The organism is Caulobacter sp. HJHS_5, assembly GCF_056683955.1.
Genome location: NZ_JBWZNC010000005.1, coordinates 219,873 through 333,477 on the forward strand (window position 1 = coordinate 219,873; position 113,605 = coordinate 333,477).

General features: G+C 69.6%; 98 protein-coding genes, 1 tRNA gene and 1 riboswitch (2 of these 100 only partly in view). Of the genes, 47 read left to right on the plus strand and 52 right to left on the minus strand.

Annotated features, from left to right (window positions below; genetic code table 11):
* The 4 genes from ACFLIT_RS11525 to ACFLIT_RS11540 form a co-directional block, all read left to right on the plus strand.
* Nucleotides 1–307, plus strand: the 3' portion of a protein-coding gene (locus ACFLIT_RS11525) for an efflux transporter outer membrane subunit (protein ID WP_479911375.1). Its footprint begins 1,130 nt before the window's first position; 307 of the gene's 1,437 nt are visible here — the last part of the coding sequence; the start codon falls outside the window, past its left edge; it ends in the stop codon at nt 305–307.
* 28 nt (nt 308–335) lie between these two features.
* Nucleotides 336–1,424, plus strand: coding sequence for an EmrA/EmrK family multidrug efflux transporter periplasmic adaptor subunit (locus ACFLIT_RS11530; RefSeq protein WP_479911376.1), 1,089 nt, complete (start codon nt 336–338; stop codon nt 1,422–1,424).
* 2 nt (nt 1,425–1,426) lie between these two features.
* A complete protein-coding gene (locus tag ACFLIT_RS11535; RefSeq protein WP_479911377.1) occupies nt 1,427–3,004 on the plus strand; it encodes a DHA2 family efflux MFS transporter permease subunit in 1,578 nt (525 codons plus the stop codon).
* A gap of 106 nt (nt 3,005–3,110) precedes the next feature.
* A complete protein-coding gene (locus ACFLIT_RS11540) occupies nt 3,111–3,605 on the plus strand; it encodes an OsmC family protein (protein WP_479911378.1) in 495 nt (164 codons plus the stop codon).
* Nucleotides 3,606–3,617: 12 nt separating this feature from the next.
* On the opposite strand, the gene ACFLIT_RS11545 is transcribed toward ACFLIT_RS11540, so the two are convergent.
* A complete protein-coding gene (locus ACFLIT_RS11545; protein ID WP_479911379.1) occupies nt 3,618–4,073 on the minus strand; it encodes a hypothetical protein in 456 nt (151 codons plus the stop codon).
* A gap of 81 nt (nt 4,074–4,154) precedes the next feature.
* On the opposite strand from ACFLIT_RS11545, the gene ACFLIT_RS11550 reads away from it, so the two are divergent.
* From ACFLIT_RS11550 to ACFLIT_RS11560, 3 genes are all read left to right on the plus strand, one after another.
* On the plus strand, nt 4,155–5,417 hold the full coding sequence (locus ACFLIT_RS11550) for a multidrug effflux MFS transporter (protein ID WP_479911380.1): 1,263 nt from the start codon (nt 4,155–4,157) through the stop codon (nt 5,415–5,417).
* A gap of 36 nt (nt 5,418–5,453) precedes the next feature.
* Nucleotides 5,454–5,963, plus strand: a complete 510-nt coding sequence (locus ACFLIT_RS11555; RefSeq protein ID WP_479911381.1) for a CinA family protein — start codon at nt 5,454–5,456, stop codon at nt 5,961–5,963.
* A 163-nt stretch (nt 5,964–6,126) separates the two neighbouring features.
* Complete coding sequence (locus ACFLIT_RS11560) at nt 6,127–7,587, plus strand: NAD-dependent succinate-semialdehyde dehydrogenase (protein WP_479911382.1); 1,461 nt, start codon at nt 6,127–6,129, stop codon at nt 7,585–7,587.
* Nucleotides 7,588–7,593: 6 nt separating this feature from the next.
* On the opposite strand, the gene ACFLIT_RS11565 is transcribed toward ACFLIT_RS11560, so the two are convergent.
* From ACFLIT_RS11565 to ACFLIT_RS11600, 8 genes are all read right to left on the minus strand, one after another.
* Nucleotides 7,594–7,995, minus strand: coding sequence for a VOC family protein (locus tag ACFLIT_RS11565; protein ID WP_479911383.1), 402 nt, complete (start codon nt 7,993–7,995; stop codon nt 7,594–7,596).
* Nucleotides 7,996–8,022: 27 nt separating this feature from the next.
* Nucleotides 8,023–8,406, minus strand: coding sequence for a DoxX family protein (locus ACFLIT_RS11570; protein WP_479911384.1), 384 nt, complete (start codon nt 8,404–8,406; stop codon nt 8,023–8,025).
* Between the two features lie 25 nt (nt 8,407–8,431).
* Nucleotides 8,432–8,893: an SRPBCC family protein gene (locus tag ACFLIT_RS11575; RefSeq protein WP_479911385.1), complete on the minus strand. Its 462-nt coding sequence runs from the start codon at nt 8,891–8,893 to the stop codon at nt 8,432–8,434.
* 99 nt (nt 8,894–8,992) lie between these two features.
* Nucleotides 8,993–9,379 carry a YciI family protein gene (locus ACFLIT_RS11580; RefSeq protein ID WP_479911386.1) on the minus strand — a complete coding sequence of 129 codons (387 nt, stop codon included), beginning with the start codon at nt 9,377–9,379 and terminating at the stop codon, nt 8,993–8,995.
* Between the two features lie 58 nt (nt 9,380–9,437).
* On the minus strand, nt 9,438–10,202 hold the full coding sequence (locus ACFLIT_RS11585) for an ABC transporter ATP-binding protein (RefSeq protein WP_479911387.1): 765 nt from the start codon (nt 10,200–10,202) through the stop codon (nt 9,438–9,440).
* Nucleotides 10,199–11,167 (minus strand): FecCD family ABC transporter permease, encoded by a 969-nt coding sequence (locus ACFLIT_RS11590; RefSeq protein WP_479911388.1) that lies wholly within the window; start codon nt 11,165–11,167, stop codon nt 10,199–10,201. The genes ACFLIT_RS11585 and ACFLIT_RS11590 overlap by 4 nt, the downstream gene beginning before the upstream one ends.
* Nucleotides 11,164–12,210 carry an ABC transporter substrate-binding protein gene (locus tag ACFLIT_RS11595; protein WP_479911389.1) on the minus strand — a complete coding sequence of 349 codons (1,047 nt, stop codon included), beginning with the start codon at nt 12,208–12,210 and terminating at the stop codon, nt 11,164–11,166. Before ACFLIT_RS11595 ends, ACFLIT_RS11590 begins: the two co-directional genes overlap by 4 nt.
* Nucleotides 12,211–12,214: 4 nt before the next feature.
* Nucleotides 12,215–14,137, minus strand: coding sequence for a TonB-dependent receptor plug domain-containing protein (locus tag ACFLIT_RS11600; protein ID WP_479911390.1), 1,923 nt, complete (start codon nt 14,135–14,137; stop codon nt 12,215–12,217).
* A gap of 155 nt (nt 14,138–14,292) precedes the next feature.
* Nucleotides 14,293–14,513: riboswitch (cobalamin riboswitch) on the minus strand.
* 156 nt (nt 14,514–14,669) lie between these two features.
* Between ACFLIT_RS11600 and ACFLIT_RS11605 the strand changes: the two genes are divergently transcribed.
* The gene (locus tag ACFLIT_RS11605; RefSeq protein WP_479911391.1) at nt 14,670–17,141 is read left to right on the plus strand and encodes a TonB-dependent receptor; all 2,472 of its coding nucleotides are present in this window, start codon (nt 14,670–14,672) and stop codon (nt 17,139–17,141) included.
* Nucleotides 17,142–17,279: 138 nt separating this feature from the next.
* Nucleotides 17,280–20,099 carry a DUF7133 domain-containing protein gene (locus ACFLIT_RS11610; protein WP_479911392.1) on the plus strand — a complete coding sequence of 940 codons (2,820 nt, stop codon included), beginning with the start codon at nt 17,280–17,282 and terminating at the stop codon, nt 20,097–20,099.
* Between the two features lie 40 nt (nt 20,100–20,139).
* Here the strand turns inward: ACFLIT_RS11610 and ACFLIT_RS11615 are convergent, their stop codons facing one another.
* From ACFLIT_RS11615 to ACFLIT_RS11625, 3 genes are read right to left on the minus strand one after another with little or no spacing between them, the layout of a single operon-like run.
* Nucleotides 20,140–20,490, minus strand: coding sequence for a DUF3147 family protein (locus ACFLIT_RS11615; RefSeq protein WP_479911393.1), 351 nt, complete (start codon nt 20,488–20,490; stop codon nt 20,140–20,142).
* A gap of 11 nt (nt 20,491–20,501) precedes the next feature.
* Complete coding sequence (locus tag ACFLIT_RS11620) at nt 20,502–21,164, minus strand: response regulator transcription factor (RefSeq protein ID WP_479911394.1); 663 nt, start codon at nt 21,162–21,164, stop codon at nt 20,502–20,504.
* Nucleotides 21,161–22,654 (minus strand): sensor histidine kinase, encoded by a 1,494-nt coding sequence (locus ACFLIT_RS11625; protein WP_479911395.1) that lies wholly within the window; start codon nt 22,652–22,654, stop codon nt 21,161–21,163. Before ACFLIT_RS11625 ends, ACFLIT_RS11620 begins: the two co-directional genes overlap by 4 nt.
* A gap of 199 nt (nt 22,655–22,853) precedes the next feature.
* On the opposite strand from ACFLIT_RS11625, the gene ACFLIT_RS11630 reads away from it, so the two are divergent.
* The 5 genes from ACFLIT_RS11630 (at nt 22,854) to pyk (ending at nt 29,099) form a co-directional block, all read left to right on the plus strand.
* Nucleotides 22,854–23,483, plus strand: a complete 630-nt coding sequence (locus tag ACFLIT_RS11630; protein WP_479911396.1) for a bifunctional 4-hydroxy-2-oxoglutarate aldolase/2-dehydro-3-deoxy-phosphogluconate aldolase — start codon at nt 22,854–22,856, stop codon at nt 23,481–23,483.
* A gap of 107 nt (nt 23,484–23,590) precedes the next feature.
* Nucleotides 23,591–25,063, plus strand: a complete 1,473-nt coding sequence (gene zwf / locus ACFLIT_RS11635; protein ID WP_479911397.1) for a glucose-6-phosphate dehydrogenase — start codon at nt 23,591–23,593, stop codon at nt 25,061–25,063.
* Complete coding sequence (pgl, locus tag ACFLIT_RS11640) at nt 25,063–25,752, plus strand: 6-phosphogluconolactonase (RefSeq protein WP_479911398.1); 690 nt, start codon at nt 25,063–25,065, stop codon at nt 25,750–25,752. The genes zwf and pgl overlap by 1 nt, the downstream gene beginning before the upstream one ends.
* Nucleotides 25,753–25,770: 18 nt before the next feature.
* Nucleotides 25,771–27,591, plus strand: coding sequence for a phosphogluconate dehydratase (gene edd, locus ACFLIT_RS11645; protein WP_479911399.1), 1,821 nt, complete (start codon nt 25,771–25,773; stop codon nt 27,589–27,591).
* Nucleotides 27,592–27,671: 80 nt separating this feature from the next.
* On the plus strand, nt 27,672–29,099 hold the full coding sequence (gene pyk, locus ACFLIT_RS11650; RefSeq protein ID WP_479911523.1) for a pyruvate kinase: 1,428 nt from the start codon (nt 27,672–27,674) through the stop codon (nt 29,097–29,099).
* A 146-nt stretch (nt 29,100–29,245) separates the two neighbouring features.
* Here pyk and ACFLIT_RS11655 read toward each other — a convergent pair whose 3' ends face one another.
* From ACFLIT_RS11655 to ACFLIT_RS11695, 9 genes are all read right to left on the minus strand, one after another.
* Nucleotides 29,246–30,364, minus strand: coding sequence for an NHL repeat-containing protein (locus ACFLIT_RS11655; RefSeq protein ID WP_479911400.1), 1,119 nt, complete (start codon nt 30,362–30,364; stop codon nt 29,246–29,248).
* A gap of 148 nt (nt 30,365–30,512) precedes the next feature.
* On the minus strand, nt 30,513–31,025 hold the full coding sequence (locus tag ACFLIT_RS11660) for a PAS domain S-box protein (protein WP_479911401.1): 513 nt from the start codon (nt 31,023–31,025) through the stop codon (nt 30,513–30,515).
* A gap of 135 nt (nt 31,026–31,160) precedes the next feature.
* Nucleotides 31,161–31,697 (minus strand): porin family protein, encoded by a 537-nt coding sequence (locus tag ACFLIT_RS11665; RefSeq protein ID WP_479911402.1) that lies wholly within the window; start codon nt 31,695–31,697, stop codon nt 31,161–31,163.
* Nucleotides 31,698–31,952: 255 nt separating this feature from the next.
* Nucleotides 31,953–32,498 carry a hypothetical protein gene (locus ACFLIT_RS11670; protein ID WP_479911403.1) on the minus strand — a complete coding sequence of 182 codons (546 nt, stop codon included), beginning with the start codon at nt 32,496–32,498 and terminating at the stop codon, nt 31,953–31,955.
* A 62-nt stretch (nt 32,499–32,560) separates the two neighbouring features.
* Entirely contained in the window at nt 32,561–33,013 is a 453-nt protein-coding gene (locus ACFLIT_RS11675; protein ID WP_479911404.1) for a YaiI/YqxD family protein, read from the minus strand.
* Nucleotides 33,010–34,848 (minus strand): acetyl/propionyl/methylcrotonyl-CoA carboxylase subunit alpha, encoded by a 1,839-nt coding sequence (locus tag ACFLIT_RS11680; protein ID WP_479911405.1) that lies wholly within the window; start codon nt 34,846–34,848, stop codon nt 33,010–33,012. The genes ACFLIT_RS11675 and ACFLIT_RS11680 overlap by 4 nt, the downstream gene beginning before the upstream one ends.
* Before the next feature lie 5 nt (nt 34,849–34,853).
* The gene (locus tag ACFLIT_RS11685; protein ID WP_479911406.1) at nt 34,854–36,464 is read right to left on the minus strand and encodes a carboxyl transferase domain-containing protein; all 1,611 of its coding nucleotides are present in this window, start codon (nt 36,462–36,464) and stop codon (nt 34,854–34,856) included.
* Nucleotides 36,461–37,603, minus strand: coding sequence for an isovaleryl-CoA dehydrogenase (locus ACFLIT_RS11690; RefSeq protein ID WP_479911407.1), 1,143 nt, complete (start codon nt 37,601–37,603; stop codon nt 36,461–36,463). The genes ACFLIT_RS11685 and ACFLIT_RS11690 overlap by 4 nt, the downstream gene beginning before the upstream one ends.
* A gap of 88 nt (nt 37,604–37,691) precedes the next feature.
* On the minus strand, nt 37,692–39,608 hold the full coding sequence (locus ACFLIT_RS11695) for a PAS domain S-box protein (RefSeq protein ID WP_479911408.1): 1,917 nt from the start codon (nt 39,606–39,608) through the stop codon (nt 37,692–37,694).
* Nucleotides 39,609–39,789: 181 nt separating this feature from the next.
* Here ACFLIT_RS11695 and ACFLIT_RS11700 point away from each other — a divergent pair, with 181 nt between their 5' ends.
* The 4 genes from ACFLIT_RS11700 to ACFLIT_RS11715 are packed head-to-tail and all read left to right on the plus strand — an operon-like array spanning nt 39,790 to nt 43,194.
* Nucleotides 39,790–41,091, plus strand: coding sequence for an MFS transporter (locus ACFLIT_RS11700; RefSeq protein WP_479911409.1), 1,302 nt, complete (start codon nt 39,790–39,792; stop codon nt 41,089–41,091).
* An 18-nt stretch (nt 41,092–41,109) separates the two neighbouring features.
* Nucleotides 41,110–42,012, plus strand: coding sequence for a 2-dehydro-3-deoxygalactonokinase (locus tag ACFLIT_RS11705; RefSeq protein WP_479911410.1), 903 nt, complete (start codon nt 41,110–41,112; stop codon nt 42,010–42,012).
* Entirely contained in the window at nt 42,009–42,638 is a 630-nt protein-coding gene (locus tag ACFLIT_RS11710) for a 2-dehydro-3-deoxy-6-phosphogalactonate aldolase (RefSeq protein WP_479911411.1), read from the plus strand. The genes ACFLIT_RS11705 and ACFLIT_RS11710 overlap by 4 nt, the downstream gene beginning before the upstream one ends.
* Before the next feature lie 55 nt (nt 42,639–42,693).
* Nucleotides 42,694–43,194 carry a pyridoxamine 5'-phosphate oxidase family protein gene (locus ACFLIT_RS11715; RefSeq protein ID WP_479911412.1) on the plus strand — a complete coding sequence of 167 codons (501 nt, stop codon included), beginning with the start codon at nt 42,694–42,696 and terminating at the stop codon, nt 43,192–43,194.
* 14 nt (nt 43,195–43,208) lie between these two features.
* Here ACFLIT_RS11715 and ACFLIT_RS11720 read toward each other — a convergent pair whose 3' ends face one another.
* The 3 genes from ACFLIT_RS11720 to ACFLIT_RS11730 form a co-directional block, all read right to left on the minus strand.
* Complete coding sequence (locus ACFLIT_RS11720) at nt 43,209–44,777, minus strand: ABC transporter permease (RefSeq protein ID WP_479911413.1); 1,569 nt, start codon at nt 44,775–44,777, stop codon at nt 43,209–43,211.
* Nucleotides 44,774–45,700, minus strand: a complete 927-nt coding sequence (locus ACFLIT_RS11725) for an ABC transporter ATP-binding protein (protein WP_479911414.1) — start codon at nt 45,698–45,700, stop codon at nt 44,774–44,776. Before ACFLIT_RS11725 ends, ACFLIT_RS11720 begins: the two co-directional genes overlap by 4 nt.
* 74 nt (nt 45,701–45,774) lie before the next feature.
* Nucleotides 45,775–48,375: a DUF7133 domain-containing protein gene (locus ACFLIT_RS11730; RefSeq protein WP_479911415.1), complete on the minus strand. Its 2,601-nt coding sequence runs from the start codon at nt 48,373–48,375 to the stop codon at nt 45,775–45,777.
* A 152-nt stretch (nt 48,376–48,527) separates the two neighbouring features.
* On the opposite strand from ACFLIT_RS11730, the gene ACFLIT_RS11735 reads away from it, so the two are divergent.
* Genes ACFLIT_RS11735 through ACFLIT_RS11745 form a run of 3 tightly spaced genes read left to right on the plus strand, consistent with a single transcriptional unit; the run spans nt 48,528 to nt 51,886 of the window.
* Nucleotides 48,528–49,220, plus strand: coding sequence for a TVP38/TMEM64 family protein (locus ACFLIT_RS11735; protein WP_479911416.1), 693 nt, complete (start codon nt 48,528–48,530; stop codon nt 49,218–49,220).
* Nucleotides 49,221–49,230: 10 nt separating this feature from the next.
* Complete coding sequence (locus ACFLIT_RS11740; protein WP_479911417.1) at nt 49,231–51,105, plus strand: TonB-dependent receptor plug domain-containing protein; 1,875 nt, start codon at nt 49,231–49,233, stop codon at nt 51,103–51,105.
* A gap of 58 nt (nt 51,106–51,163) precedes the next feature.
* Nucleotides 51,164–51,886 carry a ribonuclease T2 family protein gene (locus ACFLIT_RS11745; RefSeq protein WP_479911418.1) on the plus strand — a complete coding sequence of 241 codons (723 nt, stop codon included), beginning with the start codon at nt 51,164–51,166 and terminating at the stop codon, nt 51,884–51,886.
* On the opposite strand, the gene ACFLIT_RS11750 is transcribed toward ACFLIT_RS11745, so the two are convergent.
* The 3 genes from ACFLIT_RS11750 to ACFLIT_RS11760 form a co-directional block, all read right to left on the minus strand.
* Entirely contained in the window at nt 51,883–53,187 is a 1,305-nt protein-coding gene (locus ACFLIT_RS11750; RefSeq protein ID WP_479911419.1) for a M20/M25/M40 family metallo-hydrolase, read from the minus strand. The genes ACFLIT_RS11745 and ACFLIT_RS11750 overlap by 4 nt on opposite strands.
* The gene (locus tag ACFLIT_RS11755; protein WP_479911420.1) at nt 53,187–54,875 is read right to left on the minus strand and encodes an alkaline phosphatase family protein; all 1,689 of its coding nucleotides are present in this window, start codon (nt 54,873–54,875) and stop codon (nt 53,187–53,189) included. The genes ACFLIT_RS11750 and ACFLIT_RS11755 overlap by 1 nt, the downstream gene beginning before the upstream one ends.
* A gap of 180 nt (nt 54,876–55,055) precedes the next feature.
* Complete coding sequence (locus tag ACFLIT_RS11760) at nt 55,056–55,670, minus strand: OmpA family protein (protein ID WP_479911421.1); 615 nt, start codon at nt 55,668–55,670, stop codon at nt 55,056–55,058.
* 354 nt (nt 55,671–56,024) lie between these two features.
* On the opposite strand from ACFLIT_RS11760, the gene ACFLIT_RS11765 reads away from it, so the two are divergent.
* Complete coding sequence (locus tag ACFLIT_RS11765) at nt 56,025–56,741, plus strand: hypothetical protein (RefSeq protein ID WP_479911422.1); 717 nt, start codon at nt 56,025–56,027, stop codon at nt 56,739–56,741.
* 4 nt (nt 56,742–56,745) lie between these two features.
* Here the strand turns inward: ACFLIT_RS11765 and ACFLIT_RS11770 are convergent, their stop codons facing one another.
* Both ACFLIT_RS11770 and ACFLIT_RS11775 read right to left on the minus strand, forming a co-directional pair.
* The gene (locus tag ACFLIT_RS11770) at nt 56,746–58,557 is read right to left on the minus strand and encodes an ATP-binding protein (RefSeq protein WP_479911423.1); all 1,812 of its coding nucleotides are present in this window, start codon (nt 58,555–58,557) and stop codon (nt 56,746–56,748) included.
* A 35-nt stretch (nt 58,558–58,592) separates the two neighbouring features.
* Nucleotides 58,593–60,740, minus strand: a complete 2,148-nt coding sequence (locus ACFLIT_RS11775; RefSeq protein WP_479911424.1) for a sensor domain-containing protein — start codon at nt 60,738–60,740, stop codon at nt 58,593–58,595.
* A 399-nt stretch (nt 60,741–61,139) separates the two neighbouring features.
* Between ACFLIT_RS11775 and ACFLIT_RS11780 the strand changes: the two genes are divergently transcribed.
* Nucleotides 61,140–62,738, plus strand: coding sequence for a flavin monoamine oxidase family protein (locus tag ACFLIT_RS11780; RefSeq protein ID WP_479911425.1), 1,599 nt, complete (start codon nt 61,140–61,142; stop codon nt 62,736–62,738).
* Nucleotides 62,739–62,757: 19 nt separating this feature from the next.
* A complete protein-coding gene (locus tag ACFLIT_RS11785) occupies nt 62,758–63,186 on the plus strand; it encodes a c-type cytochrome (RefSeq protein ID WP_479911426.1) in 429 nt (142 codons plus the stop codon).
* Nucleotides 63,187–63,192: 6 nt separating this feature from the next.
* Here ACFLIT_RS11785 and ACFLIT_RS11790 read toward each other — a convergent pair whose 3' ends face one another.
* Together ACFLIT_RS11790 and ACFLIT_RS11795 are read right to left on the minus strand one after the other, a co-directional pair.
* Nucleotides 63,193–63,657 carry a hypothetical protein gene (locus ACFLIT_RS11790; protein ID WP_479911427.1) on the minus strand — a complete coding sequence of 155 codons (465 nt, stop codon included), beginning with the start codon at nt 63,655–63,657 and terminating at the stop codon, nt 63,193–63,195.
* 7 nt (nt 63,658–63,664) lie between these two features.
* Nucleotides 63,665–64,048 (minus strand): hypothetical protein, encoded by a 384-nt coding sequence (locus ACFLIT_RS11795; RefSeq protein ID WP_479911428.1) that lies wholly within the window; start codon nt 64,046–64,048, stop codon nt 63,665–63,667.
* A gap of 229 nt (nt 64,049–64,277) precedes the next feature.
* Here ACFLIT_RS11795 and ACFLIT_RS11800 point away from each other — a divergent pair, with 229 nt between their 5' ends.
* On the plus strand, nt 64,278–64,601 hold the full coding sequence (locus ACFLIT_RS11800; protein ID WP_479911429.1) for a UrcA family protein: 324 nt from the start codon (nt 64,278–64,280) through the stop codon (nt 64,599–64,601).
* A 494-nt stretch (nt 64,602–65,095) separates the two neighbouring features.
* Here ACFLIT_RS11800 and ACFLIT_RS11805 read toward each other — a convergent pair whose 3' ends face one another.
* The 3 genes from ACFLIT_RS11805 to ACFLIT_RS11815 are packed head-to-tail and all read right to left on the minus strand — an operon-like array spanning nt 65,096 to nt 70,938.
* Nucleotides 65,096–66,505 (minus strand): efflux transporter outer membrane subunit, encoded by a 1,410-nt coding sequence (locus ACFLIT_RS11805; protein ID WP_479911430.1) that lies wholly within the window; start codon nt 66,503–66,505, stop codon nt 65,096–65,098.
* Nucleotides 66,505–69,711: an efflux RND transporter permease subunit gene (locus ACFLIT_RS11810; RefSeq protein WP_479911431.1), complete on the minus strand. Its 3,207-nt coding sequence runs from the start codon at nt 69,709–69,711 to the stop codon at nt 66,505–66,507. The genes ACFLIT_RS11805 and ACFLIT_RS11810 overlap by 1 nt, the downstream gene beginning before the upstream one ends.
* Nucleotides 69,712–69,735: 24 nt before the next feature.
* The gene (locus tag ACFLIT_RS11815) at nt 69,736–70,938 is read right to left on the minus strand and encodes an efflux RND transporter periplasmic adaptor subunit (protein WP_479911432.1); all 1,203 of its coding nucleotides are present in this window, start codon (nt 70,936–70,938) and stop codon (nt 69,736–69,738) included.
* Nucleotides 70,939–71,124: 186 nt separating this feature from the next.
* On the opposite strand from ACFLIT_RS11815, the gene ACFLIT_RS11820 reads away from it, so the two are divergent.
* Nucleotides 71,125–71,637, plus strand: a complete 513-nt coding sequence (locus ACFLIT_RS11820) for a TetR/AcrR family transcriptional regulator (RefSeq protein WP_479911524.1) — start codon at nt 71,125–71,127, stop codon at nt 71,635–71,637.
* A 94-nt stretch (nt 71,638–71,731) separates the two neighbouring features.
* Nucleotides 71,732–72,112: a winged helix-turn-helix domain-containing protein gene (locus ACFLIT_RS11825; protein ID WP_479911433.1), complete on the plus strand. Its 381-nt coding sequence runs from the start codon at nt 71,732–71,734 to the stop codon at nt 72,110–72,112.
* A gap of 21 nt (nt 72,113–72,133) precedes the next feature.
* Here the strand turns inward: ACFLIT_RS11825 and ACFLIT_RS11830 are convergent, their stop codons facing one another.
* The 8 genes from ACFLIT_RS11830 to ACFLIT_RS11865 all read right to left on the minus strand — a co-directional run bounded on the left by ACFLIT_RS11830 (nt 72,134) and on the right by ACFLIT_RS11865 (nt 84,395).
* Nucleotides 72,134–73,462 carry a CitMHS family transporter gene (locus ACFLIT_RS11830; protein WP_479911434.1) on the minus strand — a complete coding sequence of 443 codons (1,329 nt, stop codon included), beginning with the start codon at nt 73,460–73,462 and terminating at the stop codon, nt 72,134–72,136.
* 36 nt (nt 73,463–73,498) lie between these two features.
* Nucleotides 73,499–73,804 carry an AtuA-related protein gene (locus tag ACFLIT_RS11835; protein WP_479911435.1) on the minus strand — a complete coding sequence of 102 codons (306 nt, stop codon included), beginning with the start codon at nt 73,802–73,804 and terminating at the stop codon, nt 73,499–73,501.
* On the minus strand, nt 73,804–75,150 hold the full coding sequence (locus ACFLIT_RS11840) for an acyclic terpene utilization AtuA family protein (protein ID WP_479911436.1): 1,347 nt from the start codon (nt 75,148–75,150) through the stop codon (nt 73,804–73,806). The genes ACFLIT_RS11835 and ACFLIT_RS11840 overlap by 1 nt, the downstream gene beginning before the upstream one ends.
* A gap of 61 nt (nt 75,151–75,211) precedes the next feature.
* Nucleotides 75,212–76,099, minus strand: coding sequence for a 3-keto-disaccharide hydrolase (locus ACFLIT_RS11845; RefSeq protein WP_479911437.1), 888 nt, complete (start codon nt 76,097–76,099; stop codon nt 75,212–75,214).
* A 120-nt stretch (nt 76,100–76,219) separates the two neighbouring features.
* Nucleotides 76,220–77,614 carry an efflux transporter outer membrane subunit gene (locus ACFLIT_RS11850; RefSeq protein WP_479911438.1) on the minus strand — a complete coding sequence of 465 codons (1,395 nt, stop codon included), beginning with the start codon at nt 77,612–77,614 and terminating at the stop codon, nt 76,220–76,222.
* Between the two features lie 4 nt (nt 77,615–77,618).
* A complete protein-coding gene (locus ACFLIT_RS11855) occupies nt 77,619–79,577 on the minus strand; it encodes a MacB family efflux pump subunit (RefSeq protein ID WP_479911439.1) in 1,959 nt (652 codons plus the stop codon).
* Nucleotides 79,577–80,806, minus strand: coding sequence for an efflux RND transporter periplasmic adaptor subunit (locus ACFLIT_RS11860; protein WP_479911440.1), 1,230 nt, complete (start codon nt 80,804–80,806; stop codon nt 79,577–79,579). Before ACFLIT_RS11860 ends, ACFLIT_RS11855 begins: the two co-directional genes overlap by 1 nt.
* A 130-nt stretch (nt 80,807–80,936) precedes the next feature.
* Nucleotides 80,937–84,395 carry a pyruvate carboxylase gene (locus ACFLIT_RS11865; RefSeq protein ID WP_479911441.1) on the minus strand — a complete coding sequence of 1,153 codons (3,459 nt, stop codon included), beginning with the start codon at nt 84,393–84,395 and terminating at the stop codon, nt 80,937–80,939.
* 621 nt (nt 84,396–85,016) lie between these two features.
* On the opposite strand from ACFLIT_RS11865, the gene ACFLIT_RS11870 reads away from it, so the two are divergent.
* Nucleotides 85,017–88,100: a hypothetical protein gene (locus ACFLIT_RS11870; RefSeq protein WP_479911442.1), complete on the plus strand. Its 3,084-nt coding sequence runs from the start codon at nt 85,017–85,019 to the stop codon at nt 88,098–88,100.
* 51 nt (nt 88,101–88,151) lie between these two features.
* On the opposite strand, the gene ACFLIT_RS11875 is transcribed toward ACFLIT_RS11870, so the two are convergent.
* The 4 genes from ACFLIT_RS11875 to ACFLIT_RS11890 form a co-directional block, all read right to left on the minus strand.
* Nucleotides 88,152–88,228, minus strand: a tRNA-Arg gene (locus ACFLIT_RS11875).
* A 56-nt stretch (nt 88,229–88,284) separates the two neighbouring features.
* Nucleotides 88,285–88,818: a hypothetical protein gene (locus tag ACFLIT_RS11880; RefSeq protein ID WP_479911443.1), complete on the minus strand. Its 534-nt coding sequence runs from the start codon at nt 88,816–88,818 to the stop codon at nt 88,285–88,287.
* Nucleotides 88,815–89,222, minus strand: a complete 408-nt coding sequence (gene folB, locus ACFLIT_RS11885; protein ID WP_479911444.1) for a dihydroneopterin aldolase — start codon at nt 89,220–89,222, stop codon at nt 88,815–88,817. The genes ACFLIT_RS11880 and folB overlap by 4 nt, the downstream gene beginning before the upstream one ends.
* A gap of 15 nt (nt 89,223–89,237) precedes the next feature.
* Nucleotides 89,238–89,987 carry an SDR family oxidoreductase gene (locus ACFLIT_RS11890; protein ID WP_479911445.1) on the minus strand — a complete coding sequence of 250 codons (750 nt, stop codon included), beginning with the start codon at nt 89,985–89,987 and terminating at the stop codon, nt 89,238–89,240.
* Nucleotides 89,988–90,147: 160 nt separating this feature from the next.
* On the opposite strand from ACFLIT_RS11890, the gene ACFLIT_RS11895 reads away from it, so the two are divergent.
* Nucleotides 90,148–90,618 carry an NUDIX domain-containing protein gene (locus ACFLIT_RS11895; protein WP_479911446.1) on the plus strand — a complete coding sequence of 157 codons (471 nt, stop codon included), beginning with the start codon at nt 90,148–90,150 and terminating at the stop codon, nt 90,616–90,618.
* Between the two features lie 51 nt (nt 90,619–90,669).
* Here the strand turns inward: ACFLIT_RS11895 and ACFLIT_RS11900 are convergent, their stop codons facing one another.
* The gene (locus ACFLIT_RS11900) at nt 90,670–93,267 is read right to left on the minus strand and encodes a TonB-dependent receptor (protein WP_479911447.1); all 2,598 of its coding nucleotides are present in this window, start codon (nt 93,265–93,267) and stop codon (nt 90,670–90,672) included.
* Between the two features lie 222 nt (nt 93,268–93,489).
* Here ACFLIT_RS11900 and ACFLIT_RS11905 point away from each other — a divergent pair, with 222 nt between their 5' ends.
* From ACFLIT_RS11905 to ACFLIT_RS11925, 5 genes are all read left to right on the plus strand, one after another.
* Nucleotides 93,490–94,926, plus strand: coding sequence for a protein adenylyltransferase SelO family protein (locus tag ACFLIT_RS11905; protein WP_479911448.1), 1,437 nt, complete (start codon nt 93,490–93,492; stop codon nt 94,924–94,926).
* The gene (locus ACFLIT_RS11910) at nt 94,923–96,161 is read left to right on the plus strand and encodes an Nramp family divalent metal transporter (RefSeq protein ID WP_479911449.1); all 1,239 of its coding nucleotides are present in this window, start codon (nt 94,923–94,925) and stop codon (nt 96,159–96,161) included. The genes ACFLIT_RS11905 and ACFLIT_RS11910 overlap by 4 nt, the downstream gene beginning before the upstream one ends.
* A gap of 62 nt (nt 96,162–96,223) precedes the next feature.
* Nucleotides 96,224–96,550 (plus strand): plasmid stabilization protein, encoded by a 327-nt coding sequence (locus tag ACFLIT_RS11915; RefSeq protein ID WP_479911450.1) that lies wholly within the window; start codon nt 96,224–96,226, stop codon nt 96,548–96,550.
* Nucleotides 96,551–96,675: 125 nt separating this feature from the next.
* Nucleotides 96,676–97,101 (plus strand): DUF4870 family protein, encoded by a 426-nt coding sequence (locus tag ACFLIT_RS11920; RefSeq protein WP_479911451.1) that lies wholly within the window; start codon nt 96,676–96,678, stop codon nt 97,099–97,101.
* 93 nt (nt 97,102–97,194) lie between these two features.
* Nucleotides 97,195–97,776: a hypothetical protein gene (locus ACFLIT_RS11925; protein WP_479911452.1), complete on the plus strand. Its 582-nt coding sequence runs from the start codon at nt 97,195–97,197 to the stop codon at nt 97,774–97,776.
* Here ACFLIT_RS11925 and ACFLIT_RS11930 read toward each other — a convergent pair.
* A complete protein-coding gene (locus ACFLIT_RS11930; RefSeq protein WP_479911453.1) occupies nt 97,773–98,744 on the minus strand; it encodes an O-fucosyltransferase family protein in 972 nt (323 codons plus the stop codon). The genes ACFLIT_RS11925 and ACFLIT_RS11930 overlap by 4 nt on opposite strands.
* Before the next feature lie 3 nt (nt 98,745–98,747).
* The gene (locus ACFLIT_RS11935) at nt 98,748–99,638 is read right to left on the minus strand and encodes a branched-chain amino acid aminotransferase (RefSeq protein WP_479911454.1); all 891 of its coding nucleotides are present in this window, start codon (nt 99,636–99,638) and stop codon (nt 98,748–98,750) included.
* 101 nt (nt 99,639–99,739) lie between these two features.
* On the opposite strand from ACFLIT_RS11935, the gene ACFLIT_RS11940 reads away from it, so the two are divergent.
* The 4 genes from ACFLIT_RS11940 (at nt 99,740) to ACFLIT_RS11955 (ending at nt 103,469) form a co-directional block, all read left to right on the plus strand.
* Nucleotides 99,740–100,252 carry a MarR family winged helix-turn-helix transcriptional regulator gene (locus ACFLIT_RS11940; RefSeq protein WP_479911455.1) on the plus strand — a complete coding sequence of 171 codons (513 nt, stop codon included), beginning with the start codon at nt 99,740–99,742 and terminating at the stop codon, nt 100,250–100,252.
* Nucleotides 100,249–100,938 carry a response regulator gene (locus ACFLIT_RS11945; protein ID WP_479911456.1) on the plus strand — a complete coding sequence of 230 codons (690 nt, stop codon included), beginning with the start codon at nt 100,249–100,251 and terminating at the stop codon, nt 100,936–100,938. The genes ACFLIT_RS11940 and ACFLIT_RS11945 overlap by 4 nt, the downstream gene beginning before the upstream one ends.
* A 1-nt stretch (nt 100,939) precedes the next feature.
* Nucleotides 100,940–102,286: an ATP-binding protein gene (locus ACFLIT_RS11950; RefSeq protein WP_479911457.1), complete on the plus strand. Its 1,347-nt coding sequence runs from the start codon at nt 100,940–100,942 to the stop codon at nt 102,284–102,286.
* A gap of 79 nt (nt 102,287–102,365) precedes the next feature.
* A complete protein-coding gene (locus tag ACFLIT_RS11955; protein ID WP_479911458.1) occupies nt 102,366–103,469 on the plus strand; it encodes an SMP-30/gluconolactonase/LRE family protein in 1,104 nt (367 codons plus the stop codon).
* A gap of 155 nt (nt 103,470–103,624) precedes the next feature.
* Here the strand turns inward: ACFLIT_RS11955 and proC are convergent, their stop codons facing one another.
* From proC to ACFLIT_RS11970, 3 genes are all read right to left on the minus strand, one after another.
* Entirely contained in the window at nt 103,625–104,419 is a 795-nt protein-coding gene (gene proC, locus ACFLIT_RS11960; protein ID WP_479911459.1) for a pyrroline-5-carboxylate reductase, read from the minus strand.
* A 143-nt stretch (nt 104,420–104,562) separates the two neighbouring features.
* Nucleotides 104,563–105,072 carry a type III secretion system chaperone family protein gene (locus tag ACFLIT_RS11965; protein ID WP_479911460.1) on the minus strand — a complete coding sequence of 170 codons (510 nt, stop codon included), beginning with the start codon at nt 105,070–105,072 and terminating at the stop codon, nt 104,563–104,565.
* Nucleotides 105,073–105,211: 139 nt separating this feature from the next.
* Nucleotides 105,212–105,490, minus strand: a complete 279-nt coding sequence (locus ACFLIT_RS11970; protein ID WP_479911461.1) for an accessory factor UbiK family protein — start codon at nt 105,488–105,490, stop codon at nt 105,212–105,214.
* Nucleotides 105,491–105,618: 128 nt separating this feature from the next.
* Between ACFLIT_RS11970 and lgt the strand changes: the two genes are divergently transcribed.
* From lgt to ACFLIT_RS12015, 9 genes are all read left to right on the plus strand, one after another.
* The gene (gene lgt, locus ACFLIT_RS11975) at nt 105,619–106,455 is read left to right on the plus strand and encodes a prolipoprotein diacylglyceryl transferase (protein WP_479911462.1); all 837 of its coding nucleotides are present in this window, start codon (nt 105,619–105,621) and stop codon (nt 106,453–106,455) included.
* 10 nt (nt 106,456–106,465) lie between these two features.
* Complete coding sequence (locus ACFLIT_RS11980; protein WP_479911463.1) at nt 106,466–107,539, plus strand: class I SAM-dependent methyltransferase; 1,074 nt, start codon at nt 106,466–106,468, stop codon at nt 107,537–107,539.
* A complete protein-coding gene (gene pgeF / locus ACFLIT_RS11985; RefSeq protein ID WP_479911464.1) occupies nt 107,536–108,315 on the plus strand; it encodes a peptidoglycan editing factor PgeF in 780 nt (259 codons plus the stop codon). Before ACFLIT_RS11980 ends, pgeF begins: the two co-directional genes overlap by 4 nt.
* An 83-nt stretch (nt 108,316–108,398) precedes the next feature.
* On the plus strand, nt 108,399–109,340 hold the full coding sequence (locus tag ACFLIT_RS11990) for a ribose-phosphate pyrophosphokinase (protein WP_479911465.1): 942 nt from the start codon (nt 108,399–108,401) through the stop codon (nt 109,338–109,340).
* A 124-nt stretch (nt 109,341–109,464) separates the two neighbouring features.
* On the plus strand, nt 109,465–110,544 hold the full coding sequence (locus ACFLIT_RS11995) for a hypothetical protein (protein ID WP_479911466.1): 1,080 nt from the start codon (nt 109,465–109,467) through the stop codon (nt 110,542–110,544).
* Nucleotides 110,545–110,674: 130 nt separating this feature from the next.
* On the plus strand, nt 110,675–111,286 hold the full coding sequence (locus tag ACFLIT_RS12000) for a 50S ribosomal protein L25/general stress protein Ctc (RefSeq protein WP_479911467.1): 612 nt from the start codon (nt 110,675–110,677) through the stop codon (nt 111,284–111,286).
* 72 nt (nt 111,287–111,358) lie between these two features.
* Entirely contained in the window at nt 111,359–111,979 is a 621-nt protein-coding gene (pth, locus tag ACFLIT_RS12005; RefSeq protein ID WP_479911468.1) for an aminoacyl-tRNA hydrolase, read from the plus strand.
* Between the two features lie 60 nt (nt 111,980–112,039).
* Nucleotides 112,040–113,140, plus strand: a complete 1,101-nt coding sequence (ychF, locus tag ACFLIT_RS12010; RefSeq protein WP_479911469.1) for a redox-regulated ATPase YchF — start codon at nt 112,040–112,042, stop codon at nt 113,138–113,140.
* 9 nt (nt 113,141–113,149) lie between these two features.
* On the plus strand, nt 113,150–113,605 hold the 5' portion of the coding sequence (locus tag ACFLIT_RS12015) for a dienelactone hydrolase family protein (protein WP_479911470.1). The gene runs 225 nt beyond the window's last position; the window shows 456 of its 681 coding nt (coding positions 1–456); it begins with the start codon at nt 113,150–113,152; the stop codon falls past the right edge of the window.

Below are 113,605 nucleotides of genomic sequence, written 5' to 3' on the forward strand. Positions count from 1 at the left end.
AGCGGCCGCCTCGTACGACCGCACCGTGCTCAACGCCTTCAAGGAAGTGGCCGACGCGGTTTCGAACCAAAAGGCTTCCGCCGCCCAATTGAGGGAGGCCCGCGAGGCGCTTCGCGCCAGCGAGGACGCCTACGGCGTCGCCCAGCAACGCTACGGCGCCGGTCTGGTGCGCAACCTCGACGTGCTGACCGCCGAAGGCCAGGTGCTGAGCGCCCGGCGCCGCGTGGCCGATCTGGAAGCCGCCGCCTTCAACCTCGACGTCGCCCTCATCCGCGCCCTCGGCGGCGGATATCGCGCCGCCGCCTGATCCCAATTCCGTCCGCAGAGACCGACCGATGACCGATACACCCGCTCCCAAGACCGATCCGCAGGCCGCCGCCCGTAAGCGTCAGCGCGGTCGCATGTTCGCCATCCTCGGCGGCGTCGTCGCCGTCGCCGCCGTCGGCTACGGCGGCTACCAGGTGTTCGTGGGCTCGCACTATGTCGCGACCGATAACGCCTACGCCGGCGCTTCGGTGGCCCAGATCACGCCGCAGGTCAGCGGCTCGATCCTGACCGTGCCGATCCACGAGACCCAGATCATCAAGGCCGGCGACGTACTGATGACCATCGATCCCGAGGACGCCCGTCTCGCCCTGGCCCAGGCGACCGCCGAATACCGGCGCGCCCAGAGCCGCGTGCGCGGCTATTTCGCCGGCGACACCTCGGCCGCCGCCCAGATCGACGCCCGCGCGGCCGACGTGGCCCGCGCCCAGGCCGAACTGGAGCAGGCCCGCTCGGACCTGTCGCGTCGCCAGGGCCTCGTGGCCTCCGGCGCCGTCTCCGGCCAGGAACTCGCCGACGCCCAGAACGCCGTGCGCACCAAGCAGGCGGCGCTCGCCCAGGCCGAAGCCAACCGCAAGGCGGCCCAGGCCGGCTTCGAACAGCAGCAGACGCTCAGCGGCGGCGGCACGGTCGACGCCAACCCGGAAGTGGCCGCCGCCAAGGCCGCTTACGACATCGCCAAGGTGAACCTCGAGCGCACCGTCATCCGCGCCCCGATCAACGGCGTGATCGCCAACAACCACGCGCAGGTCGGCCAGCGCGTGCAGGCCGGCACGATCATGATGACGGTCGCTCCGATTCAGGAAGCCTACGTCGACGCCAACTTCAAGGAAGGCCAGCTGCGCAAGGTGCGCGTCGGCCAGCAGGCGACGCTCGAGGCCGACCTCTACGGCAAGGACGTCGAGTACCACGGCACCGTCATCGGCATCGGCGGCGGCACCGGCGCGGCCTTCGCCGCCATTCCGGCCCAGAACGCCACCGGCAACTGGATCAAGGTGGTGCAGCGCGTCCCCGTGCGGATCGCCATCGACCCGAAGGAGCTGGCGGAGCACCCGCTGCGCGTCGGCCTGTCGATGTCGGCCAAGATCAAGGTCGGCTGACCATGGCTGGCGCAGCTGTCACCGCTGAGCCTGACCCGCTGGAAACCGCGGCCAAGGCCGGAACCCATGCGGGGATCGACACCGCACCCCAGTTGAAGGGCGGGATGCTGATCCTCGCCGGGTTCATCCTGGCGATGGCGAACTTCATGGCGGTGCTCGACACCGCCATCGCCAACGTCGCCCTGCCCCACATCGCCGGCGCCCTCGCCGCCTCGCCCAACGAAGGCACCTCGGTCATCACCTTCTTCGCGGTGGCCGAGGCGATCACCATTCCGCTGACCGGCTGGCTCGCCGCGCGGTTCGGATCGGTGAAGGTGTTCTTTGTCTCCATGGCCCTGTTCGGTGTCAGCTCGGCCCTCTGCGGCCTGGCGCCCTCGCTGAACGCCCTGATCTTCTTCCGCATCCTGCAGGGTCTCTCGGCGGGACCGATGATGCCGCTGTCGCAGGCCCTGCTGCTGCGCATCGTGCCCCCGGCCCAGCACGCCATGGCCACCGCCCTGTGGGCCATGACCGTCATCGTCGCGCCGATCGTCGGCCCCCTGCTGGGCGGCTGGATTTCGGACAACCACGGCTGGCCTTGGGTGTTCTACATCAACGTGCCGGTCGCCATCGCGTCGGTATTCTTCGGCTGGCGCCTGCTGGCCCCGCACGAGACGCCCTCCGGCCCCCGAAAGGTCGACGTCGTCGGCCTGCTGCTGCTGGTTTTCTGGGTCGGCGCCCTGCAGACCATGCTGGACATCGGCAAGACCGAGGACTGGTTCGGCTCGTGGAAGGTCTGCGCCCTGCTGGTGGCCGCCATCGTCGGCTTCTTCGCCTTCTGCATCTGGGAGTGGACCGAAGAGCACCCGATCGTCGACATCCGGGTGTTCAAGAACATCTCGCTGTCGGTCTCGACGGTGACCATGGCGCTGGTGTTCGGGGTCTATTTCGGCTCGGCGGTGATCATCCCGCTGTGGCTGCAGACCAACCTCGCCTACACCGCCACCTGGGCGGGCTACGCCACCGCCTTCAACGGCGTGCTGGCGGTGATCATGGCCCCCATCGTCGGGCGGCTGGTGGGCAAGTTCGACGCCCGGGCCCTGGTCTGCTTCGGCCTGACCGGCCTGACGGTGATCATGCTGTGGCGAACGACCTTCACCCAGGACATGACCTTCTGGCAGGTCAGCCTGCCGCAGCTGGTGCAGGGCCTGTTCATGCCGCTGTTCTTCCTGCCGCTGATGACCGTGGCGCTGGGCACCATTCCGATGAAGGACATCGCCAACGGCGCGGCGATGATCACCTTCGTTCGGACAGTCGCCGGCGCCGTGGCCGCCTCGCTGATGACCACCACCTGGAGCGACTCGGCGATCAGCGCCCGGTCCAATCTGGTCGGCGATCTGCACCCCGAGGCGCTTTCCGGCTCCGGCATCCCGCCCAACATCCTCACACCGATGCTCGACAGGCTGGTGGAGAGCCAGGCGGTGATGGTGGCGACGAACCACATCTTCTTCATCATCGCCATCTGCATGGCCGTCTCGGCGGCCGGCATCTGGCTGGCGCCCAAGCCGCAACGCCGCGGCGGCGGCGGCGGAGGACACTGATCGCCCCAGAGCGCGACAGCCTTAAGTGGATGCCGGTTAAGGCGCCCGTCGCGCTCCAAAACAAACTGCTGCTAAACTCGCCTCCGTTCAGCGACGGAGGCGAGCGATGGCGAGAGCGACGGTCACCCTGGCGGGCCCCACCTATGCGGTCGACATCGCCGCCGGCCGCCACCATCTGGTCGGCGACGAGGGCGCGAAGCTCGGCGGTCAGGACAAAGGCCCCGCGCCGTACGACTATCTGCTGGCCGCCCTCGGCTCCTGCACCGTCATCACCCTGAAGATGTATGCCGACCGCAAGGGCTGGCCGCTGACCGGCGCCCGCGTGAGCCTGCACTATCAAGGCGGCGAGGGGCCGCTGATCGAGCGCACCCTGCACCTTGAGGGCGATCTCGATGAAGCCCAGCGCGCCCGCCTCGCCGACATCGCCGAGCGCACGCCGGTGACCCTAACCCTGAAGAACGGCGTGCCGATCGCCACCAGCCTGGCGCCCGACGAGCGTCGCGCTCATATCGAGGCCGAACTCGATGAGGCTCTGGAAGAGAGCTTCCCCGCCAGCGATCCGCCGAAGATCACGCGGCCCGGCGGGACTGACATGGACTAGGCCTCCTCGGCGTTAGTCGAGAGCTGCCCGCGCGGCGTCCAGTTTCGCCTTCGCCGCCGCCCTCGCCTTTTCGTGGCGAACGGCGAGCGCCTCGAACTCTCGCTCGAGCGCCGCCCGCCTGTCCTCCAGGGCCGCGGCCTCCGCCTCCTGCTTGACTTGCAGGTCGGCAAGCGCCTTTCTGGCCGCCTCCACCTTCTTTTCCGCCGCGCTCGGAGCCTTGCGCCTGGGCGTCGCCTTGGCCGCCTTCAGCGCCTTGGCCGGCCCGCCGCTGACCGGTCGCGTCACCACCTCGCCCGGGCTCGCCGTCGCGGCCTCGACTAGGGCGGCCTCGTCCGTCTCGTGGGCCAGGCCGGTCTTGAACAGGTCGATGTCGCTGTCCCAGGCGGCCAGGGCCTTGGGGCGCGAGGTGGCCGCCACCGCGTACTCGGTCAACCCGTCCGACCAGGCGAAAGTCTTCAGCCGCGCCATGTGGCCCTAACGCACCAGCCTCGCTTTTGGCCCGGCGCGGGGTGGCCGCCGTCAAGTTTCATCACTAGTTAGGCCCGCACCATGTCCCAACCCGCCGCGACTTCCCCCCATCCCGGGATGGGTTTTCCCGCCTTCGTCTGCATGATGGCCATGCTGATGGCGCTCGGCGCCCTCGGCATCGACGCCATGCTGCCGGTGCTGCCGACCATCGCCCACAGCCTCGGCGCCGGCGGTCAGAACAGCCAGCAGTGGATCGTCACCGCCTATCTGCTCGGCTTCGGCGTGGCCCAGATCGTCTATGGTTCGCTGGCCGATCGCTACGGCCGCAAGCCCGTGCTGCTGGGGGGCCTCGCCATCTTCACCCTGGCCAGCGTCGCGGCGGCCTTCTCGCCCAGCTTCGAGGCGATGCTGACCTTCCGGGTGATCCAGGGCATCGGCGCTTCGGCGACGAGGGTGGTGCCGATCTCGATCATCCGCGACTGCTATGAAGGCCGGCCGATGGCGCGGGTGATGTCGCTGACCTCCCTGGTGTTCATGGCCATTCCGATCCTGGCGCCGACCATCGGCCAGGCCATCGTCTCGATCGCCCCCTGGCCCTGGGTGTTCGGCGTCTTCGCCATGGGAGCCCTGATCATCGGCGCATGGATGGCGCTGAAGCTTCCCGAGACCCTGCATCCCGAATACCGCATCCCGATCCGCGTCGGGCCGATCCTGCACGCCTTCGGCGTGACCCTGCGCGACCGCACCGGCACAGGCTACACCCTGGCCTCGACCCTGACCTTCGGGGCGCTGTTCGGCTTCATCAACGCCTCGCAGCAGGTGTTCGAAACCGCGCTGCACGCGGCCGACAAATTCACGATGATCTTCGCCCTGATCGCGGGCTTCATCGCCATCGCCTCCCTGGTCAACGCCCGCCTGGTCGACCGGCTGGGCACGCGCGCCCTCTCGCACGGCGCCCTGATCGCCTTCATCGTCATCGGGGCGATCCACACCGCCGTGGCCTTCAGCGGCCACGAGACCCTGCTGACCTTCACCGTGCTGCAGGCGGCGATGATGTTCGCCTTCGGCCTGATGGCGGGCAACTTCGCGGCCATGGCGATGGAAAACCTCGGCCACGTGGCCGGCGCGGCCTCCTCGGCCCAGGGCTTCATCAGCATGCTGGGCGGCACCGTGATCGGCTTCGTGATCGGCCAGCAGTTCGACGGCACGGTGGGGCCGGTCACCCTGGGCTACCTGGTCTGCGGCCTGCTGGCGCTGGTCGCCGTGCTGTTCGCCGAGCGGGGACGGCTGTTCCAAGCCCATCATGCCGGCCAAGGCGGCGGCGAGGTCGTTTCGTTCCACTGAGCGGAGCTTGACGGGCCGCACGGCGTTGCAACCTCGATGGCCGAGACGCTCTCCCCCAGCCTGCCGCCGAAGGTCGACGACCTCGCCTACCGCGTGGCGAAGGCCGCCTGCGATCACGAGCTTAAGCTCGCCACCGCCGAGAGCTGCACCGGCGGGCTGCTCGCCAGCCTGCTGACCGATATCGAAGGCTGCGCCCACGCTTTCGAGCGCGGCTTCGTCACCTACACCGACGAGGCCAAGCACCAGATGCTCGGCGTGCCGCTCGCCCTGCTGCGCGATCCGGGCGCGGTCTCGGCCCCAACGGCCCGCGCCATGGCGACCGGCGCCCTCGCCGCCTCGCGGGCGCATATCGCCCTGGCCGTCACCGGCTTCGCGGGACCGGGCGCTCCGGGCGACGAGCCGGGTCTCGTCTACTTCGCCGTCGCCAGCCACGGTCGCCCGACGGAGGTGGTCGAAAAGCATTTCGGCGACATCGGTCGCGGCGGCGTGCGCCTCGCCTGCCTGGAGGTCGGCCTTGAGCTGCTGTTGAAGGCCGTCGGCCCGTAGGCGAAGCCTCGCCGTCTTCCTATCTGTCGCCTGTCCCTAGAGCGCGCCAGGGTTAAGTGTACGCGGTTAGCCCGCCCGGGCGCGCTCTAAACATTGGAAAATAGAGCCTTTTTCAACGGGCCAGATGATTCCATCTGGCCCTAAAAGGCTCTAGGAGACCGCCATGGCCCTCACCGATCCCGCCGCCATCATCGAAGGCGTCCCGCTCGCCCTGCGCGTCGGCGCCGACTGGCCCCAGGCCGACGACGGGAGCCTGCTGGAGGTCGAGGACCCGGCCACCGGGGCGGTGATCGCCCGCGTGCCGGACGCCGGCGTGGCGGAGTCGCTCCGCGCCATGGACGCGGCCGCCGCCGCCCAGGCCGACTGGGCCAGGACGCCGCCCCGCCAACGCGGCGAAATCCTGCGCGAGGTCTGGCGGCGGATGGTCGAGGAGCAGGATCGCCTCGCGGCCCTGATGACCCTGGAGATGGGCAAATCGGTCGCCGAGTCGAAGGGCGAGGTGCTTTACGCCGCCGATTACTTCCGCTGGTTTTCCGAAGAAGCCGTGCGCATCCCCGGCGCCTACAACGCCGCCCCCGACGGCGCCTCCCGCATGCTGGTGCTGCGCCAGCCGGTCGGCCCCTGCGTGCTGGTGACGCCCTGGAACTTCCCCCTCGCCATGGGCGCCCGCAAGATCGGGCCGGCTCTTGCCGCCGGTTGCACGGCGGTGGTCAAGCCCGCCCATCAGACGCCATTGTCGATGCTGGCCATCGCCAAGCTGTTCGAGGAGGCCGGCCTGCCGCCCGGCGTGCTGAACGTCGTCACCACCACCAAGGCCAGGGAGACGGTGGCGGCGATGATCGACCATCCGGCCGCCCGCAAGATCAGCTTCACCGGTTCGACGCCGGTCGGCCGGGGCCTGGCCGAGCACGCCGGCCGCCGCCTGCTGCGCACCTCGATGGAACTCGGCGGCGACAACGCCCTGATCGTGTTCGACGACGCCGACCTGGACGTCGCCCTCGACGGGACCATGCTGTCGAAGATGCGCAACATCGGCGAGGCCTGCACGGCGGCCAACCGCATCCTCGTCCACCGCAGTCTGATCGACCGTTTCACTGCGCGCCTGACCGAGCGCATGGCCGCCCAGAAGGTCGGACCGGGTCTCAGGGGCGGCGAGATCGGCCCGCTGATCGACGGCAAGGCGCGGGAGAAGGTCGACAGCCTGGTGAAAGCGGCCCTGGCCGGCGGCGCCAAGGCCCTGACCGGCGGCTCGGTCGCCGACGGCCCCGGCTATTTCTATCCACCGACGGTGCTGATCGACGCGCCGGCCGACGCCGAGATCCTGCGCACCGAGATCTTCGGACCGGTGGCCGTGCTGCAGGCCTTCGACAGCGAGGACGAGGCGGTCGAGCGCGCCAACGCCTCGGACTATGGCCTGACGGCCTATGTCTTCACCCGCGACCTGTCGCGCGCCCTGCGGGTGATCGACCGGCTGGAGGTCGGGATGATCGGCCTCAATCGCGGGATGGTCTCGAACCCCGCGGCGCCGTTCGGCGGCGTCAAGGCTTCGGGCCTCGGCCGCGAGGGCGGGGCCGAGGGGATCGAGGAGTACCTCGCGGTGAAGTACGCCTCGATCGCGCTGTAAGCCGGATCAGCCGCCGCCTTGGGCGGACATGTCCATCCACATCAGCTCCCAGGCGTGGCCGTCGGGATCGCGGAAGCTCGCGCCGTACATGGCGCCGTAGTCCATGTCGTCCTTCCAGGCGGAGCCGCCGTTGGCCAGCGCCTTGGCCTTGAAATCGAGCACCTCCTCCTTGCTGTCGCAGGATAGGCAGGTGAGCACCTCGGTGACGTCGCGGGGGGCGATTTCGCCGTTGATGAAGCCCTGGAACTTCGGCTCGGTCAGCACCATCACATAAATGCTTTCCGAGATGACGATGCAGGCGGCGGTGTCGTCCGAGAAGTCGGGATTGTGGTCGAAGCCAAGGGCCTTCCAGAAGGCCATGGACCGTTGAAGGTCCGTCGTCGGCAGGTTCACGAAGATCATGCGCATGGGAAGTCTCCTGAAGGTTCGGCCGTCTTAGCGGCGGATCGGGAAGATCGTGCGAAGGGAGGGATCGCGGAGCCACAACCCGCCCCACATGAAGAGGGCCAGATAGACCCCGAACAGGGTGTAGCCGAACAGCTCGTGCTCCAGCCGCATGTGGCTGGCGATGGCGCCGCCCATGACGCTCATGAACAGCACGGCCCCCAGCACCGAGGTGCGCGGGATCAGATAGAGCACGAGGCAGATCGCCTCGATCACCCCGATCAGGAAGCCCTGCTCCGGCGGATAGCCCAGGCCGGCAAGCGTTTCGCCGACGATGGTCAGCCGCACCAGCTTGATGCCGACATCGAAGATCATGAAGGCGGTGAACAGGCCGGTCAGCGTCCAGCCGGCGATGGTTTTGGCCTTGGTCTGCATGGGTGGTTCCTCCCCTCCCCCGAGATCAGACGCTGGGCAGCAGTTCGGCCAACTGGTCGGCGCAGGCGCCCCAGCCGGTGTGGAAGCCCATGGCCTCGTGCTGGGCCTTGGCCTCGGCGGTCCAGTGCATGGCGCGGGCGACGTAGCTGGTCTTGCCGCCCGGCAGCGGCTCGAAGGTCACCTCGGCGACCATGAACGGCTGGCCGGTCGGAACCCAGCCCGGCGCGAAGGCGTCGGTGAACACCAGCTTGCGGTTCGGAACGACCTCCAGGAACACGCCGGGGTTGGGAAACTCCTGGCCTTCCGGGCTGCGCATCACCACCAGCGATTGGCCGCCGGGACGCAGGTCCTGCTTGATCTCGGTGATCGTCCAGGGGCGCGGCACGAACCACTGCTTGAGCAATTCGGGCGTGGTCCAGGCCTTGAAGAGCTTTTCCGGCGGGGCGTCGAAGGTGCGTTCGAGAACCAGTTCGTGTTCGGCGGTCATGATCGTCTCTCTGAGCAAGGGTTTCGATGAACTCTGCCCCAAGGACGAACGAGCCCCCGCGGTCTCGACAGCCCTCCGAAACTTTTTTCGCGAGACGGCTCAGGCCGCGGCCGAGGCCCCCTGCCAATCGCCCCGCAGGATCGCCAGCGGGCGGATTTCATAAGCCCCTGTGCCGGGGTTGGCCTTGGCCAGATCGCGGGCGGTCGCCAGGGCCGCGTCGAGGTCCGCGCAATCGACCACGTAGAAGCCGAGGAACTGCTCCCGCGTCTCGGCGAACGGCCCGTCGAACACCATCGGCTCGCCCGCCGTCTTGCGCAGGGTGGTCGCCGTCGTCGTCGGCATCAGCCGCGCCACCGGCCCGAGCCGGCCCTCCGCCGTCAGCTTCGCCTCGACCGCGCCGAGCTGCTGCATGACCTGATCGTCCTGAGCCTGCGACCAGTCGCCGACGGCCTTCTCATCGTTGTAGCAGAGGATGGCGTAGAGCATCGGCGAGGGCCTCGTGGATCGAATGCTATCCACTATGCCTCAGGCCAAGAGGCGAATGTCACCGGAAAACGACGCGCGTCTCGGCGCCCTCGCCGGCGACCTCGGCTTCGATATCGAAGAGTTCGGCCAACAGCGCGGCGTCCATCACCTCGGCGACGGCGCCCGATGCAATCAGCCGCCCGGCCTTGAGGGCGACCACGTCGGTGGCGTAGCGCGCGGCCAGGGTCAGGTCATGGATCGAGGCGACGACCAGCTTGCCGGCGTCGGCGAGGCGGCGCAGACGAGCCAGGCCGTCGAGGGCGTGGCGGGGATCAAGGCCGGTCAGAGGCTCGTCGGCGATGACGATCTCGGGATCGCCGACCAGGGCGCGGGCGAGCATGGCGCGGGCCAGCTCGCCGCCGGAGAGCGTATCGGCCGCCTGGTCGCGCAGGGCGAGGAGATCGAAGTCGGTCAGCGCCCGATCGACGCGGTGGGCCAGCGGCGCGGGCAGGCCGCCGAACAGCGGCGTCGAGGGGATCAAGCCCAGGGCGACCAGACGCTCGACGGCGATCGGCCAGTCGCATCGGGGTGACTGCGGCAGGTAGGCGCGGCGGCGCGCCAGGGCGCGAAGGCCGAGGCCGGCGAGCGGCGCGCCGCCGAGCGTGATCCGTCCCGCGTCCGGCCCCGTCAGTCCGGCCAACGCGGCCAGCAGGGTCGACTTGCCCGCGCCGTTCGGACCGATCACCGCCACCAATCCAGACGCCGGCAGGGTCAGGGTCACCCCATCGAGAATGGCGCGTCCGCCACGCCGGACCGTCAGCCCTTCCGTCGCCAGACCGCTCATGTCGCCACCCGGCGCAGACGCAGCACCAGCCACAGGAAGAACGGCGCGCCGATCAGGCTGGTCAGCACCCCCACCCGCACCTCGGAGCCCGTCGGGATCATCCGCACCACAAGGTCGGCGACGAGCAGCAGCAGCGCTCCGAGCAGGGCGGACGGCAGCAGGGTGCGGCTCGGTTGGTGCCCGACGAACGGGCGCACCAGGTGCGGCGCGACCAGGCCGATGAAGCCGATGCCGCCGGTCACCGAGGTCGCGGCCCCAACCGCGAGGCCGACGCCGAGCAGGATGAGAAGGCGCGTCCGGTCGAGATCGACGCCGAGGCTCATGGCCTGGCTCTCGCCGAGCGTCAGGGCGTCCAGGGAGCGGCCGGCCACGAGCAGCAGGACAGCGCCGACGGCGACGAAGGGCGCCGCGAGGGTCAGATGATCCCAGCCCCGGTCGGTCAGCGAGCCGAGCAGCCAGGTGGTCAGCTCATAAGCGGCGTAGGGGCTGGGCGCGAAGTTCAGCGCCAGCGCCAGCAGGGCGGCGGCCAGGCTGGAGACCGCCGCCCCGGCCAGGATCAGGCTGAGCGTGCCGCCCGAGCCCAGGGCGAAAGTGACCGCGCCGGTCGCCAGGGCGCCGACGAGCCCGAGCAGCGGCGTCGCCAGCGGGAAGATCGTGGTCAGGCCGAAGTAGATCGCCACGGCCGCGCCGAGCGCGGCGCCCGAGGTAACGCCGACCACATCGGGCGAGGCCAGGGGATTGCGCAGCAGGCCCTGCATGGCGGCGCCGGCGAGACCGAGCGCGCCGCCGACCAGCAGCGCCAGCAGGGCGCGCGGCAGCCGCAACTCCCAGACGATTAGACGGGCGACATCGCCGTCGCCGAACAACGCCGATGCCGGCAGCGGCGAGCGGCCGACGAACAGCGACAGACCGACGCCCGCCGCGAGGGCCAGCAATACGGTCAGGAGGGGGACGAGCCGCTTCACGATCTTCCGCCCTTCTCCTTCCCCGCTTGCGGGGAAGGTGGCGCGGCGCGAAGCGCCGTGACGGAAGGGGCGCTTGGCGAGCGCCGCGCCCCCACCACCGCTGCGCGGTCCCCCTCCCCCGCAGGCGGGGGAGGAGAAGAGTCCGGCAGCCGTGCGAACGCCGCGCGCAGCTCGGCGGCCATGCCGGCCGCCTGCGGCAGGCCGCACCCGAACATCACCTCGGGGTAGCGGATGCGGCGATGGTCATAGAGCCTGCGCACCAGCCGGTGGGTCGCCTGGTCGTTGCGCAGCGACGGGCGCGTGGCCTGCCCCTCGCCGTAGAGCAGGGCGTCGGGGCGCAGGGTGGCCAGTTCCTCGAGGCCGAAGGTCGATTGAGTGAAGCCGTCGCGCGCGGCGATGTTGGTCCCGCCGGCCTCCTCGATGATGGTGTTGGCCAGGCTGCTGCGGCCCGGCACGCTGAGGCCGCCGTTCCAGGCGACGACGGCGACCTTCCGCCCCGGCGACGCGCGGCGCAGGCCCGCCAAGGTGGCGTCCATCTCGCTCACCAACGCCTCGGCGCGAGCCGGCTCACCGACCGCCGCGCCGACCTGGCGGGTGGTCCGGCGGATGTCGTCGAAGGTGATGGCGTCGTCGACCTCCACCATCGGCACCCCCGCGCGCGCCGCCGTCCGCCGCAGGATCGGACTGGTGTAGACGCTGACCAGCAGCAAGTCGGGGCGGTAGGCGACGATATCCTCCGCCTGGGCGCGGTTGGTCGCCACCCCGTCGGCGAGGCCGGGCCGGATATCGTCGGCGACGTCGCGCGCGAGGTAGCTGACCGAGGCGATGCGGTCCTTCGGGAGCATCTGCAGGACCAAAAGGTCGACGCACTGGTTGGTCGACATCACCCGCATCGGACGCGCCGGCGGCGGCCGCGAGGCCCCCGCCGTGCGTTCGCCGAGCGTGTAGTCGGCGGTGGTCACGGTGTTGGACGCCTCGCGCACCGGGCCGCAAGCCGCGCAGAGCGCGAAGCCGAGAGCCACGGCGGCGAGGCGCCCTCGCATGGCCCTAGAAGCCCGCGCGCAGGCCGATGGTGGCCGTGCGACCGGGCGAGGCGTAGCCGTAGACGTCCACCGCCGCCTCGTCGGCCAGGTTCTCGATGCGACCGTACAGGCTCACCCCGCGCCCGAGCGACCAGTCGGCGTTCAGATTGACCAGGGTGTAGGCCGGCAGGGTCTTGGTCTCCGTGGCCAGGCCGAAGAAGGTGTCGGTGGCCTCGCCGTTATAGCGCACGGTCAGGGTGGCGCCGAAACGGCCGTCGGGTTCGCGCCAGGTCAGGTTGGCGCTGGCGGTGGTCTTCGGCCGGCGAATTTCCCGGACGCTGTTCTCCTTGGCGTCGAGGTAGGTATAGGCCGCGTCCAGCCGCCAGGCCGGCGAGAGGCGAGCGGCCAGCGTGGCCTCGGCCCCGCGTTGGGTGGACTTGGTCGCCCGGTTGGCGACTCCGGCGACGAAATTGGCGTCGAAGGTCGTGTAGATCTCGTCCTTGAGACGCGCGTCGAACAGCGCCAGGCCCGCTTTCACGCCGCCGTCGAGGAAGCTCTGCTCGGCGCCGACTTCCCAGCCCAGCGAACGCTCGGGCTTCAGGTCCGGGTTGCCGATGAAGCTGGACGGATCGTAGCCGAACAGCTCGATGGGCGTCGGGTTCTTGATGCCGCTTCCCGCCGCCGCGCGCAGGCGCAGGCCGCTGTCGAAGCCGTAAGAGCCCTGCAGGCGGAAGGTGGTCGCGCCCTTGAACCGGTCGTTGTCGTCATGACGGATGGCCAAGCCGAAGGCGGCCGGGCCGGCGTAGGCGTCGTACTCGGCGACGAGGCCGAGGTTGTCGATGTGGCGCTTCTCGTTGGCCGAGGTGAAGCCGAACTCCGGCAGGGTCTGGAACGCTTCGCGCTCGCTGTCGACGGCGCCGGTCAGCACGTGCTCCACATCGCCCGAGGTCAGGCGATAGGTGGTCTCGTAGGAGTATTTGGTCCGTTTGGCGTCGGTCGCCATCGTGCGCGCGCCGGGGGCGAAGAAATTGCGCCGCTCGGTGTCGTTGACCTGGGCGGTCAGGGCATGGGTCCAGGCGCCGTCGAGCGCGTCGTACTCGCCGCGCACCAGGCCCAGGCGCGCGATGCTGCCGTAGAAGTTGGTTCCGTCGATCGGCAGGCCGTAGGTCGGGCCGGGCGGGAAGGCGTAGTCGAAGTCGTTGGTGTCGGCGTCGGAGCTGGCGTAGCGCAGCGCGGCCTTCACGCGGAACGCGCCGCCTGGGTCGAAGGTGAACTTGCCGGCGTAGGTCTTACTTTCAAAGCCCAGGTCGCGGCGGCCGTTGGGCACGCCCGGCTCGCCGTCCGTCGTCTGGTAGGCGGCGCTCAGGGCGTAGTCGAAGGCGCCGGCGACGCCGCCGTAGCGCACCGCCGCGCGACCGGCGTTGTTGCTGCCCGCCTCCAAACTGCCGCGCAGGCCGGGCGCCTCGCGGCCGGTCGCGGTCGAATAGCTGATCACCCCGCCGATGGCGTCCGAACCGTAGAGCGCGCTCTGCTGGCCCCGCAGCACCTCCACCCGCGCCACGTCGTCGGCGATCAGGGTGGCGAAATCGAACTCGCCCTGGGCCGGATCGGAGGCCTCGATGCCGTCGATCAGCACCAGGGCCTGGTTGGCCTCGGTCCCGCGCAGGCGCACCTGGGTCTGGCCGCCCACCTGACCGGAACGGCTGACGGAGACGCCGGGAACGTCGCGCAGCACGTCGGCGACGACGCGCACCTGGCGGTCCTGCAGGGCGGCGGCGTCGATGATCGTCACCGAGCCGCCGATGCGGTCGGCGGCCACCGGGCCGGCGCGGCTGGCGGTGACGACCAGACCGCCGACGGGCGTGGACTGGGCGTGGGCCTGCGGGGCCAGGGCGAAGCCGGCGAGCGCCGCGGAAAGCGCGGCGTAGGACAGGCGATAGTCGGTCATTCTTAAATCCCCTCTGATGCTCAGGCGTCAGATCGCGCGGCCGCGAGGCCGCGCCGACGGGGCGACGCACAGGTCCCGTCGAACGGTTCGACGGCTTGCGCCGCCGTCGTCGCTCTGACGGGGAACCCGCGCCCGAAGCTCCTCTGGCTTCGCGCTTGAGCGAACCGTGCCCGGCCGGTCTCCTGGCTCGCGGGTCGTCGCCTCCGATCGCCTTCCCAGGCCTCGCTGATGAGGCCCAGTGGCTGCGTCTCCGAAAGACGCTCGATCGTCGGCTCTCCGCTCACAGTTGCAGGGACAGCCGCGGATTCGGGGCAGGCCCCTCACCGCATTCCCGACGCCCCAGGAAAGCGGGGCTACCGGACACGTTTACTGGCGCGACCGTCGCCGGCCGCGCGGCCGCTTCATGCGCCAAACGGGCCACACTCCGCAACCCCGTGACGCTTCTGAGACGCCTCTCAGTACGCGGCCTCTTCCGCACCCTAGAAAGGCCGCCGCCCGATCCAATGAAGATCGGCCCGGAAGAGAGTTGCTTATGCGGTCCGTCGCGCTCGCCCTGCTGGCCTCGGTCTCACTGACGGCGGTCGCCCACGCCGCCGCGGACGACGACTCCACCCTGGTCGCGCCGATCAGCGTCACCCCTCTTCCCGGCGGAGAAATCGAGCGCGCCGACGCGGCTGGGCCCGCGCAGTTCGCGACGGGCGCGCAGATCGACGCCATCAACGCGCTCGACCTGACCGAGTACCTCCGCCGCGCGGTCGGCGGCGTCTACATCAACGACATCCAGAACAACCCCTTGCAGCCGGATGTGAACTATCGCGGCTTCACCGCCTCGCCCCTGCTTGGAACGGCCCAGGGCCTGTCGGTCTATTTCGACGGCGTCCGCATCAACCAGCCGTTCGGCGACGTGGTCAGCTGGGACCTGATCCCGCGCGCCGCCATCGCCTCGATCGAGCTGGCGCCGGGCTCGAACCCGCTGTTCGGCCGCAACACCCTCGGCGGCGCCCTGACCCTCCGCAGCAAGGACGGCCGCACCGCCCCTGGCCTCGCCGTCGAAGCCGGCTACGGCTCGTTCGGCCGCTGGCAGACCACCGTCGAAGGCGGCGGTTCGGCCGACAACGGCCTGCACTGGTACGGTGTCGTCAATCGCCTCAAGGAAGACGGCTGGCGCGACTTCTCGCCGACCGAGGCGGGCCAGGCGTTCGGCAAGCTCGGCTGGTCGGATGGGGCGACCGACATCGCCGCCTCCCTGGCGCTGGCCGCCACCGACCTGACCGGCAACGGCCTGCAGGAGCAGCGTTTCCTGCAGCGCGACCGCGCCTCGGTCTACACCAAGCCGGACAACACCAAGAACCAGTCCGCCCTGTTGAACCTGACCGGCAGCCATATCGTCTCCGACAGCCTGACCCTCTCCGGCGACGCTTTCTGGCGCACGCTGAAAACCAAGACGCTCAACGGCGACCTCAACGACGAGTCCCTTTCCGAGACCATTTACCAGCCGAGCGCGGGCGAGCGCGCGGCCCTCGCCGCCGCCGGCTACGCCGGATTCCCGATCGCCGGCGAGACGGCGGACAACACGCCGTTTCCCTTCTGGCGCTGCATCGCCAACGGCCTGCTGAACAGCGAGCCGGGCGAAAAGTGCAACGGCCTGCTCAATCGCAGCTCCACCCAGCAGCGCGAGGGCGGGCTCTCCGGCCAGGCCGCCTGGTCGACGCCGATGGGCGCGGGCGAGAGCCGCCTCGTGCTCGGCGGCGGCTATGTCGTCAGCGACGTGAAGTTCCACCAGTCCAGCCAGTACGGCTATCTGACGTCGGATCGCGGCGTGGTCGGCATTTCCGGCCCCGGCGCCTTCGCCGACGGCACGCAGGATTCGGAGGACGCCGACGACGCCCGCGTCACCCTTTCGGGCACGACCAGCACCGCCAGCCTCTACATCAGCGAACACCTGCCGCTGACCTCGGCGCTGAACCTGACGGCCTCCGCCCGCTACGACCGCACCAAGGTCGAGACCCGCGACGCCCTGAACCCCGGCGGCGGCCCCGGCTCGCTCGATGGCGACCACACCTTCTCGCGCCTGAACCCGGCTGTCAGCCTGGTGTGGAAGGCCAGCGACACCGTCACCGCCTACGCCGGCTACACCGAGGGCAGCCGCGCCCCGTCGGTGATCGAACTGGGCTGCGCGGACCCCGACAACCCTTGCCGCCTGCCCAACGCCATGGCGGGCGATCCGCCGCTCAATCAGGTGGTGACCAAGACGGTCGAGGCCGGGCTGCGCGGCGATGTGGTCGGCTGGCGCTGGAGCGCGGGCCTGTTCCGCGCCGACAATCACGACGACATCCTGTTCGTCGCGGACGACCTGGCCAGCTTCGGCTATTTCAAGAACTTCGGCCGCACCCGTCGCCAGGGCGCGGAACTGTCGGCCGACGGCGCCCTCGGCCCCGTCGATCTGGGGTTCCACTACACCTACCTCGACGCCACCTATGAGACGGCCGAGGGGGTCGGCGGCGCCGGCAACAGCAGCAACGACACCGGCCCCGGCTTCGAGGGTGACATCGAGATCGCGCCGGGCGACCGCATCCCGCTGATTCCGCGGCATGTGTTCAAGGCCAACGCCGGCTGGGCCGTCACCCGGCAGTTCCGCCTGACCGGCGACATGATCGCGATCAGCGGGGTCACCGCCCGCGGCAATGAAAACGGCCAGCACGCGGCCGACGGGGTCTATTACCTCGGCCTGGGCAAGACCAAGGGCTACGCGGTGTTCAACCTCGGCGCCGAGTATCGCCCGACCGAGCGGGTGAAGATCGCCCTGCAGGTCAACAACCTGTTCGACAAGGACTATGAGACCGCCGCCCAACTGGGCGCGACCGGCTTCACCGACGCCGGCGCCTTCATCGCCCGGCCGTTCAGCGGCCCGATCGTCGACGGGGAGCGGCCGGTGCGCTCGGCTACCTTCTACGCCCCGGGCGCGCCGCGCAGCGGGTGGGTGACTGTAAGATATAGTTTCTAAGGCGCACTTCAGCGTTGCGCCGTGGTCGACAGCGCTCAAGACGCGTCATATCGTTATGGCTCAGAACTACCGATCCGCGCCGGCGGGCAAGGATCGGCAGACCGCCCATCAGAGGCGCATCGGGGGAACTTGACGTCCATGAAACTGTCTTCGCTTTTCAACCGCTCGGCCTTGGCGACCGGGGTCGTCGCCACCGCGCTGCTCGGCGTCGTGATCTATTCGGCCGACGCCCAGACGCCGCCGGCCAACCGGCCGACGACGGCGGCCCCGAACGCTCCGGCGACGGGCGACCCCGGCGCGCCTCCCGGTGGCGTTCGACGCAACCCGCTGGAAGGCGTCGACCTGTCGCCCAAGCCGCCGGTGCCGCACCTGCGTCCGGCCGAGCAGCAGAAACTGTTCCAATTGCAGCCGGGCTACGCGATGAGCTTGGTCCTCGCCGACCCGCAGATCGAACAGCCCGGCCAGATCGCCTTCGACGCCAACGGCCGGATGTATGTGCTCGAGCTGCGCACCTACATGCTCGACGCCGACGCCAAGGATGAGCTGACTCCGCGCAGCCGCATCTCGCGCTGGGAGGACAAGGATGGCGACGGCGTCTACGAGACCGGCACGACATTCATCGACGGCCTCGTCTTCCCCCGCTTCGTCACCCCGCTCGGCGACGGTCAGCTGATCACCAAGGAGTCCAACTCCGACGACACCTGGCTCTACACCGACACCAACGGCGACGGTAAGGCCGACAAGAGGGAGCTGTTCGTCACCGGCCTCGGACGCTCGGGCAACGTCGAACACCAGGAGTCGCACCTGACCTGGGCGCTCGACAACTGGATGTACTCGACCTTCAACTCGGTTCGCGTCCGCTGGACGCCGAACGGCGTGCAGAAGGAAAGCGTCGGCCCGAACGGGGCGGCCTGGGGCGTGACCCAGGACGACTACGGCAAGGTCTGGTTCCAGGGCGGCGCCTCGGGTCTGCCCAGCTACTTCCAGTTCCCCATCCTCTACGGGAACATCCCCAACCCTGACCAACTTCAGGACGGCTTCCGCGTGCCGTGGGGCGCGCCGATCGGCATCGGCGACATGCAGGGCGGTCTGAACGCCGTGCGCCCCGGCGAAGGCTCGCTCAATGCGACGACCGCCGGGTCCGGCGCCAACATCTATCGCGGCGACCGCCTGCCGGCGGAATTGAAGGGTGACTACTTCTACGGCGAGGTCGTGGCCCGGGTGCTGCGTCGCGCCAAGCCGGTGAACATCGAGGGCCTGACCCAGGTCCAGAATGTCTACCAGGCTCAGAAGACCGAGTTCATCCGCTCGATGGACCCGCTGTTCCGCCCGGTCGACAACAAGACCGCCCCGGACGGCACCATGTACATCGTCGACATGTACCACGGCATTATTCAGGAAGGGGAATGGGCCCAGCCCGGCACCTACCTGCGCGCCAAGATCGAGCAATACAAGCTCGACACCGCCATCGGATACGGCCGCATCTGGCGGCTGACCTACAACGGCATGGAGCGCGACAAGACCAAGCCGACAATGTTCCAGGACCCGTCGGCCAAGCTGGTCGGCTTCCTCAGCCATCCGAACGGCTGGTGGCGCGACACCGCCCAGCAGCAGCTGGTGCTGCGTCAGGACAAGTCGGTCGTCCCGGCCCTGAAGGCCTTGGCGGCCTCCAACCCCAACAAGCTGGCGCGCATCCATGCCGCCTGGACGCTGGAGGGCCTGAACAGCCTCGACGCCGGCCTCGTCCGCGCCTTCATCAAGGACAGCGACCCGCAGCTGCGCCAGCAGGGCCTGCGTCTCAGCGAAATCCTCTACAAGGGCGGCGATCAATCGTTCGCCGACGACATCAAGGCGGCGACCAAGGACTCCGACGTCAACGTCCAGATCCAGGCGCTGCTGACCGCCAACTATCTGAAGTTCCCTGACGCCAAGGACATCGCCACCGCGATGCAGGCGGCCAACAAGGCCAAGGGCGTGCAGACCGTCGCCAATCGCATTCTCGCTCCCCCGCTCAACGATGCAAACGCAGGTTTTGCTGACAACATGAACCCTCCGGTCCGCACTGCGGCCGAGGTCGCCACACTGGAGCGCGGCGCCAAGATCTTCGCCGAGAGCTGCACCGAGTGTCACGGCCATGACGCCATGGGCGCGCCGGACGGCAATGGCGGCCTGATGGCCCCGGCCCTCGCCGGCAACCCGCGCATAGGCTCTCAGACGAGTCCTGAGCATCTGCTGCGCGTCTTGGTGTCCGGCCTCACCGATCCGATCCACGGCACGAGCTACGCCGCAGGTATGATGGTCGCCCAGAAGGCGGAGTCCGACGATTGGATCGCTTCGGTGGCATCGTTCCTGCGCAATGGGCTGACCAACGGCGGCCCGATGGTGACCCCGGACATGGTGGCCTTCATCCGCGCCGCCGACGCTAACCGCTCGACGCCTTACACCGACGCCGAACTGACCCGGGCGACACCGCAGACCCTGACGCCCGACGCCAGCTGGAAGGTCACCGCTAGCGACATCGCGCCAGTCCAAATCGGCGGGGGCTCCGGTCGGGCGGAAGGCGCGTTCACGCTCGAAGGCTGGACCACCGGCAAACCCCAAACTCCCGGCCAGTTCTGGCAGGTCGAACTGCCGCGGACGGTCAGCCTAGCCGGCATCGACTATCAAGCTCTGACGAGCTCGTTCTACACCTTGCCAGGGACTGCCAATACCGGGCGACCGGACATGCGCGCGCCTCGGCAGGTGTACTTCCCAAGAGGCTGGAAATTGGAGGTCTCGCTCGACGGCCGGACCTGGAAGACGGTGAAGGAAGGCAAGGGCGAGAGCATGTACACGAGCCTGATATTCGCCCCGACGCCGGCAAAGTTCGTGAAGATCACGACGACCGCCTCGGTGCCGGACCCCAAAATCATCTGGGGCATGAAGTACCTGAAGCTGTTCGCCAAGCCATCGGCCTGAGGACGGCTCGAGGGCCGGCGACGACTAGCGTCGCCGGCCTTCAGAGGCGAAGGCCGATCTTCGGGGCGACCCAGGTCATCCCGAGATAGAGCACGATCGTCAGCAGGCACCCGGCCGCCAGCGACGGCCAGAACGGCGCGTTCCGGCGCATCAGCCACGGAATAAGCAGAAACATCGGCAGCGACGGCAGGACGTACCAGAAGGTCGCCTGGGCGTGGGCGGCCATGGTGTCGGGGTCCGGCTTTTCGCGCCACAGCCAGATCATGCCGAGCACCGAGACGAGCGGCAGGGAGGCGATCAACGCCCCGAAGCCGGGATAGCGGCGGGCCAGGGTCGAGGCCGCCCCGATGAGCAGGCCCGAGATTGCGCACTTGAGCAGGAAATAAACCACCGCCGGCGTTCCTAAACGACGAGGCGGAAGCCGACGCCGCGCGCCGTCTCGATGCTCGGCGCGCCCTTGGCGGCGGCCAGGCGCTTGCGCAGGTAGCCGATGTAGACGTCGAGGGTGTTGTCGGCGACAGGCGCGTCGCCCCAGGCCCGGTCGAGGAGTTCGGTGCGCGTCACCGTCTGGCCCGGCGTACGGGCGAGGCAGGCCATGAGAGCGTACTCGCGGCCGGGCAGCGACATCACGGTCTCGCCGACGGTGGCCGTGCGGGCGCGGGCGTCGAGCCGCATGCGGCCGACTTCGATCACGCCGCCCTGCCCCGCCGACCGGCGGATCATCACATTCAGCCGCGCCAGCAATTCCTCGAAGGCGAAGGGCTTGGAGAGGTAGTCGTCGGCGCCGGCCTGGAAGCCGGCCAGCTTGTCGTCGAGCCCATCCCGCGCGGTCAGCATCAGGATCGGCGTCTCGACCCCGTCGTGGCGCAGGCCGCGGCAGAGATCGACGCCGTCGATGTCCGGCAGGCCGAGGTCGAGCACCGCGGCCTCGAAAACCTCCGACTGCAGGCGCTCGCTCGCGGGCCTGCCGCTGCGCAGCCACTCCACCTCGAAGCCCTCGGCGTTGAGCCCCCGGCTGACGAAACGGCCGATGCCGGGGTCGTCCTCGACGAGCAGGATGGTCATTGGGCGGCTCCGGCGATCGGCAGGCGGATTTCGATGGTCAGGCCCTCCCCATCCGGACTGCGCGCGGCGACGGCGCCGCCGTGCTGCTCGGCCACCCAGCGGGCGACGGAAAGGCCAAGGCCCGCGCCTCCGCGCTCGCGGCCTCGGTCCGTTTGATAATAGCTGTCAAACAGGTGGGGCAAGTCGATGGCGGCGACGCCGGGCCCCTGGTCGGCCACGGTGAACACCGCCGCGTCCCCATCCCGCGCCAAGGCCAGACGCACGCGTCCGCCGGCTCCGAACTTGGCGGCGTTGTCGAGCAGGGCGAGCAGGGCCTGCTGCAGCCAGCTGGCGTCGCCCATCGCTTGCAAACCGTCGCCCTCCGCCAGGGCGACCTCCAGCGTCACCTCGCTGGATCGGACATAGCTCTCGGCCAGGGCGGCGACCTCGCGGCCGATGACGGCCAGGTCCACCGGCTCGCGCCGGATGCTCAGTCGCCCATCCTCCGAGCGGGCCAGGGCCAGCAGGTCGTCGAGGCGACGCTGCAGGAAGGCTCCGTTGGCGACCACGTGCTCCAGAGCGTCGCGCAATCGGGCCGCGTCGGCCTTGGGATCGCGCAGGGCCACCTCCGCCTCGCCGCGCACCACCGTCGCGGGAGTTCGCAACTCGTGGCTGACACGGGAGAGGAACAGGCGGCGGGCGCTGTCGACATCGGCGAGGCGTTGGGTGCGTTCGGCGACCTGGCGTTCGAGGTCGAGATTGGTTTCCGAGAGCGCACGGCGCTGGCCGCCGATCTCGGCCGCCATGCGATTGAAGGCTTCGGACAGCCGCCGGAACTCGCTGAACCCCAAGTGGGGCGCCTCGACCGCCCCGTCGCGCCCGACCGCATCGGCGGCCGCCTCGAGACGCCGCAGAGGGCGCAGCACGCCGCCGGAAATCACCGCGAAGCCGATCCCGGCGAGCGCCGCCAGCGCCAGGGCCAGACCGGCGGCGAAGGCGAAGGCGGTGATCCGCAGCCGGCGCATGTCGGCGAGCGCATCCCGCGCCTCGGCCTGTTCATCGACCTGCACCAAGGCGGCCAGACGCCGAATCTCGGTGAGATCCGCCACCGGGGCGGCGGCGCCTTCGGAGGCGACGCGTTCGAACAGCGCCGCGATCCGGTCGCCGCGCTCCGCTTCGTGAGCCTGATGCCGGGCCGTCGCCGGCCGCCCGTCGAGCACCCGGGCTTCGTCGGAGATCGAGCGGCTATACGCCCCCAGCCGCTCGCGCACCCGCGCCGCGCTCTCGGGCGTCCGCTGCACGACGAAGGCGTCGATCGCGGCCTCGATCCGGGCGGCCTGGGCCAGTTGCGCCTGCGACTGGCTGACCCGGTCGAGCAGACGGTCGGCTCCGCGCAGGGCGCCGCCGAGCGCCAGGGCCATGCCGCAGAGGCCGGCCAGCATGACCAGGCCCGCCCAGGCCAGCGCCTGCCGGAAAGATACTCCGGCCGCCCTTGATCCGCCCGTCGCCATGGCCTCAATTTAGTGGCCGATCGCGGCTGTGACAGGCTGAAAACGTTATCCCAAGACCGCCGGTCAAAACTTTCACGCAATGAGAGGCGCCACGCCGTGGCGAAGCTCGAAATTTGCGACTAAACGAGCCCCGCGGTCGCTTCGCGGCGGCGCGCAATCCTGGCGGGACCTGCCCGTCGCAACCCAGGAGCCCACGGCGATGAGCGACGCTTCCTCGATCCTTTCAGCCTCTCGCCCGGTGATGTCGGTGGTGACCATCCACAAACTCGCCGACGCGGTGCCCCTGGCCCGCGCCCTGGTCGCCGGCGGCCTGCCGGCCATTGAGGTGACCCTGCGGACCCCCGCCGGCCTCGAGGCCATCCGCGCCATCGCCGCCGAGGTCGAGGGCGCGATCATCGGCGCCGGCACGGTGGTGACCCCCGCCGACCTCGCCGCCGTCGAGAAGGCCGGCGCCACCTTCGCCATTTCGCCGGGCTCGACCCCGGCCCTGCTGGCGGCCGGTCGCGACGCCGGCATTCCCTACATCCCCGCGGTGGCCACCCCGTCCGAACTGATGGCCGGCCTCGACGCCGGCTATTCGGCCTTCAAGCTTTTCCCCGCCACGGTGGTCGGCGGCGTCTCCTGGCTGAAGGCGATCGGTGGTCCGTTCGCCAACGTCCGCTTCTGCCCGACCGGCGGCATCGACCTGAAGACCGCGCCGGATTTCCTGGCCCTGCCGAACGTCATGTGCGTGGGCGGCTCCTGGACCACGCCGGCGGCGGCGGTCTCAGCCAGCGACTGGGCCGGCATCGAGAGCCTGGCCCGCGAGGCGCGGACCGCGCTGGGCTGAAGATCTTGCGGCGGGTAGCCGCTTTGTGATGCCCCCTCGGGGGAGAATGTGCGCTTAGCTCGATAGCCCGAAAGAGGCGGAGGGATTCCTTGGCTCGGAACGAAAAAGTGACGTCGGACGCGGCCGTGGGCCGTGAGTTCCTGGTGCTGCTGGGCGGCGGCGGGGACCTGTCGCTGCGCATGCTGCTGCCGTCGCTCTACTGGCTCGAAGCCGACCGCCTGCTGCCCGACAACCTCGGCATCGTCGGCGTGGGCCGCGGCGACCTCGGCGGCGCCCAGGGCTATCGCAAGATCGTGCATGACGCGCTCGGCAAGCGCGCCAAGATCGACGAGGCCGTGTGGGAGCGCTTCGTCGCGCGCCTGGACTATCTAGCCGCCGACATGACCACCGAGGCCGGCGGCAAGGCCCTGGCCGAAGTGGTCGGTCAGCCATCGATGCTGGCGATCTTCTTCGCCGTCTCGCCCAGCCTGTTCGCCCCGATCTGCGCCTCGCTGAAGGCGGCGGGCCTGGCCGGCCCCAATACCCGCCTGGTGCTGGAAAAGCCCGTCGGCCGCGACCTCGCCTCGTCGAAGGCGATCAACCAGGTCGTCGCCGACACGGTCAGCGAGGAGCAGACGTTCCGCATCGACCACTACCTCGGCAAGGAGACGGTGCAGAACCTCACGGCGCTGCGCTTCGCCAACACGATCTTCGAGCCGCTGTGGAACAACCAGACGGTCGACCACGTGCAGATCACCGTGGCCGAGACCGAGGGCGTGGGCGACCGCTGGCCTTACTACGATGAGTACGGCGCCCTGCGCGACATGCTGCAGAACCACATGATGCAGCTGCTGTGCCTGGTCGCCATGGAGCCGCCCAGCGGCTTCGACCCCGACGCCATGCGCAACGAAAAGGTCAAGGTGCTTCGCTCGCTGCGCCCGATGACCGCCGAGACCGCGGCGATGAACAGCGTGCGCGGCCAGTACGTCGAGGGCGTGGTCGGGGGCGAGAAGGTGCGCGGCTACGTCGAGGAGCGCGGCGACAAGACCGACACCGAGACGTTCGTCGCCCTGAAGGTCGAGATCGACAACTGGCGCTGGGCCGGGGTGCCCTTCTTCCTGCGCACCGGCAAGCGACTGCCGGAGCGACGCACTCAGATCATCATCCAGTTCAAGCCGGTGCCCTATTCGATCTTCGGCGGCGGCGCCGAGGACGACCTGGTGGCCAACCGCCTGGTCATCGATCTGCAGCCCGACGAGGACATCCGCCTGTCGTTGATGAACAAGCGGCCGGGCCTCACCGACGCCGGCATGCGCCTGCAGTCCTCGCCGCTGTCGCTGAGCCTGGCGGCCAGCTACGCCGGGGCCGGCGGCCGTCGCCGCATCGCCTATGAGCATCTGCTGCACGACGTGTTCCGCGGCGACCGCACCCTTTTCGTCCGCCGCGACGAGGTGGAGAAGGCGTGGGCCTATGTGGACGGCGTGGCCAACGCCTGGAAGCAGGCGAAGATGACGCCGCACGCCTATCCCGCCGGCGCCTGGGGACCACGCGCCCAGTCCGACGCCCTGATCGCCCCCGGCGGTCGCAAGTGGGGCGCCTGATGAGCGGGCTGGAAGCCTTCGACGACCATGAAATCCTGGCCTCGGCCACGGCGGACCTGATCGAGGGCGCGCTGGTGGAAGGGGTGATGACCCGCGGCTGGGCGAGCTTCGCCGGCGCGGGCGGCTCCACGCCGGCCCCGATCTATCGCGAACTGTCTTCCCGCTCGCTGCCCTGGGCGAAGATCGGCGTCACCCTGGTCGACGATCGCTTCGTCGACCCGGCCTCGCCCGAGAGCAACCAGCGTCTGTTCAGCGAAACCCTGCTGACCGGCGACGCGCGCAAGGCCGCCTTCACCCCACTGTGGAGCGATGTCGAAACGCCGGACGCCGCCGCCGAGGCGGTCGAGGCCGATGTCGAGGCCCTGATGCCGTTTGACGCCGTGCTGCTGGGCATGGGCGAGGACGGCCACTTCGCTTCGCTGTTCCCGGGCAATCCGGCCCTGACCATCGGCCTGGCCGAGGACGCCGACGCCACGGTGATCGGCGCGCCGGCCGGCTCGCCCGCTCCACCGCAGCCGCGCATCACCCTCACCTTTTCGGCGATCCTGAAGTCGAAGCTGATCGTCCTGTTGATCACCGGCGAGGCCAAACGCGCCGTGCTCGAGCGCGGGCGCACCGACCCGTCGCTCCCCATATACGCCCTGCTCAATCAGAGCCGGACGCCGACCCGCATCCTCTGGGCCGCCTAGAGATCACGAGATCCGCTTATGACCGCCACATCCCTGCACCCCGTCATCGCCGCGGTCACCGCCCGCATCGCCGCGCGCAGCGCCGAACGACGCGCGGCCTATCTCGAACAACTCGACGCCACCGCCAACAATCATCCGGGTCGGGGCAAGCTATCCTGCGCCAACTGGGCCCACGCCTTCGCCGCCGAGCCGGCCGAGGTGAAGCTGCGGGTGCTGGACCCCAACGCGGTCAACATCGGCATCATCTCGTCCTACAACGACATGCTCTCGGCGCACCAACCGCTGGAGCGCTATCCCGCCCTCATCAAGCAGGCGGCCTTCGAGGCCGGCGCCACCGCCCAGTTCGCCGGCGGCGTGCCCGCCATGTGCGATGGCGTGACCCAGGGTCGGCCGGGCATGGAGCTCAGCCTCTTCAGCCGTGACGTCATCGCCATGGCCACCGCCGTGGGCCTCAGCCACGACGCCTTCGACGGCGCCCTGATGCTGGGCGTCTGCGACAAGATCGTGCCGGGCCTGGTGATCGGCGCCCTCACCTTCAGCCACCTGCCGACCATCTTCGTGCCCGCCGGGCCGATGACCTCGGGCCTGCCGAACAAGGAAAAGGCCAAGGTCCGCGCCGACTACGCCGAGGGCAAGGTGGGCCGCGACGCCCTCTTGGCCGCCGAGCAGGCCGCCTATCACGGCCCCGGCACCTGCACCTTCTACGGCACCGCCAACTCCAACCAGATGCTGATGGAGATGATGGGCCTGCACGTGCCCGGCAGCGCCTTCGTGCATCCGGGCAGCGACCTGCGCGACGCCCTGGTCAAGCACGCCGCCAAGCGGGTGGCCGCCATGGGCCTGAAGGGCAACGACTACATCCCGGTCGGCCGGGTGGTCGACGAGAAGGCCGTGGTCAACGGCGTCGTCGGCCTGATGGCCACCGGCGGCTCGACCAACCACGCCCTGCACCTGGTGGCCATGGCCCGCGCCGCCGGCATCGAGCTGGCGCTGGAGGACCTCGACGAGCTGTCGCAGGCCACCCCGCTGCTGGCCCGCGTCTATCCGAACGGCTCGGCCGATGTGAACCAGTTCCACGCCGCCGGCGGCATGGCCTTCGTGATCCGCGAGCTGCTGAACGCCGGCCTCGTCCACGCCGACGTGACCACCGTCGCCGGCGAGGGCCTGGAAGCCTATGCCCGCGAGCCCTTCCTCAAGGACGACGGCTCGCTGGAATGGCGCGAGGGCGCCGCCGAGTCGCTGGATACCTCGATCCTGCGCCCGGCCTCCGCGCCGTTCAGCCCGGAAGGCGGCCTGCGCCTGCTGAAGGGCGGCCTCGGCCGCGGCGTCATCAAGGTCTCGGCCGTCGCGCCGGAGCATCAGTCGGTCACCGCCCCGGCGGTGGTGTTCCAGACCCAGGAAGACTTCCTGGCCGCCTTCAAGCGTGGCGACCTCGACCGCGACATGATCGCGGTGATGCGCTTCCAGGGGCCCGCCGCCAACGGGATGCCCGAGTTGCACAACCTGTCGCCGAGCCTCGGCCTGCTGCTCGACCGCGGCTACAAGGTCGCCCTCGTCACCGACGGCCGCATGAGCGGCGCCTCGGGCAAGACACCGGCCGCCATCCACGTCACCCCCGAGGCCGCTCACGGCGGGCCGCTGGCCTATGTGCAGGACGGCGACATGATCCGCCTGGACGCCCACGCCGGCCTGCTGGAGATTCTGGTCGACGAGGCGGTGCTGAAGGCCCGCACGCCGGCTGTGGCCCCGCCGTCGCAACCCGGCTTCGGCCGCGAGCTGTTCGCCAGCTTCCGCGCCGCCGCCGGCGCCGCCGATCACGGCGCCTCGGTCTTCGCCTAGCCTTTTCCGTCCCGGCCGATCAAAGTCGAACCAAACAAGAAGGACGTCAGCCCGTGGCTTCACGCCCCACCGACAGCCGCCTGCATCGTAGCCGCCGGGCCAAGATCGTCGCCACGCTGGGTCCGGCCAGCGACAGCCAGGAGATGATCGGCACGCTTCTGCGCGCCGGCGTCGACGTCTTCCGCCTGAACTTCAGCCACGGCGACCATGCCGATCACGCCCAGCGCGTGGCGCGCATCCGCGCCGAGGAGGCCGCCACCGGCCGCCCGATCGCCATCCTCGCCGACGTGCAGGGCCCGAAGCTGCGGGTCGGCCGCTTCAGCGGCGGCCAGGCCCACCTGACCCCGGGCCAGACCTTCCAGTTCGACCTCTCGCCGACGCCGGGCGACAACCGCCGGGTGCAGCTGCCGCACCCGGAGATCATGGAGGCCGCCGGGCCGGGCACCCAGCTGCTGGTCGACGACGGCAAGCTGCGCCTCGAGGTGATCCGCAAGCGCGAGAACACCCTGGAGTGCAAGGTCATCATCGGCGGGCGGATTTCCGACCGTAAGGGCGTCAACGTGCCGACCGTAGCCCTGCCGATCCCCGCCCTGACGGCGAAGGACCGCGCCGACATGGCCTTCGCCCTCGACCAGGGCGTCGAGTACGTGGCGCTGTCGTTCGTGCAGCGTCCGGAAGACGTGATCGAGGCCAAGGAACTGGCCGGCGGCCGGGCCCAGATCATGGTCAAGATCGAGAAGCCCCAGGCCCTGCAGCATCTGGAGGAGATCATCCGCCTTTCGGACGCCGTGATGGTCGCCCGCGGCGACCTCGGCGTCGAACTGCCGACCGAGGAAGTGCCGCTGGCCCAGAAGCGGATCGTCCGCACCGCCCACCGTTTCGGCCGCCCGGTGATCGTCGCCACCCAGATGCTCGAGAGCATGATAACCGCCCCCACGCCGACCCGCGCCGAGGCGTCCGACGTCGCCACCGCCGTGTTCGACGGGGCAGACGCGGTGATGCTGTCGGCCGAGACGGCGGCCGGTCAGTACCCGGTCGAGGCCGTGGCGATCATGAGCCGGATCATCGGCCGCATCGAGCAGGACGAAGGCTACCGCGCCACCAAGGTCAGCCTGCGCCCCGGCGCCGAAAAGAACTCGCCCGACGCCATCGCCGCCGCCGCCCGCCAAGTAGCCGACACCATCGAGGCCAAGGCCATCTGCGCCTTCACCAGCACCGGCACCACCGCCGTGCGGATCGCCCGCGAGCGGCCGGACACCCCGATCATGGGCATGACCATCGGCGTCGAAGCCGCCCGGCGTCTGGCCCTGGTGTGGGGCGTCGAGCCCATCGCCATCGGCGAGACCGCGACCATGACCGAGACCGTGGCCCGCGCCACCCAGGCGGCGCGCCGCGAAGGTTTCGCCGACCGCGGAGACGAGATCGTGGTGGTGGCCGGCGTGCCCTTCGGCCGCGCCGGCGGCACCAACTCGCTGCGCGTGGCCAAGGTCGGTCGCGACACGGCGTGAGGCTTGGGCCTAAGACCTAACTGACTTCGTCATCCTGAGTAGGCCGCGCCAGCGGCCGTGTCGAAGGACGCATCGCGGCGTCGCCTCGCGTGCTTCGACACGCGCCTTACGGCCCTACTCAGCATGACGAAAGATTGTAGGCTCCCCTACGGCTTCGGCGTCAGCCGCTGCAGTCGGCGCCCCTGCACCTCGGCGACATAAAGCACGCCCTTCGAGTCGGTCGCCATCAGGTGCGGGCCGATGAACTGGCCCGGCTGGGTTCCGCGCGTACCGAACGACCCAGCGACGGTGAGGGCCTTGCGGTCGACGACGACGATGTCGTGGTTGCCCCAGTCGGCGACATAGAGCCACCGCTGGCCCGGATCGGCCGATAGGGCCAGACCCGAGGCGGTCTGGCGGCTCTGGGCCTGCCGGTCGATGAACACCTGGCCCTGGTAGACGCCCTCGCGGTCGAACACCTGCACCCGCTGGCTGTCGCGGTCGGAGACATAGACCAGCCCGTCCTTCGACAGTTCGACGCCGTGGACCGAACTGAACTCGACGCTGCCCTCGCCCTGCTGGTCCGGATCGCCCGGCTGCCGCGTGGTCGGCGGCGGCGCCTCCTTGGGGGTGAACGGCGGCGTGCCGCCGAAGGCGCCCCACATGCGCTTGAAGGCGCCGGTCTCGGTGTCGAACACGATCAGGCGGCGGTTGCCATAGCCGTCGGCGACATAGAGTTCGTGGCGCGGAGCGTCGACGTAGAGGTCGGCCGGAGCATAGACGTTGGCCACGTCCTGATCGCCGCCGTTGGCGCCGCGCCGGCCGATCTGGCGGATGAACTTGCCGGCGGCGGTGAAGGCCAGGACCATGTCGTCGCCCTTGCCGGCGGTTCGGTCGCTGCCGGCGATCCAGACCCGATCCTGGGCGTCGACGAAGAGGCTGTGTTCGTTGGTCGGCCACTCGAAGGGCTGGCCCGGACCGCCCCAGGCGCGGATGAACTTGCCGGTGCGGTCGAACTCCATCACCGGCGGCGCGGCCTTGGCGCGCTGCTCGGGCGGCAGGGTGCGTGGGCGATGCAGGACCCAGACGTTGTCGTGGCTGTCGACGGCCACGGCGCTGATGTCGCCGACCACATACTGCGGCGGGACCTTCATCCAGTTGACGTCGTAGCTGAAGCTCGGAGGCTTGCCCGCGCCTTGGGCCGTCGGCGCCTGCGCCATCGACGCCGGCGCGGCGACGAGCAGAGCCGCGGCGAGCGCGGCGGCGGAAACAACGCGACGGAACATCAGGAGCTCTCCCTCGCCGCGTCGCATGAGAATCCGCGCGGCTTTTCCGACCTTATGACCCTAACCGCGCCGGAGAGCGAGCACGCTACTTTCTAATGTTTAGAGCGCGCCGGGCGGGTTAACCGCGCGCACTTAACCCTGGTGCGCTCTAGTCGGCGTGATCGTCGGCCACTCGCCGCGCCGCCGCCGACGCGGCGAAGGTCAGCAGGTTGGCGACCTCATCCATGCGCGCGCCGTTGGCGATGTGCGCCAGCTGCTCAGCCATGTCGGTGACATACTCGGCGCAGCTGTCGGCCGGGCGGAACGTCAGATCGATGGGACGAGGATCGGGGATGGGGCATGACGCCACGAGGGTGGTGGGAAGCAGGTCTTTCCCGCCGTTGCCGAGCCGGATCACGCGGTTTTCGACCCACTGGATCGTACCGTCCGCGCGGATGTAGCGCTTTCGAACCACGAAGCCGTCACCGAAGCCCGACAGCTGATCCAGCAGCCAGCGATTGACCTTGATGTCGTCGGGGTGGGTGACGCACTCCATGGTGACGCCCACCGCGTCCTCGATCGGACGGCCAAGGATGGCGGCGTAGCGGGGGCACGCGGAGATCGTACGCCCCGAGGCGTCGCCGAGCGTGAAGCCGACGTCCAAGGTGTTCCAGATCGCCAACGCTACCCCCCGGCGCAGAGTACTGCGAGGCGTATGCCGCGATTCCGCCAGGCGCGATGTCGCTTTGCACTCTTGGGGCAACGGCAGACGCCCCTCGGGAAAACCCGAAGGGCGCCGCCAAGTCTAATGCACCGTCTAGAACTTGCGGACGTAGGAGACCGACCAGGCGTTGGCGTCGCCGCCGCCGTCGCGGAAATCGTGGCGGGTGTAGTCGCCGCGGATCCCATTGTAGCCGTCGAACGAGTACTGGGCGCCGACGCCGTAGTTCCACGACTCGTTGCTGTCTTCGGCGCTGACGCCCGCGCCGGAGGCCTTGGTCTTGCTGGACCCGTAGCCGACGCGCGCCAGCAGTTCGAAGTTCTCCGTCAGCGGCACGAAGCCGACGCCGTAGACGGCGGCGCTGTGCTTCAGCTCGTTCTTCACCTCGACGCCGGCGACGTTGGTGTTGTCATCCTTCACGCCGAAGCCGAGTTCGCCTTCGACGCCGAAGTTCGGGTGGAACTTATAGCCCAGGCGACCGCCGACGGCGCCGAGCGTGCCGCCGTCACCATCGATCCCGGTGTATCCGAGGTTGCCATAGAAAGCGGGCGCGTCCTGGGCGGCGGCGGGCATGGCGGTCAAGGCAGCAGCGGCGGCGACGGCCGCGCCAGCGGCGAACATGGAAATCTTCATCGAACCAAACCTTCTCAAGCACTCCCAGCCGGTGAAAAACGAGGCTCCGAGGCGAGAGGTTCGATCGCCGAACGACGTCCGGCGGGGAGGTGTGGCCTGCGGGCCACGCCCGTGTGCGGAGATCTGAGGGTCGGCCCGACCTACTCAAACTCTAGGAAAATCAGCGCCGTGCAACGTTCCGGCATGGCTCGGCTTGCGGGCCGATAACCGCCCCGGACGTGCTCGCCACATTCGGGTTCCGTCAAAAAACGTCGCCTACATACGCGTGTCGAGCGCGTCATATGCCTTGCCGGTGGCCGGATTGACCGATTGGCCGGCATGCCAGCCGTCGGGGCACGGCCCGAGTTTCCGATAGCGGACGATATACAGCACCCCTGGGTCTTGCATCGCCAGGGGCTGGGCCCGCAGGCGCACGGTGAAGTCGCTGGCGGGATCGCCGGTCCGCGAGCTGTTCACCACCATGGTGAGGGCGCCGACCTTGCAACGTCCATCGAAACGGCCTTCGCGCACCACCGGCTGTTCGACCATCAGGCAGGCGGAGCCGTTGACCTTCGGCAGCGGCAACTCGAAGCCTTGCCGGACCAGCGGGTCCGCGCAGACATGGGTCTCGGCCAGTTCCTTTCCATCGACATCGAGCGCCGTGGCGCTCCACATCGCCAAGGGAACCTGCTCGATCAGCGTCGCGACGCGCCCGCCCTTCCGGCTCAGGTCATGTCCCATGGCGACGAACGCCGCCGCCACGACCGCAACGACGCCTGCCCCGATGGCGAGCTTTGTTTTCAACGAGATCAGGTCGGTCATGCGAGCACCTCCGGTTTTGACCGAAGTATTACGCTCGTAGTTTTATATTACAATGGTAATCTTCAGCGTCGGCGCTTGGAGCGGTTCACCGCCTGGTCCAGCGCCTGCAGGAAGCGAGAGCGGTCGGCCGGGCCGAAGGGCGCGGGGCCGCGGGTCACCTCGCCCATCGAGCGGAGATGCTCGCCGATGCTGCGGGACGCCAGGGCCATGCCGATGCTGTCCGGCGTGAACGGATTGCCCTTTCCGCTGATCACCAGCGCCTGCTTCTCCAGGCAGCGGCCCGCCAGCGGAATGTCGTTGGTCACCACGATGTCCCACGGCTCGGCCTGCTCGGCGATCCAGTCGTCGGCGACATCCGGGCCCGCGTCGACGATCACCCGCTCGATCAGCGGCTCCTTGGGGACCATCAGGAAGGCGTTGGCGACGACGAACACCTTGAGGGCGTAGCGGCGGGCGACCTTGTAGACCTCCTCCTTCACCGGGCAGGCGTCAGCGTCGACGAAGATGCGCGTCACTCACTCTTCTCCAGGCGCGCCAGCACGGCGCCCTCGGAAACCTGGGCGCCCGCGCGGGCCGAGAGCTCGCTTACCACGCCGTCGAACGGCGCGGTGAGGGTGTGCTCCATCTTCATGGCCTCGACGGTGGCCAGCGCCTGGCCGGCGATGACATGCTCGCCCTCGGCCACCGCCACGCTGACGATGCGGCCGGGCATCGGCGAGACGACCAGCCCGTTGCCCGCCGCCGCCTCCACGCCCGCCGAGCGCGGCGGGGTGAAGGCGTAGGCCTCGCCGTCGACGAAAACGACCGTGGTTTCGCCGAGTTGGAGGATTTCCCCGCCTCTCCCTTCCTCCTGTTGAGGGGGGAAGAGGTTCACGACTCTGCGGCTTTCACCATGCTGGAGTTCGGCCCGCAGTTGCGGCGATGCGTTCAGGCGGAAGCCCGCCAGGGGCGTGTCGCCGATGGCCGCTCCAGCCGCGCGAGCCCACGCAATTTCCGGCGGTTCGGCGGGCGGCAGGAGTTCACCGAGGCGCGCGCCGATGAAGCCGGTGTCGATATGGCCGGCGACGAAATCGGGGTGGTCGAGGCAGCGGACCAGGAAGGCGGCGTTGGTCTTCACCGGCCAGACCTCGACGGCGCGGCAGGCCTCGGCGAGCTTGCGGGCGGCCGCCTCGCGCGTCGGTGCCTGGACGATCAGCTTGGCGATCATCGGGTCGTATAGCGGCGTCACCTCGCCACCCTCCTCCACCGCCGAGTCGACGCGGATGTCGGCCGGCAGGCGGAAGCGAGTTAGGGGTCCCGTCGAGGGCAGGAAGCCGCTGGCCGGGCTCTCCGCATAGAGCCGGGCCTCCATCGCCCAGCCCTGGATCGATAGCTGGTCCTGCGTAAACTGCAGGGGTTCGCCCGAGGCGACACGCAGTTGCCACTCGACCAGATCCAGACCGGTGATCGCCTCGGTGACCGGATGCTCCACCTGCAGGCGGGTGTTCATCTCCATGAACCAGATGCGGTCGGCCGAAAGACCCTGCGAGGCGTCGGCGATGAACTCGATGGTGCCGGCCCCGACGTAGCCCACCGCCCTGGCGGCCTTCACCGCCGCCTCGCCGATGGCGGCGCGGGTCTCGGCGTCCATGCCCGGCGCGGGCGCCTCCTCGATCACCTTCTGATGGCGGCGCTGCAGGGAGCAGTCGCGCTCGAACAGGTGGACGGCGTTTCCGTGCGCGTCCGCGAACACCTGCACCTCAATGTGGCGCGGGCGCGTGACGTAGGTCTCCAGCAGCACGCGGTCGTCGCCGAAGCTGGCGGCGGCCTCACGACGACACGAGGCCAGCGCCGCGTCGAAGTCGGCGGGGGCCTCCACCTTGCGCATGCCCTTCCCGCCGCCGCCGGCCACCGCCTTGATCAGCACCGGATAGCCGATGGCGTCCGCCTCGGCCCTAAGGCGCTCAGCCGACTGATCCTCTCCGAGGTAGCCCGGCGTCACCGGCACGCCCGCCGCCGCCATCCGCGCCTTGGCGGCGTCCTTCAGCCCCATGGCCGAGATCGCCAGTGGCGGCGGCCCGATCCAGATCAGGCCCGCGTCGATCACCGCCTGGGCGAAGCCGGCGTTCTCCGACAGGAAGCCATAGCCGGGGTGGATCGCCTCCACGCCTGCGCCCTTCGCCGCCGCGATCACCGCCGCGCCGTCCAGGTAGCTGCCGATGGCGGCCGCGTCGTCGGCCTCGCGCAGGTGCGGCGCGGCGGAGTCGGCCGGGGTGTAGACGGCGACCTTGCGCACCCCCATCCGCCGCGCGGTGCGAACGATGCGGCGAGCGATCTCCCCGCGATTGGCGATGAGGACGCTGCGGATCATCGAAATTACATCCGGAACAGGCCGAAGCGCGGCGTTTCGGGGATCGGTGCGTTCAGACTGGCGCTGATCGCCAGGCCAAGCACGTCGCGGGTCTGGGCCGGGTCGATGATCCCGTCGTCCCACAGGCGGGCGGTGGCGTAGTAGGGCTCGCCTTCGCGCTCATACTTCTCGCGGACCGGCGCCTTGAAAGCCTCGGCCTCCTCCGGCGTCCACTTGTCGGCGTCGCGGTGGACGGTGGCCAGCACGCTGGCGGCCTGCTCGCCGCCCATCACGCTGATGCGGCTGTTGGGCCAAGTGAACAGGAAGCGCGGGCCGTAGGCGCGGCCGCACATGCCGTAGTTGCCGGCCCCGAAGCTGCCGCCGATCAGCACGGTGAACTTCGGCACGCTGGCGGTGGCGACGGCGGCGACCAGCTTGGCCCCGTCCTTGGCGATGCCGCCGGCCTCGTACCTGCCGCCGACCATGAAGCCCGAGATGTTCTGCAGAAACACGAGCGGAATGCGCCGCTGGCAGGCCAGCTCGATGAAGTGCGCCCCCTTCAGCGCGCTTTCGGAAAACAGCACGCCGTTGTTGGCCAGGATGGCCACCGGATAGCCGTGGATGCGGGCGAAGCCGCAAACCAGGGTGGTCCCATACAGCGCCTTGAACTCATGAAAGTCCGAGCCGTCCACGATACGGGCGATCACTTCGCGCACGTCGTAGGGCGCGCGCACATCCGGCGGGATCAGGCCATAGAGCTCCGCCGGGTCGTATTTCGGCGGGACCGACTTCGTGACGTCGATATCCAAGCTCTTGGTGGTGTTCAGGTGGGCGACGATGTCCCGCACGATCTCGATGGCGTGGGCGTCGTCGGCGGCCACATGGTCGACCACGCCCGACTTGCGCCCATGGGTGTCGGCCCCGCCGAGCTCCGTCGCCGAGATCACCTCGCCGGTGGCGGCCTTCACCAGCGGCGGCCCGGCCAGGAAGATCGCGCCCTGGCTCTCCTCCCCCGCCCCGCGCACAATCACGGTCTCGTCGCTCATCGCCGGCACATAGGCGCCGCCGGCCGTCGACAGGCCCATGACGCAGGCGATCTGGGCGATGCCCTGGGCGCTCATATTGGCCTGGTTGAAGAAGATGCGGCCGAAGTGCTCGCGATCGGGAAACACCTCGGCCTGGTGCGGCAGGTTCGCCCCGCCGCTGTCGACGAGGTAGACGCAAGGCAGCCGGTTCTGCTCGGCGATCTCCTGCGCGCGCAGGTGCTTCTTCACGGTCAGCGGAAAGTAGGCCCCGCCCTTCACCGTCGGGTCGTTGGCGACGACCATCACCTCGCGGCCCGAGACTCGCCCGACGCCGCCGATCACCCCCGCCCCCGGCGCCTCGCCATCGTAGAGGCCGTGAGCGGCTAACTGGCCGATTTCCAGGAACGGCGAGCCCGGATCGAGCAGCCGCTCCACCCGCTCGCGAGGCAGCAGCTTGCCGCGCGCTACATGCCTCTGCCGAGAGGCTTCGGATCCGCCGAGCGCCGCCTGGGCGACGCGGGCGCGCAGTTCCTCGACGAGGGCGCGGTTGTGAGCCTCGTTGGCCTTGAAGGCGTCGGAGCCGGTGTCGAGCTTCGAGGTGAGACCTGTCATGCCCCGATCAGCTCCCGGCCGATCAGGAACCGGCGGATCTCATTCGTCCCCGCCCCGATGTCGTAGAGCTTGGCGTCGCGCGCCAGCCGTTCGACCGGCCATTCCTTGGTGTAGCCCGCGCCGCCGAGGGCCTGCACGGCCTCGAGACTAACCTTCACCGCGTTCTCGCTGGCCAGCAGGATCGCCCCCGCCGCGTCGAAGCGCGTGGTCCTGCCGGCGTCGCAGGCGCGGGCGACGGCGTAGACGTAGGCGCGAGCGCTGTTCAGGGCCACATACATGTCGGCCACCTTGGCCTGCATCAGCTGGAAGCCGCCGATCGGCTTTCCGAACTGCTTGCGCTCGCGGACATAGGGCACGACCACGTCGAGGCAGGCCTGCATGATGCCGAGCGGTCCGGCGGCCAGCACCGCCCGCTCATAATCGAGGCCGCTCATCAGGACCCCGGCCCCGCCGCCGACCGGGCCCATGACATTCTCCACTGGCACTTCGCAGTCCTCGAACACCAGTTCGGCGGTGTCCGACCCGCGCATGCCCATCTTGTCGAGCTTCTTGGAGACGCTGAAGCCCTTGAACCCCTTCTCGACCAGGAAGGCGGTGACGCCCTTGGTCCCGGCCGCCGGATCGGTCTTGGCGTAGACCACCAGCACGTCGGCGTGGGGCGCGTTGGTGATCCAGAACTTCGTCCCATTGAGGATGTAGCCGTCGCCGCGCTTGTCGGCGCGCAGGCTCATCGACATGACGTCGGAGCCGGAGCCCGCCTCGCTCATCGCCAGGGCGCCGACATGCTCGCCGCCGATCAGCTTCGGCAGGTAGCGATGCTTCTGCTCCGCCGCGCCCCAGCGGCGGATCTGGTTCACGCAGAGGTTCGAGTGCGCGCCGTAGCTCAGACCCACCGAGGCCGAGGCGCGGCTGACCTCCTCCATCGCCACGACATGTTCGAGATAGCCGAGGCCGAGGCCGCCGAACTCCTCCTCGACGGTGATGCCGTGCAGGCCCAACTCGCCCATTTGCGGCCAGAGCTGGCGCGGAAAGCTGTTGGTGGCGTCCACTTCGGCGGCCAGCGGCGCGATGCGGTCGGCGGCGAACCGGGCCGTCACCTCGCGGATGGCGTCGGCGGTTTCGCCCAAGGCGAAATCCATCCCGGAAATGTCTTCGTTCCGCATCCCTATGCCCGTCTTGGCGCGTTTTGGAGCAACCTAACGCCCCTTGGCGGGATGCGATAGCCGCCTATGCCGCCGGCACGCTCAAGGCCGCCTTTGGGATGTAGCCGTCGGCCGCCGCCTCGGCGGCGCGCAGCACCTGTCGCAGCAGGGTCTCGGCCAGGATGGGCTTGGGCACGATGTCGTCGAAGGCCTCGAGGCCCGCGTCCTCAGCCCCCGCCGTGAAGGCGAGGATCGGCGTGCGCCGATTGGGGCCGGGCTCGCCGCGGATGCGATAGAGGGCGCTCGGGCCGTCGAGACGCGGCATGCGCACATCCATCACGATCACGTCGCAGGGGGCGGCGCGGGCCAGTTCGATGGCGGCGAGGCCGTCGTCGGCTTCCACGATCTCCGCGCCGTGCGATTCCAGGATGGCCCGCGCCAGCCGGCGATTGGACTCGTTGTCGTCCACGACCATGATCCGCAGGCCGCCGAGGTGGGTCGCCGGCGGTGGAGGGCTCGGCTCCCTGGCCTGCGCGGCGGGCGCCGGGATGCGGAAGGTGAAGCACGAGCCCTCGCCCGGCTGCGACCGAACCTCGATGCGTCCGCCCATGGCCTCGACCAGGGTGCGACAGATGGCGAGGCCGAGGCCGGCCCCCTGGCTGCGGCTCTCGCGCGTGCCGACCTGGGAGAAGCGCTTGAACAGGCGGCCGCGCTCTTCCGCGCTCATGCCCGGCCCCGTGTCGCTGACCGTGACGGTCAGGCTTTCGTCGACCGCGTCCCAGGTCAGGGCCAGGGCGACCTCTCCGGCCTCGGTGAACTTGATGGCGTTGGCGCCGAGGTTGAGCATCACCTGGCGCAGGCGGTCGGCGTCGAGCAGCGCCGCCCTTGGAGCGTCGATGGGACAGGCGCTCCGCAGCGTCAGCCCCTTGGCCTCGGCCGCCGGCTCGAGAATGGCCGTGACCTCCTCCAGGATGGCGCAGGGCGAAGTCGGCAGCGGGGCGATCTGCAGTTGCCCCGCCTCCAGACGCGAATAGTCGAGAATGTCGTTCACCAGCCGCAGCAGGCCCCGCCCGGCGGTCTCGATCCGGCGCACATAGCCGCGCGCCGTATCCCCCAACTCGCCCGAGCCGAGAAGGTCGGCGAAGCCGATCACGGCGGTCAGCGGCGTGCGGATCTCGTGGCTCATGTTGGCCAGGAAGTCGGCCTTGGCGGCGGCGGCGGCGTCGGCGTCGCGCCGCGCTTCGGCCAGGGCCGCGTCACGCAGCATCTCCTCGGTGACGTCGCGGACCACGTCGATCACGGCGGCGCCGAGCATGTCGCCCCGCGGCAGCAAGGCCGGGCTCGATTCCAGCCAGACCCAGCGGTCGCCCGACTTGTGACGCCCGCGCCAGCGGATGCGCACGCTGGTGACGCCGCACTTCAGGGCGTCGAAGCCGGTCTGCAGGCCTTTGACATCGTCGGGATGGACATAGCTCATGCCCACCGTGCCGACCATCTCCTCCGGCTCGTAGCCGAGCAGGCGGCGGCAGGCGGGCGTGACGAAGCTTAGCACGCCCTCGGCGTCGCTGGCCACGATCATGTCGCTGCTGTTCTCGGCGATCAGCCGATAGCGGGCCTCGCTGCGCGTGAGAGCCTGCTCGGCGGCGATCCGCTCGGTCAGGTCCAGAACCTGGGCGATGTAGCAGGCCGGCGCGCCGTCGGCGTCGCGGGTCACCGAGACCGTCAGCTGCGCCCAGACGATCGAGCCGTCGCGGTGCAGATAGCGCTTGTCGAGGGTGTAGTTCGGGATATCGCCCTGGGCCAGGCGACCGAGCAGCTCAAGGTCGATGTCGAGGTCGTCGGCGTGGGTGATGGTCTGGAAGTCGGTGGCCAGCATTTCGGCCTCGGTCAGACCCAGCAGAGCCTGGAACGCCGTGTTCACCCGGATGAATCGGCCCTCCGGCGAGACGAGGGCCATGCCCACGCCCGCATTGGTGAAGGCCGCTTCGAAAAGGTCAAACATTCAGTCCCTCGCGCGGGGACCGAGCGAAACGGCCCCGCGCCTCGATCCCCCGACAACGGCTCGCACTCTAACGGGTCGCGGTGTTCAATCCCTTACCGTGAAGACGATATCATTCGGCTCTGGCCTTTTGCGCCGGGCGCCGCCATCGTCCAGCTTCAGTCAGCAGAACATCGGGATAACGATGCGACCCCAAGCCGAGGAAGCTCTTCACCGCGACACCGTGCGCCAGATCACCCTGCGGCTGATGCCGCTGTTCGGCCTGATGTACCTGATCGCCTATATCGACCGGCAGAACGTCTCCTACGCCAAGCTGCAGATGGCGTCGGCGCTCAGCCTGTCGGAAGCGGCCTATGGCCTCGGCGCGTCGCTGTTCTTCCTGGGCTATTTCCTGTTCGAGGCGCCCAGCAACATCGTCCTCGCCAAGGTTGGCCCCAAGGTCTGGCTCGCTCGGATCATGGCCACCTGGGGCCTGGTGACCATCCTGCTCGGCTTCACCCAGAACGCGACGATGTTCTACGTGCTGCGCTTCCTGCTCGGCGTGGCCGAGGCCGGCTTCTTCCCCGGCGTGCTCTATGTGCTGACCCTTTGGTTCCCGGCGCGCGATCGCGGTCGCATGGTCGGTTGGTTCATGATCGCCAGCGCCCTGGCCAACGCCGTGGGCTCGGCCATCGGCGGCGCCCTGCTCGACCTCGACGGCGCCCTGGGCCTGGCGGGCTGGCAGTGGGTTTTCCTGGCCACCGGCGTGCCGGCCATCGTCCTCGCCCCGATCTCCTTCCTGCTGATCCCCAAATCACCCGAGACCGCCCCGTGGCTGTCGGACGAGCGCAAGACCTGGCTGGCCCGCACCCTGGAAGCCGAAAACGTCGCCGCCGGCACTGTCGATCACTCCAACCCCCTCAAGGTGTTGGCCGACCCGCGCGTGCTCCTGATCTGCGCCATGTACATCGGCCTGCCGCTGGCGGCCTACGGCCTCAGCTACTGGCTGCCGACCATCGTCAAAAGCTTCGGCGTCTCCAACACCACCAACGGCTTCATCAATGTGATCCCCTGGCTTCTGGTGGCCGTCGCCCTGTGGTGGAACCCGCGCCACTCGGCCAAGACCGGTGAGAAGACCTGGCACATCGTCATCCCTTGCCTGGTCGGCGCCGTCTGCCTGGTGGCCAGCGTCGTCGCCCCCGGGCCCGTGCCGCAGTTCGCCTTCCTGTCGGTGGCCGCCGCCTGCATCTTCATGGGCCAGCCGGTGTTCTGGACCCTGCCGCCGTCGTTCCTGCGCGGAGCGACTGCCGCCGCCGGCATCGCGGTGGTCAACTCCTTCGGCAACCTCGGCGGCCTTATCGCCCAGACCGTGGTGCCGCTGATCAAGGACATGACCGGCAGCAACCTCGCGCCGATGTTCTTCCTGGCCGCCTGCCTGGTCTATTCGGCGGCGATGGTCTTCGTCGTGCAGGCGGCCCTGCGCAAGCGGGCGCCCGCCGGCGGCTGATCGCCGGGGCTTGGTCGCATGGGACCGGTGCTGCTCTGCGACTGGGGCACGACCAACCTGCGCGCCTGGCGGTTCGATCCGGCCGCCGGGGTCACCCTGGCCCGCGACTTTCCGATGGGCATCGCCGCCATCGGCCGTGAGGCGCCGCGGTGGTTCGCGGCCCATGCGCGGCCCGCGATGGACGCCGAAGACCTGCCGGCCCTGCTCTGCGGCATGGTGGGGGCCGACCTCGGCTGGGGCGGCGCCGGCTATCATCCCTGTCCCGCCTCGGTATCCGACCTCGCCGGGGGCCTCGCCACGGTGTCGCGCGAAGGCCCGCCCGTGCGGATCGTGCCCGGCCTGAGCTGCCGACGCCCCGACGGCGGCCCGGACGTGATGCGCGGCGAGGAAACCCAGATTCTCGGCTGGCTGGCGGCGGACGGCGCCCGCGCGGTAGGCACACGCCGGCTCTGCCTGCCCGGCACCCACAGCAAGTGGGCGGCGCTGGAGCACGGCCGGGTCAGCGGCTTCACCACCTACATGACCGGCGAGCTCTACGGCCTGGTGATGCGCCATTCGATCCTGCGCTCCGACGGCCCCACCGACGATGTGGCCGCCTTCGACGCGGGGCTGGACGCGGCGGGCGATGGGGGCGGCTTGGCCGCGCGGCTGTTCTCCACCCGGGCGCGGGTGGCGGTCGGCGAGGCGGACGCCGGGCAGAACCCGTCCTTCGTCTCCGGCGTTCTCATCGGGGCCGAGGTCGCGGCCGCGCTGACCGAGGCGCCCACGACGGCGGTCGACCTGATCGGCGCTCCGACGCTCTGTCGCTGGTATGCGCGGGCGGTGGAACGGCGCGGGATCGCCGCTAGGGTCCACGACGGCGCGGACGCCTCGCTCGCCGGCCTGATCGCCATCCAGGGGGCCATGGGAGACTCCGCATGACGCTCGCCGACGCCCTCGCCGCCTGCCCCGTAGTCGCCATCCTGCGCGGCGTCCGTCCCGAAGAGGTCGTCGCCACGGCCGAGGCCCTGGAGACGGCCGGCGTCCGCGCCGTCGAGGTGCCGCTCAACTCGCCCGAGCCGCTGGACAGCATCGCCCTGCTCGCCCAGACCTTCGCGGGCCGCATGGTCGTCGGCGCGGGCACGGTGCTGACCGTCGCCCAGGTGAACCAAGTCGCCCAAGCCGGCGGAACGCTGATCGTCTCGCCCAACACCGACCCGGCCGTCATCGCCCGCGCCGTCGCCCTGAAGCTCGATCCCGCCCCCGGTTTCGCCACCGCCAGCGAGGCCTTCTGCGCCCTAGCCGCCGGGGCGCGGCATCTAAAGCTGTTTCCCGCCGTCACCTACGGCCCGGGCCATCTGCGCCAGCTGAAGGCGGTGTTGCCCGGCGAGGCGACGCCGTGGGCGGTCGGCGGCGTCGGGGCGGCCGATCTCGCGGCATGGTGGGAGGCCGGGGCGCGCGCCTTCGGCATCGGCTCGGAAATCTATCGTCCGGGCCAGACCGCCGCCGAGACCGCCGACAAGGCCAGGCGTCTGGTCGAGGCCGCCAATGCTTTGACGCAAAACTGACCGGAACGCTCGCCAGCGCCCATCGTTAGCCTCCCGCCACACAAGGGAGACGACCATGGCCGACGCCCGCGAGATCGAGACCAAGTTCTGGAAGGCGCTGAAGGACGACCGCACGCTGATGCTCGGCCTGCCGGATGTCGAAGAAGGACGCGCCCAGCCGATGACCGCCCAGCTCGACGACTGGGAGGACGAAACCCATCCGGCGGCCATCTACATCTTCACATCGAAGGAAACCGACCTGGCGCAGGACATCGGCGAAGGCCGCAGGTTCACCGCCAACTTCGCCTCCAAGGGCCACGACCTGTTCGCGACCTTCGACGGCGAAGTGCGCCCGTTCAACGACCGCTCGACCATCGAGCGGCTGTGGAACCCCTTCGTCGCGGCCTGGTTCGAGGGCGGCAAGGACGACCCGAACCTGCTGTTGCTCCGCCTGGAGCCGGAGGACGCCCACATCTGGCTGAACGAAAACAGCCTGTTCGCCGGCGTGCGCCTGCTGCTCGGCCGCGACCCCAAGAAAGACTACGAAGGCAAGACCGCCGAGGTCCACCTCTCGTAGCGCTACCCCCGTCCCTATTGGGGCGTCTCGCGGTTGGTCGCGCGGGCGAGCATCTTGAAGGCGTAGACCATCGCCCGGACGCGCGCCTCGCGGCGGGTCGGCCCGTTCAGCTTCGGCAGGCCCAGGGCTGAAAGCTCGTCCATGGCCGCGTCCGAGCCGTCGTTCGGGTGGGAGCCGATCCAGTAGAGGATCTTCGGCAGGTCGGCCGGCGGGATCGCCTGCAGGAGGCGCCCCTGCACGACGCGCGGCAGATAGGGCTCGATGTCGGCCATCTGCAGAAGGTCGGGCACGGCGGCGATGTAGAGGATGTTGCGGGCCCTCTGAACCGGATCGGGGTCTTTCGCCGGCGCCCAGGTGGCGAGGCCCGAGCGCACCTCGGCCAGTTGGGGCTGGGCGGCGGGCTCGGCGAACTGGTCGGCGGCGGCCCAGGGCGCGATGACGCCCGAATCGGCCGGCAGGGCGTCGAAGATGACGTTGGCGATGTCGGTGTCGGTCACGTCCTGCCAACGGGTCGGCGGCGAATCCCGTCTCGGCGGCGGCGGAGCAGCGGCGAGCGTGGGCGTCGGGGCCGGCGGCGCGCTCGCGGTTGGCGCGGCGGGGACGACGGGCGGCGCTGCCGGCTTTGGTTCGGCAGTCGGCGGCGGGGCGGGTTCGGGCGCCGCTTTCGACGGCTCGGGCGAGGCGGCGGCGGGAGGTTGCGGAACATAGGCTTCCGGCCCGGCGATGGCGGCCGCGGCGGCGCCTTCCTCGGCGACCTTGGCGGCGGCGATCCGGCCATTCATTTCGGCGACGACGCCGACGACGATCCACACCGCCAAGGCGGCGAACACCCAAAGCTTGCCGCCGCGCTCGGCTGGACGGCCGCTTTCCCAGCGGAACATGCGCGCCGAGGCGAAGGCGCCGCCGAAGCCGATCAGCAGCAGGGCGGCCAGTTCGAAGGTGACGCCGGCCAGGCCGCCGCCGCTGACGCTGGCCTGCAGCGCCTGCACCGCGTAGCGCCCGGGCAGGAAGGCCGAGACGTGCTGCGCCCATTCCGGCAGCGACGACAGGCGCACCGCCACGCCGCCGATGATCAGCATCGGCAAGAAGAGGCACTGCCCCAGCGCCTGCACCGCCGGCACGTTGTCGGCCAGCATGGCGATAACCAGGCCCAGGCCCATGAAGGCGATGGCGGCGCAGGTGAAGGCGACCAGCAGGCCGAGCGGATGCACCGGCATGCTCATGCCGATGGCCAGGGCCAGGCCCACTTGGATCAAGGCGGCGCTAAGCAGCAGCAGGTAGCGGACGATCAGGGTGCTGGCCAGGAAGGCCCAGGTGGGCGTCGGCGTCAGGCGGAAGCGCCGCCAGACGCCCTTCTCGCGCTCGCTGACCATGGTCGTCGGCAGGCCGAAGCACGCGCCGCCGAGCGCCGTGACCGTGAGCAGTTCGCCCATGTGCGCCACCAGCGGCACGCGGTCGTGGCGATAGATGGCCCAGAAGGCCAGCAGGAAGATCAGCGGGAACAGATAGCCGTAGATCATGGCCATCGGATTGCGGAAGTTCAGCTTCACGCTCACCCAGGCGTGGCGCAGCACGGCGTTCATCGGGCGGCTCCCGCGGTGAGTTGCAGGATGACGTCCTCCAACGTCGCCTGCCCGGCGGTCAGGCTGACGATCTTCACCTTGCGGCGGTTCAGTTCGGCGACCAGTTCGGCCAGGGCGGCGTTGACGTCGCTGGCGGTCAGGGCGACCTCTTCGTCGCTGACGGTCACGTCCGCGCCGTGCTTGAGGCTCGGGGCCTCCCCGGCCGGCTTGTCGGTCTGGGCGACGATGCGGGTCGCCGCGCGCGAGCGGGCGATCAGGTCGCGGGGCGTGCCCTCGGCGACGATGCGGCCGCCGGCCATCACCGCGATGCGGTCGCAGAGGGCCTCGGCCTCCTCCATGTCGTGAGTGGTCAGCAGGACCGCGCGGCCCTCCTCGCGCATCCGCCGGATTTCGTCATGCAGCTCGCGGCGGATCTGGGGATCGAGGCCCGAGGTCGGCTCGTCGAGCACGATCACCTGCGGGTCGTTGACGAAGGCCAGGGCCAGGGCGACGCGCTGCTTCTGACCGCCCGACAAGCTGCCGTAAGACGCGTTGGCCTTGGCTTCGAGGCCGAAGCGAGCGAGCAGGCCGCGCACATCGGCCTTGCGGCCGTAGAGGTCGGCGAACAGCTCGACGGCTTCGCGCGGCGTGATCTTGTCCTGCAGACCGGTGGCCTGCAGCGCCGCGCCGATCTGGCGCTTGGCGGCGGTCTGATCGCGCCGGGCGTCAATGCCGCAGACCTCGATCTGGCCGCTATCGGGCGAGGTCAGGCCGATCAGCGATTCGACGGTGGTGGTCTTGCCCGCGCCGTTCGGCCCGAGCAGGCCGAAAATCTCACCGCCCGCGATGGAGAAACTCACCTGCGAGGCGGCCTTCACCGGGCCGTAAGCCTTGGAGAGGTCGCGCACGACGACCTTCAAACGTTCGCCTTCTGGCGGGGACATGGCGTTCCGAGTCTACCGCCGGAGCGGCCCGGCTGGGCGAACTTAGCCCAACCGGACCAAACCGGAAGCGTCGATCAACGGGCGCGGCGCGCCAGGTCTTCGTCAGTCCACGGCTCTTCGCGGTGGCTGTAGGCCTGACGGGTCTCCTTCACGGCGGCGGCCACGATCGGAGCGCCCTTGTTGCCCCAAGACTGACGGATGAAGGTCAGCACCTGGGCCACCTCTTCGTCGGGCATGGCGGCGCCGAGCGGCGGCATGGCGCCGATGGGACCGTCCTTGCCGTTCAGCAGGATGCGGATGATGGCGTCGTTGGCCACACCGGGGTTGGCGTACTTCGAACCCGCCAGCTTGGCGCCGACATGCTCCATGCCCTCGCCCGCGGGGCCGTGGCAGGCTTCGCAATTGTTGGCGAAGACTTCCTTGCCGGCGACGAACAGCTTCTCTTCTTCCGGCGAGCGCGGCGGCGCGGCCGGGGGCGGCGGCTTGCCGGGCCAGGTGACCTGGGCCAGCACCGCGTTGGCGGCTTCACCCAGGGCGCCCGGTTGCTTGCCGAGGTTGGTCAGCTCGGTCGGTTCGGCGGCCAGTTCGCGGCCGGCCGTGGCCACGTTCTGGCGAGTCACCCCCGCCACGCCGCCGCCGGCGCGGTTGCCGGCCACGGCGCCGTCACCCTGGCGGGCGCCGCCCTGGAAGCCCGTGCCGATGCCCTTCAGCAGGGCGACGCGAACGGCTTCCGGCTTGCTGTTGTCCGAGGCCAGCTTCAGCACCGCCTCCGTGGCGGCCTGATCGCGGCTCTTGCCGAGCGCGCTGGCCAGGACGGTGACGGCGTCGATGTTCGCCGGCGCCTGAGCAAGCTCGTTCAGCACGCCCGTCTCCTGCCCGCCCAGGCCGCTGACCGCGATGTCGATCAGGATGGGATCGTTCGGATACTGCTTCATCAGGGCGACGATCGGGGCGACGCGCTGCTCCTTCGGCAGTTCGCCCAGGGTGGCGACCAGCTGGCGGAGCACGATCTTGTTGGTGTCGCTGGCCTTCTTCCGCACGGCGGCGCTCACCGCCGGGTCGGTCAGCCAATGCTCCGAGAGGCGGATGGCGGCGGCGCGGACATCCGGCGAGGCGTCGTCGAGGGCCTTCAGCACCGTGGCCTTGTCCGAGCTTTGAAGCCCGTCGAGGGTCCACAGGGCCTGAACGCGGGTGTAGGCCTGCGGCGCGCTGGTCGCCAGGCGGATCAGGGCGGGGGCCACCGACTTGTCGCCGCGCTGAACCAGCAGCTGCTGTGCGGTGTCGCGCCACCAGGCGTTGGCGTGGTTCAGGTGTTCGACCAGTTGAGCCGGGGTTTCCTTGCTCATCTGCGGCTGCTTGTCGAAGGTCATGCCGTCGTAGACCACACGCCAGATGCGGCCGTAGTGCAGGCCTTTGGCCAACTCGCGCTGGGCGTTGTAGTCGCGCAGATAGTCGGTCTGGATCGGGCCGTCCTGCGAGATGCCGCGGTACATGTCGACGACGTACATGGCGCCGTCGGGGCCGCCGATGACCTGGGTTGGCCGGAAGCGGACGTCGGTCGAGGCGATCAGTTCGCCCTTCTTGTAGAAGTCGGTCGCGCTGAAATCGCCGTTGTCGTTCTTCAGGTTCAGCAGGTGAACGATATTGGTCGGGCCATCGACCACCAGCGGCTGGTTCTGAATGTCCTTCGGCAGCTTGTCGGCGCGGTAGATGAAGGGCGAGGAGACGCCGCCGTAGTAGGTCGACGAGCCGTCTTCACGGAAAATCTCGGTGCGGTAGCCGCGGTTGATGCCGCGCGTCGGGTGCACCGGCCAGATCAGGGTGTCTTCCTGCTTCACCAGGTTCTCGTAGAGACCCTTGGTCCGCACCTGGTTGGGGTTGCGCAGGTAGTACTTGGGCGCGACGTAGTCGACGAACAGCGGGTCGGTGTTGACGTTGCGGTAGATGCGGCCGCCGTTGTCCTGGGTCACGCCCCACTGGCCGCGGCTCAGGTTCGGCGTCGTCGAGAACTTACCGTCCTTGAACTGGATGTTGTAGGTGAACTCCGACACCACCAGGGTGTTGTCCATGCCCCAGTAGAGACCATTGGCGGTGTGTTCGACGTTGCCCTTGACGCCGAAGCCGCCGTCCACCAGCTCGCGGGTGTCGGCCTGCAGGTCGCCGTTGGTGTCGCACGCCTTCCAGAGGTTCGGCGGCTCGCCGACCAGGGCGCAGTTCTTGTCCAGAATCTTCAGCGCGCGCGGCAGGACGATCTTGTCCATGAACACGGTGCGCTTGTCGAAGACGCCGTCCTTGTTGGTGTCTTCCAGGACGACCACTTGGTTGATGGGCTCCAGGGAGTCGGTGAACTTGTCGTCGATCGAGAAGCCCGGCATCTCGACCACCCAGAGGCGGCCGTCGCCGTCAAACTCGGCGATGATCGGGTCCTTCACCAGCGGTTCGGAGGCCACCAGCTCGAGGCGGTAGCCCGGCGCCAGGTGGAAGGTCTTCAGCGCGTCGGCGGGCGAAAGCGGCGGCGGCGCCTTGGTTTCATCCTCAGCCACCACCGGGGCGGGCCACGGACGATTCAGCATCGTGGTGAGGGGCTTCAGCACCCCCGTCTGGGCCATGACGGCCAGCGGCACGACGACGGCGGCCGTACACAGGCCAGCCACCACAGCGGAACGACGACGCATTCGGTGTTTCCCCACTTTTATCTGCGCGGCGGTATACACCCACACGCGGAAGCTTCCACTGAATTCTGTATACGATTTTAGCCGACCAAATTGCGTCCGCTCTGTAGCATTCATGTCGCAATCGGCCCGGCGCCTTCCCTTATAAGAACCGCATGAGCAGAACCGCCGCCTCCGGGGAGACGCCCACTTCGCCCAAACGCGCCGCCTGGCGCTGGCTAGGCCTCACGCTCGTCGTGCTGCTGGCGATCATCCTGCCCTTCGTGCTGCTGGAAGACCGCCTGATGGCCTGGACGGCGGCGGCCTTCGATTATGTGCGCAGCAATCCCTGGCTGGGCGGCGGGCTGGTGGTCGGGCTGCTGGCCGGCGACGTGCTCCTGCCCGTGCCGTCGAGCATCGTCAGCGCCGCCGCCGGGGCCGCGCTGGGCTGGAAGCTGGCGGCCGCGGCGATCTGGGTCGGGATGACCCTTGGCTGCATCGTCGGCTATGCGCTCGGCGCCAGCGCCGGCCGGGGCGTCGCCCTGCGCGTGGTCGGGGCAGGCGAGCTCGATCGCGCCCGCCGCCTGTTCGATAACATCGGCCCCGCCGCCCTGATCGTCACCCGGGGCGTGCCGGTGCTGGCCGAGGCCGGGACCCTGGCCGCCGGCGCGGCCAGGATGCCGTTCTGGCTGTTCCTGCTGTCCACCGCCGTGGCCAACCTCGGCGTCGCCCTCGCCTACGCGGGGGTCGGGGCCGCGGCGGCGTCTTCGAGCTCGTTTTTGATCCTTTTCATTGGCCTGGCCACCGTTCCGGCCATTGGTTGGGCGGTCTGGCGGCTGGCCCTCCGCCGTCGCGCGAAGTCTGTCTGAGAGCGTCCCCATGATCCGCACCGTCTTGTTGCTTTCGGCGGCGGCCGTCGCCGCGCCGTCGCTGGCCCTCGCCCAGGCCGCCCCGGCCGTCTCGGAGGTGATCGTCACCGCGTCGCGCGCGCCGACCGCCGAAACGCCCTATTCGGTGACGACCATCGGCGAGCATCGCCTAACGGGCGCGGACGGGCTGGCCGACGCCCTCAGCGACGTGGGCGAGGTCTATATCCAGTCGCTGGGCGGCCGCAGCGGCTTCGGCTCGCTGTTCCTGCGCGGCGCCGACCCGAACTTCACGGCCATCCTTCTCGACGGCGTGCCGCTGAACAATCCGACCAACACCCGCGGCGGCTCCGTGAACATCTCCGAGATCAGCGCGGCCGGCGTCGACCGCGTGGAGGTCGTGTCCGGCCCGCTGTCGGGCCTCTACGGCTCGGGCGCCCTGGCCGGGGCGGTGAACCTCAAGGTCGCCGGCGGGACGCAGGATCCGGGCGGCCGGGTCAGCCTCGGCCTCGGCACGCGCAACGACTACGTCGGCTCGGCCCAGGTGCGCGGCCCGATCACCGGCGGCTATGGCGGCTCGCTGACCTTCGAGACGGTGGACGACGGCGACGCGGTGGCCTCATCCTCGTTCAAGGCCCAGACCCTCACCGGCAAGCTCGCCCCCATAGGCAAGGAGGACGCCGGCCGCGTGGTCTTCCGCCTTATGGCCACCGACGCCGACACCTTCCCCGACAACAGCGGCGGGCCTCGCCTCGCCACGCTGCGGGCGACCGAGAGCCGCGAGGCCCGCGAGGGCCTGCTGGCGGTCAGCCAGCCGGTGATCGTGCGCGACGGCTATCGCCTCGATCTTTCCGCCTCGTTGCTCGACCGTCGCGACGAGACCGTGACGCCCGGCGTCGCGACGTCCGCCGTCGACCCGGCGGGCGTGCCGGCCGGCGAGGACCTGACCCGCTATCGTCGCTGGATCGTGCAGGCCGCCAGCCGCTTCGATCTGGCCGGCTGGGACGCGGTGCTTGGCCTGGAAGGCCAGGATGAGCGCGCGCGCAGCAGCGGCTTCTACGACTTCGGCTTCTTCCAGGCGCCGAGCGGCTTCGCCGGCGACCGCACCACGGTCTCGGGCTTCGGGGAACTCAGCCGCGCCTTCGACCGCCTGACCGTCAACGCCGGCGCCCGCGTCGACGATGTCGAGGGGATCGGCACGCATTGGACGGTCCGCGGCGGCGCCCGCTACGACCTCGGCGACGGCTTCGGCATGCACGCCTCGGCCGGCACGGGCTTCAAGGCGCCCAGCTTCTACGCCCTCGGCAATCCGTTCGTCGGCAATCCGGACCTCGATCCGGAAACCAGCCGCGCGGCCGAGCTCGGCGCCGACTGGAAGGGCGAGCGCGGCCGCTTCGCCCTCACCGCCTTCCATGCCCGCTACAAGGACCTGATCGATTTCATCCCCGGCCCGGTCCCGCAGCTGGCCAACCGCAATGTGGTGATCTCCGAGGGCGTCTCCGCCTCGGCCGGCTGGCGCTGGACCGACACGCTCGAGAGCAGCTGGCAGCTGCAGTACGCCGAGACCACCGACGACGAGACCGGCGACACCCTGCTCAATCGCCCGAAACTGCGCTTCAGCTCGGCCCTCACCTGGACCCCTGCCGCGACGGTGACGATCGTCGGCCGCGCCACCCACGTGGGCGAGCGTGATGACTACGCCTCGCCGACCGGCCAGCTCAGCCTCGACGCCTACACCGTCTTCGCCCTCGACGCGGCCTGGACCTTCGCCCCGCGGACCGCGGTGCGGCTGGTGGTCGATAACGCCTTCGACGCCGACTATGAGGCCGCCATCGGCTTCCCCGGCCCCAGCGCTCGCGGCCGCATCAGCCTGACAAAGGCGTTCTGAGACGGACGGGCCGTCACGCGGCTGAGATAACGGGAGCGGATCGATGTGGAGTTTCGCCTTGCCTTTCCGCCCCTTCGCCCTCGCGGCCGCCCTGCTGGCCCCCCCGGCCGCCGCCCTCGCCGCGCCCGCCTGCCAGGTCCCGACCGGCCTGGTCCCGGCGCCGGTCGAACGCGTGCCGCCGAGCGAGGTGCAGCGCGGGGTCGTCACCGCCTACCACCTGCTGGCCCTCACCTGGTCGCCCGAGTGGTGCCGCACCAACGGTCGGCCCGGCGCCACCGCCCAGCACCTCCAGTGCGACGGTCCGGCTCGCGGTTTCATCCTCCACGGCCTGTGGCCGAACGGCTCGGCCCCGCCCTATCCGCGCTACTGCAACCCGGTCGGCCGCCTCCCCGTCGCCGTCGTGAAGGACATGATCTGCCGCACGCCCTCGACGGAACTGCTGCAGCACGAATGGCAGGCGCACGGCGCCTGCGGCTGGACCGATCCGGCCGTCTATTTCGGTCAGTCGGCCAAGCTCTACGATCGCATCGTGATGCCGCGCATCGAAGCCATTCCGCGAAAACGCCTCACCGCCGGCGCCGTCCGCCAGGCCTTCCACCGCGCCAATCCGTGGATGACGCCAGACAAGCTGTTCGTGGCGGTCGACAAGGGCGGCCGGCTCACCGAGGTGCGGGTCTGCTACGACCTGAAGTTCCAGCCGGCGGCCTGCCCGGGCGGGACCGGCACGCCCGACCGCATCGCCCTGCGCCTGACCCCGTCGTCGCCCGCGCGCCGCTTCTAGTTCAGGTCCGCGCCCGCCAGGCCGAGAATGGCCGCCAGGTTGATGCGCATGAACTTCAGGGCCCGCGCCTTGTCGAGCACGATGGACTCGTCCAGCGAGTGCGAACGCTCGCTGATGAAGCCGGAGCCCAAGGTGATGGCCTGGACGCCCAGGCTCATCGGCCAATTGGAATCGGTCGAGCCGAAGCCGTAGCTCGCCGTCACCCCGTCGGCGGCCATCGAGGCGGCGGCCATCCGCACGATCTCGGAGTTCAGCGGAGTCTCGCCGACCGGGCGGTCGCCGATCAGCCTGTTGTCGACGGTGATCTTGCCCGTGGCCGTCGAGCGCGCGGCGTTCTCGGCGTCGGCCGCCGGCTGCGGCAGCGACAGGTAGCGATCCTCGACCGCCTTGAGCTCGGCCTTGCCCTCGGAGCGCATGTCGATCTCGGCGGCGGCCGAGAAGGGGATCGAATTGACCGAGGTGCCGCCCTCCAGCACCCCGACGCTATAGGTGGTCTTGGGCGTCTTCGGCGTCGTGGTCTTGCCGAACTCGGTGAGGAAGCCGCCCAGGGCGAAGGCCGGATTGACCATGCCGAAGGCGCCGTAGCTGTGGCCGCCCGGCCCCTTGAACGTCAGCCGATAACGGCGCGAGCCGACGCCGCCGGTGGTGATCCGCTCGACGCCCGGCTCCAGCGAGATGAAGTAGCGGATGTCCTTCGCCAACGGGCCTTCGCCGAACAGGTGGCGCATGCCACGCAGGTCGCCGGGCCCCTCCTCACCGACATTGCCCATGAAGACGATGTCGCCCTTGGTCGTGATCTTCGCCGCGTCCAGCGCCCGCAGATAGGCCAGGATCACCGACAGCGAGGCGGTGTCGTCGCCGATGCCGGGGGCCGAGAGCCGGTTCCCGTCGCGTTTGACCCTCACGTCCGTCCCGGCCGGGAAGACCGTGTCGAGGTGGGCGGCGACCACCAGCAGCGGCCCGCCGCCGGTCCCCTTGCGGACGCCATAGATGTTGCCGACCTTGTCGGTGGTCACCTCCGCCAGCCCGGCCGCCTTCAGCATCTCGGCGAAGGCCTTGCCACGCGCGTCTTCCTTGAAGGGCGGCGCCTCGATCTCGGTCAGGGCGACGATGTCGCCGACGATCCGGTCCCAATCCTTGTCCAGCGTCGCGGCGGCGACGCCGAACTGCCGGCTGGCCATCATCGCCCTTTGCTCCGCGACCCGCTTGGCGTCCGGCGCCGCCTGGGTCCTGGTCTGTGCGAACGCCGGTGCGGCGATCAGCGTAAGGGCAAGGGCGACGAGGCTGCGGCTCAGGATCACTACTTGCAGGCTCCGGGGGCTGTGTCGGACAGGGGCAGGCACCGGCCGTCGATGTCGCTGGGCGGCTTCACGTCGATCAGGGCCGCCAGCGTGGGCGCGATGTCCACGGTCTCGATGGGCAGGAAGCGCGTCTGGCTCGGCGCACCCTTCCACCAGAACAGGATCGGCACCCGGCGGTCGTAGTTCCACACCGAGCCGTGGCCCGCCGTGTTGCTGCCCGGCCCGCCGTAGCGCGCCTGCATGAACGGCTGCAGGGCGGCCGAAACCTCAGGGGAACGGCCGAGGAAGGTGCTTTCGGCGAAGCGTTCCTGGATGGTCAGTTCATCGGCCGGCTTGCCGCCCTTCACCCCGTCGGTGGGCGGGATCGGGGTGGCCAGCAGTTCCTCGACGGTGAAGGCGGCGGCGATCTCCGGCATGGCCAGCAGGCGGCGCTTGGCCGACTGGGCCACCCGGCGGCGCAGCACCGGATCGGCGATCGACGACAGATAGACTTCCTCCAGGCTGCCGGTCGCCGGCGGGCTGGCGAGGCCGAACTCGGCCTGCAGGCCGGTGTTCAGGGCGGCGAAGGCGGCGCGCTGGTCGAAGCGTTTGGCGTCATAGCCGGCTTCCGCCAGGCGCTCGGCCATGTCGGAGCCGCCGTGGTCGGCCGAGAGCACGACCACATAGGGCACGCCCAGCTTGTCGAGATCGGCGAACAGCTGGCCGATCAGGCCGTCGAGGCTGCTCATCTGGCTGCACATCTCCGGCCCGCGCGAGCCGTAGCGGTGGCCGATATAGTCGGTGCCCGAGAAGCTGACGGCCAGGATGTCGGTCGCCGGACCGCGGCCGAGCTTGAAGTGATCGATCAGGCCTTCGGCGGCCTGCAGAACGATCCGGTCGAAGTTGGGCGAATATTGGATCTGCTCAGCGATTTTCGTCGGCTCGTCGGACTGGCCGTAGCCGGCCGGCGGGATCGTCGCCCGATAGGGCTTGCCGTCGATCGTGGTCTGGAACTCCGCCGCCTTGCAGGCCGGCGACACGGTCCATTTCGGGCGCTGCGTCCACATCGGCGCGAGGGCGGCGTTGACCGAGGCGATGGGCGCCAGCGCCGCCTTGGCGTCGGCGCCGGGAGCCACGTAGGTGGTGAAGCCGAAGCCGGCCTTGTACCAGAAGGTCCCGTCGGCCTTGTGGCCGGCCATGTTGATCGCGCCGCGATCCTTGCCCGAGACGGCGACGACCCGGCTCTGCGGCGAGGTCGCCTTCAGCCAGTCGCCCAAGGTCTCGGCGAGCAGTTGCTTGGGTCCGACCGGATCGGCCTTGGCGTCGCCGTCGGCGCGCGTCACCGTCGGGTCGAACAGGCAGTAGACGATCTTGCCCGTGGCCGGATCGCGCAGGTCGTTGGCGACGATGCCGGTCTTGTTCGGATGCTTGCCGGTCAGCAGGGTCGAATGGCCGGGGCAGGTCTCGGTCGCCGCATGGCTCTGATAGCCGGCGGGATAAACGACGCCGTCCGACAGTCGCTTGAAGCCGCCGGTCCAGCGCGGACGCCAGTCCTCGTAGAGATTGGCGCTGAACTGGTCGACCGAGATGGCGACGACGAGCTTGGGCGCGGTGGGGGCCGGAGCGGCTGCGGCCCCGCCGGCGAAAGCGGCGCCCAGCGCCGCGCTAAAGACGAATGCGCCGGCGCGAATACGATTGAAGAAGCTCATGCCACCCCCGGAAGCGGTTACCCGCGCCGCATCTCTCTGACATTCCAGACGGCGCGTTCAAAGCGCTTCTGTCGCAGAAAGTCTGCAGTCCGATGACGCCGCCCCAAAAGATGGGGCTCGGAAAGGCGTTCGGGGGAAAGGCGGGGCGGCGGCTCCGGGACGAGCCGCCGCCAGTTCAGACTAGCTCAGCACCACGATGGCGACGCGCCGGTTCTGCGCACGACCCTCACGGGTCTTGTTGTCGGCGACAGGTTCATCCTCGCCGTAGGACACGGTGGCCATACGGTTCAGGGCGATCTGCTGCTTGTTGAGGTAACGACGGACCGCCTCGGCCCGCTCTTCCCCGAGACGCTCGTTGTAGGCCGGGGCGCCGGTGGCGTCAGTGTGGCCTTGGATCTCGAGGTACACGTTCTTGTTCTCGCCTTTCAGACGTTGGGCGAGCTCGCTGAGGCGTTGCTCAGCTTCCGGCGACAGCTGCGACGCGTTGAGCGGGAACTTCACCGAGTCGTCCGAGAGCACGACTTCATACAGGAACTTGCCTTCGGCCAGCTTGCCCGCGGCCTTGGCGCGTTCGAGCGCTTCACCGGCCGTGCCTTCGACGCGGGTCACGTGGGCGTCAACGTCACCCACGCGCGTGTCCACGCTGCTGACGCGTTGGTCCACATTGGCCACGCGACCATCCACCACGGCGACTTGATCGCGAACAAAGTTTTTGGTCGCACACCCGCTAGCGGCCAGACCAGCGAGGAGCACCACGCCGCTCACAGCGGCCACCCTAAATGTCGACTTAGTCAATTTCGGATCCTTTCCAAAGTTCAGGCGGCGCCACACCCCACGCCGAACTCAAACGTGCATGGACAAGATTGGCTTCCGAATGGCCCAGTTTGGGCGAGAAAAAGACAGCTCGACAATACGAAACGCCCATTTTGCTGGGCTTTTGGCGGCGCCATGATGCTGACGCTTACCGATGGTCTATTTCAGCGCTGTCGAAAATTTCCCCTTCGACTCAAACGGATAGAAGACAAATCGTCGCAGACCCGGATCGGCATGACGCAGAACTTGAGCGATATCGGCGATCAGAAAACCGGCGCTGGCCGGCCCGGTCTCCGTTCACGTTTTTTCGCGGGCGCGGTCAGCATCGGCGCCCACGTGGCCGTGCTCGGAGCGCTTTTCGCCTTTCGGGCGCCGCCCCTGGACGTGGTGATTCCCCCCGAGGAGCCGATGGCGGTGGTGGTCGATCTGACGCCTCCGCCGGCCACCGACGCTCCCGCCGCGAAGGCGCCGGACCCTGAACCGGCGGCGGCGCCCCCCGTGCCCCCGACCCCGCCGCAACCGCCGCCGAAGCGCGCGCAGAAGCCGCCGCGCCCGACCGAGGTCCAGCCGATCGTCGCCGAGGTGGCGCCCAAGCCGCAGCCCATGCCCGGGCTGACCGACGCCCAGCTCGCGGGCGCCACCATAGCCGCCAACGGAATCGGCAGCGGCGGCGAGGGCGCCGGGGCCGGGGCGGGATCCGGCGACACCATCTGCGACATGGGCCAGCGGCTGCAGGCCGCGCTGCGCCGCGACCCCGAAGTCCGCGCCGCGGTGATCGCGGCCCACCGCGAAGCCGGCGCGAGCGCGCGGGCCATCCTTCTTTGGGACGGCGACTGGATTCAGAAGGGCGGCCAAGAAGGCAAGGGCCTCGCCGGCGTTCGCCAAGCCATCGCCCTCGAAATCGCCTTCGCCCCCGCCGCCTGCCGCGCCCAGACCATGCGCGGCTTGGTGGTGCTGCAGCTCAACGAAGCCGGCGGCCCCGGCCGTCTGGCGCTTGGCGAAAGCAACTGGCGTTGGTCGGATCTGCTGAACCGGACGGTCGCCCGGCGCTGAAGGCTCAAGCGACGGAGGTCGACCGCGCCCGCCGAGCAAGACCCAGATTGAGCACCGCGCCGAGCAAGGCCCGCGCGTCGATCGGCTTGGCGACATGACCGGACATGCCGGCCGCAATGCACGCCTGCTTCTGAGCGTCGAGCACATTGGCTGTCAGGGCCAGGATCGGCACATCGCGATTGGGGCCCGGCTCGGCGCGAATGCGGCGGGTGGCCTCCAGCCCGTCGAGCACCGGCATCTGCACGTCCATCAGCACCACGTCGAACTCGGCCTCGGCCAGGGCGTCGATCGCCGCCTGGCCGTCGCCGACGATGACCAGCGTCGCCCCGATCGGGCGCAGGAAGTGCTCGACGATGCGCTGGTTGGCGGGATTGTCCTCGGCCAGCAGGATGCGCAGGCTCACCAGCGGCCCCTCGTCGGAAATCTCGGCGGGCGCGACGGCGGGCGCGGCCGGCGCGGCCGGCGCCAAGGCGCAAGGCAAGGTCAGGCTGAAGCGCGAGCCGACGCCTTCCGTGGATTGCGCCTCGATGCGACCGCCCATCATGACGGCCAGCTTCTGGCCGATGGCCAGCCCCAGGCCGGTGCCGCCGAACCGGCGCGTGATTGAGCCGTCGGCCTGTTCGAACGGCCGGAACAGACGGGCCAGCGCCTCGGGCGAGATGCCGATGCCGGTATCGGCCACCGTCAGGCGCAGCTCCCCTCGGCCGCCGCCATGATCGACCACCTCGGCCTCCAGGGTGACGACCCCCTCCGGCGTGAACTTGATGGCGTTGCTGAGCAGGTTGAACAGAATCTGGCCGGTGCGCAGCGGATCGAACTCCGCCCGCCAGGCGTCGACGCCTTCGCTCCTGATCTCCAGGCGCAGGCCGGCGTCGGCCGCTCGCGGACGCCAGACCGAGGCGCAGCGACGCATGAACGGCCCGAGGTCCACCGCCGTCGCCTCGACCTGCAGCTTGCCGGCCTCGATCTTCGACAGGTCGAGCACATCGTTGAGCAACTGGGTCAGCACCAGGCCGGCGTCGCGGATGGTGTCGACGTGTTCGCGGTCGCCCGCGGACAGGGCGCTGCGCGACAGCAGGTCCGAAGCGCCGAGCACGGCGTTCATCGGCGTGCGGATTTCGTGGCTGATGGTGGCCAGGAATTCGCTCTTGGCCCGGCTGGCCTCCTCCGCCGCCGCCTGACTGGCCGCCAGGGTCGTCAGCACGCCATGCTGACCGCGCCAGAGGGCCACGATGTAGACGATCAGCACCAGGGCGCAGATGAAGATCGCGCCGGCGCCGACCGGGTCGCTGGTCGCCAGGGCCAGAACCGGCACCAGGATCAGATAGGCGAACAGCGGCGCCGCCGAGGCCAGGAACAGCCGGCGCGCCCCCAGCGAGGAGACCACCAGCTGGGCCAGCATCCCGCAGAGGAACATGGTTGTCGACGCCACGCCCAGCGGCCCGAGCGTGGTCCACATATGCCAGGTCGGCGCGCCCGCCAGGGTGAAGGATATGAAGGAGGCGAAGTAGATCGCGCCGTAGCCCTTGCGCGAGCCGTCGCGGTCAAGCCAGATCAGCAGGCCCTGCACGACGGCGTAGGCGATCCACCAGGGGGCCGCCCAGACCCAGCCGCCCACGGCGCCGAGCAGCACGGCGATGATCCCCATCAGCACGAGACGCAGGATCGTCAGCCGGTGGCGCATGGCGACGGCCGCCGAGGCGCCGATGGCCGGTGCGGCGGTCGGCCGCGCCCTGAGAATCCCCCAGCCCAAAATCTGCAACGCCCCCGCCGCACGCTGGGCGGCCACCACTCCGCCGCCCCCGACCCCAGCCATAATGGGAAATCAGTTCGCGACTGGTGAACGCGACGCTAGCTCGCCTTGCGCAGCCCATGGTCGGCGATGTCGCGCTCGACGATCCGCAGCAGGGTCTCGCAGTCGACCGGCCGGCTGATCAGATAACCCTGCGCCTCGGTGCAGCCCTCAAGTCGCAGGGCGGCGAGTTGCTCCGGCGTCTCGACGCCCTCCGCCGTGGTCATCATTCCCAGGCTATGGCCCAGGCCCGCCACGGCCTTGACGATGGCCCCGGCGTCCTTGTCCCGCGACAGGTCGGCGACGAAGGAGCGGTCGATCTTGATTTTGTCGAACGGGAAACTGCGCAGGTAGCTCAGCGACGAATAGCCGGTGCCGAAGTCGTCCATGCAGATGCGCACGCCGATGGCCCGCAGTTCGTGCAGCACGCGCAGGTTGGCGGCGCTGTTGTCGAGCAGCACGGACTCGGTGATCTCCAACTCCAGGCGCTGCGGTTCGATATCGGAATCCGCCAGGGCCCGCATCACCGTCGGCACGAGGTTGGGGCTCTGGAACTGCGCGGGCGAGAGGTTCACGGCCATCTTCATGCCGGGCGGCAGGCGGGCGGCGTCGGAGCAAGCCTGGCGGATGATCCATTCGCCGAGCGGCGTGATCAGGCCGATGTCTTCCGCCAGGGCGATGAACTCGCCCGGCATCACCACGCCGCGGGTCGGGTGGCGCCAGCGGACCAGCGCCTCGCAGCCGCTGATGCGATCGTCGGCGACGTTAAGCAACGGCTGGTAGTTCAGCTCGAACTCGCCCGCCGCCAGGGCTCGGCGCAGGTCCAGCTCCAGGCGGCGGCGCTCCTGCAGACGTGCGTCCATCTCCGGCTCGAAGAAGCGGAAGGCGCCGCGGCCTTCCGACTTGGCGCGGTACATCGCCATGTCGGCGTTCTTCAGCAGGGCGTCCGCCGTCTCCCCGTCGGCCGGCGCCAGGGCGATGCCGACGCTGGCGCCGATGACCAGCTGGTGGCCGTCGGTCTCGAACACCTTGCCCAGGGTCTCGATGATCCGTTGGGCGAGAATGGCGGCGTCGGCGGGCTCCTCGACGTTATTCTGGATCACCGCGAACTCGTCGCCGCCGAGGCGGGCGACGGTGTCGCCCTGGCGCACGCACTCGTTCAGCCGATCGGCCACGACGCGCAGCAGCCCGTCGCCGACCGAATGGCCGAGGGTGTCGTTCACGGTCTTGAAGCGGTCGAGGTCGACGCACAGCACCGCCACCTTCGAAGCGCTGCCCTTGCGTTGCACAACGCGGGTCAGGCGGTCGTTGAACAGCACGCGGTTGGGCAGGCCGGTCAGGGAATCGTGCCCAGCCAGATGGATGATGCGCTGCTCGTTGGCCCGTTGCTCGGTGATGTCGTCGCAGGCGCTGACCACGTACTGCGGCGCGCCGGCGGCGTCTCGGATCAGCATCTTGCGCACGGAGAGCAGGCGCATGGCGCCGTCGCCGCCCTCGAAATGGACCTCTTGAACGCCCGCACATTCGCCGGTCGCGACCAGGCGGCGATCCTGCTCATGCAGCGACGCGGCCTCGGCGGCCCCGAACAGCCTGTCGTAGCCCCGGCCCAGCACCTCGGCCCGCGCGTGACCGAAGGCGGTCTCCCCCGCCCGGTTCAGCATCAGCATGCGGCCGGTGGCGGCGTCGGTGACCAGGAGAATCGCCGGCATGCCCTCGATCACGGTGTCGAGGAAGGCCTGGGTCTGGTTCAGCTCGGCGACGGCCGCGTCGGCGCGCTGCAGGGCGGTCTTCAGCTCGGTGATGTCGACCCGCAGGCCGATGGAGCCTCCGTCCGGCGTGCGGCGCTCCTCGATCATGATCCAGCGGCCGTCGGCCAACTGCTGTTCGTGGCGCACGCCCGGATTGGCCAGCAACGACAGGCGCTGGGTCAGCCACGCTTCCTCGCGCCCGATCGCCTCGGGATAGTTTCCGCGGGCGACCCCGATACGCAGCGTGTCCTCGAGCTTCAGCCCGACTTTGAACAGGTCGGAGCTGCCCGAGTAGATATCGGCGTAGGTCTTGTTCCAGAGGATGTAGCGTCCCTCGGCGTCGAGGAAGACAATACCCTCCGGCAGAGTGTCGAGCGCCATGCGCAGGCGCTCTTCGGCCTTACGGGCGTTGGCCTCGGCGGCTTCGAGCGCGCCGGGCATGGGTTGGACCACGGACATACTATCCCCCTCACTGTCGCGATCGGGGATTTCGCCCAGACTTTTAAGGAGGGGTGAAGACCGGCGGCGTCCAGGGCCCCGCGCTTCAGGAAGCGGTCTTCTGCGTAATCTCAGATCAACTTGCCTGGTCGGAATGCTGAGATTTTCAACTCGGTTTAGACCTGGTTAACCCTGCTGAACACCACGGCGGGGCCCGCGAACGCTTCCTTTCCGGGCCTGCAAGGCCTCGTCTCGGCGCCATCGAAAGTTTGCGCCGAACGGCAAGCTTCGCGGCACGCGGACGCCAAAACTTGTGCATCCGAGCCTCTGAACCGCGAACCGGCGGCGGGGCGCCACTTTGCATGCAAACGGCCGCCGGGGGGCCGTGCATAGCGGCATTGGTCAGATGCGAGGTGATTTGTGATCGAGTCCGTTACCCAGGGGATGTCGCGCCGCTCTCTCTTCACGCTCATCGGCGGCGTGGCCGGCGGGGCGATCATGTACGAGGCGATGTCGAGCCTCGCCTATGCGCAGGAATCGACCTTCGACGGCCCGGCCAATCTTAGCGGCGACGTGAAAGGCGCCTCGGTGCTGATCCTTGGCGCGGGCCTGGCGGGCATGAGCGCCGCCTACGAGCTGCGCAAGGCCGGCTACAAGGTGCAGATTCTCGAATATCAGGACCGCGCCGGCGGGCGGAACTGGTCGATCCGGGGCGGCGACGTCTACACCGAGCTCGGCGGCGCCACCCAGAACTGCGAGTTTGACAGCGGGCTCTACATCAACCCCGGCCCCTGGCGGATCCCGTATCACCACCACGGCATCCTGCACTACTGCAAGACTCTGGGCGTCGCCCTGCAGCCGTTCGTCCAGACCGGCTACAACACCTATCTCCACTCCACGAAGGCGTTCGGCGGCAAGCCGCAGCGCTTCCGCCACATCCAGGCGGACTTCAACGGCTACGCGGCCGAGCTGTTGGCCAAGTCGACCCGCCAGTCGGCCCTCGACCAGATGGTGACCAAGGAGGACCGCGAGGTTCTCATGGAGGCGATGCGCACCTGGGGCGCCCTCGACAAGAACTACGAGTACAAGAAGAACTTCGAGACCAGCGACCGCCGCGGCTACGACAAGGATCCCGGCGGCGGCCTGTCGGCCCGGCCGATCGCGTCGGAACCGCTGGCGATGAGCGACGTGCTGCAGTCGCAGCTGTGGCGCTACCTCTCGACCGGCCACGGCTACGAGTTCCAGAACACCCTGTTCCAGCCGGTCGGCGGCATGGGGATGATCGGCAAGGCGTTCGGCGAGGCCCTCGGGCCGATCATCCAGTACGGCTGCAAGGTCACCGACATCAAGCAGGACGCCTCGGGCGTGACGGTGACCTACGTCCCGACCAAGGGCGGCGGGCCGGCGCGCACGGCGCGGGCCGACTGGTGCCTCAACACCATCCCGGCCTCGGTGCTGTCGCAGATCCCGATGAACGTGGGCGACAAGATGCAGGCGGCGATCAACGCCCTCAGCTACGGCGCCTCGATCAAGGTCGGCCTGCAGTTCAAGCGCCGGTTCTGGGAAGAGGACGAGCACATCTACGGCGGCATCAGCTACACCGACCAGCCGAACGCCCAGATCAGCTATCCGAGCACCGACTACTTCAGCACCGGCAAGGGCGTGCTGCTGGGCGCCTACACCTTCGGCCCCAACGCCTATCGCTACGCCGCCTTGTCGCCACAGGAGAGGGTCGCGCGCACCGTCGAATACGGCTCCAAGATCCATCCGCAGTACAAGGCCGAGTTCGAGAACGGCGTCGCCGTGGCTTGGCACCGGGTGCCGTGGGTGCTGGGCTGCTCGGGCAGCTGGACCGACGAGCTGCGGGCCGAGCACTACGACAACCTCTGCCAGATCGACGGCCGCATCCTGCTGGCCGGCGAGCACGCCTCCTACATCCCCGCCTGGCAGGAGGGCGCGATCACCTCCGCCCAGGACGCCATCACCCGCCTGCACCAGCGCGTGCTGGCCGCCGCCTGACGCTGAAGAGGACGTTCCGATGAAGATGCTTCTGGCAACCCTGACCGTGCTCGGCCTCACGGCCGCCGGCGCGGCGACGGCGCAGGAATCCGACCCGCTGCGCAAGGCGGCGGCGACGCCGATCCAGCGCACCGCCTTCCCCGAAATGGCCAGCGGCGAGGCGGTCTACAAGGGTGTGTGCCAGGGCTGCCACATGGCCGACGCCAAGGGCGCGCAGGGCGCCGGCGCCTACCCTGCCCTGGCCGGCGACGACCGGCTCGGCACAGCCGCCTATCCGCTGATGGTGGTGGTCGGCGGGCAGAAGGCGATGCCGGCCTTCGGCGAGATTCTCAGCGACGCCCAGATCTCCGGCGTCGTCGAATATGTGCGGACGCACTTCGGCAACGCCTACAAGGAGAAAGTCGGCCCCGGCGACGTGGCGGAAATCCGCGCCGCCCTGCGTCATTGACCCGCCTCAGCCGACGCCTTCCGGCGCGCCGTTGACGATCTTGGGCCCCGGGCAGCGCCCCGCCCGGGCCTGGACCACGTAGAACAGGGCGCGGCCGCGCATGAAGATGTTGTGCTCGGCGATCGGGCTGGTGGGCTCGCCGGTCAGGATGCTGGTCGGCTCGCCGTCGGCGGCGGGCTGGGCCAGGCTCTGCTGGTTCCAGCGGCTGAGCTGAGCGCTGCAGGCGTTGGCCGCCGCCTCGGCGACGATCTCGGCGTCGTCCCTGCTGGGCGACAGGGCATAGGCCCAACGGCGGACGCAGTCGTCCACGGAGGCGGCGCCGTCGCCGCCGGTCGGCAGGGGCGCGGTCCTGGCGGTCTTGAAGTCGGCGCAGAGGGCGCTGTTGACGCGCCCGCCGCCGCGGCGGTTGTCGCAGGCGCCGACGGTCGCCGCGACCAGGGCGAGTGCGCAGAAGGCAAGCTTGGTCTTCATTCTGTCCTCATGGCTCGCGGCTGGCGACGGCCGGTTGCACCGGCACCGGCGTGCCGTACTGGTCGTAATAGACCCGGCGCGGCGCCGGCGAGGCGCGCTGGCCGGCGCTGGTGTCCGAGGGCGTCCGTCGCGTGCGGTAGACTACCCGGGGGGCGGGGGCGCAGCCGCTCTTGGCGATCTGATGGCCGAGCACCGCGCCGCCGAGACCGCCGACCACCGCGCCGGTCCCCCCGCGTGAGATGGAGTTGCCGACCAGGGCCCCGCCGAGGCCGCCCAGCACCATGCCGGTGTCCTTCCGGCCCTGGCAGGAGGCGCTCGCCTCGGCCGGTGCGAAGGCCGCCGGCAGGGCGACCAGCGCCGCGACGGCGATGAGAATCGGGGATTTGCGCATTGCGGTCTTTCTCTCAGGCGTCCCGTCACACAAACGCGGATCGGGCCGTCCGGGATGCAAATCGAGCTGCACCATGGCGACATGGGGCATGACCTGCCTTTCCGATCGCCGGAAATTCCTTGTCACATGAGACAAAATTGCCCGAAAACGTGGCGAATGCGCATGAACCCGCCTATTCTCCCATCATTCGACCCGAAACGCAGAGTTCGGACAGCCTAGGGAGTTGACAATGAAGAGCCTGATGATCGCGGGCGCCCTGCTCGCCCTGAGCGCCGGCGCCGCCCTCGCCGCCGATGCCGTTCCACAGGTGCGGGTCACCGCCGCCGGTCTGAACCTCAGCCAAAGCGCGGACGCCCAGGCGATGCTCGGCCGACTCGACGAAGCCGCCCTGAACGCCTGCGGCGCCAGCAAGTTCAGTTTCGCCCAGGTGCGCTCGGCGACTCGCGCCGGCGATTGCTACAGGTCGGCGATGAGCAACGCCGTGACGAGCCTCGGCGCGCCGATGGTCACCAACCTGTATCGGAACGACGTTCGATCCTACGCGGCGCGCTGATCGTCGCCGGAGCTGGTCGCCGCACGCCTCAAGGCGCGCGGCGACAATCACCTGCCCTGGGTGGGTACGCGCGGGGGCGGAAAATTTTCCCGCAAAGCGAAGTTCAAGAATTTGCTGAAGAAATCGCCGCCCAAGCCACGCGGCCGAATTCTTACAAGACGTGATAAGCCAGAATGGCGATCCACGCGAGGTGGAACACACCGCAAGCGCTCACCAGCGCGACGCGCCGCCAGTTCACACGCTGACCAGACAAGGCGAAGACGGCGTCCAGAGAGAGCGTCGTGGCGCCTTGACCGAGCGAAGCCACGTCTCGCGGGTTCGGAATATTCGAACGGTATGTCAAATTTTCCTCCCGCAGTTACTTGCGGAGTCTTCAATTCCTCGATGCAACTAACAGATATGAATTCCCCGTCAAAGCGCAAGCGTAGCGACGCGACGTCGCAGGCCAATTAATTGGCGGATTTGTCAAATCTAGACGGCGAGGAGGCGATCGCTCAGGGCTTCTGCCAACCGCCGCCGAGCGCCTGGAAGACCGCCACCTGATTGGCGGTCACCTGAGCGTCCGACTGAGCCAGCGCCGCCTCGGCCTGCACCAGGGTGCGTTGGGCGTCGAGCAGCGTCAGGAAACTGTCGGCCCCCTGGTCGAACCGCAATTGCGACAGGCGAACGGCGTCGGAGGCGCGGTCGCGAGCCTGGGTCAGGGCCGCGCGGCGATCGAGCTCGTTGCCGTAGGCCGACAGCGCCGTCTCGGTGTCGCGCAGGGCGCCGAGCAACGTCTGGTCGAAACGGGCCAGGGCCACGTCCGCGCCGGCCGAAGCGGCCTTCATTCGCGCCCGTGCGGCGAAGACGTTGGGGAAGTTCCAGGAGATCAGCGGGCCGGCCGTGAAGCTGACCCCGGCGCTGTCGCCGATGTCGCCGGGCTCCAGGCCCATGCTGCTCCAGGTGCCGCCGAGCGTGACGGTGGGGAACAGGGCGGCGGCGGCCACCCCAGCGCGCGCCGTGGCGGCGTCGAGCTGACGCTCGGCCTGGCGGATGTCCGGCCGCCGCGCCAGGAGGCCCGCGCCGTCGCCCACCGGGATGGCGGACGCCAGCTGCGGAATACGCGCGCAATCGCGCACGGCCATGTCGGCCTCGGCCGGGGTCTTGCCGGTCAGGGCCGCCAGACGGAACAGGGCGCCGTCGCGCTGCGCCCGCAGGGGCGGCAGGGTGGCGCGGGTGTTCTGCAGGGCCGCCTCGGCGCGGGCGACGTCGAGCCCGGCGCCGCGTCCGGTGTCGAGCAGGGTGCGGGTCAGGCCGGCGGTGCGCGTCTGCAACTCGATCGAGCGGTTGGCGACGCCGATCTGCACATTGGCGGCGCAGGTGTCGGCATAGGCGCGCGCCGTTTCGGAGGCCACGGTCAGGCGCACAAGGTCGACGGCGGCGGCGGCGGCGTCACGGTCTGCCCGCGCGGCGGCGACGGCGCGGCGGACCCGGCCGAACAGATCGACCTCGTAGTTGAGGTTCGCCCCCGCCTGATAGATCTCGTAGTCCCGGTCCGCGCCGGCCTGGGCCATCTGCGGGTTGAGGCGGCCTTGCGTATAGCCGGCCGTCACCTGGGTGGTCGGCAGGTAGGAGGCGCGCGCCTCGGACAGCGAAGCCCGCACCTGCTCCAGCGTCGCCTCGGCGGCGGCGAGATCCCGGTTGTGCTCCAGGGCCTCGGCGACCAGCGAGTCGAGCTTCGGATCGGCGTAGAGCCGCCACCAGTCGCCCGAGGGCTCGGCCGGCGCGAACGCCTGCGAACCGGCGGAGACAAAGGCGCCCTTGGCGGCCGGCCGCGCGGCGATCTCCGAGACGCGAGGGGTCACACAGCCGGCCAGGGCGATGGCCAGCATCGACAGGACGATGGGAGGAAGGAAGCGGCGCATTACAGGGTCTCCGAAGCCGCGTCGCCCGGGCTGAAGGTGGTCGGCATCTCGCTGCCCTTCTCGGGAGCCTTGGGGATGCGCAGACCGATCCAGCGGCAGACGACGTAGAACACCGGGGTGAAGATCAGGCCGAAGAAGGTCACCCCGATCATTCCGAAGAACACCGCCGTGCCGAGCGCCTGGCGCATCTCCGCGCCGGGGCCGGTAGCGATGGCCAGGGGCAGCACCCCCAGGATGAAGGCGAACGAGGTCATCAGGATCGGCCGCAGGCGGGTGCGAGCGGCGTGGACGGCGGCGTCGAAGCGGCTGAGGCCGTTCAACTCCTCGCCCTGCTTGGCGAACTCCACGATCAGGATGGCGTTCTTGGCGGCAAGGGCGACCAGCACCACCAGGCCGATCTGGGTCAGGATGTTGTTGTCCTGCCCGCGGATGTTCACCCCGAAGATCGCCGCCAGGATACACATCGGCACGATCATGATCACCGCCAGCGGCAGGGTCAGCGCCTCGTACTGGGCGGCCAGCACCAGGAAGACGAAGACCACGGCCATCACGAAGACCAGGGCCCCGCCCCCGCCGGCGGCCTTCTGCTGGTAGGCCAGCTCGGTCCACTCGTAGGAGAAGCCGGACGGCAGCGCCTTGGCGGCGATCGCTTCCATCTCCGAGAGCGCCTGGCCGGTCGAGACGCCCGGCGCCGCCTGCCCCTGCAGCTCGGAAGCCGGGAACAGGTTGTAGCGCACCACCCGCGACGGGCCGCTGTCGAGCCGCAGATTGGCCAGCGAGCCGATGGGGGCCATGCCGCCGGTGTTGGTCCGCACCTTCAGGGCCGCGACGTCGGAGAGGTCGTCCCGCGCGCTCGGCTCCGCCTGGGCGGTCACCCGGAAGGTGCGGCCGAGCAGGTTGAAGTCGTTGACGTAGGTCGAGCCGAGATAGGTGCCAAGCGTCGAGAACACCTGCGACGGCTGCACGCCAAGCATCTGGGCCTTGTCGCGGTCGACGTCGGCGGTGATCCGCGGCGTGGCGGTGTTGTAGAGGCTGAAGACCTGGGAGACCTGCTTGTCCTGGGCGGCGGCGCCCATCATCGCGTAGGTCGCCCCTTCCAGCGCCTTGTAGCCGGCGCCGGAACGGTCCTGGACCATCATCTTGAAGCCGTTGCCGTTGCCCAGCCCCTGCACCGCGGGCGGCGCGACCATGAAGATCTGCGCGTCCTCGATGCCGCCCAGCGCCTGGGTGAGCTGACCCGCCAGGGCGGCGGCCGCGTGCTCGCGTCCCTTGCGCTCCTCGAAGGGCGCCAGCTTCAGGAACATGGTCGCGGAGTTGGAGGCGGCGGCGAAGCTGGCCCCGTCGAGCCCGGCGAACGACACGCTGTCGACGATGCCTTCGTTCTTGTTGGCGATGGCCAACGCCTTTTGCATCACCTGGTCGGTGCGCTCCAGCGAGGCGCCGGGCGGCAAGGTGATGACGCCGATCAGGAAGCCCTGGTCCTGCTCCGGGATGAAGCCGCTGGGCGTGGCGGTCAGCCGCCAGCCGGTGAGCCCCAGCAATCCGACATAGATGACCAGCACGATGGCGCTGGTGCGGACCAGGCGTGCCGTGAGCTTGCCGTAGCGGTCCGACAGCCAGTCGAAGCCCTCGTTGAACTTGCGGCCGGCCATGCGGATGGGCCGCAAGGGGCCGGTCCCGTCGCCGTGGTTTTCCTTGTGCGGCTTCAGCAGCAGGGCGGCCATGGCCGGCGACAGGGTCAGGGAGACGATCAGCGAGATGATCGCCGCCGCCGAGATGGTCACGGCGAACTGGCGGTAGAACTCGCCCGGGATGCCCGGCACGAAGGCGGTGGGCACGAACACCGCGACCAGCACCAGGCCGATGGCGATCAGGGCGCCGGAGACCTCCTGCATGGTGCGGTAGGCCGCCTGACGGGGCGCGAGCCCCTCTCGGATGTGTCGCTCCACGCTTTCGACCACGACGATGGCGTCGTCGACCACGATGCCGACGGCCAGCACGAGGCCGAACAGCGACAGGGAGTTCAGCGAATAGCCGAGCGCCAGCAGCACGCCCATGGAACCGACGAGGGCGATCGGCATCGCCAGGATCGGGATGATCGCCGCCCGCCAGGTCTGCAGGAAGACCATGACCACGATGACCACCAGGATCATCGCCTCGAACAGGGTCTTCTCCACCTCGTGCACGGACTCGGCGACGTATTCGGTGGGATTGTAAGGGATGGTCGCCTTCACGCCGGCCGGGAAGCTCGGCTTGGCGGCCTCCAGCTCGGCCATCACCCGGTCGGCGGTGGCCAGGGCGTTGGCGCCCGGCTGCATGACGATGGCCAGGGCGATGCCGCGCTCGCCCTTGAAGTAGCCGCGCATGCCATAGTCCTGCGAGCCCATCTCCACCCGCGCCACATCACGCAGGCGGGTCACGCGGCCTTCCGCATCGGTCTTCAGCACCACGTCGGAGAACTGTTCCGGGCTGGTCAGGCGGCCTTGCACCTGGATCGGCAGCTGGAACGCCGCGGCGTTGGTGGTGAACGGCGGCTGGCCGAGCGCGCCGGCCGCGACCTGCAGGTTCTGGCCGCGCAGGGCGCCCACGATGTCGTCGGAGGTCAGGTTCAGCCCCGCCGCCTTGGCCGGATCGATCCACACCCGCATGGCGTAGTTGCCGCCGCCGAACACGGTGACCCCGCCCACGCCTTCCAGGCGCAGCAACCGGTCACGCAGCACGCTGTTGCCGAAGTTGCCGATGTAGTCGACGTCCAGCGTCGGGTCGGACGAGGTGAGGCCGACGATCATCAGGAAGTCGGTCGAGGCCTTGGCCACGGTCACGCCGATCTGGCGCACCTGCTCGGGCAGGCGCGGTTCGGCGAGCGCCACGCGGTTCTGCACCAGCACCTGGGCCGCATCGAGATCGGTGCCGGGCTTGAAGGTGACGGTGACCGCGACGGCGCCGTCCGACGTCGAGGACGACGTCAGATAGAGCATGCCTTCGACGCCGTTGATCTCCTGCTCCAGCGGCGTCGCCACGGTCTCGGCCAGGGTCTCGGCCGAGGCGCCGGGATAGGCGGACGTCACCTGGATCGTCGGCGGGGCGATCTCGGGATACTGCGACAGCGGCAGCTGCGGCAGGGCGAAGGCGCCCAGCAGCGTGATGAAGATGGCGATCACGCCGGCGAAGATCGGCCGGTCGATGAAGAAGCGCGAAAAATTCATGGCCTTCGCCTGGTTCCTGGGGGCCTAGTTGGCAGGCGTCGCGGTCGCGGCGGGGGTGGCGTTGATGGTCGGGCCGGCGGCCTGGGGCGCAGCCTCCTGACCGATCTTCACCAGGTTGGCGGCGACCTTCTGGCCGGGCATCTGCACGCGCTGGCCGCCGTTGACGATCACCCGGTCATTGGGCGCGAGGCCCGAGCGGACGACGCGCAGCGACCCCGTCAGCGGGCCGAGCACCACGGGCTTGGGAACCACCGTGCCGTCGGGCGCCACGGTGTAGGCGATGCGGCGGACGCCATCGGCGATGACGGCGCTGTCCGGGATCAGCATGGCGTCATAGGCCTTGGAGCCGACCACCTGGGCGTGGCCGAACATGCCCGGACGCAGGAAGCCCGTTCCGTTCTTGATGGTGGCGCGCAGGCGCACGGCCCCCGAGCTGGCGTCGATGGCGTTGTCGGTGAAATCGAGCACGCCGGTCCACCGGTAGTCGGTCTCGTCCTGCAGGCGCACCTTCACGGGCGCCGGACGCCCGGCGATGGCTTCGCGCTGGTAGCGCAGCAGCAGCGCCTCGGAGCCGTCGAACACGAAGTAGATCGGATCCTGCGAGACGATGGTGGTCAGCACGTCGGCGGCCGAGCTGCCGCCGGCCACCAGGTTGCCGGCGTCGACGCGGCGATTGGAGACGCGGCCCGAGGCCGGGGCGGTGACGCGGGTGAACTCGACGTCGAGCTGACGGGCGCGGACGTTGGCTTGCGCCAGGCCCACGGCGGCGTCGCCCGAGGCGGCGGCGGCGCGCTTGGCCTCGAACTCCTCGCGCGAGATGGCGGTGGCGTTGAGCAGGGTCTGGGCGCGGGCGAACTCGCTGGCGCTTTGCGCCTTCTGAGCCTCGGCCTGGGCGAGCTGAGCGCGGGCCGAAGCCAGGGCCGCCTCGGCGGGACGCGGGTCGAGGGTGAAGAGCAGCTGGCCCTTGGTCACCATCTGACCGTCCTTGAAGTTTACGCTCTGCAGGTAGCCGCCGACGCGAGCGCGCACCTCCACGGCCTGCTGGGCCTGGAACCGGCCGACGAAGTCGTCCCAGTCCACCACCTTCTGCACGATGGGATTGGCCACCGAGACCGGCGGCGGCGGGGGCGCGCCGGTCTGGGCCTTCGGGCCGCACGCGGCCAGGAAGGCGGCGAGCACAACGGGGGCCGCGACCGCGGTGGTCACGCGCAGGGGGAATCGTCGCATTTTCTGGTCTCGTTCGGGGAGGAACGCCCCGCGACTCCGCGTCGCGGTCAACAACTGATGACTTATTGCTGCATTGCAGCTAAGGTTGTCAACAGCTGATGACAAAAATCAGCGGAGGAGGTCGATATCAGCTACGAAATCACCCGCTCCCGGCCACGCAACGCCGCCACCACGCGCGCCGCCATCCTGGCCGCCGCCCGCACCAGCTTCTGCCAGAGCGGCTACGAAGATGTAGGCATGCGAGAGATCGCCCGCCAGGTGGGCGTCGATGCGGCCATGATCTCCCGCTACTTCGGCTGCAAGGAAGACCTCTTCGCCGAGGCCCTGATCTCCGGCGGCGAGGAAGGCCGCACCTGGATGGACGGCCCCCGCGAGGACTTCGGCCGGAGGCTGGCGCACCAGCTGGTCTATGAACCGCAGAACGACGAGAAGCTGTGCGGCGTGATGATGATGCTGCGCGCCAACGGCTCGGCCAAGGCGTGCGAGGTCGTCCGCCGGGTGATCGCAGACGAATACATGACGCCCTTCGAGGCGTGGCTCGGCGGCGAGAACGCCAAGGCCCGCGCCCTGCTCGCCTCCTCGATCATGATGGGCGCCACCCTCTGCCTCAGCCTCACCGGCCCTCCGGACGATCCCGAGGAAAAGCGCCTGATGTGCGAGCGCCTGGCCGAGGCGCTGCAGGCCTGCGTCGACGGCTGACGGACGCCGCCGGACGGCCTCCTTCGCAGCCTGCGATTCTTGTCAGGACACGAGCTGGCAAAACGGTGTTTGATGAACACCGAGGAGATTTGTCATGCGTGTGCTGCGTGAGGACGGAGAGGACGTCGCCGACCGAATTCCTCAGGCGCTCGCCTCCTCTGAGGCCGACGTCATCGTGGTCGGCCACCTGGAAGTGCGGGTGAAGGCGCGCTCGGTGCATTGGCGAGGCCGTGGTCTGGACCTGTCGCCGAAGGAATTCGAGGTTCTGCGGTTGTTGGCCGAAAGTCAGGGACAGGTCCTGTCGCGGCAGGCGATCTGGAACGCCGCCTGGCCGGAGTATCGAATCCCGCCCCAGATCAACGTCATCGACGTGAACATGTCGCGCTTGCGCGCCAAGCTGGAGCAGGCGGCGAAGCGGCCGCTGATCGTAACAGTCCGAAAGCAGGGCTTTGTCCTCAAAGCCGACCCCGCCTAGCCGGACTTCGCGGGCGGGCTCCTAAAGCGCCCCGGTCAAGGCCGCCACGATGGTCATCACGATCGTCGTGCCGAACGCCCACAGGAAGGTGAACCGCTGGTGGTCGCGCAGGGACACCTGCGACAGGCCCAGCAGCACGAAGGTCGCGCCGGTCAGCGGGCTGAGCGGGAAGCCGACCGTCATCTGGCCGAGCAGGGCGGCGCGGCCGATGGCCAGCGGGTCGTGGCCGATGGCCTGGGCGGTGTTGGCGAACACCGGCAGCACCCCGAAGTAGTAGGCGTCCGGCGTGAACACGAGACTCAGCGGCATCGAGGTCACCGCCACGATGGGCGCGAGATGGGGCGTCAGCGCCGCCGGCAGGGCGCCGGCCAGCACCGCCGCCATGGCCTTGATCATACCCGTGCCGCCCAGCACGCCGGTGAACACTCCCGCGGCGAACATCATCGAGGTGGCCATCACCACGCTGGGCGCATGGGCGGCGATCTGCGCCGACTGGGCGGGCCAGCCGCGCCGATTGACCGGCAGGGCGATGGCGAAGGCGATCATGAACAGCAGCGCCGGATGCAGCTCCGGCACGCCCAGGGCCTCGCCCCACAGGCCTTGGAACAGGAAGGCGATCAGCACCACCGTCAGGGCGAGGTTGAACCAGAACAGCCAGCCTGGCGCCGGCGTCGCCGGGGAGGCGCCGACGTCGTCCGCCTCGGAAAGCTCGATCCCAACCGCCGGGCCGTGAGCCGCCAGGCGCGCCTTTTCGCGGCGTCCGATCAGGAAGGCGGCGAAAAACACCCAGGCGATCCCCGCCAGCATGGCCGGGAGGATGGGCAGGAAGACCTGATCGATCGTGCCGTTCAGCGCCGACATCGTGCGCGCCGTCGGTCCGCCCCACGGCAGGATGTTCATCACTCCGGCCGCCAGGGCGACGATGGCCGGCAGCACCAAGGGATTGAGGCCCATGCGCCGGTGCACCGGCATCAGGGCGGTGATCGAAATCAGGAAGGTGGTCGAACCGTCGCCGTCCAGCGCCACCACCATCGGCAGCGCCGCCGTCACCAGGCAGAGCCGGATCGGATCTTCTCGAACCAGCCCCATCAACCCCCGAACCAGGGGCTCGAACAGCCCGACGTCGATCATCAGGCCGAAGTAGAGCACGGCGAACATGATCAGCGCCGCGACCGGCGCCACCGCCTTCACCCCGTCGATCACGTGCTTGGAGAGGTCCGCGCCGAGGCCGCCGATCAGGGCCGCGCAGATCGGCACGAGGATCAGCGCCACGATCACCGGCGTGCGGGCGAAGAGGATCAGCGTCAGGAAAACGCCGATGGTCAGGAAGCCGAGCAGCGCCAGGTCCACGTAGTTCCCCCGATCGTCAGGCGATCTGCCGCCGCCCTATTCGTCGATCTCTAGATCGAGCAAGCATGAACTCAAGCTTTTGCCGTGGATGTCCAGCGCCAAGGAGCGCGTCACCCCGCCGCCCAGCGCGCCTTCGAGCACGAAGTTGAGCGCGCCCAGCCCCGGGATTTCGTAGCGGCGCACATCGCCATGCACGAGTTCGCCGAAGTGGGCCTTCACTCGCTCGGCCGTCACCAGGCGCTCAAGGCGCGGATAGTCCGCCTCGTCATAGGCGATCAGCGAGATCGAGGAGATGTCGCCCTTGTCGCCGGTGCGGGCGTGGGCCAGCTGACGCAGCTTCATCAGACCGTCTCCCACGCCAGACGCGGCTCGACGGCCGCCCGATCGATCAGGGCCGAAGCGACGGCGATCACCGGGCGCACCGATTGGGTCACCCCGCCGCCGCCGGCCGGGCCGTTGGTGTAGAGCGCGTCGACCTCGCGGCCGACCTGACGGGCGGCGGCCTCGTCCATCGTGCGGGCGACCACGCGCAGGCGCACCTCCGCCGGCTCGACATTGGCGGCGGATCGCAAGGGGTTCACGGCGTCGACGCCGATCAGGTCGACGCGCAGTTCGCCGAACACGCCCTCGCCGAGGCGATTGAGCCGATGCGCCACGATCTCGCCGGCCAGCCGCCCGCGCGCCGTGCAGCCAGGGCCGGCGTAGGAAATCTGTCCCTCGCCGATGAAGCCCTCATCGTAGCCGACCGAGACCTTCAGGCTCGCCGGCCGCTCGCGCCCGGTGGCGCCGCGCACCGCGACGCGGTCCAGCCCCACCTGCTCGAACCGCACGCCGGAGAAGTCGGCGACCACGTCCGGGGTCAGGTAGCCGCGCGGATCATGCACCTCATAGAGCAGTTGCTCTTTGCAAGTGGGTAGGGTTACCCGCCCCCCGGCGTCCGCCAGTTTGGTGATCACCGCTGTTCCGTCGGGCGAGACCTCCGCCAGGGGAAAGCCGAGGTCGGCGAGGCCGGGCACGTCCTTCAATCCGGGATCGGCGAAGTAGCCGCCGGTGATCTGGCCGGCGCATTCCAGCAGATGGCCAATGCAGGTTCCCGCCCCCAGTCGCGCCCAGTCGTCCAGCGCCCAGCCGAATTCATGCACCATCGGCGCGAGGAACAGCGAAGGATCGGCGGCGCGGCCGGTCAGCACGATGTCGGCGCCGCCCGCCAGGGCCTCGACGATGGGTCCGCAGCCAAGATAGGCGTTGGCCGAAATCAGGGCCTCGCCGAAGCCGGACACCGGATGCGGCCGGTCGAGCAGCGGCAGGTCGGCGGCGAGCGCGGCCTCGCGCACATCGTCGCCGAGCACGGCGGCGATCTTCAGGCCGCCAAGACCGAGCTCGCGGGCGATCTCGGCGGTGCGCCGGGCGGCGGCGATCGGGTTGGCCGCGCCCATGTTGCTGACGATCCGGGCGCCCGCCGCATGGCAGGCCGGCAGCACGGCCCGCATCCGCTCTGCGAGCAAGGGGTCGTAGCCGGCCTCGGGGTCGGCCCGCTTGGCGCGCTGGGCCAGGGCGATGGTCCGCTCGGCCAGGCATTCGAAGACCAGGTAGTCGAGCCCGCCCCGCTCGGCGAGCGCCACCGCCGGGTCGATGCGATCGCCCGAGAAGCCGGCGCCCGCGCCGATGCGGATAGGTTCTTGGCTCACCGGCGCGCTCCGTCCCACCCTCCCCTCATAGGCCGAGGGGCGGGCGGAGCGCCAGCGTCCGCTACGGCAGCTCCTTGATGCCGATGTTGCGCCAGCGCCAGAAGTTGCCCGGCAGCCAGCGGTGCGGACCGCCGTGCACCTGCAGCGCGATGGGGCCGGTCACCATGCCGCCGACGGCGCGGTTGGCGGCCTCCTGGGTGTCGGTCACCTGCTTGTCGTTGATCCACACCGTGAAGTGCGGCGCGTCGCCCTCGACGCGGACACGGATGGTGTTCCACTCGTTGTGCTTCCAGGCGCTCATGCCCGCGTCCGGCGCGGGCGGCCCGGCGTTGGCCCGCGCGGGCGGACGCGTGTTCTCCTGCCCGACCGGGCGGCCGACGCCGACGAGGCCGCCCTCGGCGATGATCCGGCCCATGCTGCCGCCGGGCAGGTAGTCGAGCGTCAGCTGGTAGGTGCTGCCATCCTCCGTGGTGCGGATGAAGATGCCGCTGTCGGCGCCCCAGTCGGCCTTGGCCTCGGCGTAGAACTCATAGTTCTTGAACTTCTTGTCGGTGATCAGCAGGCCGCCGCCGCCGATCGGCTGCTGGGTGGCCAGTATCATCCCCTGCGAGACGTGGAAGTCCGGCGTGTGGCCGTGGCGGGCGGTCTTGCTGATGTGCCAGCCGGTCAGGTCGCGGCCGTTGAACAGCGGGGTGAAGCCGTCGGGGACCTTCTGCGGCGCGGGCTCGGCGCTGAAGCGGCTGTAGTCGTAGGCGAGCGCGGCGCCCGGGAACGGCGTCACCTGCGGGGCGATGGTCGCCGACGGGCGGTCGGGGAACTTGATGTCGGGCATGCCCGGCGTGTGCGGTTGGGCCGGCGCGGCGGCCTGCCGGGCGAGGACCGGCCCGGCCAGCGCCAGGGCGGCCAGCAGCGCGAGCGCCGGCCCGTGGGTCATCGAAGAACGCGTCATACCAGCCTCCCCAGTTTTTTATCTTGAGCCTGACGGCCGGCGTGACCCTGCCTCAACGGCAGGGTCCGCACTAGGGACTCGTTTGGACGCAGTGCTGTGCCGCCGCCGCAAGGGCGGCGCTCAGTCCGCCTGCCCCGTCGCGCCGACGGCGGTGTCGCCGCCGAGCGCCTGGTAGAGATCGACCTGGTTGTTGGCCCGCTCCAGGGTGTTCTGCGCCACCGCCAGTTCGGCCGAACGGCGCTGCTCCTGGGCGTCGAGCCAGGTGCGCAGCGGCACGGCCCCGGCGCGGTAACGCACCGCGTAGAGCTGTTCGGCCCGCGTCGCGGCGGTCAGGGCCGCGTCCAGGCTGTCGCCCTGGGCCGTCAACTGCGTGCGGGCCGACAGGGCGTTGTCCACCTCGGTGAAGGCCTGCAGCAGGCTGGTGCGGAAGCTCGCCACGGCGATCTCGTAGTCGGTCTTCGCCGTCTTGGTGTTCAACTGCGCCTGGTTCCAGTTGAGGAACGGCAGGGTCACCCCAAGGCCCAGCACGCTGACCGGATTGGCCACCAGGCTGCTGAGCGCGGTGCTTGAGCCGCCGAGCGACCCGGTCAGCGACAGGGTCGGATAGAGGCTGGCGGTGGCGGCGTCCGCCGTCGCCAGGCTCGACCGTAGCCGCTGCTCGGCGGCGCGCAGGTCGGGCCGGCGGGCGACCAGTTGGGCCGGGGCCCCGGCCGCGACCGACGGCAGCGTCAGGCCCGCCAGGTTCTGGGGCTCGTCATCGGTCGACCAGGCCTCGCCGCCCAGCAGCACGGTCAGGGCGTTGCGGGTCTCGACGCGATCCTGGGTCAGGCCGGCCAGGGTCGATTCCTGACCACGCACCGACTGCTCGGCCTCGTTGACTTCCAGGGCCGAGACGGCCCCGGCGGCGTACTGGCTGCGCACCAGGGTCAGGGTCTGGCGGGCGTAGGCCAGGCTCTGCTCGGCGGTGGCGATCCGCTGGTTCTGGTAGGCCAGCTGCCAGTAGAGATCGACGGTGGTCCCGGTCAGGGCCAGGGCCGCCGCCTCGCGATCCTGCTCGGTGGCGCCGGCCTCGAAATTGGCGGCGGCGCGCTCGTCGGCCAGCTTGCCCCAGAGGTCGGCCTCATAGCTGGCGGCCACCGAGGTGCTGTAGCTCTCGCCGCTCGAAGCGCCGCTCCCGCCGTTGCGGTTGCTGGCGTCCACGCCGCCGCTCACCTGCGGGATCAGGTTGTTGGCCACGAGGCCCGCCTGCAGCTGCGCCTTGCGCACCCGCAGGGCGGCCGCCGCCAGGTCGTTGTTCCTGGCGACCACGGCGCTGACCAGGCGGTCGAGGCGGGCGTCGCCGAACGCCGTCCACCACGGCCCTTGCGCGGCGACCGAAGCGGTCGTGGTCGCCGAAGCGTGGGCGTAGGTCGCGGGGGTCGGCACGGTGGGGCTGTTGAAGGCGGTGTTGGAGGCGCAGGCCGTCAGGGCGACGGACGCCATCAGGGCCGCGATCAAGGGTGAAGTCTTGCGCATGGGCTTAGTCTCTCGCCAGGGCTGCGATGGGGTCGAGGCGGGCGGCGCTGCGGGCGGGCAGGTAGCCGAAGACGACCCCGATGAGGGTGGAGCAGGCGAACGCCGCGACGATCGAGGAGGCGGAGAACACCAGGGTGAACTGGGTGGTGAACAGCGGGAACACCGCCCCGAAGGCCAAGGCCGCCGCGACGCCGATCACGCCCCCCAGCAGGCAGACCAGCACCGCCTCGATAAGGAACTGCTGGAGGATGTCGCTCTGCCGCGCGCCCACCGCCATGCGCACGCCGATCTCGCTCGTGCGCTCGGTGACCGACACCAGCATGATGTTCATCACCCCGATGCCGCCGACGATCAGCGAGATCACCGCGATGGCCGAGATCAGCAGGGTCAGGGTCTGGGTGGTGGCGGTGATGGTCTGGCGGATCTCGTCGGTGTTGACGATGAAGAAGTCCTTCACGCCGCCGTGGCGCTGGGTCAGCATCTGGGTGACCTGGCTTTCAGCCGTGGCGCTGTCGACGTCGTCCTTCACCCGCACGGTGACGCTGCGCAGGGTGTTGTCGCCCAGCATCCGCGCCTGGACGGTGGTGTAGGGCAGATAGACGGTCACGGTGTCGCGACCGCCGCCGAAGCCCGAGGTCGGGGCGGCGACGCCGACCACCCGCACAGGGGTCGAGCCCAGTAGGATCACCTCGCCGATCGGGCTGCCCCGATGGCCGGCGAACAGGGTCTTCAGGGTGTTCTGGTCGATCACCGCGTCCTGGGCGTAGGCGTCGATGGCCGCCTGATCGAAGAAGCCGCCTTCGGCGATGCTCATGCCCTTGACGCGAAAGTACTGGGCGCCGACGCCGTTCACCTGGCCGCTGGTGGCCACGTTGCCGTAGCGCAGGGTGACGCTGGTCTGGGCCTGAGGGGTGGCGCTGTCGACGTAGGGCTGGGTCGAAAGGGCGTCGTTGTCGCCGATGTTCAGCGTCTTGATCGCCCCCGAACGCATGTCGCCGAAGTCCTTGCCCGGCATGATCTCCAGGGTGTTGGTGCCGATCGAGCTGATGTTGGCCAGCACCTTGCGGCGCGAGCCCTCGCCGAGCGCCACCACCGACACCACCGAGGCGATGCCGATGATGATGCCCAGCATGGTCAGGAAGGTGCGCATGCGGTGGGCGTTCATCGCCAGCACGGCCATGCGGAAGGCTTCGCGGAAGCGGTCGATTAGGGCGGCGAAGGCGGTCTCGCCGCCCGGCCGGGCGGGGGGCAGCACGCCGCGCGGCCCCTTCTCGCGCTCGGTCTGGCGATCGTCGATGATCTCGCCGTCGCTGATCTCGATGACCCGGTCGCAGTGCTCGGCCACCTTCATGTCGTGGGTGACGATGATCACCGTGTGACCTTCGGCGTGCAGTTCCTGCAGGATCCGCATCACCTCCTCGCCGCTGGCCTTGTCGAGCGCGCCGGTCGGCTCGTCGGCCAGCACGATCTCGCCGCCGTTGACCAGGGCGCGGGCGATCGACACCCGCTGCTGCTGACCGCCGGACAGCTGGCCCGGCTTGTGGCCCATGCGATCCTTCAGGCCCAGCCGCTCCAGCAGCAGCGCCGCGCGCTCGCGCCGTTCCTCGCGGGTCTTGCCGGCATAGACCGCGGGCACCTCGACGTTGCTGACGGCGTTGATGTCGCCCAGCAGGTGGTAGCGCTGGAAGATGAAGCCGAAGTGCTCGCGGCGCAGTTCCGCCAGGTCGTCGGCCTCCAGGTCGCCGGTCGCCCGGCCGGCCACGCGGTAGACGCCGGCGGTGGGCCGGTCCAGGCAGCCGAGGATGTTCATCAGGGTCGATTTGCCGGAGCCCGAGGCGCCGACGATGGCGACCATCTCCCCCGCCTCAATGGTCAGGTCGATGTCCTTGAGGACGGTGATCGTCCCCTCGCCGGCCGGAAACTCGCGACGCAGCTTGCGGACTTCGATCAGCGGGCTGGCCATCAGAGGCCTCCCATCGGCGGACCGCGACGGCCGCCCGGACCGCCGGGGCCGGCTTCGGCTGCGGCGGGCTTGGGCGCATCGCCGGTGACGACCTTGTCGCCTTCCGACAGGCCCGACAGCACCTGGGCGGTGACGTTGTTGTTGATGCCGATGGTCACCCGGCGCGGCTCGATCTTGTCCTTGCCGGTCTCGACGCGGACCACGTAGCCGCCGTCCTTGCCTTTCGGGCCGAGCGCGGAGGACGGAATGGTCAGAGCGTTTTTCGCCTGCCCGAGCACGACATAGACCTGGGCGGTCATCGAGGTGCGCAGGCGGCCGTCGGTGTTCGGCACGTCGAACAGGCCGTTGTAGTAGATCGCCGTGGCGCTGGTCGAAGAAGTGGAGGTCGTCGAACTTTCCGTTTCGATCGACTCCGGCGCCGGCTCCACCGTGCGCAGCTTGGCGTAGTAGCGCTTCCCGGGATCGCCCAGGATGGTGAAATAGACGTCCTGGCCGGGCGCGACCTTGATCACGTCGGCTTCCGAGATTTCCGCCTTCACCGTCATGGTCTCGAGGGCGGCGATCTTGACGATGGTCGGCGCCGCCTGATTGGCGTTCACCGTCTGGCCTTCCTTGGTGACGATGGCCACCACCGTGCCGTCCATCGGCGCGACGATGCGCGTATAGCCGAGGTTGACGTGGGCGGTCTGCACCGAAACCGAGGCCTGGGCGATCTGGGCCGTCAGGGCGGCGAGGTTGGCCCGGGCCGACTTGGCCGTGGCCTGCGCCGCCTCGAAGTCGGCGCGCGAGGTGGCGTCCGCCGCCAGCATGGTGGTCTGCCGCTGCAGCGCCAGCTCGGCCTGGGCCAGGGTCGCTTCCGCCTGCGCCTTCTGCGCCGTGACGTTGGCGACGTTCGCCTGGGCGGTGCGCAGGGCGTTCTGTTGCGGCTGGCTGTCGATCTCGGCGATCAGGTCGCCCTTCTTCACCTTCTGGCCCAGCTCGACCTTGAGGGAGGTGACCTGCCCGGAAACCTGGGCGCCGACGCTGACCAGCTTGATCGGCTCCAGCGCGCCGGTCGCCAGCACTGTCTGCTCGATGTCGCCACGCGTCACCGCCGCGACCGGCAGGCCCGGTCCCTTCTTGGCGGGGAAAAGCGCGGCCTTGGCGCCCCAGCCCCCGGTCAGAACGGCGGCCACGGCCACGCCGATCCACAGGGGGCGGCGGCGGTTGAATTGGTCTCGAAGGGTCATCGGTCCGTGCCTGTTGAAAGTCACGGATCGTTCTGCGCGCCGGCTGTAGCCTATCGATGGCCCCGGCTTGTCCCAGCGTGTCGAGACGCCGGAATCGTGTGTCGCAATGTGTCTGGCGGCCGCCGAACGCCTAGCTGAGCTCGATCAGCAGGTCCTTGGGCTCCACCACCGCGCCGGGCGTCGCATGCACCGCCTGCACCACGCCGTCGCGAGGCGCATAGAGCTGCGTCTCCATCTTCATCGCCTCGATGGCCAGTAGCACGTCGCCGGCCTTGACGGTCTGGCCCGCCGTCACCGCGATGGTCGAGATCACCCCCGGCATCGGGGCCGGCACATGCGCTTCGTTGGCCTCGTCGGCCTTGCGGCGGGCGGCGGCCGAGCCGGCGACGGCGCGGTTCGGAGCCTTGATGGTGCGCGGCTGGCCGTTCAGCTCGAAGAACAGCCGCACGGCCCCGGCCTCGTCGGTCTCGCCGATGGCCTGGAGGCGGATGACCAGGATCTTGCCCGGCTCCAGCTCGACCGTCAGCTCCTCGCCTGGCGTCATGCCATAGAAGTAGGCCAGGGTCGGCAGCACCTGCACCGGGCCGTACTTGCGGGCCGCCGCGCAATAGGCCTCGAAGACCTTGGGGTACATCAGATAGGCCGCGAAGCCTTGCTCATCGAGCGCGCGGCCGCACTTGCGCTCGGCCTCGGCCCGCGTCGCCGCGAGGTTCAAAGACGGCAGCAGGGCGCCGGGCCGCTCGGTGATCGGCGTCTCGCCCTTCAGCGCCTTGGCCTGCAGAGCCTTCGGCCAGCCGCCCGTCGGCTGCCCGAGGTCGCCGCGCAGCATCTCCACCACCGACACCGGGAAGGCGATGTCGCGCTCGGCGTCGAGCACGTTGGCGGGCGTCAGGTTCTGGCTGACCATCATCAGCGCCATGTCGCCGACCACCTTGGACGACGGCGTCACCTTCACGATGTCGCCGAACAGGTCGTTGGCCTGGCGATAGGCGATGGCGACATCGCTCCAGCGGGCGGCCAGGCCGAGGGCGCGCGCCTGCTCCTGCAGGTTGGTGAACTGCCCGCCCGGCATCTCGTGCAGATAGACCTCGGAGGCGCCCGAGCGCAGGTCGCTTTCGAAAGCCGCGTACTGGCGGCGCACCGCGTCCCAATAGCCGGCGATGGCGCGGATGGCGCCGCCGTCGAGCTCGGTGTCGCGCGGGGTGTGGCGCAGGGCCTCGACCACCGAGCCGAGGCAGGGCTGCGAGGTCGCGCCGCTCATCGGGTCCATGGCCGCGTCAAAGGCGTCGACGCCGGCCTCCACCGCCGCCAGCACGCTGGCCGCCGAGGCGCCCGAGGTGTCGTGGGTGTGCAGGTGGATCGGCAGCCCGACCTCCTGCTTCAGGGCGGTGACCAGGGCCTTGGCGGCGGCGGGCTTCAGCAGGCCCGCCATGTCCTTGATCGCCAGCACGTGGCAGCCGGCGGCCTCCAACTGCTTGGCGAGGCCGACGTAGTACGAGAGGCTGTATTTCGGACGCGTGGGATCCAGCAGGTCGCCCGTGTAGCAGATCGCGCCCTCGGCGATCTTGCCGGCCTCGGCTACCGCGTCGATGGCCACGCGCATGTTCTCGACCCAGTTGAAGCAGTCGAACACGCGGAACAGGTCGACGCCGCCGGCCGCCGCCTCGCCGATGAAGTGGCGCACCACATTGTCTGGATAGTTGGTGTAGCCAACGCCGTTGGCCCCGCGCAGCAGCATCTGCAGCAAGAGGTTCGGCGTCTTCTCGCGCAGCCGGGCCAGCCGCTCCCACGGGTCTTCCGACAGGAAGCGCATCGAGACGTCGAAGGTCGCCCCGCCCCAGCATTCCAGCGACAGCAGGTTCGGCAGGCCGGTGTTGTAGGCCGCCGCCCCGCCGACGATGTCGAAGCTGCGCATGCGGGTGGCCAGCAGCGACTGGTGGGCGTCGCGCATGGTGGTGTCGGTCACCAACGGCCGGGTCTGCGCCCGCATCCACTCGGCGAAGCCCTTGGCGCCCAGCCGGTCGAACAGCGGCTTGGTTCCCTCGAAGTCCGTCGCCGGGAAGCTCGGCGCGTGCGGCGTCAGCACATGGGCCGGAGGGCGCGGGCGCTCGCGGGTTTCCGGATGGCCGTTGATGGTCACGTCGGCGATGTAGGTAAGCAGCTTGGTCGCCCGGTCGCGGCGGCGCTTCAATTGGAAGAGCTCTGGCGTCTCGTCGATGAAGCGCGTTGTGTAATCGCCGGAGCGGAAGCCCGGATGCTCCAGCACCGCCTCGAGGAAGGCCAGGTTCGTGGCCACGCCGCGGATGCGGTACTCGCGCAGCGCCCGGTCCATGCGGGCGATGGCCTCGCCCGGCGACGGCGCCCAGGCGGTCAGCTTCTCCAGCAGCGGGTCGTAGAAGCGGGTGACCACCGCCCCCGAATAGGCGGTGCCGCCATCGACGCGGATGCCGAAGCCGAACGCGCCACGGAAGGCGGTGATGCGGCCGTAGTCGGGGATGAAATTGTTCTCGGGGTTCTCGGTGGTGATCCGGCACTGCAGGGCGTGGCCGGAGAGGCGGATGTGGTCCTGGTCGGGGACGCCCGTCTCCTCGACGGCGCCGAGACGGCCGCCCTCGGCGATGCGGATCTGGGCCTTCACGATGTCCAGGCCGGTGACGACCTCGGTCACCGTGTGCTCCACCTGGATACGCGGATTGACCTCGATGAAGTAGAAGGCGCCCGTGTCGCGATCCATCAGGAACTCGACGGTGCCGGCCCCCTGGTAGCGGGTGGCGCGGCCGAGCTTGAGCGCGGACTCGCAAAGCGCCTGGCGCTGCGCCTCGTCCAGATAGGGCGCCGGGGCGCGCTCGATGATCTTCTGGTGGCGGCGCTGGATGGTGCAGTCGCGCTCGAACAGGTGGACGAGGCCGCCGTGGCTGTCGCCCAGCAGCTGCACCTCCACATGGCGGGCGCGGCGCACCAGTTTCTCGAGATAGACCTCGTCCTTGCCGAAGGCGCTCTTGGCCTCGCGGCGGGCGCTGTCCACCGAATCCAGCAGGGTCGCCTCGCTCTCGATGGGGCGCATCCCCCGGCCGCCGCCGCCCCACGAGGCCTTCAGCATCACCGGATAGCCGATCTCGGCCGCCAGGCGCTTGATCTCGGCCGGATCGTCCGGCAGCGGGTCGGTGGCCGGCATCACCGGCACGCCGCAGGAAATGGCGAGGTTGCGGGCCGCGACCTTGTTGCCGAGGTCGCGCATGGTCTGCGGCTTCGGCCCGATGAAGACGATGCCCGCGGCGGCGCAGGCCTCGGCGAACTCGGGGCTCTCGGACAGCAGGCCGTAGCCGGGGTGGATGGCGTCGACCTCGGCCTCCACGGCGACGCGGATCACCTCGTCGATCGACAGATAGGCCTCGACCGGCCCCTTCCCCGCCCCGACCTGATAGGCCTCATCGGCCTTGAAGCGGTGCAGCGACAGCTTGTCCTGCTCGGCGTAGATGGCCACCGTCGTGATGCCCATCTCCGACGCCGCCCGGAACACGCGGATGGCGATCTCCGACCGGTTGGCGACCAGCAGACGGCGGATACGACGGAATTTCGTTGCAGACATCGGACTTTAGCACGCTGAACAGGCGCGCGGCTCCCCAAGCTCGGCCGGCGCGGCTTCTACTTATCGTGACGCTCGCTCGGGTCCAGAAGAACGATCCGTGCGCCTCCTGCATCGAAGCGATGCTCTCAACAGGCGAGATGTCTGCATACTGTAGGCAGGGCGCGCTTCCGCGCCGCCCTTGCGGCATGTGTGGCCGACCCAGCCGGCACAGCGCGTCCACTTTGTTACAGACGGAAAAAATACAGCAACAGTTGAATTGTGAGCGCTCAAAGGCGTGCTTCACACGCAACAAAGGAACAACTTGGGACCAAAATGAGCAATTCGCCTGCAACATGAGGCGCCCACGCTGCCCCCCCTAAGGTGAAGCGCGCCTGCCCCAACATTGGCGGCGGTTGTGCTCGGGCCAGCAAAAAAGCCGTGGGGGCGAGACAAATGTCGAAGCAAGTAAATCCGGCGTTCGGTTCGCCTCGTATGGCGACCACGCGCCGAGCGGGCGCGGCGACTCTTGCGTTGGCCCTGCTGACGGGAACGTCCGCCTGGGCGCTCGCCACAACAGCGCTTGCTCAGCGCGCGGCGCCCCCCGCGCCGCAGGCGCCTGCCCCCCAGGTCGAGGGAGTGCTGGTGACCGCCCCGCAGTCCGCCGTGCCCGGGCTCACGCCCGAGACGCAGCTGTCGCCGGAGGATGTGCAGGCGCTCGGCGTCGGCACGGCGGCGGACGTCATCACGGAACTGGCCAACCAGACCCAAAGCTCCAGCGGCGAGGCGCCGGTGATCCTGCTGAACGGCAAGCAGGTGTCCGGCGCGCAGGAGATCAACGACATCCCCGCCGAGTCGATCCGCCGGGTCGAGGTGCTCCCCGAGGAGGCCTCCCTCGCCTACGGCTATTCGGGCAACCAGCGCGTGATCAACATCGTGCTGCAGCCGAGTTTCCGCGGCCGCACGCTGGAGGGGGCGCTCGCCGCGCCGACGGAGGGCGGCCGGCTGACCGGGACGCTCGGCGGCTCCACGTTCAAGCTGGAGGGCAACGACCGCCTCAACATCGGCCTGCGTTACACCGAGAACACCGCCCTGACCGAAGCCGAGCGCGATCTGCTCTCGCAGTCGACGACGCCCTACTCGATCGCGGGCAATGTGGTCGGAACCGGCGCGGGCGGCGAGATCGATCCCGCGCTGAGCGCCATCGCCGGCCGGACCGTGACCGTCGCCGGCCTGCCCGCCGAGGGTTTCGCCACGGCGCCGACGCTGGGCCAGTTCAACCGCGCCGCCAACCCGGACGGGACCGGCGACACCCGCACGCTGCTTCCCGAGAGCCGGCAACTGATGGCGAACCTGGTGGTGAGCAAGCGGCTGGGCGACTACACCGTCACCGGCAACGGCTTCCTGACGTTCAATCAGTCGCGCGCCCTGCGCGGCCTGCCGACCATGGCGCTGACGGTTCCCGTCGGTAATCCGTACAGCCCCTTCAGCCAGGCCGTCACGCTGGACCGTTACGCCACCGCCTTCGGGCCATTGAGGCAGGACAGCGATTCCTGGACCGGACGGCTCGGCGGCAACGTCGCGCGTGACTTCGGCACGCTGCGGACCACGCTGATCGGCTCGTACGAGCATGCCGACAGCCTCACCGTGACAGACGTCGGCGTCGACACCGCGCCCCTGCAGGCCCTGCTGACCGCCGGCTCCGCCAGTTTCAATCCCTTTGGGCCGCTGCCGAGCTCGCTCGGCCTTCGGCCCGAAAATAAGGGCCGTTCGCTCACCGACGCCGCGGAGGCGCGCCTGCTGATGCGCACGCCGCTGTTCAAGGCTCCCGCGGGGGACGTGACGAGCAGCTTCCGCGTCAGCGACAGGGCCGAGTGGATCTCCAGCCGCTCACAGCGCCTTGGCGTTACGACCACCACGGATATGTCGCGCAATATCCTCGGCGGTCAGGCGACCATCAACGTGCCCTTGACCAGCCGCCGCAACGACTTCCTGTCGGCCGTCGGCGACCTCTCGCTCAATGGCAACTTCGGCTACGACGAGTTGTCCGACTTCGGCTCCCTTTCGACCTACGGGGGCGGTGTGAACTGGACCCCGGTCACGCCCCTGCAGCTGCGGGTGTCCTACACGAGCGAGGAGCGCGCGCCGACGCTGGCGCAGCTCAACAATCCACAGATCGCCACGCCGGGAACCCGGCTGTTCGACTACGTCACCGGCCAGACGGTCGACGCGACCGTCATAACCGGCGGCAACCGCAACCTGCAGCCCGAGACGCGCGAGGTGACGCGCCTGTCGATGAACCTGAAGCCGTTCTCCGCGGTGCAGCTGAACTTCACCGCCAACTATTCCACCAGCCGCACCGTGAACCCGGTGCAGAGCTTCCCGGCCGTCACCGCCGAGATACAGGGGGCCTTCCCCGACCGCTTCGTGCGGAACGCGGCCGGCGCGCTGGTGCAGTTTGACTCGCGCCCGATCAACTTCGCGCGGCAAGACGTCAGGCAACTGCGTTGGGGCTTCAACTTCACGCACCGTCTCAGCGCGCCCGCTGCGGCGAGCGGCGGCGCGGGCCAAAGGCCGGGCGCCCCGGCCCAGTTCGGCCAGGGCGGCCTTCCCTCGACGCCCCCTGGCGGCGCGCGGCCGGCCGGACCGCAGGGCGCACAACCAGGTGCGGCGCCCGGCGGACAGCGACCCGCCGGGGGCGCCCGTCAAGGCGGCGGTGCGCAAGACTTCGTGGCTCTGGCGGGCATCGCCGACGCCAACCGCGACGGGAACGTAACCCGGCAGGAATGGCTGGCCGTTCGCATACCGGAGGCGCTGTTCAACGCCATCGACGATAACAAGGACGGCATGATCACCCGCGCCGAGATGGCTGCGCTTCCGGCGCGCGCCGCGGCCGCGCAACAGGGAGCCGCCGCCGAGCTCGGAACGTCCGGCCAGGAAGCCCCCGCGCAAGCCGCGGTGGGCCAACCGGGTCCCGGCCCTGGAGGCCTCCCCGACGGTCCGCCAGGCGGCGGCGGGCCGGACCAAGCCCGCCCAGACGGCGGCCAGCCTCGCATCTTCGAAGGCGGCCCTCCCGGCGGCGTCGGCGGGCCCGGCGGTGACTTTGGCGGCGGAGGCGGCGGCTTCGCTGGCGGCCCCGGCCCCGGCGGTGGCGGCTTCGGCGGCGGCCCCGGCGGCGGCTTCGGCGGCGGTGGAGGGGGCGGCTTCGGCGGGGGCGGCCCCGGTGGCGGTGGCGGCGGCGGCGGTGGCGGCAACTCGATCCAGCTGTCCGTCTTCCACACCGTATTCTTCGAAGACAAGCTCCTGGCGCGCTCTGGCGGCCCTGTGTTCGACCGACTCAACGGATCGGCGGCCGGCAACGCCGGCGGGCGGCCCGAGCACCAGGTGCAGGCCGAGTTCGGCTACAATCGCGGAGCGCTGGGGCTGCGGCTGACCGGCAACTGGCAGAGTTCGACCTTCGTGGCGGGTTCCGCCGCGACGGGGGACCTTTATTTCTCCGACCTCACGACGGCGAACCTGCGCCTGTTCGCCAACCTGGGACAAATGCCGTCTCTCGTCCGCCGGACGCCGCTGTTCGAAAACACTCGCCTGACCCTGTTGGTGAACAACGTCATGAACGAGCGGCAGACAGTGCAGGACGCCAACGGGACCACGCCGCTGAGGCTCCAGCCCGGCTTCGTCGACCCCGTCGGACGCCTCGTTCGTGTGGAACTGCGCAAGCAATTCTAAGCGGGAACGACCGCGAAGCGCCAAACTGTGTCGATGGGAACGAAATTGCGCTGGCGACCCGGGAGGGACTCGAACCCCCGACCTTAGCTTTAGGAAAGCTCTGCTCTATCCGGCTGAGCTACCGGGCCCGCGCCGAGGTCTGATAGCGCAGCCGGAAGCGAATGGCGACGCCCAAGCACGTCGATCAATCTCTGGCGCGCGTGAGCCACGGCAGGGCGGCCGCCAGCAGGATCGGCACGAACAGCAGGCGAGCGCCGAGGGCGAGGCCAAGGTCGGGAAAACCGCTGAGCAGCGCGCCGACGATCATGAACGCCGCGCCGCCCCCGGTCAGGATCATGGCCCAGATCAGCGCCTGGGCGAGTTGGCGGACGCCGCGCGACGGCGGCTTGGCCTGAGTTGCGGAGACAGCCGCGCGGCCTTCGAGCGCCTTGAGGAATGCATCGAAGGCGCCCGAACGATCCTGAAAGCGCAGGGTGGCCAACAGGCTCTGGGCGGGGATCGTCAGCCGGCGCCGACCGAATGTCAGCTGCGCCGCCCGGCGGGGGCCGCCCTCGCCGACGATCCGCACCTCCCGCAGGACCGAAAGCGGAAACACGCGGCGCCGGCGCCCGCAGGTCTCGACCAGGTCGTCGCCCTCCACCATCCAGACGGTCTCGGGACTCACCGGGGCGGTGCGGGCGGCGTAGCGGATCAGCTGCCGTCCGCCGGAATCGCTCATGCGCGGACGACGACGATCTCGACCCCGGCCGCCTCGGCCACGGGGGCCAGGGCCAGCGGCTTTTCGATCCGCACCCGGGCGCGGCTGACGCGCGGATCGGCCAACATCGCCTCGGCCAGGCGTTCGGCGAAGGTCTCCACCAGCTGCCAGTGGCCGCCTTCGGCCAGGTCGCGCGCGGCGGTGGCGATCGTTTCATAGTTCAAGGTGTCGGCCAGGCGCTCGGCCCCGGCGACGGCGGCGTCGAGCTCGACATCGATGACTAGCGGCTGCCGGCGGCCATGCTCGTGGGCATAGACGCCGATCTCGGCCTCCACCTTCAGGCCGCGCACGAACACCTCGGCGCCGACGACGCGCAGGGTCGCGGCGGGAGGGGCGGCATCGTCAGGCAGGGAGGCGACGGTCATGCGCGCCCTTTACCCTCAATCGCCTTGAATGTCAGGCGTGCGCCACGCCAGGTGCTGGCCGGAATCGACGGCGATCATCTGGCCGGTCACCGCGCGGGCGTCGATCAGGTAGCGCAGGGCGCCGGCGATCTCCTCGGCTTCGACCGATCGGCCCAGGGGCGTCGCCGCCGCCTCGGCGTCGAACTCGCCGTCCGCCTGATGGATCGAAGGCAGGGTCGGCCCCGGGCCGATGGCGTTGACCCGCACCCGCGGCGCCAGGCCCTGGGCGAGGGTGCGCGTCGCCCACCAGAGGCCCGCCTTGCTGAGGCTGTAGGTGAAGAACTGCGGGTTCGGCCGCAGCACGCGCTGGTCGACGATATTGACCACCAGGCCGTCGCGGTCGGCCGGCAGGCGCGTGGCCATGGCCTGGGTCAGCATCACGGGCGCGCGCAAATTGACGTCGAAATGAGCGTCCCAGCCCTCGTCGGTCAGGGCGCCGACGCGGTCATCGTCGAAGACGCTGGCGCTGTTGACCAGCAGCGTCACCGGGCCGAGTTCGGCGGCGATGGTCGCGATTAGGGCGTCGGCGTCGAGGCGGGCTAGATCGGCGGCGAAGGCGGCGGCGCGAACGCCCCTCGCCCTCAGCGCTTCGACGGCTGCGTCGCCTTCGGACCCGCCGCGATGGTGAACGGCGACGTCATAGCCGACGTCGGCGCAGGCCTCGGCCAGGGCGCGGCCGATGCGGCGGACGCCTCCGGTGACCAGGGCGACGCCGCGACCGTTCATCCGACTTAGTCGATCCGGCCGAACTCGTAGGCGTTCAGCCCGAGGATCACGGCCAGGAAGGCGGCGATGACGAGGATGGCGATCATGGGTCGGCTCCAGAAACGAACGGTCCGCCTCTAGCCGCCCGCAACCCCGGCCGCAAGCTGCTACAATGCGGGCCATGCCCTGGCGCCACAGAATAGAGCCCGTGCTCCGCCCGCTGATCCAGCAGGCCTTTCGCCTGCAGCGCGGCCTGACGCTGGGCGTGCGCGCCGTGGTCACCGACGCCGACGGCCGGGTGCTGCTGGTCGAGCACAGCTACCAGCCCGGCTGGCGCCTGCCCGGCGGCGGGGTCGAGCGCGGCGAGACGGCCGGCCAGGCCATGGCACGCGAACTTGAGGAAGAGGCCGGCGTTCGCCTCGTCGGCGAGGCGCGGCTGGTCTCGATCCACAGCCAGGAAAAGCGCTTCAAGGGCGACCATGTGCTGCTCTACCGCGTCGAGGCCTGGACGCCCTGCCCCGCCCGCCCGGGACTGGAGATTCAGCGCCGGGACTGGTTCGATCCGGCCGACCTGCCGCCCGAGACCACCGACGGCACGCGTCGGCGGCTGGCCGAGGCGCTCGGAACGGCCACGGCCGATCCGATGTGGTGAACGGATGCGAAACGCCTCCCCGCCGGAGCGAGGAGGCGTCGCCTTAGCCGCCTAGAACTTCGTCCGCAGGGTCACGCCATAGGTGCGCGGCTGGCCAAGGAAGGCGTTGTAGGTGCCGGTGTCCAGCGCCGGATTGTAGTAGGTCCCGGCATAGGGGCCGCTGGCCGTGACGGTGTTCTGGAAGAAGGTCCCCTGGGCCGGGGCGTTGTAGGCCACCTGGGTGTATTCCTCGTCCGTCAGGTTCTGGCCCCAGAGCTCGATGGCCCAGCGGTCGTCGGCGCGCGCCAGGGCGATGCGGCCGTTGAGCAGGGCATAGCCGTCCTGATGCTTGAAGGGCAGCAGGTCCGAGCCGGTGTTGAAGTCCGACATGTACTTGGCCGAGAGGTTGAACCGCGCCTCCAGGCCCGCGCCCACGTCGTGGCTGTAGTCCACGGCGATCGAGGACGACCATTCCGGCGCGAACGACATCTGGGCGCCCGGCAGCAGGCTGAGCGCCGGGAAGCGGCTCGGGACAATCAGGTCGGAAGCGCCGAAGTTTCCGTACTCGGTCTTGGCGTAGGTGACGCCGCCCTGGATGTTCAGCCCCGGGATCGGGCTGAACCAGATCATGTCTAGGTCGACGCCCTTGGATTCCAGTTCGGGGATGGACTCCACGATGAAGGCCACGCCCGCGAAGGTGTTGAGCTGGAAGTCCTTGAACTGCTGCAGGAACAGCGTGCCGTTCACCAGCAGCCGGTTGTTGAGCCAGGTGGTCTTGGCGCCCAGCTCGTAGCTGTCGACCGTCTCGGCGGGGAAGGCGGTCGAGGGGTCGGGAACGAGGTTGGTGGTCTGGCGGTCGAGGTTGAAGCCGCCCGCCTTGTAGCCGCGCGCGTAGGAGGCATAGGTCATGAAGTCGTCGTTGAAGCGGTAGGCGGCCTTCAGGGTTCCGGTCCACTGCTTCTCGGAGATCGACTGCCGAGTGGTGCGGTTGTCGAAGGCCGGGTTGGCCCAGTTGGGACACAGCCCCCCGGCCAGCGTCGGCTGCAGGGCCAGCGGGATGGCCGCGTTCCACTGCGGGCTGTTGATCCGCCCGATCGCCGCCGCGCAGGCCGCCGCGCCGTTCGGGTTGGTCTGTATCGCCAGCAGGTCCTTGTCCTCCTGGGTGTAGCGGAGGCCGGCGGTGATCTCGAGCTGGTCGGTCAGCTTGTAGCTGTTGTTGGTGAAGACGGCGAAGCTGTCGCTGTCCTGCCGGTAGTTGTCGCGCGCGGCCTGGCCCGCCGTGTAGCCGGGGCCGGGCGTGAAGGTGGCCAGCGGATTGACGCCGAACTGGGTGCAGGTCGGGAAATTGCCGGTCAGGCAGTTGACCAGCGCCGGGGCGATCGGCGCGGCCGTGAGGCCTAGCTGCGAGGCCACCAGCAGCGAGAAATAGGCGTTGTAGTCGGCGCCGTAGACGTACTCGTCGGCCCGCTTCAGCTTCTCGGAGGCGTAGAAGCCGCCGACCAGCCAGCTCAGGCGGTCGGTCTCGCCGGCCAGGCGCAGCTCCTGGCTGAAGGTGTTGACGTCGAACCCGAAGTTGTCGGCCCGGCGCGACAGGATGTCGGCGCCGGTGAAGTCGATGTCCATGCCCTGTTCGGAAAGCCAGCTGCGCTGGGCGGTGATGGAAGTCAGGGTCGCGCCGCCGAACCAGTCTGTGTCGGCGTTGACCTCCACGGAAACGCCGCCGTCCTCGACGATCTGCGGCGTGTCGTTGTTGGCGTAGGCGGTGCGCGAGAACGGCAGGGCCGGGAAGGTCGCGCCGCCGGGCGGGCGGGCGCCCTCCCCGCCGGTGGCCAGGGCGTTGGCGATGGCCGCCGTGGGACCGGAGCGGATTTGCACGCCGGTGCAGCAGTACTCGCTGCGGTTGCTGTAGTCGGCGGTGGCCCGCACCTCGATGCGGTCGGTCGGCAGCCACAGCAACTGGCCGCGGAAGGTGCCGAAATTCTGGGTCTGGTCGTCCTTGCGCGTGCGCGGGCCGTCGCCGTTGAGCACGTCGTAGAACCCGTCCCGCTCACGATGGGCCACATAGAGGCGGGCGGCGAGCTTGTCCTCGATCAGCGGCCCGGTGATCGAGCCGGAGAAGCCGATGGCGCCGTAGTTGCCGAACGTCGCCTCGGCGTTGAACTCAGGATTGAACGACGGCTTCTTGGTCAGGATGTTGATGACGCCGGCCGAGGTGTTCTTGCCGAACAGGGTGCCTTGCGGCCCCTTCAGCACCTCGATGCGCTCCATTTCGCCGAGATCGCCGAAACCGACGCCGTTGCGGGCGCGATAGACCCCATCGATCACCATGCCGACGGAGGACTCGATGCCCGGGTTGTCGCCCACCGTGCCGACGCCCCGGATGCGCGCGCTGGTGACCGTCTCGTTGGTGGTGGAGGTGACGGTCAGGCCCGGCGTCAGGATCGTCAGGTCCTTGATGTCGCGAACCCCGGCCGCGTTCAGCAGCTGTTCGGAGACGCTGGTCACGGTGACCGGCACATCCTGCAGATTCTGCTCACGCTTCTGAGCGGTGACGATCAGGCCTTCAACGGTTGGGGCGTCGTCTTGAGCGTAGGCGGCGCCGGCGGTTCCCAATCCCGCGAGAATGGCGACGGCCGACACGGAGGCGCAAATAATGCTGCTGTAGCGCATGGCGCGAATCCTTTGCGTTTCCCGGCGGGGTCTTGTCGCCCCGCTCGGAATCCATCCTGCACTCGTAATTGCAGCTAATCCAGCCTCCTTGATCTAACAAACTTAGCCATTACAACAGATTACGACCTTCCGTTACGGAAACTAATCTTTCGCGAATGCGAGATTGCAGCTGCGAAATCACCGGGTGCACTGGAACCCCATCTCGTCCATTGTGACGACACCATGCCGGTTTCTGAACGCTACAGACCCGACCCTCGTTTCGCCGCCCTTGGGCTGGAATTCTCCGATCCGGTGCGGCCGGCCGATTTTCCCGAGGCGATCCCAAGGCTCTTCAACGCCCGCGCCGCCGCGACCGTCGGACTGGAGGCGCTGACCGAGGCGGAGCGGGTCGCGCATTTCCATCGCTTCGAGAGGCTGCCGGACAACCAGGCCCAGCCCCTGGCCATGCGCTACCACGGCCATCAATTCCGCAGTTACAACCCCCAGCTCGGCGACGGACGCGGCTTCCTGTTCGCCCAGCTGCGCGAAGCGGGAAGCGACCGCCTGCTCGACCTGGCCACCAAGGGTTCCGGCCAGACGCCCTGGTCGCGTCAGGGCGACGGGCGGCTCACCCTCAAGGGCGGCATGCGCGAAGTGCTGGCGGCCTCGATGCTGGAGGCGCTGGGCGTTCCCACCTCCCGCGCCTTCGCCCTCTACGAAACCGGCGAGGCCCTGGTGCGCGGCGACGAGCCGAGCCCCACGCGCTCGGCGGTGCTGACCCGCCTGTCGCACAGTCACATCCGCTTCGGCGTCTTCCAGCGGCAGGCCTATTTCGACCGTCCCGACCTGATCGGCGTCCTCGTCGACCACGCCGTCGAGACCTACTTCCTCCAGCGGGCCGACGCCCCCGATCGCGCCGTCGCCCTCCTGGAGGAGGCGGTCGCCCGCACCGCCCGCCTCGTCGCCCGCTGGATGGCCGCCGGCTTCGTCCACGGCGTGCTCAACACCGACAACATGGTCGTTACCGGCGAGAGCTTCGACTACGGCCCCTGGCGCTTCCTGCCCCGCAACGACCCGACCTTCACCGCCGCCTATTTCGACACCTCCGGCCTCTATGCCTTCGGCCGCCAGCCGGGCGCGGCCTTCTGGAATCTGCAGCAGCTCGCCGGCTGCCTCGATCTGGTGGCTGACACCGACGTCCTGGTTGAGACTCTCAACGGCTTCGGCCCCGCCTATAGCCGCGAACTCGCCGCCGCCATCACCGCGCGCCTCGGCGTCGTCCCGCGCGGCGAGGCCGCCGACGCCGAGCTGGCCCAGGCCGCCTTCCGCGCCCTGGCCGAGGGCGGGGACGCCCTGCGCTGGGAGCCGTTCTTCTTCGACTGGTTCTGCGGCCCGCTCTCCGAGGGCCGCGCTCTCGCCGGCCCCCGCGCCGCGCTTTACGACGGCGAGGCGTTCCGCGCCTTCCGCGACCGGCTGGCCGCCTACGCCGCTGACCGCCCGGAGCGTCTGGACCACCCCGTCTTCGGCCGTTCCGAGCCGGAGGAGATGCTGATCGACGAGGTCGAGGATCTCTGGGACCCGATCGCCCAGGCGGATGACTGGTCCGGATTCTACGCTAAGCTCGACCGCATCGAGGCGACACGGATCGCTTACGGCCTTGGGGATTTAAAGCCGGCATGAAGAACGTCCTCAAGCGCCTGGGTCCTGGCTTGATCACTGGCGCGGCGGACGACGATCCCAGCGGTATAGCCACCTACTCCCAGGTCGGGGCGCGCTTCGGCTACGACCTGCTGTGGACCATGGTCCTCACCTATCCGCTGATGTGCGCCATCCAGCTGGTCAGCGCACGGATCGGCCGGGTGACCGGCAAGGGCCTCGCCGGCGCAATGAACGACATCCTGCCCCGGCCCCTCGTCGGGCTGCTGGTGGTGCTGCTGTTCGTCGCCAACAGCATCAACATCGGGGCCGACCTCGCGGCCATGGGCGCGGCGGCCAATCTGGTGACCGGCGCCCCGTCGCACCTGTTCACCGTCGGGTTCGCGATCCTCTGCGTCGTGCTGCAGCTCGGCGTGCCCTATCACCGCTACGCCACCCTACTGAAATGGCTGACCTTCGTGCTGCTCGCCTATGTGGCCGTGGTGCTTGTCGCGGGCGTCGATTGGGCGGCGGCGGGCAAGGGCCTCGTCCTGCCGAAGATCGAAGGCAAGGACGCGGCGATCACCCTTGTCGCCCTGCTCGGCACCACCATCAGCCCCTACCTCTTCTTCTGGCAGAGCTCGCAGGAAGTGGAGGAGATCGGCGACCATCCGGAGGCCCATCCTCTCGCCGAGGCGCCCGAGCAGGCGCCGGAGGAGTTCGCCCGCATCCGGCTGGACACCCTGGGCGGCATGGCCGTGTCCAACATCATCGCCCTGGCGATCATGATCAGCGCCGCCGCGACCATCCACGCCTCCGGCCAGGAGATCAACACCGCCGCCGACGCCGCCCGCGCGCTCGAGCCGGCGGCCGGCAAGTTCGCCTTCCTGCTGTTCGCCATCGGCATCATCGGCACCGGCCTGCTCGCCGTGCCGGTGCTGGCCGGCTCGGCCGCCTACGGCTTCGGCGAATGGCGCGGCTGGACCTGCGGCCTTCAGAACAAGCCATGGAAGGCCAAGGGCTTCTACGCCGTGATCGTGGCGGCCACCGTGCTCGGCCTCGCCGTCGATTATTCCGGCCTCGATCCGATGAAGGCCCTGTTCTGGAGCGCCGTGCTCAACGGGGTGATCGCCGTGCCGATCATGGTCGCCATGATGCTGGTGGTCAGCCGGCGCGACGAGCTCGGCGAATTCGCCGCGCCCCTGTCGATGCGCATCCTCGGCTGGGCCGCCACGGCGGTGATGGCGGCGGCGGCCGTCGCCATGTTCGTGCTGCGGTAAAGCCTGGAACAGGCCTCGAGCCGTGACGTTGCGACGTCACACCCGCAAGCAAGGAGGCTCCCATGCCGCGCGGCGACAAATCCAAGTACACCGACAAGCAGGAACGCAAGGCCGACCACATCGCCGAGGGCTACGAGGCCCGCGGCGTCTCCGAGAAGGAAGCCGAGCGCCGGGCCTGGGCCACCGTCAACAAGGACGACGGCGGCGGCAAGAAGGCCGGCGGTTCGGGCCGCGGCAAGTCCACCGGTCACCCGGCGTCGCACAAGGGCGGCGAGAAGGGCGGCAAGGCGTCCGCCAACCGCTCGGCCGCAGAACGTTCGGCCTCGGCCAAGAAGGCCGCGGCGACCCGCAAGCGCAACGCCGAACACGGTCACCACGCCTCTCACTGAAGCTTCGCGTCGGGCGAAAGATTGATTCCGCGTCATGACACGGGCTTCATTTGCCTTCCTGGCGCGTTTTCACGAGCATAGGCGACATAAGAGGTCGCCGCCGGCCTCGTGGAGACTTGAAAGCGATGACCGACCAAGCTGCGACGACGACTGCGGACATGGTTTCGCCGGCCGCCGACGCCGGCGAAGACCGCACCCTGCCGGGTGTCGTCTATGTCCTCTACCTCGTGGGCCTCGTGAACGGCCTGACGATCGTGCTCGGCCTGATCCTGGCCTACCTGATGAAGGGCACGGCCGGTCCAAAGGCGGAAAGCCACTACGACTACCTGATCCGCACGGTGTGGATGTCGATCGGCCTCTTCCTGGTCGGCGGCCTGCTGTTCGTCATGGGCCTGCCGCTGTCGATCATCCTCATCGGCATTCCGGCCCTGGTCGCCGGCGCGGTGATCATGGGCGCGACGGGCGTGTGGTTCGCCATCCGCTGCATCGTCGGCCTGGTCTACCTCGGCCGCGACGAGGCCCATCCTCGCCCGAAGACCTGGCTGATCTGACGTCGGCCGAATAACAACGCGCGGCGCCGGGAGCCCATCCCGGCGCCGCTGCGCGTCTGCTAAGGCGGCTGCAGTTTCAGCCGCGAGACCTCGATGCCCGACTCCGCCGAATTCGCCGCCGCCCGCGAAGAGCTGCGCCGCCTGGCCCGCGACGAACAGTGGTCGGGCGTCGCCGCCATCCTCGGCCGCCTGCCGAAACTGGCCGAAACCGACGCCGAACTGGCGCTCGCCGCCCAGGACCTCGGCGTCTTCCACCGCGCCCGCGGCAAGCGCGACGAGTCCGCCGAGGCCTTCGGACAGGCGCTCGGCTACGCCCGCCTCGTCGCCCCGCCCGATCCGTCCCTGCTCGCCGGCGCGCTAACCGACGCGGGTGACATCGCCATGGAGGCGCGGCGCGCCGATGCCGCCGCGCCGCTCTACGACGAGCTTCTCACCCTGCGCCGCCAGATCGCCGACTCGGAACCCACCGCCGAGAACCGCCGCCTGCTCAGCCTGGCGCTGGAGCGCCTGGCCGACGCCCGCGAGGAGCGCGGCTTCCGCAGCAAGGCCCTGGCGCTCTATGAGGAAAGCCTCGCGCTCTCCGAAACCCTCGCCGCCGCAGACCCCGACACCCACGGCCACGACCTCGGCCTGACCCGCGAACGCGTCGCGGAGTTGCGCGCTCGCCTCGCCTAAAGCGGAGCCCATTTCGTCTGGCGATCGACGCTGTAGGACGCCTGTCCGCCACGCAGCAGGTGGGTGAAGGCGGAAAGGTTCGAACGGTAAGGCCCGAGGAACAGCTCGGCCTCGCGCGCCAGCCGCACCTCCGCCACCATCCGCGCCGCATCCTCGGTCTGTCGCACCCGGTCGCGGGTGAACTGGTCCTCGTGGAAATAGCCGCGCATGGCGGGCGGGCAGTTCGTCACGCAGCGATAGCCCGGCATGGCGGCGGCGAAACGCTCGAACGCGCCATGGTCATCGGTGATGACCAGGATCGTGCGCGCCCTCGCCCCGACCTCGAGAATGCGCCCGGCGTAGACGGCGTCGTCCACCGCCTCGCCTTCGATGCTGAGCTTGCCGTCCGGCTTGGCGATCCCCGCCGTCTTGTCCCCGCCGCGCAGTTGCAGGGCGATGAAGGGCTCGCCGCCAAGGCCGAGGCGGTCGCGGATGGCTTCGCTGTCTTCGATCACCGCCGCGCTCGGCCTGAAGAGCCGTCTGGCGACCAGGGCGTTCAAGGCTTCGACCCCGCCCTCGAAGCCCAGCGCCTCGACCCGCACGACCTGGCCCTTGTCGATCTGCCGCCAGAACTGCGCGCGCATGACGTCGAACGTCGCGCGCCGGTCCTTCTTCACGCTGATGACCGCGCTCCGCGGATAATCGACCTCGGGCGCTGCGTCGTCGTAGGGCGTGAAGCGCGTGTCGAACATCGCTTCCCAGTCGACATGCATCTTCGTCCAGTCGACGAAGATGTGCCCGCCCTCCAGCAGGCTGAAGGCGATCGCATTGACCAGCAGATTAAGTTCGGAAAACAGGCCCCGCCGCGTCAGCGGGAACAGGAACGCCCGCTCGGAAGGATAGAGGCGGTCCAGCCGCAGCGGCTCGTCCAGCCAGCGCCGGTCGGCCGCCGTCCCGGGCTTGGGCTCGGACGGCGGCGTCACGGTCATGGTTTAGACGACGACCTTCGCGCCGCCCCGCACCAGCTGGGCGTAGTCTTCCATCAGCGACAGGGAGATGTTCCCCGGCGTGAAGGTGTACTCGCCGATTTCGCGCACGGGGGTCACCTCGGCGGCGCTGCCGACGATGAAGCACTCGCTGAAGGTCGAAAGCTCCTCCGGCTTGATGTGCCGCTCGACGACCTCGAATCCCTTCTCCTTGGCCAGCGCCATCACCGTCTGACGGGTGATGCCGTTGAGGAAGCAGTCGGGGGTCGGGGTGTGCAGCACGCCGTCCTTGATGAAGAACACATTGGCGCCCGTCGCCTCGGCCACATAGCCGCGGTAGTCGAGCATCATCGCGTCCGAGAAGCCGTCCTTCTCCGCCAGGTGCTTGGACACCGTGCAGATCATGTAGAGGCCGGCCGCCTTGGCGTGCACCGGGGCGGTGTTGGGCGCGGGGCGGCTGTACTTGGCCCAGGTCAGGCTGATGCCCTTGGCCTTGGTCGCCGGGTCGAAATAGCTCGGCCATTCCCACACGGCGATGGCCACGTGGATCTTGGTCATCTGCGCCGAGACGCTGATCGATTCCGAACCGCGCCAGGCGATCGGCCGCACGTAACAGTCGGTCAGGCCGTTCTTGGCCGCCGTCGCCTTGCAGGCCTCGTTGATCTCGGCCACCGTGTAGGGGATTTTGAAGTCGAGGATCTCCGCCGACTTGAACAACCGCTCGGTATGCTCCTGCAGCTTGAAGATCTCGCCCCCGTACATGCGCTCGCCCTCGAACACCGAAGAGGCGTAGTGCAGGCCATGGGTCAGTACGTGCACGGTCGCCTCACGCCACGGGACGAACTGGCCATCGAGCCAGATCCAACCATCACGGTCGTCCATGGGAACGAGAGACATCGCGCGGAACCTCCTTGGCCGGGCGCTTTGGCGCTTGCGAAAACGGCGGCTTTAGACGCCTCGGAACCCGCCGGGTCAAATAAAATGCCGCGTTATTCGAGATGAACACGCCGACCGACACTCGCCTGGTCCTGCGAGAGGACGAGCTGGACAGCGGCCTGGAGCTCTTGCTGCTGGCCGAAGCGGCCCTGTGGTCGGCCGTCGACGCCGCCCTCGAGGGCGAGCCGCGCGGCGAAGCCAACATCAAGCTCGGCCGCTCCCACTGGCGCGCCGCCCTGCTGCTGCGCCGCCGCCCCGGCGCCGGCGTGCAGGATCTCGCGGGCCTCACCGGCCTCACGAAACAGGCCGCCAGCAAGACCGCCGCCGACCTGATCCGCCTGGGCCTCGCGGCGACGGTGGAGGACGACGACCTCGACGGCCGCCGCCGTCCCCTGGCCCTCACCGACGCCGGCCGGGCCTTCGAGGCCCGGATCAGCGAGCGGCTGCGCGGCCTCGTCGCCCGCTCCTACCGCACCGGCGGTCTGGACGGCGTCGCCGGCATGCGGCGAATCCTGTCGGCCATGGCTGGGCCGCGACTCAGCGTCGGCCCGAAAGCGCGAGGTGAGGCGGCATGAACGAAGCCCGTCATCTGCTGGTCGTCGACGACGACGACCGCATCCGCGGCCTCCTCAAGGAATACCTGGCCCGCGCCGGCTTCCGCGTCACCACCGCCGCCGATGCGGCGGCGGCCGGCAAGCTGATGGGCCTGCTCGATTTCGACCTCATCGTGCTCGACGTGATGATGCCGGGGCAGGACGGCTTTTCCTTCACCCGCGAGATGCGCGCCAAGCCCGGCGACGGCGGCCGCACGCCGGTGCTCCTCCTCACCGCCCGCGACCTTTCGGCCGACCGCATCGAAGGCCTCACGGCCGGGGCCGACGACTATCTGGCCAAGCCGTTCGAGCCGCAGGAACTGCTGCTGCGCATCGAGGCGATCCTGCGCCGCTCGGCCGCCCGGCCGATCACCCCCAGGACCCTGCAGCTCGGCGCCTGCGCCTTCGACGCCGACCGGGGCGAACTGACCCGCGACGGCGCGCCCATCCGCCTGACCGAGGCCGAGGTCGCCCTGCTGCGGCAGTTGGCCCGCGCGGCCCATGAGCCGGTCGACCGCCTCGAGCTTGCCCGCGACACCGCCGACGCCACCGGCCGCGCCGTGGACGTGCAGGTGACGCGCCTGCGCCGCAAGATCGAGCCCGACCCCAAGAACCCGCGCTACCTGCAGACGGTGCGCGGCGTCGGCTATCGCCTGGCGCCCGACTAGGATGCCCCCTCCCCGCTTCAAGATCTTCGTTCCCCGCCAGGTCAAGCGCTGGCTGCCGACCTCGCTGTTCGGCCGCAGCCTGCTGATCATCGTCCTGCCGGTGGCGATCATGCAGATCGCCGTGACCTGGGCCTTCTTCGACGCCCACTGGCAGACCGTCACCGGCCGCCTCTCGGAAGGCCTGGCCGGCGACATCGCCTGGGCGGTGGAAAGCTACGAGGACGACCCCACCCCCGCCGCCCTGCAGCGCCTGGCCGACCGCGCCGAGGCCTCGCTCAGCCTCTCCATCGCCCTGCAACCGGGCCGCAAGCTGCCGGACAACGGCGGCGGCCGCTCGATCTTCGCCCTCGACCGCGCCCTGCAGACCGCCCTGCAGGAGCGGCTCGACCGCCCCTTCTGGTTCGACACCGTCCGCTACCCCGCCTACGTCGACATCCGCGTGCAGGAGCCGCAGGGCGTGCTCCGCATTATCGCCCCGCGCGACCGGGCCTTCGCCACCCAGGGCCACATCTTCCTGCTGTGGATGGTGGTCGCCACCCTGCTGCTGACCGCCATCGCCATCCTGTTCATCCGCAACCAGGTGCGCGCCATCGAGCGCCTGGCCGATGCGGCGGAAGCTTTTGGGAAGGGCGGCGACGTACCCACCTTCAAGGCGCACGGCGCGCGCGAGGTGCGCCGCGCGGCCCATGCCTTCCTGGCCATGAAGGCCCGCATCCAGCGCCACATCGACCAGCGCACCGCCTTGCTCGCCTCGGTCAGCCACGACCTGCGCACGCCGCTGACCCGCCTGAAGCTGGAGCTGGCGCTCGGCGAGCCTTCCCCCCGGGTCGAGGCCATGAAGCGCGATCTCGCCGAGATGGAGCACATGATCGACGAATACCTGGCCTTCGCGCGCGGCCAGGGGGGCGAGACCGTCGAGACGGTGTCGCTGAAGACCCTGATCGAGGAGGTCAGCGAAGGCGCCGCCCGCGCCGGCGCCCGGGTCAGCGTCGACGCCGATCCCGAGATCACCGCCGCCGTCCGCCCCAACGCCCTCAAGCGCGCCCTCTCGAACCTGGTCATGAACGCCGCGGTGCACGGCGATCAGGTCGCCGTCGGCGTGCGGGCCCGAACCTCCGGGGGGGTCGAGATCGTCGTCGACGACGACGGCCCCGGCATCCCCGCGGATCGCTATGAGGAGGCGTTCAAGCCGTTCAACCGGCTCGACGAGGCCCGCAACCAGAACGACAAGGGCGTCGGTCTCGGCCTCGCCATCGCCCGCGACGTCGCTCGCGGCCTCGGCGGCGACGTGACGCTGGATCGCTCGCCGCTCGGTGGACTTCGCGCCGTGGTGCGCCTGCCGGGTTGACCGCCCGCCACGCCTGCGGCCTCATGTCTCCAGACGCCCGAAAACGATTTCACGCGAAACGGGCGCGGAGGAAACGCCGATGACCGACCATCCCTCGCGCCGCGGCCTGCTGGCCGGGGCCGTCGCCGCCCCCTTCATCGCCCGCGCCGCCATGGCCCAACAGCCAGCCGCCGCCCCGGCCCAGCCGGCGCCCCAGGCGCCCACCGGTCCACAGGTCGCCCCGCCGGCCGCGCCGCTGAAGGCGCCCTATCCCGTGGTCGGTTCGATCGAACGCCTCGACCCGGCCCTCGACGCCCTGCTCGACGCCGGCTCCCCGGTCGAAAAGGTGCTGGACGGCTACGTCTGGTGCGAAGGCCCGGTGTGGGTCGGCGGCGCCGACGGCATGCTGCTGACCTCCGACCCGCGCGCCAACCTGATCATGGCCTTCTCGCCCAGCGCCGGCGGCTCGGTGTGGGCCAAGCCCTCGGGCTATCGCGAGCCCAGCGGCAAGGACTGGGCCCCCACCCTGCGCGAGCCCGGCACCAACGGCCTGATCCTGGCGCGCGGCGGCCTCGTGTGCTGCGACAGCGGCACGCGCGCCATCGTCCGCTATGACCTCAAGACCAAGGCCCGCACCATCCTGGCCGACCGCTATCAGGGCAAGCGCTTCAACAGCCCCAACGACGCCACCCTGCACCCCGACGGCTCGATCTACTTCACCGATCCGCCCTACGGCCTGTGGGGCGTGGCCGACAGCCCGCTGCGCGAGATGACCTACACGGGGGTCTTCCGCCTGGCGCCGGACAACACGGTCACCCTGGTCGACGACAGCGTCTCTCCCAACGGCATCGGCCTGACGCCCGACGGCAAGCGCCTGATCACCACCGACCGCGCCGGCTGGCAGCAGTGGGACCTGGACGCGCAAGGGCGGGCCAGCAACAAGCGCATCTTCATCGGCCGCGACGCGGTCCAGGGCGGAGACGGCTTCAAGATCGACGCCGCCGGCAACCTCTGGGCCTCCAGCCGCGACGGCATCTCGATCTTTAATCCGTCCGGCAAGCGCATCGGCGTCATCAAGGCCGACCAGGTGATCTCCAACTGCGAGATCGGCGCCGACGGCTACCTCTACATGTCGTCGAACGTCCGCCTCATCCGGGTGAAGCTGAAGCCGGGGGCCAGGAAACTGCTGCGCTCGAACATCTGACTCCCTTCCCCCTCGAAGGGGGAAGGGTCGGGGATGGGGGTGTCGGCAAAGCTTGGACGGTCGGGCTCAACAGGCGACCGCGCCATCATCGCCCTTCCGGATAGCCAACGGCCACACCCTCCACCCTGCCCTCCTCCCTTCGAGGGAGGAGGGTTCTACCCCCCCAGTTCCTTCGAGCGCCGCACGGCCTCGACGCAGGCGCGGTCGGCCAATCCCGGGAATCCCTCCGGCGCCATCAGCACCTTCAGCGCCTCGAAGGTCACCCCGGCCGGCGAGGTCACCTGGCGGCGCAGTTCGGCCGGGTCCGTCCCGCTGGCGATCATCAGGTCGGCGGCGCCGTACATGGTCGAACGCACCAGGGCGGCGGACTGCTCGGGCGTCAGCCCCTGAGCGACGCCGGCGGCCTCCAGGGCCTCGACGAAGGCGTAGAGGTAGGCGGGCGAGGAGCCGGAGACGGCGGTCGCCGCGTGCATCAGGTCTTCGTCGTCGAGATCGACCGTCGTCGCCACCGGATCGAGCAGGGCGTGGGCCACGGCGCGGGCGGCCGGATCGGCGGCGTAGAGACTGGCCGTACCCTTGCGGACGGCGACGGCGGTGGTCGGCATCACCCGCGCCACGGCCCGCCCCCCGAACGCCTCGGCGATGTCGGCCGCCCTGACCCCGGCGGCGATCGACACGATCACGGCCTCCTGCGCCAGCAGGGGCGAGACGGCCTCGGCGACCCCGCGCCACATCTGCGGTTTCACGGCGAGGACCACCGTCCGAGCCTTGGCCAGATCGGCGTCCGGCGGGTTCAACTCGGCTCCCGAGGCGACCGCCTCCTCGCCCGGATGCGGATCGCGCACCATCACCTGCGTAGGATCGAACGCCTTGGCCAAGCCCCAGCCGGCCAGCAGCGCGCCGCCCATGCGGCCGGCGCCGAGGAGAAGGATCGGGGTGGTCATGGTCATCGTGCGTGCTTCGACTGGCGCTCCGCGCCGCTCAGCATGACGCGGGTTTGCGCGATTGAACTCCTGATTGCGTCATCCTGAGCGGGCGCGCCAGCGCCCAGTCGAAGGACGCAGCGCGCCTCCGCGGCCAACCCACCTCGGCGCTAGGCCGTGCCCACGGTCTCGAACATGCAGGCCGCCATCGCGTCCTCGGGCGTCTTGCCGCCGCCGATGAGGAAGTCGAAGGCCGGGTAGAAGCGGTCGGCCGCCTCCACCGCCGCGTCGATCATGCTGGCCGCCTGGGCCAGGGTCGGACGCTCGCCCGAGGGCAGGCTCATCGAGTGGCGGAACACCACCTCGCCGTCCTCGCTCCACACCTCGAAGTGGCCGAGCCAGACGCGCTGGTTGATCAGGCTGAGCAGCTCGTAGGCGGTCGGACGCATGGCCTTCGGCACGCGCTGGTCGATGGAGAGGCACAGCTGCAGGCAGTCGGCCTCGGGCCGCCAGGCGAACCAGAGTTCGTAATCCTTCCAGTCGCCGGTCAGGGCGAAGGCCAGGTCACCATCTTCGGTGCGGTCGAAAGCCAGGTTCTCGGCGGAGAGGACATGCTCGATCACGTCGAGCGGATCCATCGCCATCAGGGCGTCGTCTTCTTCCGGGTGGGGCGTGTCCATGCGGGCTTGCCGTCCTTCCTCGAAATCGGGTGGGAGCAGCCGCAGCGGCGCATCCCCTTTTCGCCGACGATTCGAAGCCTAGTCTGCTTCGCGCCCGGCGTCCCAATCGGTTCTTGTTCCGCGCGAGCGCGTCTGTGGACTATTCGCCCGCCTTGGGCGCCCGGGGTTTTCGGGCCGCCGGCTTGGGCGTCGCGGGCGCTTCGACGGGTTTCAACGCCGCCACCTCGGCCCGCAGAGCCGCGACTTCCGCCTTGAGGGCGTCGTAGTCCTCGCGTCGGACGAGGTCGAGTTCGGCCGCCCATTTGTCGGCCTGGGCGCGCATGGCCGTCTTGGCTTCCTCGCTCGCGGCCTGGGCGATGCCCATGGCGGCGGTGGTCAGTTTGGCGAATTCGTCGAGGAAGGGGTTTTGGGTCTGCATGTCCGGCTACGCGTGGTTCAGCCCTCTCTATATGGGAAACAGAGCGTGAAAGCGAAGGGCCGCCGCGGACGGGCTTTCGCACCGGCCCGCCACGCTCTACGAAAGCGCATCCACAGCGGAGATCGCGCGTGCCGTTTCCCGACTTCGATCCCGTCCTGATCCACATCGGCCCCCTGGCGATCCGGTGGTACGCCCTGGCCTATGTCGCCGGCATCCTGCTGGGCTGGCGCTACGCCGTGTGGCTGGTCCGCAACCACCGCCTGTGGGGCGCGCAGACGCCCACCGCCAACCCGGTGCAGATCGACGATCTGGTGCTCTGGATCACCCTCGGCGTCATCCTCGGCGGCCGCCTCGGCTACGTGCTGTTCTACGATTCCCGGCTGATCTGGACCGATCCGCTGGAAATTCTGAAGGTCTGGCACGGCGGCATGAGCTTCCACGGCGGCCTGATCGGCGTCTGCCTGGCCATCGTCGGCTTCGCCCGCGCCAACAGGATCGACATCCTCAAGCTGGGCGACCTGGTGGCCCCGGTCGTGCCGCTGGGCCTCGGCTTCGGCCGCATCGCCAACTTCATCAACGGCGAGCTGTGGGGCCGCCCCACCACCCTGCCCTGGGGCGTGATCTTCCCCGACGCCCCGACGCTGGAGCCCCGCCATCCGAGCCAGCTCTACGAGGCGGCGCTCGAAGGCCTGGTGTTGTTCCTGGTCCTGCGCTTCCTCACTCACCGCAAGCTCTGGCTGCAGCGCCGGGGCGGCCTCACCGGCGCCTTCCTGGTCGGCTACGCGATCATCCGCATCGCCCTGGAGAACGTCCGCCAGCCCGACGTCTTCATGCCCAACTTCCCGCTCGGCCTGACCATGGGGATGATGCTGTCGATCCCCATGCTGCTGATCGGCGCCTTCCTGATCTGGCGCTCGGGGCGCCAGGCCGCCGCCGCGACGCCGGCGACCACCCCAGCCGACTGATCGCTTCCCGATGAGCCTGCGCGAGCGGCTGATCCGCGACATCGTCGAAGGCGGCCCGATCAGCGTGGCCGACTATATGATGCGCTGCCTGCACGACGCGGAGGACGGCTACTACGCCACCCGTCCGCGCCTCGGCCCCGGGGGCGACTTCATCACCGCCCCCCTGGTCAGCCAGATGTTCGGCGAGCTGATCGGCCTCTGGGCCGTGCAGGCCTGGCTCGACGCCGGCGCGCCCGCGAGCTTCCGCCTGGTCGAGGCCGGCCCCGGCGATGGGACGCTGATGAGCGACCTCTTGCGCGTCGCCCGCCTGCGGCCGGACTTCCTGGCCGCCGCCGACCTCTGGCTGATCGAAACCTCAGAGCCCCTGCGCCGCGAGCAGCACCTGCGCCTCGGCGATGGACCGAAAGCGCCGAAGTGGGCGGCCTCACTGGAGGAGGTCCCGGGCGACGCGCCCCTGCTGCTGATCTCCAACGAGTTGCTCGATTGCCTGCCCGTCCGCCAATTCGTGCGCACCCCATCGGGCTGGGCCGAGCGCATGGTCGGCGTCGACGCGGCCGGCGCCCTCGCCTTCGGCCTGGCCCCGCGCCCCGAGCTGCAAGGCCCCGCGAATGCGCCGGAAGGCCTGATCGTCGAGCGCTCGCCCGCTCAGGAGGCGTTCGGCGCCGCCCTCGGCGCCCGCATCGCCGCCGACAGCGGGGCGGCCCTGCTCATCGACTACGGCCGCGACGCCCCCGGCCCGGGCGACACCCTGCAGGCCCTGCGCGCCCACCAAAAGGAAGATCCGCTCGGCCACCCCGGTCAGGCCGACCTCACCGTCCACGCCGACTTCCCCGCCGTGCTCGCCGCCGCCCGCGCGGCCGGCGCCGGGGCCGCGCCGATCCTGACCCAGGGCGACTTTCTCGCCCGCCTCGGCCTCGTCCAGCGCGCCGAGGCCCTCGCCGCCAAGGCGCCCGACCGCGCCGACGTCATCGCGCGTCAGGTTGAACGCCTGGCCGATCCGGCCCAGATGGGCGTTCTCTTCAAGGCCGCCTGCGTCCACTCGCCGGATTGGCCGCCGCCGGCCTTCGATGTGGAGACTGCATGAGCGCCCTCGATCCCGTCGCCTCGCCTCTGCTGGCCGCCCTCCCCGGCGTTCGCCACGCCTTCTTCACCCGCCGGGGCGGCGTCTCGAAGGGCCTCTACGCCAGCCTCAACGTCGGCCGCGGCTCGCAGGACGAGGGGCCGGACGTCGACGAGAATCGCGGCCGCTGCGCCGCCTTCTTCGGCGTCACCGCCAACGAGCTGAACACCTGCTTCCAGATCCACTCCGCGACCGCCATCGTCGCCGACGGCTCGTGGGGCGGCGTCCGCCCGGAGGGCGACGCGGTGGTCACCCGCACCCCCGGCCTGATCTGCGGGGCGCTGTCGGCCGACTGCGCCCCGGTTCTGATCGCCGATCCCGAGGCCCGCGTCGTCGCCTCGGCCCATGCCGGCTGGAAGGGCGCGCTCGGCGGCGTCGTCGAGGCGGCGGTGCGGGCCATGATCGATCTGGGCGCCGCGCCCGAACGCATGGTCGCCGCCGTCGGCCCCTGCATCGGCCCTGACTCCTACGAGGTCGGCGTCGATTTCCTTGAGCGGTTCGAAACCGGCGCGCCGGGCGCCGGGCGATTCTTCCGACCGGGCGCCGGCGACGACAAGCGCATGTTCGACCTGCCCGGCTTCGTCCTGTCGCGCCTCGCCGAGGCCGGCGTCGCCCGCGCCGAATGGACTGGCCAGGACACCTGCGCCGACGAGGCCAACTTCTATTCCAACCGCCGCGCCGTGAAGCGGGGCGAGACCGACTACGGCCGGCTGCTCTCGGCCATCATGCTCGACGACTGAGCATCGTCGCGAAATTGTCACGCGACGGCTTGCCCGCAGAGGCTACGCTGCTAGAAGCGCGCGCATCGACAGAGGGGTGTCGCATGAAGCTGATCACGGGTAACGCCAACCGCACGCTGGCCGAGGCGATCGCCCGGGCGGTCGACATTCCTCTGACCAAGGCGTCGGTGAAGCGCTTCGCCGACAACGAGGTGTTCGTCACCATCGACGAGAACGTGCGCGGCGAGGATGTCTTCGTCATCCAGTCGACCAGCGCCCCCGCCAACGACAACCTGATGGAGCTGCTGATCTGCATCGACGCCCTGAAGCGGGCCTCGGGCAAGCGGATCACCGCCGTCATCCCCTACTTCGGCTACGCGCGGCAGGACCGGAAGACCGGGGGCCGCACCCCGATCTCGGCCAAGCTGGTGGCCAATCTTATCACCCGGGCCGGCGCCGACCGCGTCCTGACCATGGATCTGCACTCCGGCCAGATTCAGGGCTTCTTCGATATCCCCACCGACAACCTCTTCCCCACCCCGCTGTTCGCCCAGGATGTCCGCGAGACCCTCGGCAAGGACGCCAAGAACGTGATGGTGGTCTCTCCGGACGTCGGCGGCGTGGTGCGCGCCCGCGCCCTGGCCGAGCGCCTCGGCAGCGCCGACCTCGCCATCGTCGACAAGCGCCGCTCCGGCCCCGGCAAGAGCGAGGTGATGAACATCATCGGCGACGTCGCCGGCCGCCCCTGCATCCTGTTCGACGACATCGTCGATTCGGGCGGCACCCTGGTGAACGCCGCCGAAGCCCTGGCCAAGGCCGGCGCCACCGAAGTCTCGGCCTACGTCACCCACGGCGTCCTCTCGGGTCCGGCGGTCGAGCGCGTGACCAATTCGGTGCTGCGCGAACTGGTCGTCACCGACTCGATCGAAGCCACCCCGGCGGTGCAGGCCTGCGAGAAGATTCGCCAGGTCAGCTGCGCCCCGCTGATCGGCGAGGCGATCCGTCGCATCGCCAATGAAGAGAGCGTTTCCAAGCTGTTCGACTGATCGGGCGCGCCTCCCGGGGCCAAAAGGCCAAGCTTGTCAAAGCCTGGTTAACCACGATCGAGTCACATACCCCCGCCCGACGTGCTAAAATGCGGGTGTGTGCAGCGTTAAGGGAGCGCCTTCTTTGTCGATCTTCAGGCCCGCCCGTCTTGCCTTGACCACCGCCACGGTGGCGCTCGCCGCCCTGCTGGCCGCTTGTCAGGAAGCCCCGCCGCCTGCCGCCCCGGCGCCGGTCGCCGTCGCGCCGCCGCCCCCGCCGCCGATCGGCCTCGCCAACGAGATCACCGAACAGGCTGCCGCCTATCAGGGCTACATGACCCGCGCGACGGGCGTGTCGTCCCGCTTCGCCAACGGCGAGCAGATTCAGGACGCGGTTCGTCTTGGCGCCGCCTACGAGCCCAAGCAGCTGATGGGCGGCGCGGTCGCCTACGCCGCCGTCGTCGCCCTGCAGGACCCCGCCTTCGTCTCCGGCGTCCGCACCTTCGTCACCGACCCCGCCCAGCGCCATCAGGTGGCCGCCGCGATCATGGCCGACCCGGCCTATGTCGTCGGCATCAAGGGCTCGGACAGCGCCGCCGGCCTGGTGATCGACGCGCTCACCACCCAGGGCTTCGGCGTCTACAACGCCGGCCGCTCCGCCAAGATCGCCGCTTACGAGGTCCAGCGGCAGAACTGGTCGAAAGCCCAGGTGGTCGACCAGCCCGGCCGCCTCGCCCGCGCCAAGCTGCTTTCCACCCAGAAGATCCACGGCACGACCGACGACGCGGCCCGCCTGCAACTGGCCTCGACCGGCGCCAGCCCCCTGCCCATGACGCCGCGCACCGCCAAGGCGCCCTATTCCCCCCTGGTCATCCGCGGCCTGGCGGTCGCCGCCCTGGCGGCCCTCGGCGAAGCCGGCGACAGCCGCATCGAGTCGATTCGCCCCCTGCTGGCCGACGGAAACACCGATCGCTGCCTCAGCATGTCGAAGCTGAACCTCTATCAGTGCCTGGCCGTGGCCAAGCCGCACTACGAGGATGTCTTCTGCCTGGGCCAGCACATCCTGATGGAAACCGGCCAGTGCATGATCAAGGCGGCCGGCGGCCCGACGCCGATCGAGATCTATCCGCGTGACTTCGACGTGAAGACCGCCATCGCCGCCGCCAAGAAGCCGCTGCTGAAGGCGTCGACGCCGAAGCGGAAGGTCCCCGCGAAGAAGGGCTGATGCGCGACGGGCTCGTCGCCGTTGCAAGGCGGGCCCGACTGGTGTATCGACGCGCCTCCTGAATTCCGTCGCCGCGCGGTCGCTCGCGCGGCGGTTTCGTTTTGAGCTCTTTTTCTCCCCGAGGCAGGCCATGGCCGAGATCGTCCTGAACGTCGAAGTCCGCGAACGCGCCGGCACCGGCGGCGCCCGTGAAGCCCGTCGCGCCGGCAAGGTCCCGGGCGTGCTCTACGGCGGCAAGGGCCGTGAGCCCGTCAACATCGCGGTGAAGTCGAACGAGTTCCGCAAGGCGCTCTTCACCGGCAAGCTGCTGGGCCACCTGGTGACCCTGAAGCACGGCGAGGAATCGCAGTCGGTCATCGCCAAGGACGTCCAGTTCCACCCGGTCACCGACGAGCCGATCCACTTCGACCTCTATCGCGTGGACGAGCACCAGCTGATCAAGATCGAAGTGCCGGTGCACTTCAAGAACCAGGACGTCTCGCCGGGCCTGAAGGCCGGCGGTTCGCTGGAAGTGGTGCGTCACACCGTCGAACTGGCCTGCCCGGCCGATTCGATCCCGGAAGAGCTGGTCATCGACCTGGCCATCCACAACATCGGCGACACCATCCGCATCTCGGAAGTGAAGCTGCCGAAGGGCGTGAAACCGGCCCTCGAACGCGACTTCGTGCTCGCCACCATCAAGCCGCCGAAGACCGGTGCGGTCGAGACCACTGAAGCCGCCGAAGGCGAAGCCGAGGCCTGAGCCTCCTTCGCATGACAAGATCGGGCGGCCGGGTGTTCCATCCGGCCGCCTTTTTCTTATGGACCGCACCGCATGCTGATCCTCGTCGGCCAGGGCAATCCTGAACCCAAGTACGAGAAGAACCGGCACAACGTCGGCTTCATGGCGCTGGACGCCATCGCCCGGCGCTGGTCGACCGGCCCCTGGCGGCAGAAATTCCAGGCCCTGGCCTGCGAGGGCGAGCTCAGCACCCCGAACGGGCCCGAGCGCCTGCTGATGCTGAAGCCGCGCACCTACTACAACGAGACCGGCCGCTCGGTGGGCGAGGCGGTGAAGTTCTTCAAGCTGAAGCCGACCGACGTCATCGTCTTCCACGACGAGATCGACCTCGCCCCCGGCCGCTTCCGCATGAAGGCGGGCGGCGGCGCGGCCGGCAACAACGGCGTCCGCTCCATCACCGCCGCTATCGGCGATACGTTCCGCCGGGGCCGCATCGGCGTCGGCCATCCCGGCCATAAGGACGCGGTCATGCACTACGTGCTCGGCGACTTCCACAAGGTCGACCACCAGTGGCTCGACCCCATGCTCGACGCCATCGCCGACGCCCTGCCCTTCGCCGCCGCCGGCGACGACGAACGCTTCCAGGGCGAAGTCCTGCGCCTGGCCCCGGCGCCGAAGAGCGATCCGAAGAAGCGCCCGGGCGATCCGCTCTGAGCCTCGCCCCCGGCGGCCTCCCATGCTAGGCCCGCGCCCACTGTTAGAGACGAGACCCCCATGGCCCTGAAAGTCGCCATCGTCGGCCTGCCGAACGTCGGCAAATCGACCCTGTTCAACGCCCTGACCCAGACGGCGTCGGCCCAGGCGGCCAACTATCCGTTCTGCACCATCGAGCCGAACACCGGCGACGTGGCGGTGCCCGAGCCCCGGCTCGAAAAGCTGGCGGCCGTCGCCGGCTCCAAGGAGATAATCCCGGCCCGCATCAACTTCGTGGACGTCGCCGGCCTCGTGAAGGGCGCCAGCAAGGGCGAGGGCCTGGGCAACCAGTTCCTGGCCAACATCCGCGACTGCGACGCCGTGGCCTTCGTGGCCCGCTGCTTCATCAACGACGACATCACCCACGTCGAAGGTCGCATCGACCCGCTGGCCGACCTCGAGATCATCGAGACCGAGCTGATGCTGGCCGACCTCGAAAGCCTCGAGAAGCGCAAGCCCGCCATCGAGAAGAAGGCCAAGAGCGGCGGCGACAAGGAAGCCGCCAACACGCTTCGCCTGATCAACCTCGCCCTGGCGCAGCTCAACGAAGGCCGCCCGGCCCGCGCCGCAGACGTCAACAAAGAGGATGAAAAGGCCTGGCACATGCTCCAGCTGCTCACCTCCCTGCCCGCGCTCTACGTCTCCAACGTCGACGAGGCCTCGGCCGAGAGCGGCAACGAGCTGTCGAAGATCGTCGCCGAGCGCGCCGCCCGCGACAAGGCCAAGGCCGTGGTCATCTCGGCCCAGATCGAGAGCGAGATCGCCCTGCTCGATCCGGAAGAGCGCAACGAGTTCCTGGAAACGCTGGGCCTCAGCGAGCCGGGCCTCAACCGCCTGATCCGCGAGGCCTACAGCCTGCTCGGCCTGCAGAGCTATTTCACCGTCGGCCCCAAGGAAGCCCGCGCCTGGACGATCAATGTCGGGACCACCGCGCCCCAGGCGGCCGGCGTGATCCACAACGACTTCGAGAAGGGCTTCATCCGCGCCGAGACCATCGCCTATGACGACTATGTGCGGCTGAACGGCGAAGCCGGGGCCAAGGAAGCCGGCAAGATGCGCGCCGAGGGCAAGGAGTATGTGGTGCAGGACGGCGACGTCATGCACTTCCGGTTCAACGTCTGAGGCTTTCGAATGTCCGACTGGCTCACCCTGAAGAGCGGCTACGACGGCTTCGAGCTGCCGGCCTACCACTGCAAGCCGCTCGACGCCCGCCGGGGCGGCCTGGTGGTGGTGCAGGAGATCTTCGGGGTGAACGGCCACATCCGCGGCCTGGCGGAAGCCTTCGCGGCCGACGGCTACGAGACCCTGGCCCCAGCCTTCTTCGAGCGCGCCAAGCCCGGTTTCGAGGCCGACTACACCCCGATGGGCTTTGGCCGCGGGCGCGATCTCGTCGGCAAGACGCCCTGGGATCAGGTCGTCGCCGACCTGCAGGCGGCGATCGACGCCCTGGCGCCGCCGGTGTTCGTGGTCGGCTACTGCTGGGGCGGCACGGCGGCCTGGCTGGCGGCCTGCCGCTGCGAGGGCCTGGCCGCCGCCTCCGGCTACTATGGACGCCAGGTGCTCGACTTCCGGGACGAGACGCCCCGC

Coding starts and splice junctions, on each gene's coding strand:
- ACFLIT_RS11530 (WP_479911376.1), top strand. CDS start 336: ATGACCGATACACCCGCTCCCAAGACCGATCCGCAGGCCGCCGCCCGT.
- ACFLIT_RS11535 (WP_479911377.1), top strand. CDS start 1,427: ATGGCTGGCGCAGCTGTCACCGCTGAGCCTGACCCGCTGGAAACCGCG.
- ACFLIT_RS11540 (WP_479911378.1), top strand. CDS start 3,111: ATGGCGAGAGCGACGGTCACCCTGGCGGGCCCCACCTATGCGGTCGAC.
- ACFLIT_RS11545 (WP_479911379.1), bottom strand. CDS start 4,073: ATGGCGCGGCTGAAGACTTTCGCCTGGTCGGACGGGTTGACCGAGTAC.
- ACFLIT_RS11550 (WP_479911380.1), top strand. CDS start 4,155: ATGTCCCAACCCGCCGCGACTTCCCCCCATCCCGGGATGGGTTTTCCC.
- ACFLIT_RS11555 (WP_479911381.1), top strand. CDS start 5,454: ATGGCCGAGACGCTCTCCCCCAGCCTGCCGCCGAAGGTCGACGACCTC.
- ACFLIT_RS11560 (WP_479911382.1), top strand. CDS start 6,127: ATGGCCCTCACCGATCCCGCCGCCATCATCGAAGGCGTCCCGCTCGCC.
- ACFLIT_RS11565 (WP_479911383.1), bottom strand. CDS start 7,995: ATGCGCATGATCTTCGTGAACCTGCCGACGACGGACCTTCAACGGTCC.
- ACFLIT_RS11570 (WP_479911384.1), bottom strand. CDS start 8,406: ATGCAGACCAAGGCCAAAACCATCGCCGGCTGGACGCTGACCGGCCTG.
- ACFLIT_RS11575 (WP_479911385.1), bottom strand. CDS start 8,893: ATGACCGCCGAACACGAACTGGTTCTCGAACGCACCTTCGACGCCCCG.
- ACFLIT_RS11580 (WP_479911386.1), bottom strand. CDS start 9,379: ATGCTCTACGCCATCCTCTGCTACAACGATGAGAAGGCCGTCGGCGAC.
- ACFLIT_RS11585 (WP_479911387.1), bottom strand. CDS start 10,202: ATGAGCGGTCTGGCGACGGAAGGGCTGACGGTCCGGCGTGGCGGACGC.
- ACFLIT_RS11595 (WP_479911389.1), bottom strand. CDS start 12,210: ATGCGAGGGCGCCTCGCCGCCGTGGCTCTCGGCTTCGCGCTCTGCGCG.
- ACFLIT_RS11600 (WP_479911390.1), bottom strand. CDS start 14,137: ATGACCGACTATCGCCTGTCCTACGCCGCGCTTTCCGCGGCGCTCGCC.
- ACFLIT_RS11605 (WP_479911391.1), top strand. CDS start 14,670: ATGCGGTCCGTCGCGCTCGCCCTGCTGGCCTCGGTCTCACTGACGGCG.
- ACFLIT_RS11610 (WP_479911392.1), top strand. CDS start 17,280: ATGAAACTGTCTTCGCTTTTCAACCGCTCGGCCTTGGCGACCGGGGTC.
- ACFLIT_RS11620 (WP_479911394.1), bottom strand. CDS start 21,164: ATGACCATCCTGCTCGTCGAGGACGACCCCGGCATCGGCCGTTTCGTC.
- ACFLIT_RS11625 (WP_479911395.1), bottom strand. CDS start 22,654: ATGGCGACGGGCGGATCAAGGGCGGCCGGAGTATCTTTCCGGCAGGCG.
- ACFLIT_RS11630 (WP_479911396.1), top strand. CDS start 22,854: ATGAGCGACGCTTCCTCGATCCTTTCAGCCTCTCGCCCGGTGATGTCG.
- pgl (WP_479911398.1), top strand. CDS start 25,063: ATGAGCGGGCTGGAAGCCTTCGACGACCATGAAATCCTGGCCTCGGCC.
- edd (WP_479911399.1), top strand. CDS start 25,771: ATGACCGCCACATCCCTGCACCCCGTCATCGCCGCGGTCACCGCCCGC.
- ACFLIT_RS11655 (WP_479911400.1), bottom strand. CDS start 30,364: ATGTTCCGTCGCGTTGTTTCCGCCGCCGCGCTCGCCGCGGCTCTGCTC.
- ACFLIT_RS11665 (WP_479911402.1), bottom strand. CDS start 31,697: ATGAAGATTTCCATGTTCGCCGCTGGCGCGGCCGTCGCCGCCGCTGCT.
- ACFLIT_RS11670 (WP_479911403.1), bottom strand. CDS start 32,498: ATGACCGACCTGATCTCGTTGAAAACAAAGCTCGCCATCGGGGCAGGC.
- ACFLIT_RS11680 (WP_479911405.1), bottom strand. CDS start 34,848: ATGATCCGCAGCGTCCTCATCGCCAATCGCGGGGAGATCGCTCGCCGC.
- ACFLIT_RS11685 (WP_479911406.1), bottom strand. CDS start 36,464: ATGACAGGTCTCACCTCGAAGCTCGACACCGGCTCCGACGCCTTCAAG.
- ACFLIT_RS11690 (WP_479911407.1), bottom strand. CDS start 37,603: ATGGATTTCGCCTTGGGCGAAACCGCCGACGCCATCCGCGAGGTGACG.
- ACFLIT_RS11695 (WP_479911408.1), bottom strand. CDS start 39,608: ATGTTTGACCTTTTCGAAGCGGCCTTCACCAATGCGGGCGTGGGCATG.
- ACFLIT_RS11700 (WP_479911409.1), top strand. CDS start 39,790: ATGCGACCCCAAGCCGAGGAAGCTCTTCACCGCGACACCGTGCGCCAG.
- ACFLIT_RS11705 (WP_479911410.1), top strand. CDS start 41,110: ATGGGACCGGTGCTGCTCTGCGACTGGGGCACGACCAACCTGCGCGCC.
- ACFLIT_RS11710 (WP_479911411.1), top strand. CDS start 42,009: ATGACGCTCGCCGACGCCCTCGCCGCCTGCCCCGTAGTCGCCATCCTG.
- ACFLIT_RS11715 (WP_479911412.1), top strand. CDS start 42,694: ATGGCCGACGCCCGCGAGATCGAGACCAAGTTCTGGAAGGCGCTGAAG.
- ACFLIT_RS11720 (WP_479911413.1), bottom strand. CDS start 44,777: ATGAACGCCGTGCTGCGCCACGCCTGGGTGAGCGTGAAGCTGAACTTC.
- ACFLIT_RS11725 (WP_479911414.1), bottom strand. CDS start 45,700: ATGTCCCCGCCAGAAGGCGAACGTTTGAAGGTCGTCGTGCGCGACCTC.
- ACFLIT_RS11730 (WP_479911415.1), bottom strand. CDS start 48,375: ATGCGTCGTCGTTCCGCTGTGGTGGCTGGCCTGTGTACGGCCGCCGTC.
- ACFLIT_RS11735 (WP_479911416.1), top strand. CDS start 48,528: ATGAGCAGAACCGCCGCCTCCGGGGAGACGCCCACTTCGCCCAAACGC.
- ACFLIT_RS11740 (WP_479911417.1), top strand. CDS start 49,231: ATGATCCGCACCGTCTTGTTGCTTTCGGCGGCGGCCGTCGCCGCGCCG.
- ACFLIT_RS11755 (WP_479911420.1), bottom strand. CDS start 54,875: ATGAGCTTCTTCAATCGTATTCGCGCCGGCGCATTCGTCTTTAGCGCG.
- ACFLIT_RS11770 (WP_479911423.1), bottom strand. CDS start 58,557: ATGGCTGGGGTCGGGGGCGGCGGAGTGGTGGCCGCCCAGCGTGCGGCG.
- ACFLIT_RS11775 (WP_479911424.1), bottom strand. CDS start 60,740: ATGTCCGTGGTCCAACCCATGCCCGGCGCGCTCGAAGCCGCCGAGGCC.
- ACFLIT_RS11785 (WP_479911426.1), top strand. CDS start 62,758: ATGAAGATGCTTCTGGCAACCCTGACCGTGCTCGGCCTCACGGCCGCC.
- ACFLIT_RS11790 (WP_479911427.1), bottom strand. CDS start 63,657: ATGAAGACCAAGCTTGCCTTCTGCGCACTCGCCCTGGTCGCGGCGACC.
- ACFLIT_RS11795 (WP_479911428.1), bottom strand. CDS start 64,048: ATGCGCAAATCCCCGATTCTCATCGCCGTCGCGGCGCTGGTCGCCCTG.
- ACFLIT_RS11800 (WP_479911429.1), top strand. CDS start 64,278: ATGAAGAGCCTGATGATCGCGGGCGCCCTGCTCGCCCTGAGCGCCGGC.
- ACFLIT_RS11805 (WP_479911430.1), bottom strand. CDS start 66,505: ATGCGCCGCTTCCTTCCTCCCATCGTCCTGTCGATGCTGGCCATCGCC.
- ACFLIT_RS11810 (WP_479911431.1), bottom strand. CDS start 69,711: ATGAATTTTTCGCGCTTCTTCATCGACCGGCCGATCTTCGCCGGCGTG.
- ACFLIT_RS11815 (WP_479911432.1), bottom strand. CDS start 70,938: ATGCGACGATTCCCCCTGCGCGTGACCACCGCGGTCGCGGCCCCCGTT.
- ACFLIT_RS11825 (WP_479911433.1), top strand. CDS start 71,732: ATGCGTGTGCTGCGTGAGGACGGAGAGGACGTCGCCGACCGAATTCCT.
- ACFLIT_RS11835 (WP_479911435.1), bottom strand. CDS start 73,804: ATGAAGCTGCGTCAGCTGGCCCACGCCCGCACCGGCGACAAGGGCGAC.
- ACFLIT_RS11845 (WP_479911437.1), bottom strand. CDS start 76,099: ATGACGCGTTCTTCGATGACCCACGGGCCGGCGCTCGCGCTGCTGGCC.
- ACFLIT_RS11850 (WP_479911438.1), bottom strand. CDS start 77,614: ATGCGCAAGACTTCACCCTTGATCGCGGCCCTGATGGCGTCCGTCGCC.
- ACFLIT_RS11855 (WP_479911439.1), bottom strand. CDS start 79,577: ATGGCCAGCCCGCTGATCGAAGTCCGCAAGCTGCGTCGCGAGTTTCCG.
- ACFLIT_RS11860 (WP_479911440.1), bottom strand. CDS start 80,806: ATGACCCTTCGAGACCAATTCAACCGCCGCCGCCCCCTGTGGATCGGC.
- ACFLIT_RS11865 (WP_479911441.1), bottom strand. CDS start 84,395: ATGTCTGCAACGAAATTCCGTCGTATCCGCCGTCTGCTGGTCGCCAAC.
- ACFLIT_RS11880 (WP_479911443.1), bottom strand. CDS start 88,818: ATGAGCGATTCCGGCGGACGGCAGCTGATCCGCTACGCCGCCCGCACC.
- folB (WP_479911444.1), bottom strand. CDS start 89,222: ATGACCGTCGCCTCCCTGCCTGACGATGCCGCCCCTCCCGCCGCGACC.
- ACFLIT_RS11890 (WP_479911445.1), bottom strand. CDS start 89,987: ATGAACGGTCGCGGCGTCGCCCTGGTCACCGGAGGCGTCCGCCGCATC.
- ACFLIT_RS11895 (WP_479911446.1), top strand. CDS start 90,148: ATGCCCTGGCGCCACAGAATAGAGCCCGTGCTCCGCCCGCTGATCCAG.
- ACFLIT_RS11900 (WP_479911447.1), bottom strand. CDS start 93,267: ATGCGCTACAGCAGCATTATTTGCGCCTCCGTGTCGGCCGTCGCCATT.
- ACFLIT_RS11905 (WP_479911448.1), top strand. CDS start 93,490: ATGCCGGTTTCTGAACGCTACAGACCCGACCCTCGTTTCGCCGCCCTT.
- ACFLIT_RS11910 (WP_479911449.1), top strand. CDS start 94,923: ATGAAGAACGTCCTCAAGCGCCTGGGTCCTGGCTTGATCACTGGCGCG.
- ACFLIT_RS11915 (WP_479911450.1), top strand. CDS start 96,224: ATGCCGCGCGGCGACAAATCCAAGTACACCGACAAGCAGGAACGCAAG.
- ACFLIT_RS11920 (WP_479911451.1), top strand. CDS start 96,676: ATGACCGACCAAGCTGCGACGACGACTGCGGACATGGTTTCGCCGGCC.
- ACFLIT_RS11925 (WP_479911452.1), top strand. CDS start 97,195: ATGCCCGACTCCGCCGAATTCGCCGCCGCCCGCGAAGAGCTGCGCCGC.
- ACFLIT_RS11930 (WP_479911453.1), bottom strand. CDS start 98,744: ATGACCGTGACGCCGCCGTCCGAGCCCAAGCCCGGGACGGCGGCCGAC.
- ACFLIT_RS11935 (WP_479911454.1), bottom strand. CDS start 99,638: ATGTCTCTCGTTCCCATGGACGACCGTGATGGTTGGATCTGGCTCGAT.
- ACFLIT_RS11940 (WP_479911455.1), top strand. CDS start 99,740: ATGAACACGCCGACCGACACTCGCCTGGTCCTGCGAGAGGACGAGCTG.
- ACFLIT_RS11945 (WP_479911456.1), top strand. CDS start 100,249: ATGAACGAAGCCCGTCATCTGCTGGTCGTCGACGACGACGACCGCATC.
- ACFLIT_RS11950 (WP_479911457.1), top strand. CDS start 100,940: ATGCCCCCTCCCCGCTTCAAGATCTTCGTTCCCCGCCAGGTCAAGCGC.
- ACFLIT_RS11955 (WP_479911458.1), top strand. CDS start 102,366: ATGACCGACCATCCCTCGCGCCGCGGCCTGCTGGCCGGGGCCGTCGCC.
- proC (WP_479911459.1), bottom strand. CDS start 104,419: ATGACCATGACCACCCCGATCCTTCTCCTCGGCGCCGGCCGCATGGGC.
- ACFLIT_RS11965 (WP_479911460.1), bottom strand. CDS start 105,072: ATGGACACGCCCCACCCGGAAGAAGACGACGCCCTGATGGCGATGGAT.
- ACFLIT_RS11970 (WP_479911461.1), bottom strand. CDS start 105,490: ATGCAGACCCAAAACCCCTTCCTCGACGAATTCGCCAAACTGACCACC.
- ACFLIT_RS11980 (WP_479911463.1), top strand. CDS start 106,466: ATGAGCCTGCGCGAGCGGCTGATCCGCGACATCGTCGAAGGCGGCCCG.
- pgeF (WP_479911464.1), top strand. CDS start 107,536: ATGAGCGCCCTCGATCCCGTCGCCTCGCCTCTGCTGGCCGCCCTCCCC.
- ACFLIT_RS11990 (WP_479911465.1), top strand. CDS start 108,399: ATGAAGCTGATCACGGGTAACGCCAACCGCACGCTGGCCGAGGCGATC.
- ACFLIT_RS12000 (WP_479911467.1), top strand. CDS start 110,675: ATGGCCGAGATCGTCCTGAACGTCGAAGTCCGCGAACGCGCCGGCACC.
- pth (WP_479911468.1), top strand. CDS start 111,359: ATGCTGATCCTCGTCGGCCAGGGCAATCCTGAACCCAAGTACGAGAAG.
- ychF (WP_479911469.1), top strand. CDS start 112,040: ATGGCCCTGAAAGTCGCCATCGTCGGCCTGCCGAACGTCGGCAAATCG.